This window comes from Pseudoalteromonas sp. Angola-7 (assembly GCF_028599255.1).
GTDB lineage: Bacteria > Pseudomonadota > Gammaproteobacteria > Enterobacterales > Alteromonadaceae > Pseudoalteromonas > Pseudoalteromonas atlantica.
Map to the genome: position 1 here is coordinate 173015 of NZ_JAQREL010000006.1, position 82468 is coordinate 255482.

The 82468-nt window shown below is 39.6% G+C and carries 66 protein-coding genes (1 of these 66 only partly in view); 45 read left to right on the forward strand and 21 right to left on the reverse strand.

Annotated features, from left to right (window positions below; all coding sequences use genetic code 11):
- The 8 genes from PSH50_RS10685 to asd all read left to right on the forward strand — a co-directional run.
- Window positions 1-580, forward strand: partial view of a MotA/TolQ/ExbB proton channel family protein gene (locus tag PSH50_RS10685; RefSeq protein ID WP_273586372.1) — the 3' portion only. Its footprint begins 788 nt before the window's first position; 580 of the gene's 1368 nt are visible here — the last part of the coding sequence; its start codon lies off the left edge, out of view; it ends in the stop codon at window positions 578-580.
- Window positions 581-583: 3 nt separating this feature from the next.
- A complete protein-coding gene (locus PSH50_RS10690) occupies window positions 584-1111 on the forward strand; it encodes a MotA/TolQ/ExbB proton channel family protein (RefSeq protein ID WP_029772985.1) in 528 nt (175 codons plus the stop codon).
- A gap of 51 nt (window positions 1112-1162) precedes the next feature.
- Entirely contained in the window at window positions 1163-1576 is a 414-nt protein-coding gene (locus PSH50_RS10695) for a biopolymer transporter ExbD (RefSeq protein WP_004586342.1), read from the forward strand.
- Window positions 1577-1588: 12 nt separating this feature from the next.
- Window positions 1589-2194 carry an energy transducer TonB gene (locus tag PSH50_RS10700; RefSeq protein ID WP_029772986.1) on the forward strand — a complete coding sequence of 202 codons (606 nt, stop codon included), beginning with the start codon at window positions 1589-1591 and terminating at the stop codon, window positions 2192-2194.
- A gap of 33 nt (window positions 2195-2227) precedes the next feature.
- The gene (locus PSH50_RS10705; RefSeq protein ID WP_029772987.1) at window positions 2228-3556 is read left to right on the forward strand and encodes a CDC27 family protein; all 1329 of its coding nucleotides are present in this window, start codon (window positions 2228-2230) and stop codon (window positions 3554-3556) included.
- Between the two features lie 300 nt (window positions 3557-3856).
- On the forward strand, window positions 3857-5458 hold the full coding sequence (locus tag PSH50_RS10710) for a hypothetical protein (RefSeq protein WP_004586339.1): 1602 nt from the start codon (window positions 3857-3859) through the stop codon (window positions 5456-5458).
- A gap of 95 nt (window positions 5459-5553) precedes the next feature.
- The gene (locus PSH50_RS10715; RefSeq protein WP_273586373.1) at window positions 5554-8271 is read left to right on the forward strand and encodes a TonB-dependent receptor plug domain-containing protein; all 2718 of its coding nucleotides are present in this window, start codon (window positions 5554-5556) and stop codon (window positions 8269-8271) included.
- Window positions 8272-8638: 367 nt separating this feature from the next.
- The gene (asd, locus tag PSH50_RS10720) at window positions 8639-9778 is read left to right on the forward strand and encodes an aspartate-semialdehyde dehydrogenase (protein WP_039972138.1); all 1140 of its coding nucleotides are present in this window, start codon (window positions 8639-8641) and stop codon (window positions 9776-9778) included.
- Window positions 9779-10204: 426 nt separating this feature from the next.
- Here the strand turns inward: asd and PSH50_RS10725 are convergent, their stop codons facing one another.
- A complete protein-coding gene (locus tag PSH50_RS10725) occupies window positions 10205-11005 on the reverse strand; it encodes a GGDEF domain-containing protein (RefSeq protein WP_273606977.1) in 801 nt (266 codons plus the stop codon).
- A 635-nt stretch (window positions 11006-11640) separates the two neighbouring features.
- On the opposite strand from PSH50_RS10725, the gene PSH50_RS10730 reads away from it, so the two are divergent.
- Window positions 11641-12756: a DUF748 domain-containing protein gene (locus PSH50_RS10730; protein ID WP_121638539.1), complete on the forward strand. Its 1116-nt coding sequence runs from the start codon at window positions 11641-11643 to the stop codon at window positions 12754-12756.
- A 66-nt stretch (window positions 12757-12822) separates the two neighbouring features.
- Here the strand turns inward: PSH50_RS10730 and PSH50_RS10735 are convergent, their stop codons facing one another.
- Window positions 12823-13650, reverse strand: a complete 828-nt coding sequence (locus PSH50_RS10735; protein ID WP_004586335.1) for an ion transporter — start codon at window positions 13648-13650, stop codon at window positions 12823-12825.
- Window positions 13651-13739: 89 nt separating this feature from the next.
- Here PSH50_RS10735 and PSH50_RS10740 point away from each other — a divergent pair, with 89 nt between their 5' ends.
- From PSH50_RS10740 to PSH50_RS10765, 6 genes are all read left to right on the forward strand, one after another.
- Window positions 13740-13952 carry a hypothetical protein gene (locus PSH50_RS10740; protein WP_055254185.1) on the forward strand — a complete coding sequence of 71 codons (213 nt, stop codon included), beginning with the start codon at window positions 13740-13742 and terminating at the stop codon, window positions 13950-13952.
- A gap of 3 nt (window positions 13953-13955) precedes the next feature.
- Complete coding sequence (locus tag PSH50_RS10745; protein ID WP_273586375.1) at window positions 13956-14237, forward strand: hypothetical protein; 282 nt, start codon at window positions 13956-13958, stop codon at window positions 14235-14237.
- 59 nt (window positions 14238-14296) lie between these two features.
- Window positions 14297-14488: a YwbE family protein gene (locus PSH50_RS10750; RefSeq protein WP_004586332.1), complete on the forward strand. Its 192-nt coding sequence runs from the start codon at window positions 14297-14299 to the stop codon at window positions 14486-14488.
- Window positions 14488-15003 (forward strand): DUF4240 domain-containing protein, encoded by a 516-nt coding sequence (locus tag PSH50_RS10755; RefSeq protein ID WP_096043004.1) that lies wholly within the window; start codon window positions 14488-14490, stop codon window positions 15001-15003. The genes PSH50_RS10750 and PSH50_RS10755 overlap by 1 nt, the downstream gene beginning before the upstream one ends.
- A gap of 190 nt (window positions 15004-15193) precedes the next feature.
- The gene (locus PSH50_RS10760; protein WP_273586376.1) at window positions 15194-21493 is read left to right on the forward strand and encodes a M4 family metallopeptidase; all 6300 of its coding nucleotides are present in this window, start codon (window positions 15194-15196) and stop codon (window positions 21491-21493) included.
- A 145-nt stretch (window positions 21494-21638) separates the two neighbouring features.
- Complete coding sequence (locus PSH50_RS10765; RefSeq protein ID WP_273586377.1) at window positions 21639-22106, forward strand: hypothetical protein; 468 nt, start codon at window positions 21639-21641, stop codon at window positions 22104-22106.
- A 1-nt stretch (window position 22107) separates the two neighbouring features.
- On the opposite strand, the gene PSH50_RS10770 is transcribed toward PSH50_RS10765, so the two are convergent.
- The 3 genes from PSH50_RS10770 to PSH50_RS10780 all read right to left on the reverse strand — a co-directional run bounded on the left by PSH50_RS10770 (window position 22108) and on the right by PSH50_RS10780 (window position 24269).
- Window positions 22108-23367 carry a Y-family DNA polymerase gene (locus tag PSH50_RS10770; RefSeq protein WP_248462053.1) on the reverse strand — a complete coding sequence of 420 codons (1260 nt, stop codon included), beginning with the start codon at window positions 23365-23367 and terminating at the stop codon, window positions 22108-22110.
- The gene (locus tag PSH50_RS10775) at window positions 23355-23768 is read right to left on the reverse strand and encodes a S24 family peptidase (RefSeq protein ID WP_004586327.1); all 414 of its coding nucleotides are present in this window, start codon (window positions 23766-23768) and stop codon (window positions 23355-23357) included. Before PSH50_RS10775 ends, PSH50_RS10770 begins: the two co-directional genes overlap by 13 nt.
- An 81-nt stretch (window positions 23769-23849) precedes the next feature.
- Window positions 23850-24269, reverse strand: a complete 420-nt coding sequence (locus PSH50_RS10780) for a MarR family winged helix-turn-helix transcriptional regulator (protein ID WP_004586326.1) — start codon at window positions 24267-24269, stop codon at window positions 23850-23852.
- Between the two features lie 123 nt (window positions 24270-24392).
- Here PSH50_RS10780 and PSH50_RS10785 point away from each other — a divergent pair, with 123 nt between their 5' ends.
- The 3 genes from PSH50_RS10785 (at window position 24393) to PSH50_RS10795 (ending at window position 27544) form a co-directional block, all read left to right on the forward strand.
- A complete protein-coding gene (locus PSH50_RS10785) occupies window positions 24393-25136 on the forward strand; it encodes a siderophore-interacting protein (protein ID WP_273586378.1) in 744 nt (247 codons plus the stop codon).
- A 140-nt stretch (window positions 25137-25276) separates the two neighbouring features.
- Window positions 25277-26266 carry an LLM class flavin-dependent oxidoreductase gene (locus tag PSH50_RS10790; protein WP_004586324.1) on the forward strand — a complete coding sequence of 330 codons (990 nt, stop codon included), beginning with the start codon at window positions 25277-25279 and terminating at the stop codon, window positions 26264-26266.
- Between the two features lie 282 nt (window positions 26267-26548).
- Complete coding sequence (locus PSH50_RS10795) at window positions 26549-27544, forward strand: patatin family protein (protein WP_273609619.1); 996 nt, start codon at window positions 26549-26551, stop codon at window positions 27542-27544.
- Between the two features lie 66 nt (window positions 27545-27610).
- On the opposite strand, the gene PSH50_RS10800 is transcribed toward PSH50_RS10795, so the two are convergent.
- The 3 genes from PSH50_RS10800 to PSH50_RS10810 all read right to left on the reverse strand — a co-directional run bounded on the left by PSH50_RS10800 (window position 27611) and on the right by PSH50_RS10810 (window position 29842).
- Window positions 27611-28474, reverse strand: a complete 864-nt coding sequence (locus PSH50_RS10800; RefSeq protein ID WP_273586379.1) for a DMT family transporter — start codon at window positions 28472-28474, stop codon at window positions 27611-27613.
- A 150-nt stretch (window positions 28475-28624) separates the two neighbouring features.
- Window positions 28625-29335 (reverse strand): AraC family transcriptional regulator, encoded by a 711-nt coding sequence (locus tag PSH50_RS10805; RefSeq protein WP_273609620.1) that lies wholly within the window; start codon window positions 29333-29335, stop codon window positions 28625-28627.
- A gap of 75 nt (window positions 29336-29410) precedes the next feature.
- Window positions 29411-29842, reverse strand: a complete 432-nt coding sequence (locus tag PSH50_RS10810) for an Lrp/AsnC family transcriptional regulator (RefSeq protein WP_004586320.1) — start codon at window positions 29840-29842, stop codon at window positions 29411-29413.
- A gap of 167 nt (window positions 29843-30009) precedes the next feature.
- Here PSH50_RS10810 and PSH50_RS10815 point away from each other — a divergent pair, with 167 nt between their 5' ends.
- The 4 genes from PSH50_RS10815 to PSH50_RS10830 all read left to right on the forward strand — a co-directional run bounded on the left by PSH50_RS10815 (window position 30010) and on the right by PSH50_RS10830 (window position 34695).
- Window positions 30010-31092, forward strand: coding sequence for an ornithine cyclodeaminase (locus PSH50_RS10815; RefSeq protein ID WP_273609621.1), 1083 nt, complete (start codon window positions 30010-30012; stop codon window positions 31090-31092).
- Window positions 31089-32000 carry a citrulline utilization hydrolase CtlX gene (gene ctlX, locus PSH50_RS10820; RefSeq protein WP_248443598.1) on the forward strand — a complete coding sequence of 304 codons (912 nt, stop codon included), beginning with the start codon at window positions 31089-31091 and terminating at the stop codon, window positions 31998-32000. The genes PSH50_RS10815 and ctlX overlap by 4 nt, the downstream gene beginning before the upstream one ends.
- A 126-nt stretch (window positions 32001-32126) precedes the next feature.
- Window positions 32127-33533, forward strand: coding sequence for a sodium:alanine symporter family protein (locus tag PSH50_RS10825; protein WP_004586317.1), 1407 nt, complete (start codon window positions 32127-32129; stop codon window positions 33531-33533).
- Between the two features lie 139 nt (window positions 33534-33672).
- The gene (locus tag PSH50_RS10830; protein ID WP_273586384.1) at window positions 33673-34695 is read left to right on the forward strand and encodes a patatin-like phospholipase family protein; all 1023 of its coding nucleotides are present in this window, start codon (window positions 33673-33675) and stop codon (window positions 34693-34695) included.
- 293 nt (window positions 34696-34988) lie between these two features.
- Here the strand turns inward: PSH50_RS10830 and PSH50_RS10835 are convergent, their stop codons facing one another.
- Both PSH50_RS10835 and PSH50_RS10840 read right to left on the reverse strand, forming a co-directional pair.
- Window positions 34989-35387, reverse strand: a complete 399-nt coding sequence (locus PSH50_RS10835; RefSeq protein WP_273586385.1) for a hypothetical protein — start codon at window positions 35385-35387, stop codon at window positions 34989-34991.
- 167 nt (window positions 35388-35554) lie between these two features.
- A complete protein-coding gene (locus tag PSH50_RS10840; RefSeq protein WP_055019010.1) occupies window positions 35555-36118 on the reverse strand; it encodes a YSC84-related protein in 564 nt (187 codons plus the stop codon).
- 137 nt (window positions 36119-36255) lie between these two features.
- Here PSH50_RS10840 and PSH50_RS10845 point away from each other — a divergent pair, with 137 nt between their 5' ends.
- Window positions 36256-37467 (forward strand): tyrosine-type recombinase/integrase, encoded by a 1212-nt coding sequence (locus tag PSH50_RS10845; protein ID WP_273586386.1) that lies wholly within the window; start codon window positions 36256-36258, stop codon window positions 37465-37467.
- Entirely contained in the window at window positions 37467-38666 is a 1200-nt protein-coding gene (locus PSH50_RS10850; protein ID WP_121638567.1) for a sodium:proton antiporter, read from the forward strand. Before PSH50_RS10845 ends, PSH50_RS10850 begins: the two co-directional genes overlap by 1 nt.
- A gap of 143 nt (window positions 38667-38809) precedes the next feature.
- Here PSH50_RS10850 and PSH50_RS10855 read toward each other — a convergent pair whose 3' ends face one another.
- Window positions 38810-41857, reverse strand: coding sequence for an FAD-binding and (Fe-S)-binding domain-containing protein (locus tag PSH50_RS10855; RefSeq protein ID WP_273586387.1), 3048 nt, complete (start codon window positions 41855-41857; stop codon window positions 38810-38812).
- Window positions 41858-42544: 687 nt separating this feature from the next.
- Window positions 42545-44920: a phosphoenolpyruvate synthase gene (ppsA, locus tag PSH50_RS10860; RefSeq protein ID WP_054981983.1), complete on the reverse strand. Its 2376-nt coding sequence runs from the start codon at window positions 44918-44920 to the stop codon at window positions 42545-42547.
- Window positions 44921-45074: 154 nt separating this feature from the next.
- Here ppsA and PSH50_RS10865 point away from each other — a divergent pair, with 154 nt between their 5' ends.
- The gene (locus PSH50_RS10865) at window positions 45075-45884 is read left to right on the forward strand and encodes a pyruvate, water dikinase regulatory protein (RefSeq protein ID WP_004586305.1); all 810 of its coding nucleotides are present in this window, start codon (window positions 45075-45077) and stop codon (window positions 45882-45884) included.
- Window positions 45885-45943: 59 nt separating this feature from the next.
- On the opposite strand, the gene PSH50_RS10870 is transcribed toward PSH50_RS10865, so the two are convergent.
- Window positions 45944-47293 carry a class II 3-deoxy-7-phosphoheptulonate synthase gene (locus tag PSH50_RS10870; RefSeq protein ID WP_024032363.1) on the reverse strand — a complete coding sequence of 450 codons (1350 nt, stop codon included), beginning with the start codon at window positions 47291-47293 and terminating at the stop codon, window positions 45944-45946.
- A 983-nt stretch (window positions 47294-48276) separates the two neighbouring features.
- Here PSH50_RS10870 and PSH50_RS10875 point away from each other — a divergent pair.
- Entirely contained in the window at window positions 48277-49152 is an 876-nt protein-coding gene (locus tag PSH50_RS10875; RefSeq protein ID WP_273586388.1) for a DNA replication terminus site-binding protein, read from the forward strand.
- A 64-nt stretch (window positions 49153-49216) separates the two neighbouring features.
- Here PSH50_RS10875 and PSH50_RS10880 read toward each other — a convergent pair whose 3' ends face one another.
- Complete coding sequence (locus PSH50_RS10880) at window positions 49217-50431, reverse strand: hypothetical protein (protein WP_004586302.1); 1215 nt, start codon at window positions 50429-50431, stop codon at window positions 49217-49219.
- A 774-nt stretch (window positions 50432-51205) separates the two neighbouring features.
- Between PSH50_RS10880 and PSH50_RS10885 the strand changes: the two genes are divergently transcribed.
- From PSH50_RS10885 to PSH50_RS10910, 6 genes are all read left to right on the forward strand, one after another.
- Window positions 51206-52444 carry an AAA family ATPase gene (locus tag PSH50_RS10885; protein ID WP_004586301.1) on the forward strand — a complete coding sequence of 413 codons (1239 nt, stop codon included), beginning with the start codon at window positions 51206-51208 and terminating at the stop codon, window positions 52442-52444.
- Window positions 52445-52459: 15 nt separating this feature from the next.
- On the forward strand, window positions 52460-53422 hold the full coding sequence (locus PSH50_RS10890; RefSeq protein ID WP_029771890.1) for a hypothetical protein: 963 nt from the start codon (window positions 52460-52462) through the stop codon (window positions 53420-53422).
- Between the two features lie 436 nt (window positions 53423-53858).
- A complete protein-coding gene (locus tag PSH50_RS10895) occupies window positions 53859-57002 on the forward strand; it encodes a DEAD/DEAH box helicase (protein ID WP_273586389.1) in 3144 nt (1047 codons plus the stop codon).
- 953 nt (window positions 57003-57955) lie between these two features.
- Window positions 57956-59422 carry a DNA recombination protein RmuC gene (gene rmuC, locus PSH50_RS10900; RefSeq protein WP_004586298.1) on the forward strand — a complete coding sequence of 489 codons (1467 nt, stop codon included), beginning with the start codon at window positions 57956-57958 and terminating at the stop codon, window positions 59420-59422.
- 43 nt (window positions 59423-59465) lie between these two features.
- Window positions 59466-60017: a GNAT family N-acetyltransferase gene (locus PSH50_RS10905; protein WP_273586390.1), complete on the forward strand. Its 552-nt coding sequence runs from the start codon at window positions 59466-59468 to the stop codon at window positions 60015-60017.
- Window positions 60017-60379 carry a hypothetical protein gene (locus tag PSH50_RS10910; protein ID WP_273586391.1) on the forward strand — a complete coding sequence of 121 codons (363 nt, stop codon included), beginning with the start codon at window positions 60017-60019 and terminating at the stop codon, window positions 60377-60379. The genes PSH50_RS10905 and PSH50_RS10910 overlap by 1 nt, the downstream gene beginning before the upstream one ends.
- A gap of 34 nt (window positions 60380-60413) precedes the next feature.
- On the opposite strand, the gene PSH50_RS10915 is transcribed toward PSH50_RS10910, so the two are convergent.
- Window positions 60414-60818, reverse strand: coding sequence for a MerR family transcriptional regulator (locus tag PSH50_RS10915; protein WP_273586392.1), 405 nt, complete (start codon window positions 60816-60818; stop codon window positions 60414-60416).
- An 86-nt stretch (window positions 60819-60904) separates the two neighbouring features.
- On the opposite strand from PSH50_RS10915, the gene PSH50_RS10920 reads away from it, so the two are divergent.
- Window positions 60905-62155, forward strand: a complete 1251-nt coding sequence (locus PSH50_RS10920) for an NADH:flavin oxidoreductase/NADH oxidase family protein (protein ID WP_273586393.1) — start codon at window positions 60905-60907, stop codon at window positions 62153-62155.
- 26 nt (window positions 62156-62181) lie between these two features.
- On the opposite strand, the gene PSH50_RS10925 is transcribed toward PSH50_RS10920, so the two are convergent.
- Window positions 62182-62907, reverse strand: a complete 726-nt coding sequence (locus PSH50_RS10925) for an aspartate/glutamate racemase family protein (RefSeq protein WP_273586394.1) — start codon at window positions 62905-62907, stop codon at window positions 62182-62184.
- A gap of 111 nt (window positions 62908-63018) precedes the next feature.
- Between PSH50_RS10925 and PSH50_RS10930 the strand changes: the two genes are divergently transcribed.
- Together PSH50_RS10930 and PSH50_RS10935 are read left to right on the forward strand one after the other, a co-directional pair.
- Entirely contained in the window at window positions 63019-63903 is an 885-nt protein-coding gene (locus tag PSH50_RS10930; protein ID WP_024033046.1) for a LysR family transcriptional regulator, read from the forward strand.
- Window positions 63904-64108: 205 nt separating this feature from the next.
- Entirely contained in the window at window positions 64109-65116 is a 1008-nt protein-coding gene (locus PSH50_RS10935; protein ID WP_029771784.1) for a zinc-binding alcohol dehydrogenase family protein, read from the forward strand.
- 64 nt (window positions 65117-65180) lie between these two features.
- On the opposite strand, the gene PSH50_RS10940 is transcribed toward PSH50_RS10935, so the two are convergent.
- A complete protein-coding gene (locus PSH50_RS10940) occupies window positions 65181-66128 on the reverse strand; it encodes a LysR family transcriptional regulator (protein WP_273586395.1) in 948 nt (315 codons plus the stop codon).
- A 1-nt stretch (window position 66129) separates the two neighbouring features.
- Window positions 66130-67035 (reverse strand): LysR family transcriptional regulator, encoded by a 906-nt coding sequence (locus tag PSH50_RS10945; RefSeq protein ID WP_004586290.1) that lies wholly within the window; start codon window positions 67033-67035, stop codon window positions 66130-66132.
- A gap of 224 nt (window positions 67036-67259) precedes the next feature.
- On the opposite strand from PSH50_RS10945, the gene PSH50_RS10950 reads away from it, so the two are divergent.
- Together PSH50_RS10950 and PSH50_RS10955 are read left to right on the forward strand one after the other, a co-directional pair.
- Window positions 67260-68015 (forward strand): SDR family NAD(P)-dependent oxidoreductase, encoded by a 756-nt coding sequence (locus PSH50_RS10950; RefSeq protein ID WP_273586396.1) that lies wholly within the window; start codon window positions 67260-67262, stop codon window positions 68013-68015.
- Between the two features lie 187 nt (window positions 68016-68202).
- Entirely contained in the window at window positions 68203-68994 is a 792-nt protein-coding gene (locus PSH50_RS10955) for a class III extradiol ring-cleavage dioxygenase (RefSeq protein WP_273586397.1), read from the forward strand.
- 115 nt (window positions 68995-69109) lie between these two features.
- On the opposite strand, the gene PSH50_RS10960 is transcribed toward PSH50_RS10955, so the two are convergent.
- Window positions 69110-69736 carry a DJ-1/PfpI family protein gene (locus tag PSH50_RS10960; protein ID WP_273586398.1) on the reverse strand — a complete coding sequence of 209 codons (627 nt, stop codon included), beginning with the start codon at window positions 69734-69736 and terminating at the stop codon, window positions 69110-69112.
- 150 nt (window positions 69737-69886) lie between these two features.
- Here PSH50_RS10960 and PSH50_RS10965 point away from each other — a divergent pair, with 150 nt between their 5' ends.
- The 7 genes from PSH50_RS10965 (at window position 69887) to PSH50_RS10995 (ending at window position 79033) form a co-directional block, all read left to right on the forward strand.
- Window positions 69887-70564, forward strand: a complete 678-nt coding sequence (locus tag PSH50_RS10965) for a haloacid dehalogenase type II (protein WP_248443623.1) — start codon at window positions 69887-69889, stop codon at window positions 70562-70564.
- A 368-nt stretch (window positions 70565-70932) separates the two neighbouring features.
- Window positions 70933-72471 (forward strand): aspartate aminotransferase family protein, encoded by a 1539-nt coding sequence (locus PSH50_RS10970; RefSeq protein WP_273609622.1) that lies wholly within the window; start codon window positions 70933-70935, stop codon window positions 72469-72471.
- On the forward strand, window positions 72471-73790 hold the full coding sequence (locus tag PSH50_RS10975) for a lysine N(6)-hydroxylase/L-ornithine N(5)-oxygenase family protein (protein ID WP_273586400.1): 1320 nt from the start codon (window positions 72471-72473) through the stop codon (window positions 73788-73790). The genes PSH50_RS10970 and PSH50_RS10975 overlap by 1 nt, the downstream gene beginning before the upstream one ends.
- A complete protein-coding gene (locus tag PSH50_RS10980; RefSeq protein ID WP_273586401.1) occupies window positions 73787-74965 on the forward strand; it encodes an MFS transporter in 1179 nt (392 codons plus the stop codon). The genes PSH50_RS10975 and PSH50_RS10980 overlap by 4 nt, the downstream gene beginning before the upstream one ends.
- A 25-nt stretch (window positions 74966-74990) precedes the next feature.
- A complete protein-coding gene (locus PSH50_RS10985; RefSeq protein WP_273586402.1) occupies window positions 74991-77339 on the forward strand; it encodes a GNAT family N-acetyltransferase in 2349 nt (782 codons plus the stop codon).
- Window positions 77332-77970: a hypothetical protein gene (locus tag PSH50_RS10990; RefSeq protein WP_273586403.1), complete on the forward strand. Its 639-nt coding sequence runs from the start codon at window positions 77332-77334 to the stop codon at window positions 77968-77970. Before PSH50_RS10985 ends, PSH50_RS10990 begins: the two co-directional genes overlap by 8 nt.
- On the forward strand, window positions 77954-79033 hold the full coding sequence (locus tag PSH50_RS10995; RefSeq protein ID WP_273586404.1) for a heparan-alpha-glucosaminide N-acetyltransferase domain-containing protein: 1080 nt from the start codon (window positions 77954-77956) through the stop codon (window positions 79031-79033). The genes PSH50_RS10990 and PSH50_RS10995 overlap by 17 nt, the downstream gene beginning before the upstream one ends.
- 37 nt (window positions 79034-79070) lie before the next feature.
- Here the strand turns inward: PSH50_RS10995 and PSH50_RS11000 are convergent, their stop codons facing one another.
- Window positions 79071-79937: a LysR family transcriptional regulator gene (locus tag PSH50_RS11000; protein WP_273586405.1), complete on the reverse strand. Its 867-nt coding sequence runs from the start codon at window positions 79935-79937 to the stop codon at window positions 79071-79073.
- 101 nt (window positions 79938-80038) lie between these two features.
- On the opposite strand from PSH50_RS11000, the gene PSH50_RS11005 reads away from it, so the two are divergent.
- Window positions 80039-80539, forward strand: a complete 501-nt coding sequence (locus PSH50_RS11005) for a lactoylglutathione lyase family protein (protein ID WP_054982007.1) — start codon at window positions 80039-80041, stop codon at window positions 80537-80539.
- Between the two features lie 779 nt (window positions 80540-81318).
- Here PSH50_RS11005 and PSH50_RS11010 read toward each other — a convergent pair.
- Window positions 81319-82293, reverse strand: a complete 975-nt coding sequence (locus tag PSH50_RS11010; RefSeq protein WP_273609623.1) for a transposase — start codon at window positions 82291-82293, stop codon at window positions 81319-81321.
- Between the last annotated feature and the right edge of the window lie 175 nt (window positions 82294-82468).

An 82468-nucleotide genomic window follows, 5' to 3' on the forward strand; every position in this document is an offset into this window, starting at 1 on the left:
AGTGCAAGCACCAGATACCGAAGAGCGTGTACACCAAGGTGGTACAGTCGGTTACGTTATTTTAGGTGTAGGTGTTATTGCTTTACTTATCTCACTTGAACGTTTTTTCTCATTACTGATTATGGGCGGTAAAATTCGTCGTCAACTTAAAGATGATGTAGCACGCGATGACAACCCTCTTGGCCGCGTGATGAAAGTTAAAGATCAGTTCCCTGATGTTGCCCACGACACGTTAGAGCTTAAATTAAGCGAAGCTATCTTACGTGAAATGCCAAAAGTAACGCGTAATTTAACGCTTATTAAAATCATCTCGGTGGTGGCGCCGCTGCTAGGTTTACTAGGTACAGTAACCGGTATGATCAACACCTTCCAAGCAATCACATTATTTGGTACAGGTGACCCTAAACTAATGGCTGGTGGTATTTCGCAAGCATTGGTAACAACGGTGCTTGGCTTAGTTGTGGCAATTCCTACGGTATTTTTATACACCCTACTTAATACACGCGCTAAAAACATTCTGCTTACTATTCAAGAGCAAAGCGCAGGTATTATCGCACAGCGAAGCGAGAAGGGAGCATAAACCATGGTGCTATTGATTGACTCAATCAATGCTATCCGTGATTTTCTCGACACTGGTGGCCAAGTCCTCTTGGTCATCGGGGTGTTAATCTTCGCGATGTGGTTATTGATACTCGAGCGATTTATTTATTTTTTCAAAGGTTTTCGTAGTTACAAACAAAACGTAAAAGCGCAGTGGAAAAACCGTGCAGAGCGCAATAGCTGGAATGCTGAGCAAATACGCCAGGCGATGATTTCACGTGCTTCAATGCGTTTAGACACTAACTTAGCATTGATAAATGTAATGGTTGCATTGTGTCCGCTACTTGGCCTGTTAGGCACAGTAACGGGAATGATTGAAGTGTTTGATGTGATGGCAATTACCGGTACGGGTAGTGCGCGCTCTATGGCATCAGGTGTTTCTAAAGCAACTATTCCAACCATGGCAGGTATGGTTGGTGCACTTTCGGGTGTATTTGCCTCTACGTTTTTACAGCGCAGAGCCAAGCGCGAAGTTGAACTACTTGAAGACAGCATGGTTTTAGACCATTAAGTAACATTTTGATAAGCGGCTTAAAGAGTCGCTCATCCTAGGAGAATAAAAATGAGAGCCCCGTTAGGAAACCTATTACAAGAAGACGAAGCAGAAGAAATTAACATGACCCCAATGTTAGACGTTGTATTTATCATGCTTATTTTCTTCATCGTTACCGCCTCGTTTGTTAAAGAAGCCGGTATTGATGTAAACCGCCCAGAAGCCGCAACAGCGGTTAAAAAAGAACGCGCTAATATTTTAGTGGCTATTTCTGATACAGGCGAGATTTGGATTAATAAACGTCAAATCGATGTACGTGCAGTGCAAGCCAATATCGAACGCTTAAAAGCAGAAAACCCACAAGGGAGCGTGGTTATTCAAGCTGATAAAAAAGCCACCACTGATATGTTAATCAAAGTAATGGATGCGTCGCGTGCTGCAGGTGCGTTTGATGTTTCGATTGCTGCACAAGATGCGTCTTAAGGGTTAGCCATGTTGCGATATTTAGTAGCATTAATAGTAGCAGGTGTAGTGACCTTTATGCTGTTTTTAGGCATGCAGGCACTGATCACCGGTGGTGAAGGTGCCATGTCGGAGCCAGTAAAAGGAAACGTTTTAGACTTTGTACGTTTGAAAAAAGAAGAAACGGTACAAAAGAAAGAGCGTAAACCGCAAAAGCCACCTACACCAAAAGAGCCACCACCACCGATGGAGTCGCCGCAAATGCAAAATAATGATGCAAACGCGGCCAGCAATAATTTTGATTTTGGCGCGGATGTAGGCAGCGACGTTGACCTAGCGGGTGGCTTAGCGCTTGAAACAAGTGATGGTGAATACCTACCCATTGTAAAAGTAGCTCCAGTGTATCCGCGTCGTGCTTTGTCGCGTGGTATTGAAGGCTATGTAATTGTTGAATTTACAGTAACTAAGCAAGGTACTGTACGTGACCCGCAAGTAGTAAAAGCGGTCCCTGAGTCACTGTTTGATAGAGCAGCGATGGATGCCGCACTTAAATTTAAATATAAACCGCGCGTAGTAAATGGTGAAGCCGTTGAAGTGGCGGGTGTTCAAAACAAAATATCTTTCCAAATTAATGGTTAACTTATCTTAATTGGATGAAATAGCGAGGCGATTATGAAATTACTACCTACAGCTAAAAATTTAAAACTGGCATTATTTTGCACTGCCGCGATCAGTGCAAGTATTGTTGTGCCAAGTACACTAAGCCTTGTGCCGGGGCTAAACGTAGCAACTGCCCATGCAGAGCAAGAACAAAAAACAAAGCGTGTACCTGCACTGCGCGAAAAGGTTTATAGCCAGCTTGCTCGTGCGCAAAAGCTCGCTGACGATGGCGATGTAAAAGCCGGCCTTGAAGCACTTGATAGCATTCAAGAGCGAGCTTCAAGTATGAACTCGTACGAAATTGCGATGATGCATAACTTTTATGGCTTTATTTATTACAACGAAAATGATTTACCAAAAGCCATTGCCTCGTTTGAAAAAGTGGTAGCCGAAGAGGCTATTCCTGAATCATTACGTTTAAGTACCACGTTTAGCCTAGCGCAGCTTGCAATGGCCAACGGCGAGTATAAAAAAGTTATCGCGTTTTTAGATAAGTGGGATGAAATAAATACCAAACCTATTACAGAAGGGTATTACTTACTTAGAGCGCAAACTTATTACCAGTTAAAAGAATACCCAAAGGGGCTTGAGTACATTAATCAAGTTATTGCTCTTAGCGACAGCGAAGGTAAAACCCCTAAAGAAAACTGGCTGGTACTACAGCGCGCTATGTATTACTCACTTAATCAAACAGATAAAGTAGTGGCAGTGCTTGAGCGCATGGTTAAACTTTACAATAAACCAGAGTATTGGGTTCAGCTAGCTGGTATGTACGGAGAAACCGGCAAAGAAAAAGAGCAACTAGCAGTAATCGAAGCGGCGTATCAACAAGGCTTTTTAAAAACCAAGTCTGATTTACGACAGTTATCGCAAACTTACCTTTATAACGGCCTGGCATACAAAGCAGCTAAAACAATGAGTGATGCGATAGAAAAAGGCATTGTAGAAAAATCAGCGAAAAACTATGCCTTTATTGCAGAGGCCATGATTCAAGCTAAAGAAGATGAAAAATCGATTAGCTACTTTGCAAAAGCGGCTGACCTATCAGAGCATGGTAAGTACGATCAACGCCTAGCAGAAGTGTTTGTTAACACTGAGCAATACGAAGAAGCGGCTGATGCTGCGCGTAAGGCGCTTGATAAAGGCGGTCTTGATTTTGAATCAAACGCTTACGTTGCGCTAGGTATGGCACAGTACAATATGCAAAATTTTGATGCGTCTATTTTAGCGTTTGAACAAGCCCAAAAGCATGATAAATCACAACGTTTAGCAAAGCAGTGGATTAAATATGTTAAGCGTGAAAAAGTGCATGCGCAAACACTTAAAGCCGCGTTACTTTAACTTTATACCCTAACGCTATTTTACAAATAATAAAGCGTTTACCTATTTCATAATCGCAACACCAAAACCGCCTTAGGGCGGTTTTTTTCGTTGTTAAAACATTTAAGCTATTGAATTTTAATTAATTACTATTGTCATCTTATGGTTACTAAACTGTAACTGCTTTGTCATATCTCTACAGTATCTTATTTGCATCCGATAACTCAGGTCACCTTAATGCATGAGTATCGTGCCTTAAAGTGACTTAAGTTTTTACTTAATGCACTAACAAAATAATTAAATACTTTAACGGAGTGAACAATGAAATTATCTGATTTATTTAAGGTCAGCCTAGTAGCAACTGCAATGACACTAGCTGGCTGTGGCGGCGATATCGAAATTACACCAACTGTAAACGATAACAGCTCGTCAACAGATAACAGTGTTAATAATTCAAACAATACAACTGGTTCAACAACTGAAGAAGAAGCTGTTTGTGCAAGCTACGAATCAGATGCAGGTACGGTAACAGGCGTAGTAAGTGGCATTGATTGTTTATACAACGACTCGTTTGCAAGCAAAACAATTTCTATCACAAGTAACATTACTTTCGCTGAGCTACCTGATGGCGGTGTTCACGTTTTTGAAGATGCATTACAAATTGGCGAAGACGGCAGCACAGTAGATGGCTTTGAAGTACCAGCAAATGGTCCAACAATGACTGTTGAACCAGGTGCCGTTTTAGCATTTGGCTCAGGTGAAGCAATTGTACGCATTGCACGTGGTGCAAAAATTCAAGCGGTAGGTACTGAAGAAAAGCCGGTTGTATTTACTTCGGCAAACGCGTTTGACCGTTTTGATACAGCAGGCGAAGGCGCACGCTACGCAGATTGGGGCGGTATCATCATTAATGGTAACGGTATTACTGACCAATGTACTGATGCAGAGCGTGACGGTGGTACGTGTAACGTAGCCTCTGAAGGTATTACAAGCTACTTTGGTGGTAACGATAATGCAGACTCTAGCGGTAATATTAAATGGGCTAAAATTTGGTACGCAGGTTCAGGCCCTCGCGTTGGTGGTGAAGGCGATGATTTGAATTCACTAACACTAAATGCAGTTGGCTCTGGTTCTGAGTTTGATTACCTACACATTCACCAAGGTTTTGATGACGGTATTGAAATTTTTGGTGGTGCTACAACGCTTAAACACGTAGCGGTAACAGATACACAAGATGATTCGTTTGACTTTGACGCAGGTTGGCAAGGTAAAGCTCAGTACTTATTTATTCAACACGGTACTGTGACACTAAATGACGGCACTGTAGTTAACATGGGTAACAATGGCTTTGAGTCTGATGGTGTTAAAGGTTCTTCTACCGAGCAAGTGTCTCCATCTAACCCAACGGTTGCCAATGTAACGGTTGTAACTACCGATGGTAACTCGGTACGTGATGACGACCCTTCACAAGCTTACAAGTTTGATGACCAATTTAATTCAAGCATTTACAACACTGTTATCGTTAAGCAAAACGCAACTAACACGCAATGTATTGAGTTCTCAGGCGACGGTGAAGCACAAGCAGATAAAATCTCATTCACAAGCTCTGTAATGGCGTGTTCTGCAAACTTTACAGATACAGATACATTTGCAAGCGGCCCATTAGAAGGTCAAACAAAAACAGCGTGGTTTGAAAATGACGGTGCTAACCAAATCTTAACTGATGATGTTGCAGTACTTGCAGATAACGGTTTTGCAACGAACACAGCAGCTGCAGAAGTAACGGTTACTGCAACAGACTTAAGCACAAGCGATTCATTTTTTGAAAGCGTAAACTACATTGGTGCGGTATCGGATCAGGATACAGACTCTAGCTGGTATAAATGGGTTGAAGCGGCTGTTACAGCAGCAAATGCTGACTAAATAGCACACCATTATAACCTCTGATTAAAGGCGCCTTGTGGCTTGTTATTTAAGCGTCAGGCGCCTCTTTTGTATAACCTGATTAGGATTATCTCATGTCTAAAAAGCATAGACTCAATCAAATTACCTGGGCAATTGGTTTAGGTTTAGTCGCTCATTCGACTAGCTTAATTGCTGCACAAGCCGATGAACAGTTAACAAACGAACAAGAAATAGAAGAAGTTGTTGCTGTAGGTACGCGTTTACAAGGGAGCGCTGCGGCAGTTGTAGAAGAACGTAAAAACCAAGCCTTTGTTGCCGATATTTTAGGCTCTGAACAATTATCACGCACGGGCGACAGCGACGCAGCATCTGCGCTTCGTCGAGTAACAGGCTTAACGCTTGTTGATGGTAAGTTTATTTACGTTAGGGGCCTTGGTGAGCGTTACTCTAGTGCGCGTTTAAATGGCGCTTACATCCCAAGCCCAGATTTAACCCGTAACGTTATTCCGCTGGATATTTTCCCTGCAAGTATAATTGAAAGTATGGCCGTTCAAAAAGCTTACTCTCCAGACATGCCAGCAGCGTTTGGTGGCGGTAATATAGATATTAGAACTAAATCCGCACCGAGTGAATTTACAGCAGGCATTGAAGTGGGTGCAGGTTACGATACGGCATCAAGTGATGGCTTTACCTACAATCGTAACGAAAATGGCATTCCAAGTGAGTTATCACAGGCTATTTCAACATACCGTGGTGATTTTAGTATTGGCAATATTGTTAGTAGTGAAGGCTTTGAAGATGGCGATTTAACGCGTGCAGAACAAGCAACCGCTGTTAATAACGCACTTTTAAAGTCGCTTCCTCGCGATTATGAGTTAAAAGAAGAGTCGTTAGACCCGCGTTATAATATTAAAGCCCATTATGGTGATAGTTTTGAAGAGAGCTATTTTGGCGGCAAGGTTGGGTTTTTACTGGCAGGTGCTTACAAAAACGAATGGGATTTTGAAGAACGTTTTAGCTCAGTTATCACCCAAGATTTAGAAAACGAAGAAGGCAATGTTGATTGTACAACGTCGTTAGCGACCAGTGAAGATGTGAGTAACTCGTGTTACAACACAGTCAAAAATTCGCAAGTGACAACTGAAACCGAAAGTTATAACGGTTCATTGAGCTTGTCATACCGTTTAGGTACGCACAGTATTTCTGCTCAACAGCTTTACATTATTGATAATGAAGATGAGTCTGAAATTGCTATTTCGCAAAGCCCTGCGGGGAGTTCTACGTTTAGTATTGCGGGTGATGGGATTGCAAACCGTAATCATGAGTTTAATTACGAAGAACGCCAATTAAACATTACTCAAGTTATGGGCCAACATACCTTTTTAGATTATTTTGGTATTGGTGCCGATTGGCAGTACACCGAAGCTAAAGCAACGACTGATATACCTACCAGTGCCGACTTTGAGTTTCGTGACACCTATAATAGTGATGGCAGCTATGCCGGCTCAACTATTACAGGGGATGATAACCGTGTAATTATGTCATACACCAATATGGAAGAGCGTGTTAAATCGTACGGTGGTAACTTAACGCTGCCGCTTAGCTTTGAGTCTATGGAAGTTGAGTTTAAAGTTGGTTACGATTTTTCTGACAGAGCTCGAATATTTAATACCTCAAGCTTTGCTATAAACAACAGTGGCGGCTCAGGTATTTCAATAAACGACGGTAGCACTGTTGCGCTTAATAATAGTGGTTTTTTAACTGACGACTTTATTGATAATAACGCTGTGTTAGTTGACTTTAATGAGCCAACAGCCCCTGATGCCGATGATTACATAGCTGCGCAAAAGGTGGATGCAGGTTATGCGTCTTTCGATGTGTTTTATGATCAATGGATAAGAATAAGCGGTGGTATTCGTTATGAGGAATTTAAACAATCTTCTATCGGTACATCGAGCCTTATTTTTGATGAAGACGATTTAAATACCTTTTACGATCCAGATAAAATTCAAGCAGGCTCTGTTATTACCGATGATTGGTACCCGGCACTGTCTATTACCTATGTAGGTGGCGATGATTACCAGGTGCGCTTAGGTTATGGTGAAACAGTGGTACGCCCTGACTTTCGTGAAGTAGTGCCTGTTACGTATTACGACCCTTTGACCGACATTAGAACGTTTGGTCGTACAGGTATAAAAAGTAGCCCAATTAAAAACTACGACTTACGTTATGAATATTACGGACAAGCCGGTAATTCATTTAGCGTAGCGGCGTTTTATAAAGATATTACTGCGCCAATTGAAACGGTTTTAAACATTGGTGATGAAGATTACTCAGCATCGTTTATAAATGGTGAAACAGCAGAAGTTTATGGTATTGAAGCTGAATGGCTACAAGACTTAACATTTGTAAGTGAAGGCCTATTTACTAGCGGTAATATCACATTAAGTGATTCTGAAGCGTCTATTGACCCAGCACTGGCGGGTACATTAACTAATCCTAAAAAACGTATGACTGGCCACTCTGAATATGTAGTTAATTTACAATTAAACTACGATTCGTTAGATGGCATGCACAGCAGTTCATTAGTTTATAACGTATTTGGTGAGCGAATTTTAGCAGCGGGTGTTGCTAATAGAGATGACGCGTATGAGCAGCCATTTCACTCACTTGATTTAGTTTATACTTATTACCCTGATTTTAATTCTAAGATTAAGTTTAAAGTTAAAAACTTACTCGATGAAGATCAAGAGGTAACACAATCAGACATTATAGTGCGCTCAAAAGAGCAAGGTGTAACGTTTGATTTAAGTTACAGCTACGAGTTTTAATTTTCTTCCCAAGGAAGGGGGATATAATAAAACCTAACTACCGATTAGCCCTGTATTTAATACAGGGCTTTTTTATGACTATGAAAAATATTTAAGTTTCGCTTTATTCACTAGTTTTAGGGCGCTTGGGGTGTTAGGTTAGCTTTATACTAATCGACTTAAATATCTAGTCATTCTAGTGTGCTAAATAAAGCGCTAAAGGCGTTATAAATTTTTGATGCAGAACAGCTACATATAAAAATTTATGGCTTGTTATCTCGCTATTAATTTGCCGCTATAAATGATTAATAACTTAATATGATTGGTTTTAATAAAAATTAATTCTCACGCAATGAATTTTAATTTTTAATGTATTAAGGCATCTTTTATGAATCAAACAGTGGAAAAAACAATGAAAAAAGTAGGATTAGTCGGTTGGCGTGGCATGGTTGGCTCTGTGTTATTAGAACGTATGCAACAGCAAAGTGATTTTGCACATATCGACACCACCTTTTTCACCACCTCACAAGCTGGGCAACTCGGCCCTGATATTGCTGGCGACGCAAAACCGTTATTAGATGCAAGTGATGTAAATGAACTTGCTAAAATGGATATTATTGTTACCTGCCAAGGTGGTGATTATACCAAAGCGGTTTACCCTAAATTACGCGAATCGGGTTGGGATGGTTACTGGATTGATGCAGCTTCTGCACTTCGTATGGTTGATGACAGCATTATTGTACTTGACCCTGTAAATAAAGATGTCATTGAACAAGGTTTAGAGCAAGGCGTAAAAACTTTTGTAGGCGGTAACTGTACCGTATCGTTAATGCTACTTGCTTTAGGTGGTTTGTTTGAGCAAGACTTAATAGAGTGGGTAAGCCCAATGACTTACCAAGCGGCCTCTGGTGCCGGCGCTCGTAATATGAAAGAGCTTATTGCACAAATGGGCGCTATTCATTCAAGTGTTGCCGAGCAACTAGATAATCCAAGTTCAGCTATTTTAGAAATTGATAAAATAGTGAGCGAAAAAATGGCTTCAAGCGATTTACCACAAGACCAATTTGGTGTGCCGCTAGCCGGTAGCTTAATTCCTTGGATTGACGTACCAATGCCAAGTGGCCAATCTAAAGAAGAGTGGAAAGCTCAGGTTGAAGCGAACAAAATTTTAGGCTCTTCTAAACAGCCTGTGCCAATTGATGGTTTATGTGTACGTATTGGTGCAATGCGTTGTCATAGCCAAGCAATGACCATTAAATTACGTGAAGACATTAGCGTAGAAAAAATTGAAGAAATTTTAGCTTCGCATAACGAGTGGGTTAAAGTTATCCCTAATGAGCGCGAAATTAGTGCAACTGACTTAACCCCAGTTAAAGTAACAGGTACTTTAAGTATTCCTGTTGGTCGTATTCGTAAATTAGCTATGGGTCCTAAATACATTAGCGCATTTACCGTGGGCGATCAGCTGTTATGGGGCGCTGCAGAGCCACTTCGTCGTATGCTTCGCATCATTGTAGACGGTGAATAATTTCTGCATTTAAAAGTATGTATTTAAAAGGGTTAGCATATTGCTAACCCCTTTTTTAGTTAGGGCGTGTTGACCTTAGCGGATTGAAATTTGTTCAATCTAGGGGCGATTAAATTGCGGCGCGAGGTTTGTAACCTAGTGGGCTCGATAACTGCTCCTGCGTTATTCTAATGACTTACATCCATGTAAGAATAAGTAAAAACCGAGCAAAGCTTCCGCGTCCTGCTCACGCCCCTTACCTACATCCATGTAGGCAACAAAGAGTTTATCGCCCCTAGGCAGAACCCGAAGGGCAGCGCATGTTTGGCATTTATGCTGCGTTATCGCCTATTTATGTGGAATAACCACACTTCATAGGCTCTGCCTTGCCTAAAAAACAAACACACTGCTGCAAATTCAAGCATCAAAGATCAACACGCCCTAGTGTTAGTTAAGCGGCATTGCATACGCTACTTTATTTTTTCCTTCGTGTTTTGCTATGTATAACGCTTTATCTGCTAAATCTATCGCTTTGTCTATTTGAATAGTTGCACATTTAATGCCTATAACGCCAAAGCTTGCTGTAACATTTATAAATTGTTGTTTGTATTCAATGGGCTTACTTGCAAGAGTAGTACGTAGAGTATCGGCAAATTGCTTTGCTTTTAGCTCTGAATCTCTGGCTATCAGTATTACAAATTCTTCTCCGCCTATACGGGCAAATATATCTTCTTTATTTAAACACGCTCTTACCCGTTTTGTTGCTTGGATTAGTACTTCATCTCCACCTGCATGGCCGTATTCATCATTTATATTTTTAAACGAGTCTATATCCCAATATATAAGCGATACGTGTTGTTCGCAGCTTAATTTATTTTCAAGCTTTTTTTGGCCAACGTCGTAAAAACCACGTCTGTTTATACATTGTGTGAGTACGTCGGTCATGGCGAGTTTTTGCATTTCTTGCGCTAAATCTGAGGCCATTATAAAAATAATAAATACAGCCATACCAACATGTGCAGTTGGGACTGTTATAAAATTAATGAGTGTATATAAATCTAAGTAAGCTTGGTTAACCTGGCTGCCTTGCATTAGTGCGATAGTGGCCGCAATAAATAAACATACGCCGCACAAAGTGTAAGTAATGGCAGCCCCAATTTCAGCGGGTAGCGACTTAGGTTTATGTTTTATTATAATGACGGCGTTTATTAGCAGCAGTAAAATATCGTAATAAATATATAAAGACATAAACAAACCAACATGAACGTTCACGGCTTTATAATAATAAACTGCAGCTAACGTAATCACGGCTAAAGCCAACAAATAATCGATTTTGATAGGGCTTCGGGCACGTATACTGTGTCCCCATGTTCCCAAAATAACAGACCCCATAGAAAAGCTAACAGCCAGTAGCCAATATAAGGTTTCTGATTCGAAGTAGGGCCGCAATAATATTGTACCCCATTGACACGCAGAGCACATAAATGCGCAGGCCCAAAATAACGAATATGATTTTTTCCCTAACGTATACCACGCCATTAAAAATATAACTGACCAAACAATACTGGTTAGTAAAAGAGTAATTAAAATAAAAAAGACTGGGCTCATAGGTTATATGTTCTTGTGTTAGTTACTTTTTACTGTAGTTGAGGTTGCTTGGGAATTCGAGTAAAGCTATGTATTTAAAAATTCTATTTGTAAATATTTATGTATTGTGTGTACCCACAACTCCTATGAATTGCATTTTTTGGTATAGCTTTTGCTCGTACTAATCTATTACACCTTTATTCGCTCGGTTTTCGCTGCTTTGTGGGTACTTAATTCACTTATGCAGGTATTTTTTACTCATGCCGAGATGCTAAGCCTTCACATAAGGATAGATAATGGCTTCTACTTTTAAAAATACACGCAAAAAATGGTTTTATGCTTTAGTGGTTACAGCCTTGGGGTTAATTTTACTCAGAGCTTTAGCCCCTTATGCGGTTCAATATTATGTAAATCAGCAGCTTGAACAAACCCAAGGCATAACAGGGCATGTGGGTGATGTTGATTTGTACTTATACCGAGGCGCTTACGCTGTTGATGAGGTAGAAATTTACGCGGTAGATGCCACGCAGGTGCCTAAGCCGTTACTGTCTATTGATACACTTGATTTTTCGCTTGCGTGGTCTGCTTTATTAAACGGTAATTTTGTCACCAACATGGCTTTTACCCGCCCAGAAATTGTTATTTACGATAAAGACCCAACTACCGCTGAACAAAACCAACAGGTGAAAGATGAAACCACGTGGGTAGGCCTTGCTAATGATCTCGTGCCTTTTTCAATTGATACGCTACGTATAGATAATGGTAAAGTAACCTTAGTTAACGCCACCAGCGAAGGAGAACAGCCTACTTACGTATCAAATATAAACGCTAACATTAACAATATTACCAATGCACAAAACCTCTCTAAAACCTTAGTTACGAGTTTAAAAGTAGAAGGGCAGCTTATGGGCGAAGCTAAGCTGTCTTTAAATGGTAAATTAGACCCCTTTAGTGATGAAGCTAATTTTGATTTTAATGTTGAAGTGCAGCGTTTTTCGGTTAAAAATCTCGAAACTGTTTTTAAAGTGTATACCCCATTTGACATTGAAGCCGGCGGAATAGATGGCGCAATGGAATTGGCCGCTAACAATAATAACTTAAATGGATATGTAAAAGCGGGTGTGCACGATTTAAGTGTTTTTTCGTGGCGCGAAGATATTGAAAAAGATGATGACGGCCTATTTACCGCTATTTTTGAAGGCAGTATTGATTTACTCAGCTCGCTATTAGAAAACGATGAGTCAAAGCTGGTGGCTGCTCGGGTGCCCATAGATGGGCAATTAGATAACGCTGATGTATCTACTTTTGAAGCCGTGGTTTCGGTATTAAAAAATGCGTTTTTTGAAGCATTTAAAATGAAGGTTGATAATGTTATTTCGTTTGAAAGCACGCAAGAACAACAAGGTGAGTAACTAAAAGCCCTTTGTATTAACTCAATACAAAGGGCTTTTTAAGTTTTAGCAAGTAAAATAGATCAGCTATTTATTGGAGTTGGTAATATCTGAGGTTTTACTTAATAACGTTTTTAGCTCAGCTATTTGCGCTTGTAGTTCAACCACTTGTCCTTGCGTTGCAGGAAGTGAGTTATTATCCGCTTTTAGCTCACGGGCATTTCGGTGCTCCTCGCTCATTACTTCTAAAATGGCACCTACCATCATGTTTAAAAACACAAACGCGGTTAAAAAGATAAACGTGAGGTAGTAAATCCAGCTCAGCTCGTACACCGCCATGGTTTCGTACATAATGTCGGTCCAATCTTCAAAGGTGGCTATCCTAAATAGCGTTAACATTGAAATGGATACATCTTGCCAAAGCACCGGATTAATATCGGCAAACATCATACTGCCCATGGCTGCGTAAATATAAAAAATAACAAACATAAGCAGTGCTATATAGCCCATTTGCGGAATGGCTTTAAGTAACGAATTTACAAGCAAACGCAGCTCAGGGATCATAGATACTAAACGCAGTACCCTAAATATACGCAGCAATCGGGCAAGTAACATGGTTGAGCCTGCAGCTGGGTATAAGCTGCCAAGTACAATAATGGTATCGAATATATTCCAGCCCTTTGAAAAGAAGTCTTTTATTCCTTTACTTGCAATAAAGCGAATAATGAGCTCGATTAAAAAGAAAGCTGTGATCCCTACATCCATCCAATTTAGAATAAATTCTACAGTGGGGTGAAGAGAATATGTATGAGCACCTACGGTGAGGGCAGAAACAACAATGACAGCTATAACAAATGATTGAAATATCTTGCTTTTGTCTATACGCTGAAACAGCTTTTGTAACTGCGACATCATAATTATGGGTCCTATGCAAAGTCAGGTTTTTATGACGCTAATATACAATAATATTGTTGCTTTCGATAACGAAAGTGTAAGGAATTCTAATGTTAATCAGTCAAATAACTAAAAGCGCATTGCTGTTTGTGGGATTTTCGGTACTTGCGGGGTGTAGCTCCGACGCTCGCTTTCACGAAATTCAATCAGCACGTTTAGATGAATGTAATTATAAAGCCGATAAAGAGTATTACGAGTGCCTTGAAAATCAAGATAAAAATTTTGAAGAGTATCAAAAACAGCAAAGTGAACAAACACAATAATTTATGACTAAAACACAAAAATTGCGTGATAAACAAATACGCCAAGCCCTCACCAACGCCTGTGAACAAATAAAAGCGACTCATTATGGTTTTGCTTATTTAACTCACACCATTGATTTAAAAAATGAAGCAAAGTCACTAAAAATAAGCTGCTATTTTGAAGATGATATAGCCTATAACGACACCGAAGCGCATTTTTCTCAGCTAGTCGATATTATTAACGCTGAGCTTAGCAAAATAAGCTTACCGGTAGCGGCTAAGCAAATAGCGTTTTTAGTTGATTAACATTGGTTTGCCTAGCTATGGACGTTATAATTACCAAAATTATTTTTAGGATGTAAAGCATGGCTGTTCCATCGCGCTCGCAAATCACACCAGGTACAACCGTAAATATTGTATTAAAAGAAGATCAACGCAGCGGCACATTAACTCAAGGTGTAGTTGAGCGTTTATTAACTAAATCACCTAATCACCCGCATGGTATTAAAGTACGCCTAGAAGATGGTCAAGTCGGCCGAGTAAAAGAGATTTTATAATGACAGCGTTAACAGAGCAGGAATTTTGGGATTTAGTGACCACGCCTGAGTTAGGGCTCGACCCACAAAGCGTAAGCGACAACTTAAAAGCTAAATTGAGCGATTTAACCGACGAGCAGCTCATTGCTTTTGATAAATTTTTTGGTATTCACATGCGCAAATGTTTTACCTGGGATTTATTTGGTGCCGCATTTGTTATGGCTGGCTGTAACGACGAATACGGTTTTAGCGAATTTAGGTGCTGGCTCATCTCCCGCGGGGAGACGGTATTTAATAACGCATTAAGCAATGCCGACTCACTTGCACAGTGCTCCCCTGTGTATTATTTAAATGAGCAACCTTACCCTTATATTGATGAATACGACTTAATAGCCGGTTTATTATTTGAAGAGCGTAATGACGACGAATTACCTTTTGTACCCTCAGGCGAGCAACCGGCAGGTAAACGCTTTAAAGATAAACCCAAGTTTTTAAAACAAAGCTATCCGCAATTATTTGCAAAATACTGGCAGTAATACTCAACGTTATTTACATTCAAGATGGTTGCATTTAACGCCACCATCTTGAATTTTCCTTTCACAGTTGTTCACAATCGTACCCATTTATTCACTTTTTTTAAATGACTCTATGTTAATAGTTATGTTACATTAATGTGTTTTTAACTGAACAAACACTGAATATAACAATATACGACATAGGAATGTTATGTATAAAACACTCTCATCAGGATTGATAGCGTTTTGCTTTTTAAATTCGCTAAGTGCACACGCGGCGGTTTCGCAACGAGTAAACAAATCATCTTTATCAGAAGTTAACTTACTTTTAAATCAAAGCGTAGGTTTAACTAATCAGGCATCCACCCATTCTTACTTTATTGAGTTAGATACGCCTCAAGCCTTAAATGCAAAACAAACTCGGTCATCAGCTAAAAAGATGCAGCAGTTTTTCGCAGGCGTGCCTATTTGGGGGCAGCAAATACGAGTGCAATCTAGCAATCAACACATAAGTGGTTTTTTTGCGAAAAATATCGATGCTATATCTTTAAATAAAACGGCTAATAATCAGTTTGACGAATTTTCTGCGGTTAAATCTATTTTAGTAAACGCTAAACTTGATGAATCTACCGCTTATCAAGTATTAAACAACAAACGTTATGTTTATATTGATAACGGAGTCGCACATTTTGCTCGCTTAATTGAATTAAATGTATTTGAAAATGGCGTTGAAAAAAAGCCAATAGGTTTAGTAAGTGAATCTGATTACAGTGTATTTAAACAGTGGAATAATATTAAAAGTGCCCAAGGTACAGGCCCTGGCGGTAATACAAAAATAGGGCAGTATGAATACGGCACTGACGTTGAAGCACTGGATGTGACGCAGCGTGGTGAAATGTGTTTTTTAGAAAACGAGAAAGTTAAAACTGTCACCATGGAGTCGGGTTTTGAGCCAAGTGAAGCTTACTCTTTTGCCTGTGATAGGAATACTTACAAAGAAGTAAATGGAGCTTACTCTCCACTAAATGATGCCCATGCATTTGGTACTGCGGTATTTGATATGTATCAACAGTGGTACAACACGGCTCCGCTTACTTTTCAACTGTTGATGCGTGTTCACAGTGGTGATAACTGGGAAAATGCAACGTGGAATGGTCAGGCCATGACCTTTGGCGATGGCGCTGATAGGTTTTACCCGTTGGTTTCACTTGATATTGTATCTCATGAGGTAAGTCATGGTTTTACTAGTCAAAACTCTAATTTAATTTATGCAGAACAATCTGGTGGAATAAACGAATCTTTTTCTGATATGGCGGGTGAAACAGCCGAGTACTTTTTACGCGCAGAGACTGATTGGTTATCTGGCGCTGATATTTCAAAAACTAGCCCCGCACTTCGTTATTTTGAAACGCCATCACTAGATGGGCTTTCGATTGACCACGCAAGTGAATATTACTCAGGTATGGATGTTCACTTTAGTAGTGGTGTTTTTAATCGTGCTTTCTTCCTACTTTCGAACACTGATGGTTGGGACCCTAAAAAAGCGTTCGAGATAATGCTTTTTGCAAATCAAAACTATTGGGTTAACTCTAGTGATTTTATTGATGGAGCCTGTGGTGCTATAAATTCTGCTATTGATTTAAGGTATGAAGCTAACGATGTCATTGTAGCATTTAATGAAGTAGGCGTTACTTGCGATAACATTCAGTTTATAGATGCCGATGGCGACTTAATGGATGATAACTGGGAGCTGTTTTACGGATTAGATCCTAGTAATGCTGATGACGCTGGACTTGATTTAGACCAAGATGGTTTAACAAACCTTGAAGAATACTTAGCGAATACTTTCCCTAATGTAACGGATACCGACTCAGATGATCTATCAGATTATGATGAAGTTAATGTATACCTTACTGAACCTAACAATGCAGACTCTGACTTTGACCGCATGTCTGATGGCTGGGAAGTTTCGTTTTCATTAAACCCATTAAATGCAGATGATGCTCAACTTGATTTAGACTCAGACACATGGAGTAATGTCATCGAGTTCTTTGGTAACAGTGACCCTTCAGACGCAAGCTCTGAGCCGGTCGTTTTTCCTGAAACAACCTTTGACTTCGATGATGCAGCTGTTCCAGATTTGCTTATTTCGTCAAATTTACAAACGCCTTGGGTAACAACTCAAATTAATGAAAATTCTGGCTTTGTGTTGACTAATAACGACATTACAGACAACCAATCAACCAGTGTTGAGTTTAGCTTTTTAAATAGCGAGCAAGGCTATGTAAACTTTAACTACGCATTAGACACAGAAGTTGGTTATGACTATTTTACTGTTTATATTAATGGTTCAATTGTTTTAGATGAGTCAGGAATAAGCCAGTGGAAAGAGGCGTCTTTCCAAGTTCCTGCTGGGCTAAATACTGTTAAGTTTACTTATTCTAAAGATATGTCCGTTTCTACTCCTGCAGATGCTGTATATATAGATAATTTATATATAGGGCCTAATTTTCCTGATGCTGATAATGACGGTATGTCTGATTCTTGGGAATTACAGCATGGTCTTGATATAAATAATAGTGAAGATGCATCACTTGATGCTGACGCGGATGGCTTATCTAACCTTTTAGAGTTTTTAAACGCGGGTTTACCAAATAACCCTGATACAGATGGCGATACTATCCCTGATGGCTGGGAGTACAATAATAGTTTAGATTTAACCAGCTCGTCTGATGCAGCAGAAGATGCAGATAATGATGGATTTTCAAATCTAACCGAGTATTTAGCAAACACTGATCCGCAGTCAGATACTTCTTTCCCTGTTGCTTTAAACCTCACTACCTCCTTTGAAGGCTCTGCACTACCTAGTTGGATGGTTGAAGCCGAAGGTTCTAGTGCTCCTTGGTTTATTACGAATGATTTTGCGACCGACGGTATACAAAGTATTCGCTCAGGCGTTATTAGTCACTCACAGTTTAGTAGCTTCACCGTAACAGGTTTATTTGAAGAGAGTGTATTAGCATTCGATTATAAAATTGAATCAGAGTCTTGCTGCGATTTTTTAAGTATTACTATTGATGGACAACCCGTTTTTGAGCGTAATGACCGAGGTAATTCAAATACCACAGAAGCAACGTCTATTGTGCTTAACCTAAGCGAAGGGCTTCATAAAATTGAATTTAAATATTATAAAGACGGTTCTGTCTCATTCGGTGCCGATACTGTATGGCTTGATAACTTTGCTTTATTTTCTCCAACTGATTTAACAGATACTGATAACGATCAACTGCCAGATTACTGGGAATTAGTTAATGGATTAAATCGCCTTGATGCAAGTGATGCTGCATCTGATGCTGATACTGACGGTCTTTCAGCCCTAGAAGAATTTAACCTAGGAACAAATCCAACCTCAGCAGATACAGATGGTGATGAACTAAGTGATGGCTATGAGGTAAGTAATGACCTTTTACCTTTAGATGCTGCAGATGCTAATTTAGATTACGATGCGGATGGTTATACAAATATTCAGGAGTTTTACTCTCAGAGTCTAGCTAACGATGCTTCATCATTAGTGCAATCTTTTACGCAATTAAATGAAAGCTTTGAAGATGGCCTTCTTCCGACTAAGTTTACCGAACTTGCCGTTAACTCTTGGGGTTGGCAAGCTAATACAAGTTGGTCAACTTTGGGCGATGCAAGCCTTAGCTTAGCATTAACGCCTACTAGCAAGGTTGGGGGGTTTGCCATTGCGGGGTTATTTGAAGCCGGTTTTATTAATTTAGACTATTTGGTTTATGACTCTCCAGCGCTGCAAATAAGCTTAAATGGTAGCCCTATAGATGTAAATCGTGGTAGCCAGTCTCGTTTATTGTTACCGGTAGATGATGGTTTTAACATTATTAAAGTTAAATATGAGGACTTATACCTTCAGCAGCAACCGTTATCAGTTGATAACATTACCTGGTCTGCAGATATAGACCTCACCAGCGACTATGATTCGGACGGTATTCCTGATTTTTGGGAAGTTGAATATGGGCTAAATGCTTTAGAACCCTACGACGCTAATTATGACGCCGACTATGATGGTTTGACTAATTTACAAGAGTATCAACTTTCGGGTAATCCGCTTAGCTCAGATTCAGATGGTGATGGTGTTCAAGACAGTGAAGATAGCCACCCAGATGATGCAAGCCGCGGTGAAAATAGTCCGCCTGAGTTTATATCGAGTCTTGAGCCGATTACGCTTGAAGCGACTTCACAAAATACTAATTTCACCCGCCTATATACTCCAGAGGCAAGGGATAACGGCCATTTAGAGCCTCAAGTATACACAAGCTCAGGGTCTTACTTGCCCCTTGGCGAGCACCAGATTACATGGATTGCACGAGATAATGTTGGTAACGAAACATCGGCTATACAAACAGTCACACTTGTTGATACAACTGCCCCGATTATCCAACCGTATACTTTTAGTGTTTATGGCAGCACGATTACGGCTATAAAAAATGCACTTTTAGATAGTCGTGTTATTTACGATAGTGTTTCAGCTATAACGCTTCTGGAAATTGATGATAGCTTTGTATTTAGAACGGGTGATGTATCTATTCCTGTATCTGCTGTTGATGAAGCTGGAAATCATGTATCAGGCGACGTAAGGGCTATGATTTTCCCTGAAATCAGTATTCAGCCTACTACGTATGTGTATCAAAATGGTAATGTGCTTGTAGATGTTTTTATTAGCGGCGCTAACCCATACGGTTACTCTAGCTTTCATTTACAAGCTAATAATAGTAGCCAGTATTTTACTACTAATCAGTATGGACCTATTAAGCTTGAGTTAGCGCGAGAATTTGTAGGCAGCGTAGCAAGTATTAGTGTCCTATCTAATGGTAATGCGTTTATAGACAAAAATGATAACAGCCAGCTAGTGTACTTAAGTGAAGAGGCACAGGCGCAGTTTATTACTGATTTTTATCAAAATGGTAAAGCAGTTAATAAAACTATTCAGCGTTCTTTACCTGACTTTAATGCCACCATTAAGTTAGTAAATTTACCTAGTACAGGTAGTGATGTATCCCTTGAGCTTATTGGCCCCACAGGTGTTGATTTTTACATTTATAAAACAGCTGATTCACAGTGGGATGTTTCATTTAGCGCAAATCTTTCTGAGCAAACCAATAATATAGATTTAACTTTACGTGTAAAACAAGGTGATGAACTACTAGCAACTAAGCAAACTAGTTTACGTATTGTTGATAGCGTTATATTTGATGACCCTGAGCTAGATACTGATGGCGACGGTATACCTGATATTGAAGAGGGAGTAGGTGATAGTGATAAAGATGGTATTGCTGATTACCTAGATAGCACTTCTACTACTAATACAGCTATCTTAGCTTCAGGTGATAGTGCTCACAGTATTGATGAGTTTAATCACTTAGCTGTAGGTAGCATTAAAGAGGCTCTAGCAGCGGGTTATATTGCTGATATGTCTATTTCTGAACAAGCGCTTAGCACTTATTTCTCAGATTTAGATATAATAGAACCTCACTTCCAAGCTAAAAGTGATGTAATTAACCTTCGTGTTACGTTATCTAATTCATCAAGCACCGCAGAAATTGCACTACCTGAGTATGTAAATGCAATTTTAAGCTCAGATATGCAAGTAAGAGTACTAACCGCTGCAGGTTGGCAGTCGGCCACTGTATTATCAGGTAATGTATATGAGCAAGTGTGTTCACGCTGCTTTAGCTTTGCAATCGCAGATGGTAGCGCATTCGACCTTGATGGAGAGGTTAATGGGGTTATTGAAGTTGTGGCAAAACTAGCGCAGGAGAGTCTAAATCAGGCGCCAGTATTAGATGTAGATATGCCGGCCACAATAGAAGAGCTTGCTACTATTGAGCTTGATGCTTCTGGCTCTACTGACCCTGATGGAGATACGTTATCTTACGAATGGCGTGTTGAACACCCTCAGTTATCCATTACAGCTGAGGATAGTCAAGGTAAAGCGGTACTTACCGTGGGTGAGCTTGAGCAAACGGTTGATGCGGATATTACGTTAGTGGTATCAGATGGCTATGAGCAATTTACGCAAGTATACACCGTTAGCTTTTTACATGTAAATCAGCTTCCAAGTGTAGAATTAAGTACATCTGCGGTTTCGGTTAAAGAAGGTCAGGAAGTTTCAGTGACAGCGTCTGCAAGCGATAAAGAATCCTCAGAGCTTTCTTTTAAGTGGGTTCAAACAATGGGTGTAGAAGTGGCGCTAAGCGATGTTGACTCCAGCACACTTAAGTTTACAGCGCCGAGTGTGTCGCAAACTACAGAGCTGGGCTTCAAGCTTATTGTATCTGATGGTGAAGGTGAGACTGAGCAAAGTTTAGCTGTGACTGTCACTAATGCATCTGGCACAAGTAGTGAAAAGGGCAGTGGCGGTGGTTCATTAGCCTTCATGTTACTGTTTTTAGCATTTTCTGTTGTGTACACAAGAGCGCAGTGCTTTAAGTAACACTTACTAATAAATATATTCTTATATTGATAAAAGCCCCTTGATGTATTCAAGGGGCTTTTTCTTTTATGAACCAAATGTATTTTAAGTAAGTATAGAGTTGAGTGTGTTATGCTATTTTTATTAGTAATGAGTTGGAATTTTAATGAGTTATCGTAAAATTTTATTATGTATGAGCTGTTTATTTCTAAGTAATGTACTTTTTGCTAAAACTGTTACGCCGAGTAATAAAAGCCGTTTTATACCGTTATTAAAAACAATGCTTGGCGATTACCAGGTGGTAACTGCTAACTCCCCACTGTGTGTGGATAGTCAGTTGAGTTTAATTAACCCAGTTTACCCAGACGCGGGTTTTAAATTAGGCGAGCATATTGCGTTTGAAAGTTTACACAACGGCACCCGTACAACTAAAAAGCCAAATTTTTGTTTTGTAACTAGCTCGTATAAATACAAAAGTGATGGTGTTGATAACAGCTTAAAAATGAGCCGCTGTATTGACCCCAATAACGAAGAAACTATCAGACAAAGCATTAAGTTTACCAGTGTTACAACGCTCAAATATACGCAGAATACCCCCGCAGTAGAGTGCACATTTACAAGGCAGGTTGATTAACTTACTTACAATGAATTTGCGGTATATCGTGCCAGCGCGTTGTGTATTGGGGCGATAAGTAATCTCTGTTCATATGCCAGCCTTGGTTTAGTTTGCTGCTGGCTAGGGTGAGTATACCTTTTCCGTAGCGGTTGTTTATTGTATCAAGACACTGCATTAATTTAGGGTTATCAGCACTTTGGCTAAATAAATCAGTTTGCTGATACTGCACCGAGGTAAGCTCTAAAGCGCCTACACCACATTTATAAAACCGTACACCTGGTTGGTAAATATGAGTAAATACTTCTGAGACTGCATTTGCCATTACGCAGGTATCGTTAGTGGGGGTGGCAAATTTATATATAAACGACTTTTTACAATAGCGGTCTTCGTGTTTGCCAGTGGCGGCAAATATATAAAGCTGTTTTGCTAATGAGCGCTGCCCTCGTAGTTTACTGGCAACCGTGGTTACGTGGTTAATAAGGGCGGTTTTAAGTGCAGTTGGCTCACTGATCCGCTCACCAAAGCTGCGAGTAGAATATATTTCTCGCTTATCTTGGCGTACATCGTCCCATGTTAAGCACGCAATACCATTTAGCTCACTTACGGTACGCTCTACCACCACACTAAACGCGCGGCGCATGGTTTTAGGGTTTTGCTGTGCCAGATCCCACGCGGTATGTATGTTCATTATATTAAGCTTTTTAGCTAGGCGCTTACCTATGCCCCATACATCGGCGCAGCTCATTCTTTGTAAAATTGCTTGGCGGCTTTGCTCGTTATTTATAACGGCCACCCCATCAAACCCGCTTAGCTTTTTAGCTGCATGGTTAGCGGCTTTTGCCAAAGTAGGGGTTGGGCCAAAACCAACACCCACAGGGAGTTTAGTTTCGCGCCAAACGGTGCGCCTTATTGTATGCCCGTACTCGTGCCAGTTTTGTATAAGGGGGGTGTAGCCATTAAAATGCAAAAACGACTCATCAATACTGTATATGTATTGTGTGTCGCAAAAGCGGCCAATTACGTTCATCATTTTGGCGCTTAAATCGGCGTACAACTCATAGTTACTCGAACGTACAACCACCTTGTGTTGCTCAAGCAGGTGCTTAACTTTAAAATAAGGGCCAAATTTAGGAATGTTTAAGCGCCGAGCAATCGGGCATACCGCACATACGCAGCCATCGTTATTAGTTAAAACCACCACAGGTTTAGAGCGAATAGCGGGGTCGAACACTTTTTCGGCACTGGCATAAAATGCAACGGCATCGACTAAGGCGTACATTTTAATAGCTCAGGGCTTGGGCGGTGCATTCTAATTGATAGTGTAACCACTCCCTCTAACTGAAACTCATCAGCTGAGGTTAGTTGTACCGGCTTATGTAAAGGCGATGCAGAGAGTAACCGCGCATTGGTTTTATCTAATAGCTTACACACAAATAAGCCATTTAAGTTGGCAACAATAACATCGCCGTTATCGGCTTGCTCAGCACGGTCTACAAGCAGTAAGTCGCCTTCAAAAATCCCCACCTCTTGCATGGAATTACCCGAGGCAATACCAATAAAGGTGGCGTCGGGGTGCTTTATTAATAGCTCATCAAGAGAAACACCGAGCTCAGCGTATTGCGCCGCGGGCGATTCAAACCCACACACACCAGCTTCTATATAAACGGGAATAACAAACATAACACAACCTAAAACGCATATACTGTATAAGTGTACAGTATATGCGTTTTGTGTAAGTTATGCCAAGAAATGAAAGACAGATCACGCCATGTTTTTGATCATTTGTTGCGCGGTATCTAAAAAGTCTTTGATTTGCTGCGGGTTTAAGTTTTTACACATTTGATCATTTATTTGCTGCTCAGAGGCTAATAACTTATCAAATAATGTATTGCCTTGTTCGGTGAGCGACAAAATAAAGCAGCGTTTGTCGTGCTCACTTGCTTGCTTATTAATAAGGTTTAAGGCAATAAGATCTTTAATTAAGCGGGCAATTTGGGCTTTGTCGCGCTGTGTTTTAGTCACAATGTCGTTAGCGGTACAGTTAGATGTACTGGCAATAATGTGTATACAACGCACGTGCATAGCATTAATACCCAGGTCGCCTGCGTTAATAGCCTCACGTATTGTTACGCGGTAATTTTGCATCAGCTCAAATAGGGTATTTGATAAAAGCGTGTTCATAAGCTCTCTAATGGTTGACAATATCAATTAGTTTGTTATAGTTGATTTTATCAACCAATGGGGCGTTGTGCAATGCTTGCTTTAAAAAGCAGTTAACTATTTTGTTAAACGAGGTGATTTTAAATGGGTAAACAAGTTCGCAAAGCTACGGTACTAAGTACTGAACAAATAACACCGCATTTACAGCGCATTGTTGTAGGCTCAAGTGAGTTTTCGGATTTAACGCAAGCGCATATTGGCAGCTATGTAAAAGTGCTTATTCCCCAAAATGGCAAAGTTGATTTTAATTTAAAAACCGCGTGCATGCGCTCTTACACAATAAGAGACGTTGATGATGCAACGGGCGCGTTAACGCTCGACTTTGTAATAAACATGCACCAAGGTCCGGCTACGCAATGGGCTATAACTGCAAAAGTAGGTGACGAGGTTGGCATAGCAGGCCCTGGCCCTAAAAAGCTTGATAATTACCAGCATCCGCATTATGTATTGCTAGGCGATTTAACCTCAGTTAATGCAATAAAAGGGTACATGCAGCAGTTACCCGCCAGCGCAAAAATTGACGCGTTTGTGCATGCCCCTACAGAGCAAGACATTATTGATTTACAAACGCAGCGCGATGTTAATTGGTTAATTACAGATACCCCAGATACCGATATGTTCAGCGCGCTTAACAATTTGCCACACACAAACGAGCCACCTATTGTATTTATGGCATTAGAGGCAGGGTTAGTACGCAAAGCAAAAACCTTACTTACCCAGGATTGTAATATACCGCGTAGTAATATAGTTTCCTCTGGTTATTGGAAAAAAGGCGTAGACTCAGAGGGTTATAAAAAAGAGCGTCAGCAAAGCCCTGAGCTTGCATAAATACCTTAGAGCAAAACAGCCTAACGCTATTTTGCTTTTATCCGTTACCTAACTTGAATTGAATAAATAGCAGACCCATTTAAGTGTTTTATGCTGATGATGAAGCCAATTGTTAGCATGCATTTTAAGGAGCTGCTATTTTGTTATCTTCCATTCCCTTTTCGTTATTAGAGCTTGCCCCCATGATCAAAGGGGACAGCGTTTCTCATACGCTCAATAAAACCACTAAATACGCCCAGCGTGCCGACCAATTAGGGTTTAATCGCTTTTGGCTGGCCGAGCATCACAATATGCCCGGTATAATTTGTGCTGCTACTTCAATATTAGTAGGTCACATTGCAGGTAAAACTCAGCGTATACGGGTTGGCTCTGGCGGAATAATGCTGCCGAATCATTCTCCCTTAGTTGTGGCTGAGCAATTTGGTACGTTAGAGAGTTTATACCCTGGACGAATAGATTTAGGCCTTGGCCGCGCCCCTGGTAGTGATCCAGTAACTAGCCGTGCACTAAATAATGATATGAGCCGCGCAGAAAACTTCCCGGGGGAGGTAACAGAGCTACAAACATTATTAGGCCCATACAATGGCACACACCCTATACGTGCTATTCCGGGGGAGGACACAAACGTACCGCTTTGGTTATTAGGCTCAAGTTTGTTTAGCGCCCAATTGGCCGCGCAAAAAGGGTTGCCTTATGTATTTGCAGGGCACTTTGCACCACGTTTTGTACACGATGCCATCGCACTATATAAGCGAGAATTTAAAGCCTCAAATGTACTCGATAAACCCTATGTAATGCTTGCCTTACCGCTGGTGGCAGCAGAAACCGATGAAGAAGCGCAATACCTTTCTACCACCTCAAAGCAACGCGTGCTTGAATTAATACGCGGCAAAGAGCTGTGGCTAAAGCCACCGGTAGAGAGTATGGAAGGTTTATGGAGTGAGCAAGAGCGCGCCCACGTAGAAAACTTTTTAAGCTTAAGCGTTGTTGGCGGGCATGTGAGTATAAAACATAAATTACAAATGATAGCGAAAGAGCTAGAAGTGGATGAGTTTATATTTACCAACGATGTTTACGACAGCGAAAAACGCCACCGAGCTCTAGAAATTTTAATGGAAATAAAGCATTAATTAAAAAAGGAAGTGTTTAGTTAAGCAAGCGTACACACAAGCCTTGCTACTATGTAGACATCATTAAAAGTGAATACAAACTTATTAACTTTAAGTGATGTCTGAACAAACACTTTCGATAATTAAACATACTTAGGTTGCCAAGGATAAGGCCCATTTTGCATTATTTATCGTTCTGTTTTTTCAATCAAACTGATTTAAACAATCAATTTTAAGGCATCACTTTTATTTTTTATAATGTAGTTATTAACCAAACATCATTAAATTAAAGGAAGGTACACCGTGAACGCTCTAACAACCGCATCGGCTAATTCAGTTACTCATACAGCGCAGCCAAAAGTTGCTCTGATAGCTGAAGGTGGCGGACAACGAGGGATATTCACAGCCGGTGTATTAGATGCATGGTTAGAGCAAAACTATGACCCATTTGATTTATTTATTGGCACCTCTGCCGGATCGCAAAATTTAACAAGCTATTTAGCGCGCCAAAAAGGTTACGCTAAACGCTTAATTAGAGGGCTTTCGCGTAACAAACGTTTTTTTCAATTAGGGCGTGGTTTAATGGGCAAGCACATTGTTGATTTAGACTGGTACTTTGAAAAAACCACCGAAGTAAACAGAGCCCTTGATTTTAAAACAGCAAAAACCAGCTTAGGCGAGCGAGAGCTGCTTATAACGGCAACCAATGCACGCGACAGAAAAGCCTATTACCTTTCACCTACAGGCGAGGGTAAACAATGGCGAGATTTGTTAAAAGCATCGAGCGCGTTACCTTTTTTGTATAAACAAGGCGTTAAACTTACTCCTTGGTTAGGTACAAAAGCGGCAAACGAAGCGCATTTAGCTGCAGAGCAATCAAGTGAAGATTTTTATTTAGATGGCGGCTTAGCTGCGCCCTTGCCTGTACGCGAAGCTTATAACCGTGGCGCACGAAAAATCGTGGTAATAAGAACCGTTGATGAGCATTTTCAGGCGCAAACTGCATGGGTTCAAAAGCTTAGAACATTTGCATGTGCATCAGGCTACTGCCCAAAAACACTTGATTACTTGATTCAACACGAGCAAGCATACCTAGACGAGCTAACGTTTATTGCCAATCCGCCTAGTGATGTAGAAATTATACAAATTTTTGCAGACGAAAAGCTACACAGTAAATTATTAGGTAGCTCAAACGACGATTTACGCTTTGATCATAAGCTAGGTGTAAAAGCAGGCCGCGCTTATTTAAAAAGCCAAAACGCACGTATAGTAGATTACGCACAAAGCTACGCCATGTAGCTGTGATTAACGCTTAAACTTAAATTACTACTTAAGTTTAAGCGTTGGTAAAGTGCCGTGGCAAAATTAAAGCTCTGCTTTTTTTAAACTTATCGATGGCTTTTTATTGCTAATTACCGCGCCTAATAAAATAAGCGCTAAAGCAATAAATACTGACCAACTAAAAGGAGCCTGCGAGGCGAGTATTAAAATAAAAGTAGAAAGCACCGGCGTTAAAAAACTTAACGAGGCTAATAGCGATCGGTTACCAAATTTTAAACCATGATCCCATAAATAAAATGCACCTCCCACTGGGCCTAATCCTAATAAAATAGCGCCTAGCCATTGTGAAACAGACAAACTAGTAACGGTTGTTTCAAAATAAAAATGTGCACAAAGGGCAAGCACAGCCACAATAAGCGAAAGCCAGCCTATGTCATCTACTTGGCTATTAAATTGCGACATTAAATAAGAATAACTAGACCACAGTACTGCGCAGCATCCTGCAAAAAAATACCCTAAGTAATACTCACTATTGATAGATAGCCCACTGCCATCGGTAATTAAACTAAGCGTGCCTAAAAACCCCAATAATCCGCCCAATATTGCTTTAAATTTAGACCCAGAAGTAGCCACAAATACACCCAGTAATAATGGCCAAAGGTACACAATTAAGCTTACCTCTATTAAAGGGCCGTATTTTAAAGCCATAAAATAACAAAAGTGAAAACCAAATAAGCCGGTAACACCTATTATCATTTGTTTTTTAGAAAGCTTTGGAGGGGTTAATAATGGCTGTTTTGTAGCAAAACGTTTTACTAATAAAATAATAAAAGAAAGTGCAAAGCACATAAAAAGTAACTGAAAAGCCGGGATCGCTTTGGTTAAATTACCCAGTAATGCTAAAAGCCCCCACGAAAATATTGCTAAAAACCCTATGTGTGTTGCCATTAATTACCCTCCGTAAATACTATGTACTGAGTGTATCAATATAGGTTTTTAAAAATGTGCTAAAAAGACGGTGTTATTGTTTGCTCTGACGCTATTTAACCTACGCTCTGCTTGAGCTTGCTTTATTATTTCGTGTTTAGGTTATCTATATTACTGCTTTGCAAACGCTTTAGGTGGCTGTCCAAAATATACATTAAACCGGCGGCTAAACGCAGAGGCATCGTTATAACCAATGCGTTCGCCTACTAAAGCAATCGGTAAGTCTGAATGGGTTAAAAGGGCGCGCGCGTGCTGCATTCGCAACATAGTTAAATATTGCAGCGCACTCATAGTGGTACTTTTTTTAAACACAGTTTTAAATTGTGTAACACTTAAACAGGCTATATCGGCCAGCTCTTTTAACGTGTAGGGGTAGGCTAAATTTTGCTTAACAGTGGTTATTACATTATCTATTCGCTTATCAATATTACTGTGGCTGCTTTGCTCACAAAGTAATAAGTAAAATAAATCAAAAGTTGAATTAGTAAGCTTTTCATCGCTAACAACGAGCAGTTGCTGCTCTATAAACTGTAAGTAACTTAATAAACGGCTATCTATTGAAATTTTAGGGCATAAAAGGTTAATAAGGTTTTCAGGGAGTACGTCTAAATCTGCCACAATAAAACGCGCGGCTTCATCGGCCGTAAAGGCATGCACTACGTTTTTCTCTATAACGATACAACTGCCCGTACTCACCGTTGTTTTAAAGTCATTATTTAACGTTATAAAAATTTCCCCGTGTAGGGGTAAAACGAGTTGATGGTAATTGTGCTGGTGGCGATTTATATCTTGCGAATAATACCGAATAGAAAGCTTATTCATTACCTACTCCAATACCTAATACACAAACCGAGTATTGCCTAACATACTTTAAGTAAAACATGGCGTTGATTAAACCTAAGTAGATGACAATAATATACTGGTTTCGCTATTTAAAATGCCTTCTATTTCGCGTACTTGCCTGAGTACGCCATCAAACTCACCTAAATTTGCCGCCTGTATTTCAGCCACTAAATCCCAAGCGCCATTGGTTGTATGTAGCTTTGTTAGCTCTGGTATGCCGCGCATGGTTTTAATTACCTGCGATGTAGATTTACCCACCACTTCCACCATCATTATTGCTCTTACAGCTTCGGTTTCTATGTGTTCGTGTACACGCACCGTAAAGCCTAATATAGCGCCCGATGAGACTAAACGGTCTAAGCGATTTTGCACTGTCCCGCGCGACACCTTTAAAACATCGGCTAGGGCTGAAATAGAAGCGCGGCCATCTTTTCGTAATTCGGCTATTAATGCGTTATCTAATGAGTCGTAAATGTAAGGGGTCATAAAACGCCTTGGGTTATGTGTTTATTACAAATTACTAAATTTGTACTTTATTGCATAGCAATTTGCTAAAAAATACTATTATTTGTATAAACTTTTGACATTTTAAGTAACACCTCTGGCCTATAAACTTATTTCAATTAATTTATTTAGTCATTAAAGAGGTATTTATGAGTCATTTTATCGCACAACCTAAACAAGGTGTTGCATTCGTTAGCGTACAGGCAATGGCCAAACTTATAAATAAAGTCGGAATAGAAAACGTATTGCTTGAGCTTACTCAAAGATTAGAACACGACTTTGCTCGCTGGGAAGAATTTGATAAATCGCCACGTTATGCGGCGCACTCTCCTGATGGCGTAATAGAGCTTATGCCCGTAAGCGACGGTAAAATGTTTAGCTGTAAATATGTAAATGGTCATCCAAAAAACACCTTTAAGGAACTTCAAACCGTGGCCGCATTTGGTATTTTGTCGGATGTTGATAGCGGCTATCCGGTCATGATCAGCGAAATGTGCTTACTAACAGCCTTACGTACAGCGGCTACATCGGCGCTTGTGGCAAAGTATTTAGCGCCTAAGCACTCAACAACGCTTACATTAATTGGTAATGGTGCACAGTCTGAGTTTCAGGCATTAGCTTTTAAAGCCGTATTAGGCATTACTCACATTCGTTTATACGATATTGATAAAAACGCCTCACAAAAAGCCTACAACAACTTAAGTGGTTACGGTTTAAATGTAACTCTATGCAATAGCGCAGAAGAGGCCGTACAAGGCGCGAACATTATTACCACCTGCACAGCCGATAAAAAAAATGCCACTATTTTAACCAGCGATATGATCCCCCAGGGCGTGCATTTAAATGCCATTGGTGGCGATTGCCCTGGTAAAACAGAGCTTGATTCACAATTATTAACGCGCGCAAATGTGTTTGTAGAGTACGAACCGCAAACCAGAATAGAGGGCGAAATACAGCAAATGAGCAAAACCTTTGCCGTAACAGAGTTTCATAAAGTAATTAATAAACAAACACCTGGGCGTACAAGTAACAACGAGCTTACTATTTTTGATGGGGTAGGCTTTGCAAGCGAAGACTTTACCGCGCTGGTGTATATTAAAGACGCGCTGGTGGCTGCGGGTGAGTTTGAACTACTTGATTTAATTACACAACAAGCTGATCCGCGTAATTTATTTTCGATACTTAATAGTACACAAACATCAAAAACACCTAAGCAAGAGCAAGTCGCATGAGCCACATAAAGCAAGCCCCAACAGCGGTGGTGATGGTGCGCCCGCATCACTTTACATCTAACCCACAAACCATGTTAGACAACACGTTTCAAAGTACCTGTAACTCACAAAACCAGAGCCAGCTTGCCTTTGACGAAGTCACTAATGCGGTTAAATTATTACAAAACGAGGGCGTAACGGTTCATCTTTTTGAAGACGAACATACACACACGCCCGATTCTGTGTTTCCAAATAATTGGTTTTCTACCCATCAAAGTGGCGAGCTAGTTATGTACCCAATGTACGCAGAAAACAGAAGGTTAGAATATCGAAAAGATATTATTGATTTTTTGACTAATCACTATAAAGTGTTGTCTGTGACTGATTATTCATTTTTAGCGAAAGAAAATGCATTTTTAGAAGGCACAGGATCGCTTGTTATTGACCACCCCCATAAGCTTGCTTATGCAGTAGAATCTAAGCGCACTACTAAAACCGTGGTTAATACAGTATGCGAGCAATTAAAGCTAAAACCTGTTGTATTTAACGCCTACGATGAGCAAGGTACTGCGGTTTATCATACTAATGTATTAATGTGTGTAGCCACAGAGTTTGCCATGATCAGCTTAAATATGGTGCCAAATAGTCAGCACAAACAATTAACTAGCCATTTTATACAAAGCCATTTAGAAGTAATAAACTTATCTAATGCGCAAATAAGTAGCTTTTGCGGCAACGCAATAGAGCTACAAGGTACAAATGGTCGTATTTTAGCACTCTCACAAACGGCGTTTAATGCACTTACAACCGAGCAAAAAGCAGCAATACAAAAAACAGCTAAACTTGTTCCGTTACCTATACCAACCATAGAGTCGGCGGGAGGTTCGGTTAGATGCATGATTGCTGGCATACACCTGCAAAGTAAATAACCTACCACTAAGTCAACATACTAAGGCAGCTTAGCTGCCTTAATCTATGGCTAACATGCATTATTAAATGCCAATTACTCAACTACGCGCTGAGTAAAAACATAATAAATACAAAAGGATTAGCCCATGTTCGATACCGTAGTAAAAAGTGTAAATGGCCTATTATGGGGAGAAGGCCAAATACTAATCTACATACTACTGTTTGCAGGTATTTGGTTTTCGGTACGTTTAAAAGCAATTCAAATAGTAAAATTTAAACACATGTTTAGCCTGTTAAAAGGCAGTAGCAAGTGTAAAAAAGACGACATTTCATCATTTCAAGCATTGTGTACTGGCCTGTGTGCACGTGTAGGTACAGGTAATTTAGCCGGGGTCGCTGTTGCAATTTCGCTAGGCGGAAGCGGCGCCATATTTTGGATGTGGGTTATAGCCATACTAGGCATGGCAACCGGCTTTGCCGAAAGTGTATTAGGGCAAGTGTATAAAGTACGCGATAGTAGTGGCGAATTTAGAGGCGGCCCCGCCTATTATATTCAACAAGGTTTGGGCAGCCGTGCCTTTGCTATTGTGTTTGCCGCGTGTTTATTTTTAGGTTATGGCTTTACTTTTAGTGCCATGCAAACCAATACCATAACCGACGCCCTTAACTATGCTTTTCAAGTACCTACCTTTTATTCTGGATTAGTTATTACCGTATTAGCAGGCTCAATTATATTAGGTGGATTTAAAGCTATTGCCCGCTTTGCTGAGCGAGTAGTGCCACTAATGGGCATATTATTTGTAGCCGCGGCGGTTATTATTACGATTATGAATTTACCGCAAGTGCCTGCCATGCTTAAAGATGTGTTTTTATCAGCGTTTGGTTTACAAGAAGCCGGCGCAGGAGCAATGGGCGCTGCCATTAAAAACGGTATACAACGCGGATTATATTCTAACGAAGCCGGCGCAGGTAGTGTGCCGCATGCTGCAGCAAGCGCTAGCCCAATGCCTAATCACCCAGTTACACAAGGGTATATACAAATGCTTGGCGTGTTTTTCGATACAATTGTACTTTGTAGCTGTACCGCGGTAGTTATTTTATTGGCCGATGTAGATATAAGCGGCGAAATGGAAGGCATACGTTTAACCCAAAGCGCCATGACCGCACATTTAGCACAAGGCGGTGTGTATTTTGTTGCAGCAGCCATAACCTTATTTGCTTTTACCTCGGTAGTGGCCAACTATGCTTATGCCGAAAGTAACCTGCATTTATTTAAGCTCGATAACAAAGTAGGGCGCACAATTTATACATTACTTTATTTATCAATGATGCTGTGGGGCGCATCGGCATCTCTAAAAGAAGTCTGGGATTTAGCCGATATAGCATTAGGGTTAATGACAGTGGTTAACGTAATCGCTATTATATTGCTCACGCCGACTATTTTGTCTGTTAATCGCGACTACAACACACAAAGAGAAAAAGGCATAGAGCCCGAATTTAAAGTAAAAGACGTAAAAGTACAGGGTAAATGCGAAAGCGGCATTTGGGATTGATTCCCGTATTTTAAGCAATTTTAACGATAAAAAGCGGTTTTATGGCAACATAAAACCGCTTTTTGATTTTGCATAATTATTCAATTTTGGTTTGTGTGAACAGCACTAAAATATAAGAATAACAAGGTAAACTGATTTAATGATCGACATTCACGCAGGTAAAACAGCAGCAAAAATTATTAACGAGCAGGGCTTTAAACCCGAGTTATTTACCTCTTTTTTAGGGGCAAGTGGCGGGCCTAAATGGTTTGCATTATTTGGCTTAGACAAATATATTTTTGGTGAATTTTTTAAAAACCGAACCCAACCACTTAACTTAATTGGTTCTTCTGCTGGTGCATTTCGATCAGCCTGTTTTGCACAAAACGACCCCGTTGCTGCCATTGAGCGTTTAGCAAAATCGTATTCTCAAACGCGCTATTCTAGTAATAAACCAACACCTGCTGAAATTACACTAAAAGCCCGCGCATTATTAGATGATGTATTTGGGGAGCAGGGCGTAAGCGAAATTTTAGATAACCCTATTTTTAAAGCGCATTTTATAGTGGCTAAATCGAATGGCTTTATTGCCAGTGAAAATAAATTAATACAGCTTTTAGGTTTATCAAAAAGCTATATGCTTAATCGGGTTAACCGAAAATTATTAGGTTCGCAGTACGAGCGATTTATTTTTGGCGCTCCAAACAGCAATTTATCAATAACCGACAGCTATAATTTTAAAACCCAAAACATACCACTTAGCCAAACAAATTTAAAAGATGCCTTACTCGCATCGGGCTCTATACCCCTTGTTATGCAAGGCATAAAAAATATTGCCGGCTCGCCACCCGGTATTTATCGCGATGGCGGTATAATTGACTATCACTTTGATTTAAAAATTAATAACCCAGGCTTAATTTTATATCCCCATTTTAATAGCGAGCCAAAAGCAGGGTGGTTTGATAAAAATTTAAAACGTAAAGTAGCACCACAAAATTACGATAACGTGGTGATGATCTCCCCATCAAAAGAATTTATAGCCGGCTTACCTTACGGAAAAATTCCAGACAGAAATGACTTTACCGATCTCGATGCAGACACACGCATTAAATATTGGAATACCGTTTTTAGTGAAACTGAAAAGTTGGCTGAGGAATTTGATAAGAGATTAATGATTAAATAAATGTATTCCTTAGAAATAACAATAAGTTAGGAGTGTTTATAAGTAAAGGAAGATTCGATAAGGGAATATATCCAATCTCATAAATAAAAAATTATAAAATAATCTTTGTCAAAAAGTAGTTTGAGCTTAATTTGATTGCTGATGTATTGCTCTACTAATATAGATTAGCGTCATAAGATATGGTGTAATTTTTAATTAAAAAAGCTAATTATTAATACCTAAATAACTAGCTTTATTATTTATATAACGTTTTGGTGAAATAAAATTTCACGGTTTCATTTCTATAAAAAATTTTATTCACTAAAATTTTTATCAAGTTTATTAACTAGGGAGCGAAAGTCATTAGTTAGAATTTCATCTGAATTTGGAGCTAAAACTATTGCTTGTGAAAAGTATTTATCTTTAAGTAGTTCATCACCATTTTTTTCATGTAATAGTCCAATTCGGAAGTAAGTTAAAGCAAGGTTTAAGTTTGTTCCTTCAATTGAAAGTTCATCTGGGCCAATATACTTTAATAAACGAGCTAGTGAGTTTAATGCATATAAACCAGTGGCAGTATCATTAAACAAATAAGCTTTATGGGCTTCATTGATTTCATTTTTTAAATATGAAGATGTTGAGCTATTTGCAAACGCATTACTTATGGATAGGGTGAAAAATATGAAAAACATCAATATTTTGAAAGTAGTCACTTTTTATTCCTTTAAATAATTAACAGTATTAAAAATATACAAGGTTGTAAAAGAATTTACAACTTATCAAATATAGCTCATAAATTACGTTATGTTAAATTAACTAGTTTATAAGAAAGCGAGCGTGATTATACAAACCAGCCCGCTTTTAGGAGAGTAATTAGGTGTTAATTTAGCTCAGAATCTACCCAAAATTTAGTCCCTTTTAGTACTGCTTGAAGTGCAAGGCCATTTTCGGTTAAAGAATATACGGTAACTTGGTCGGCAATGGCTTCTGCAACCAGTGCTCCACCTTTATCTTCGTATTTTGCTGCTGCATCTGCGTTTCCGCCAAAGGCCCAACCGTGTTCAATAAATCTATTTACTGCCGCTTGGTTGTGAAAAACCATAACAACGTTAAAATCTTTAACGCCTAAACCAAGCCCTAAACCGGCTTCACCCATATTCATGTAGGTTGATTTACCCGTTAAGTTATTTTTTACTACACCGTACCCGCCACCAAAACTAGCTAAAACGACATTTACGTTTGCGTTATCAAATACGGCGTAACCGGCAGAATTAGCAATTTGTTTTTTAACATCGGGTTTTTGTGCGTATAATTTGTCGAGGGTATTGTTTTTCATGCTTTGCACTAAAGCGCGTTTTTCACTAGGTGAAGCACTGCCTGTAGTAGCACAACCTGTTAGTAATACACTTATTGTAAGTAGGCCTAACACTATAAATTTTTTCATAAAACTTTCCTTAATAAGATTCATACCAATCCACAACAATGTATAAATAAATACACTTTCACTATGTCCAATACTAGACAGTATCGGACTTTAACGTTAACCTGTAAGTCTATTATTTTATTGAATATTTATACATTATGCTTGTTGCTTTAGTTGATACGTTAAAAAAATTAAGATACCAAATTGCTCATCTTGACGACGGTACTCTAAACTCAGAATACCCAGAACTTGCATCCTTTATACAGCAAGTTGGCTTGACTGTAACTGAATCAAAGGACGATCTTAAATTTTTATACCAATTTTTATATGTGTACGGCCGAAAATCTGAGGCAACATTTAATCGTTTTCGTAATGAGCTTGAACGATTTTATTTGTGGTCTTGGCTAATTGCCGAAAAATCTGTATTTAGTTTAAAGCGCGAAGACATTGAAGCGTATGTTGATTTTATGGCTGAGCCAGATAAAAAATGGGCATCAACTTCGGTGCAATGGCGTTACAAAGATGAACAAGGCATTCGTCGATTAAATCAAAATTGGCGCCCTTTTATATTAAAAGAGTCAATTGCGAGCCAGCAAACATTAGCGGCTATGTTTACTGCGCTAAATGTATTTTATAAGTTTTCTATTTTAGAAGAAAAAACGTTTGCTAACTTTGTGCCTGTAGTGAAAAAAAATAGCCCCTATTTGGTAGTTCAATCTCAAATTCAGATCCCAGACACTTTAAGTGACATACAATGGGAATATGTATTTGGCGTAACACGCGATTTATGTGAAAAAAAACCAGAGCTTGAACGTAACCTATTTACGCTCGCGTGTTTAAAAGGGCTATATTTACGTATATCAGAATTATCAGAGCGCCCGCAGTGGTCGCCAGTTATGTCACACTTTTGGCAAGATAATGACGGATTTTGGTTTTTACGAATTATGGGTAAAGGTAATAAGCTACGAGATGTTACGTTAAGTGATGATTTTGTTGAGTATTTAAAACGTTACCGATTATACAGAGGGTTACCCGCCCTACCTCGCGTTGATGAATCTGAGCCATTGGTGCATAAAATTCGTGGCCAAGGTGGGATGACCGTTAGGCAAATTAGGCGTTTAGTGCAGCAAAGTTTTGATTTAGCTCAGCAATCGTTACTTGATGACGGGTTTAAAGATGATGCAGAACAACTTGAAGCGGCCACTGCCCATTGGCTTCGTCACACGGGTGCAACACATGATGCGCAAACTCGACCGCTAAAACATTTATCGGAAGATTTAGGCCATTCTAAAATTGCGACAACCGATCAAATTTACATTCAAACAAATATTAAAGAGCGAGCAAAATCAGGCGTTAAAAGGAAAATTTAATGGAATACTTAGTAATAGCATTTATTGGTTTTTTATTTTTAGTTTATTCAATTTCAATAAGGCAGTTAGAGCGCACAGAAATAACAGGCCCTATGTTTTTTGTTATTGGCGGCATGTTTTTGGCGTTTTTACTTCCTAATGAAGGCGAAAAACTAAAAACAGGAATAGATTATTTATTACCACTGATAGAGCTAACACTAAGTATATTTTTATTTTCTGATGCGGCTAAATCTAAGTTAGGTGTATTGAGGCATAGTTTTCAATACCCTAGCCTATTACTATTCGTTGCCCTACCCTTAACTTTATTGTGCGGTATTGGTGTTAGCTTATTTTTATTTGCAGAGTTGTCGCTAATTCAATCGGCACTGCTGGCAATTATACTTACACCAACCGATGCAGCTTTGAGTAAAGGGTTATTGCAAAGTACACAAGTGCCCGAAAAAATCAGGGAAGGTATAAATACCGAAAGCGGATTAAACGATGGCTTATGTGTACCAGTATTTTTAATTTTTATTTTATTAGCTAAAAACCCTGACTCTGCTATTACTGCTTCACATACATTAGGTGTGTTTTCAAGAGAGCTTGGCTTAGCATTATTGATTGCTGGTTTTTCTATAGCGATATTTATTCCGGCATTAAATTTTGCAATGCAGCGCCATTACTTTGCAAAAAGCACCAGCCCATTTTTACTTTTAGGTTTTGCAATGGCGGTGTTTTCTATCACACAATATTTACATGGCAGCGGGTTTATAGCGGTGTTTATAGCAGGTTTGTTATTTGATAAATTTTCTAAAACTGACATTCGCGCTGAGCTAATAGAAGATTCAGAGCACATTGCTGATTTTACTTCGTTAATGATTTGGTGTTTATTTGGATTTGTTTGTGCGTATTTAGTAATACCCAAATTAAATACAAATATAATTGTGTACGCCTTACTAAGCACTACATTAATTAGAATAATTCCGGTTATGTTATCGTTACAATTTACAGCACTTAATTGGAAGGAACGTTTTACTTTTGCATGGTTTGGGCCACGCGGTTTGGCATCTATTGTTTTTACTTTAATGGTAATAGACACGCAAATAGAAAATAAATACGATATTGCCACTATTGCAATGACCACTATTTTATTTAGCGTGTTTATACATGGTATAAGTACAAAGCCTATTGCAGATAGCTTCGTTAAAAAATCTAAATAGCGTTTAGAAAAATTAACGAATATATTGTTTTGCTATAAACACGTTTTTTAGCTTTAAAATAAATCACTTAACTAAGCGAATTGGTATTAATAAAAAAGGCGTAACTTATTTTTAAGTTACGCCTTTTTTATTTTTAACTTTTACTAGCTAAGTACCTGAGCGAGCAACTCAATTGGGTGCTTTGGTTTAAATTGCTCAAAACGTTTTACTTGGCTGCGACACGAAAAACCGGTAGATAAAAGTTGCTCTGGTTTATTTTTATCTACTATTGGTTTCCAACTCATTTCGTACAGTGCACGGGAATTTTCTTGGTTTTGTGCTTCATGGCCATAAGTACCGGCCATGCCACAACACCCGGTATTGGTTGTGTTTAGGGTTAAACCAATATCAGTAAAAATTGTTTTCCATACACTTGCCGCTTTTGGTAAAGCGGTTGTTTCTGTACAGTGGCTCAGTAATGTAAATTCAGTATCAGTTTTTTGTTTAGCCGATAGAGATTTAAACGATTGAGTTTGTAACCATTCATGGGCAAGTTGAACATGAAACTCGCCGCGATTATTTTCTAAAATGGTTTTGTATTCATCGCGATAACACATAACTAACGATGCATCTAAACCAACCAAAGGCGAATTAATATCAGCGAGTTTATTTAAAAACTCTGCGCCATTTTTTGCGGTTACTTTAAACTTATGCAAAAACCCTTTTACGTGTTGGGCTTTACCATTAGGTTTAAACGGTAATAGCATCGGCTTTTTACCCAGCGCGGTGATAAGTGTTATAAAACTTTGCACTAACTCGGCTTCGTAAAAGCTGGTAAACGGGTCTTGCACTATTAGCACATAGTCATTTTGTTCATCGCTTGAAAGTGAATTTAATAATTCAAAATCAAATTTATGTGCTTTTGCTACGCGCTTTTCAAGTGAAGGCACACTTAATTGGGGTGTATCTATATACCCTACTGTTTTTTTAATTAAACTACTTACTAAGTTTGTTTTAACAATTGGGTTTATCACGCGTGCAAATTTAGACATTACAGGCGCCGAACTTTCAATGTTAGCGACTAAATAATCTTTAAGTGGGCGCGCGTAATAACTGTGATAATAATTTAAAAAGCGTGCTCTAAAAGTAGGTACATCCACTTTTATAGGGCAAGATGTTGTACACGCTTTACACGCTAAACATTCATCCATTGACTCTTTTACTTCGTGAGAAAAATCGTAAATACCTTTGTTTTTTTCACGGCTATGAACAAAACGCTCCCACCAGGTAATAACTTCGCCTTTGTTAAGCTCTTTTTCTACTTCGAGCAAATCTACATTTTTAGACTCTTGAAGTCGTAACCATTCTCGCATTAATGTTGCGCGGCCTTTTGGCGAATGCCTGCGATCGCCGGTTACTTTATATGAAGGACACATGGGAGAATTTTCGTCGTAGTTAAAACAAATGCCGTTACCATTACAGGTCATTGCATTGTTAAAACTTGTTTTTACATTGATAGAAATTTGCTTATCGAAGTACGAACGTTTTTGCCCATCTACACTAACTAGTGAGTCCTCACTTTCTATGGGAGTACATATTTTCCCAGGGTTTATTCTGTTATTAGGGTCGAACGCTGTTTTTATTTTACGTAGTTGTTTAAATAAATGCTCGCCAAAAAACTCAGGGCCGTATTCACTTCGGTAACCTTTACCATGTTCGCCCCACATTAAGCCGCCGTATTTAGCGGTGAGTTTTACAACTTCGTCTGAAATTTTTCGAAGCAGTTTTTCTTGTTCTGGGTCGCACATATCTAGCGCCGGGCGTACATGTAAAACACCCGCATCAACATGGCCGAACATACCGTATTGTAAATTATGGCTATCGAGTAATGCTCTAAATTCTACAATGTAGTCGGCTAAGTTTTCTGGAGGTACGGCGGTATCTTCAGCAAAGGCCAATGGCTTTTGGCTGCCTTTAACATTACCGAGTAATCCGACAGATTTTTTACGCATTGCATAAATTTTTAAAATGTCACTTTTACTGCTGGTTAATTGATAGCCAATAACACCATTGGTTTGATTTGCTACGCACTCATCTAATAATGTGCAAAGTGTGTTTACTTTGTCTTTTATATCTTCAGGTGATACTGCATTAAACTCAACCATGTTGAGTCCTTGCATATCTTTATTTGGTACATCGGTTATTAAGTCCGATACTGAATGCCAAATAATATCTTCGCGAGCCAGGTTTAATACTTTGCTATCGACTGTTTCTACCGATGTTGCACGCGCATCAACTAAAAAGGGAGAGTGGCGAAGTGCCGAATCAAAACTGTCGTATTTAATATTTATCAGTGTTTTAAATTCGGCTATGGGAGTTAAGTTTAATTTAGCTTCAGTAACTATACCAAGCGAGCCTTCTGATCCGGTAATTAGCCTACTCATATCAAAAGTTTGTAAGTCATCACTTAGCACATGCTCTAGGTCGTAGCCTGTTAAAAAGCGATTTAAGCGTGGAAATTTTTCTAAAATAGCTTGGCGCTCATTTAAAGAAATTTCCAATACTGTTTTGTAAAGGCTACCGATTAATGATTCTTGCTCGGCTATTACTTTGGCTTTTTCTATGTCTATTGGTGATGTCACCATTGGGCTGCCATCGACTAAATAGGTAGTAAGTCCTAAAACATGGTCGCTGGTTTTACCGTACACTAATGAACCTTGACCTGATGCATCTGTACTGATCATTCCGCCAATAGTTGCTCGGTTACTGGTTGATAAGTCGGGTGAGAAGAAAAAGCCGTACGGTTTTAAAAAGTCGTTTAATTGATCTTTAATTACACCTGTTTGTACTCTAACCCAACCTTCTTCAACGTTAATTTCGAGTATTTCGCGCATGTAGCGAGACAAATCAACCACTATTCCTGGTATGAGTGATTGCCCATTAGTACCTGTACCACCACCACGAGGGCCAAAAGTAAGCGACAAAAATGGGTCGCGAGATGCTGTTTGCAATGCCAGTTGAATGTCTTTTTCGGTTTTAGGAAAAATAACACCTTGCGGGATTTGCTGATAAATACTGTTATCGGTAGATGCGGTTAAACGCGTTGCATAGCTTGCATCGGTGTCTCCACTAAACCCCTGATTTTTAAGTGTACTTAAGTAGTTTGCGACAAGCTCGGTCGCTGCATCTTGCTGTGTAATTGTTGCTATCATGACGGCGATAATTTAAGGCATTTGTGTAATTATATCATGGTGATGGCTAATAGAAATTGAAGATTTTACAGTTTGTAACACTCTTTTTATCGTAATTTGAGGTTCTGTATTTATAATCAAGTTAAACCAATGTTCAGAGGTTTATATGAAAAAATTACTATTACAGATCATAGGTGTGTTGTTTATTTTGCTGGGGCTATTTTTTGCTGTAGTAGCTAGGGCGTGTTGACCTTTGGTTGTTGAATTTGCAGCAGTATGTTTGGTTTTTAGGCAAGGCAGAGCCTATGTAGTGTGGTTACTCCCCATAAATAGGCGATAACGCAGCATAAATACCAAACATGCGCTGCCCAATGGGTTCTTTCTAGGGACTATTAACTCTTTGTTACTCGATTTTTACTTAGCCCACTAGGTTACAAACCTCGCGCCGCGATTTAATCGCCCCTAGATTGAACAAATTTCAATCCACAAAGATAAACACGCCCTTAGCCCGTCACTAATATTTTTTATGGCGGGGTTACTGTGCTTTTCGTTTTATTACCCAAAAGCCAAGCATTATTTAAAGCTTTGCCAAAAAGCCTTAACTAAATCGTGTAATTATTTAGATAAAAAATTAGCACGCTAAATTATACCACATACAAAAATGCCAGCTTAATAACTGGCATTTTTATCAGTTACTAATAAACGCGATTATTTAGCAAGTTTGTCTGCTAGGTATAACCAAGTTTCTAGTACTGTATCTGGGTTTAGTGAAACAGAATCAATGCCCTGCTCTACTAACCATGCTGCAAAGTCTTCATGATCTGAAGGACCTTGACCACAAATACCTACATACTTGCCCTTTTCTTTAGCGGTTTTAATTGCCATAGAAAGTAGCTTTTTAATCGCAGGATTACGCTCATCAAATAAATGTGCGATTAGGCCTGAGTCACGGTCAAGGCCAAGTGTTAGCTGAGTTAAATCGTTAGAGCCGATAGAAAAACCATCGAACATCTCTAAAAATTCATCGGCAAGTAATGCATTTGAAGGAAGCTCGCACATCATGATTACTTTTAGACCATTTTCACCACGTTTAAGGCCATGCTCTTCTAGTAATTCGATAACACGTTTACCCTCTTCAAGGGTACGTACGAATGGGATCATGATTTCGATGTTGGTCATACCCATGGTGTTTCTTACGCGTTTAATTGCTTCACACTCAAGGGCAAAACAATCACGGAAGTCTTCAGAGATATAACGTGCAGCACCACGAAAACCAATCATTGGGTTTTCTTCTTCAGGTTCGTACTGCTCACCACCTACTAAGTTTGCATATTCGTTTGATTTAAAATCAGACATACGCACAATTACACGCTCTGGTGCAAAGGCACAGCCTAGCGTTGAAATACCTTCTACTAATTTAGAGATATAAAACTCTACCGGTGATTCGTATCCGGCAATAATGTCGGTAATTTCAGCTTGTAACGCAGGAGATTGTGCATCAAAATTTAATAGCGCTTTAGGGTGAACACCAATCATGCGGTTTATTACAAATTCAACACGGGCAAGGCCAACACCTGCATGTGGTAAACGTGCAAAGTCAAACGCGCGGTCTGGATTACCTACGTTCATCATCACTTTCATTGGCAGTTCTGGCATTTTATCAACGCGCGACGTTAGTATTTCAAAATCTAAAATACCTTCGTAGATGTAACCTGTATCGCCTTCAGCACATGATACCGTTACTTCTTGGCCTGCTTTAATTAAATCGGTTGCGTTACCACAGCCAACTACCGCAGGAATACCAAGTTCACGGGCAATAATTGCTGCGTGACACGTACGCCCACCACGGTTTGTAACAATAGCCGCGGCGCGCTTCATGATAGGTTCCCAATCTGGGTCGGTCATGTCGGTAACTAAAATGTCGCCTTCTTGTACTTGGTCCATTTCTTTAATTGAATCAAGTACACGAACAACACCACTACCAATTTTATGACCAATTGCGCGGCCTTCAGCAATGACATTGCTTGTGCCATTTAATTGAAAACGCTCCATAATATTGGCATCTTCGTTTGAGCGAACGGTTTCTGGGCGCGCTTGTACTATGTACAATTTGCCATCGTTTCCGTCTTTTGCCCATTCAATGTCCATAGGACGACCGTAGTGCTTTTCGATTATTACAGCTTGTTTTGCAAGTTCTTGCACTTCTTCATCTGTAATTGAAAATTTGTTTGAAAGGCTTGGCTCTACGTCAACAATTTCTACTTGTTTGCCGTGTGCCTCATCTGTTGAGTAAATCATTTGAATGGCTTTTGAGCCAATATTACGACGTACTACTGATGGCAACCCTTTTTGTAATGTTGGTTTATGAACATAAAATTCATCAGGGTTTACTGCGCCCTGTACAACCATTTCACCTAAACCGTAGCTTGAAGTAACAAATACAACGTCTTCAAAACCAGACTCTGTATCAATACTAAACATAACGCCTGATGCTGATTTATCTGAACGTACCATACGCTGAATACCAGCAGATAGTGCAACACCACGGTGATCGTAACCTTGGTGAACACGGTACGATATGGCGCGGTCGTTAAATAAAGAAGCAAATACGTGTTTAATAGCGACCATTACTGAGTCGATACCACGTACATTTAGGAAGGTTTCTTGTTGGCCTGCGAATGATGCATCTGGCATATCTTCAGCGGTGGCTGATGAGCGTACTGCAAATGATACATCGGCTGATGTATCGCCATGAAGTTGGCTGTATGCGTCGCGAATGGCTTGGTCTAGGTTAGGTTGGAATGGGGTATCGATAATCCATTGGCGGATATCGGCACCGACTTTAGCGAGTGTATTTACATCATCAACATCAAGTGTATCTAAAATGTCGTGAATTTTTGCATTGAGTCCAGATTGCTCTAAAAACTCATTGAAAGCGTCGGCTGTAGTGGCAAAACCACCCGGAACCTGTACACCTGCGTTAGCGAGGTTTGAAATCATTTCACCCAGTGAGGCATTTTTGCCGCCAACACGAGGAACATCTTGCATACCAAGCTCTTGATACCAGAGAACGTATTCTTGCACGGGTCTTTCTCCAAAAAACAAATTGTAGTTGTAACTGTGAGAGTTAAGAAAGAAAACCTTTTATAAAGGTCACCTTCATTCTACACTGGCATTAGACCTCACGTAAACCGTGAGTAAGCCATTTTAGGTATTAAACGTAATAAAAAGGTTAACTATGAGAACTGCTTTTTATATATCAGACGGCACTGCTATTACCTCCGAAGTGTTTGGTCACGCGACTTTGTCGTTGTTTCCGGTTGAATTTAATCATAAAACTATTCCTTTTGTAGAAACAGAAGAAAAAGCAAATGAAATTAAAGCGTTAATAAACGCAACTGCTGCAAAAGAAGGTGAGAAGCCATTTGTATTCTTTACCTTCGTAAATCACAACTTAAGTGAAATTATTAAATCGGCCGATGCAATCGCGTATGATTTTTTGTCTACTTACAGTGAAAAAATAGAAAAAGAGCTTAATGTTGCGCCAGTGCCAAAAATGCATCGTACCCACTCTATTCATGAAAAAAGTTATGACTTTAGAATAGATGCGGTTAACTATGCCCTTATGAATGATGATGGCGGAAATATTAAAAACTTTTCTGAAGCCGATATTATTTTAGTAGGTGTTAGCAGAAGCGGTAAAACACCAACAAGCTTGTACTTAGCCTTACAGTACGGCATTAAGGCTGCAAATTACCCGATAACTGAAGACGACTTAGAGAGTGAGGGACTACCTAAATGTTTACTCCCTTACAAACATAAGTTATTTGGGTTAACTATTGACCCTGAGCGTTTGGCTGCAATTAGGCATCGCCGTATGGCAAATTCTAAATACGCATCAATAAGACAATGCCGAATTGAAGTACGTGAAGTTGAAATGCTTTATAAGCGACATAAAATTGCATACTTTAATTCTACCCATCATTCTGTAGAAGAAATATCTGCAAAAATCTTAATTGACAGTAACCTTGAGCGACGTAAGTACTAACCAACTAATTTACTGTTTTGCTAAAAAAAGCCGCTATATGCGGCTTTAGTTTATATTTATTACTTACGAGCGTCTTTTAATAAATCAGCTACTAAAAAGCCTACTTCTAATACTTGGTCTGCATTTAGACGCGGGTCACATTGTGTTTTGTAACGTTGCGCTAGGTCATCATCAGATAAACCGTATGCACCACCGGTACACTCTGTAACGTGCTGGCCAGTCATTTCTAAGTGGATACCACCTGCGTATGAACCTTCAGCTTTGTGTACAGCAAAAAACTGGCTAATTTCGCGCATGATATTATCGAAGCTACGCGTTTTATAGCCTGATGTCGCTTTTTCAGTGTTACCGTGCATTGGATCCGAGCTCCAAATAACTTTACGGCCTTCTTGCTGAACACGTCTTACAAGTGCTGGAAGTTTTTCCGGCAGTACGTCGGCACCCATACGTGTAATTAGCGTTAAACGACCCGGAATGTTATCTGGGTTTACTGCATCAATTAAACGAATTAGGTCATCTGGGTCCATTCCTGGGCCAACTTTAACACCAATAGGGTTTTTAATACCTTTGAAAAACTCAATATGTGCATGGTCTAATTGACGAGTACGCTCACCAATCCACACAAAGTGCGCAGAACAGTCGTACCAGTCACCTGAAAGGTGATCGCGACGAGTTAGTGCTTCTTCATAGCCTAGCAATAACGCTTCGTGAGACGTGTATAAGTCGGTTTCTTTAAGGCTTGGCGCAATAGTAGAATTAATGCCACATACTTCCATAAATTCAAGTGCGTCTTGAATTTTGTCAGCAAGCTGTTGGAATCGCTCTTTTTGCGGATTAGCGGCTACAAAGCCCATGTTCCAGCGATTCACTTGGTGTAAATCTGCTAAGCCACCTTGTGCAAATGCACGAAGTAAGTTTAATGTAGCAGCACTGTTGTGGTATGCCTTCATTAAACGTTGTGGATCGGGAATACGTGCTTCTTCTGTAAACTCAAAGCTATTTACAATATCACCACGGTAAGATGGTAAAGATACACCGTCAATAGTTTCTAAATCTGCAGAGCGTGGTTTAGCGTATTGACCTGCCATACGTGCAATTTTAACAACTGGGCATTTACCGCCGTATGTTAAAACTACAGCCATTTGTAAAATGGTTTTAAATGTATCGCGAATATTAGCGGCATTAAAGTCGCTAAATGATTCGGCACAGTCGCCACCTTGAAGTAAAAATGCACGACCTTCACATACATCTTCTAATTGCTTAAAGAGGCTTCTTGTTTCTTCTGCAAAAACAAGTGGCGGAGCACTCTTTAACTGGCTTTCTACTGTTTTCAGTTCTTCTTGATCTGGGTACTGTGGCTGCTGCAGTATTGGCAGTTCTCTCCAGCTATTTGGGTTCCACGATTGCATGTTCTTTCCTCATTCCTACTTTACCTGATATAAAGAAATTAACGTATGCATGGCCCTAAGTTCAAGGACTATATTCACTATTTACCAACTAATTTGTTATGAGTTAAATATATATAAGGTTATTTGTGATTTTAAGGCTGTTCATGCTTAGTTTTAAGCGCGTTTTAACTTTACTATTTTTATTTAAATACAATAAGTTAAATATATGAAGGCGTTTTTTTAACCATCCCAAACCAAATTGAATTCAAAGCCTTAAAGTTAACAGTTTCAATAGGAACACATCATACTTAAAGAGGGTTAAATGTAATCTTAGCTTTACAGTGATGATTTAATTAAATTAACTAGACAGCTAGCAATTGGCTCGAGTGTGTGATATCTAGCTCGGGGTTGTGCAAGGCTATAGCAATTAGACCACGTTATTCTGTACAGCTGTGTTCAGGTTGTTAGACAATGCCAGTACTCTAATTAGGGCTACTAAAAACAGTCAGTATGAACGACTACTTTAAATATTAAGTTGTAGTAGAGTTCATCCTCACAGAGGAGCCTTCCCCGTTACAGGAGCCTTGCGCTGCATTACAAGTATCACTTATAAGCAATTATACAATGAGTGACCAACACTATCTAAAGTGTCGAACCAAAAAATTGATTGCTGGCCTGAAACTAAAGGCTCAATAGCTATTTTACACAGAGCGATAATATATAAAAGTATACATCGCCCTAGCATTTACCTGCGTTACAACAAATTTCCCCATATAGCTTATACACATAAGTGTATTGATTACGCCTGGTTTAACTAATTCTTTATGTTACATGCAAATATTCAAGCACCGACTCTCAAACATAAACAAACAACCTTAAAGAACACATCATACTTATTTGATTTAATAGTAATCTTAGCTTTTGTAAATGAATTAACTTTAAAAGACCAAAGCAAAAGGCTAAACTTAATAATTAGATAAGTAAGATGTGTTCTTAGGGTGGTTATGGTTTCTAAAGTACAAATAAGAAGTCAGTTTGATTTAATGAATGAATTAACGTCGTTGTTGATTGATGAATTACGTGTCTGTGAATATTCAAAAGCTGAGTATTATCAGCTACCAGATATAAATAGTGTTGATGAAAATATTATTCCCGAGTCAATTCCTGTAAAAAAATTAACCGACGAAATTGGTCATAGGGCAATTTTAAACTCATTTACTGATATTTATAAAAAAGAAAGTTTAAGTAGTAGAGTACTAAAGCGTCATCCTGGGCTTTTGGTTTTAAAAAATGCAGATGTCGCAGCATTAACTAGCCGAATACAACAAGTTAATAAAGCTAAGGCTGCTTTTAAGGAGTGTGTTTTGGCTATCGATAATAACGATGCTCGATTTGAAGCTGTTCATAACGCGGTTCCAAATTTAATCACTCTTGCAGCTTATCGAAAAATTCACTTTCAAAGTGAGTCCCCTTTTTCAGTGCGATTTACTTGGATGCATAAGCATGCGACTAAAACTCTAACTAAAAAAATGGCGCTTGAAATGCTCGATAAATCCGCAGGTTATAGAAATCCAAGAATGATAGACCAACAAAAATGGCAGTCCCTCGTTGCACAAGAGCAAATGCGAGTAGCTAGTTTAGGTGAAAAAGAAAAGTTAAGAATTCGCCGCCCTACCCGAGTAAGTCCCCAAGTTAATGTTAGGTATACCGCAGAAAATAGGTATCACGTAAGTGCAGCATTGCCGTTTATTTTAATTAACCCACAGCCCGATGTTAAGTTAGGTACTTTGCCAGATTATCAAAAACCAGAGTCTCACCCGAGAAAAAAAGAGTATGACTTTTTAGTGGATAGACTTTATTTAGAACAAGTAGATAAATAATTATGTTAAAAAGGCCACATAGTGTGGCCTTTTTGGTAAGTATAGTCTATTATTTTAACCGTTGTTATTTTTCGACTATTTCTTCTATTTTATCTTCATCAATTAAAACTGCGTTTTCGACAATTCGTTTACCACCTTGGATCTCAATGCGCTTATTGTGCTTGTTGAGCGTGAGTATCTCATCACAAAACTGATCAGAAGGATGCATTTCATAGGTGTAATCAATAATATTACCGGTTTTATCATCTTTTACATTAGTAATGCTGTATTCTGAAATAGCCCCTTTTTCAATCAAGTCTTTCATTGTTGTGGTCATATCACGGCGTAATGCTTTTAGTTTGTTTTCTGTGATATCGTCGGTTGAATAAATAGAGCCGTATTTTTCCATAATAGATAGCAATCTAAAATGATACGTTTTACCAGGCGCGGCATAACGCCAAAGGTGGTATAAACGCAGCATCATCCAACGCGATAAACCACGTTTTAGCTCTTGCGCACTGTTAAAGTAATACCCTTTGTATTCAAGGTTATCAATCATGTTATGAACAAATGCATTTAAACATGCAACACATTTAACGTTGCCGCCTTGGCCTTTTTTACCACTAAAATGAAGAGATGATAAAAAGTTCATATTTGACTCATAAAAAGAGTCATCAATATCTGTATTTTTAGTATCAGTAGCCGAGTATTTAAATGAAAGTTTAGAACCTTGAAGTGCTTCTAATGATTCTTTAATTTGTGGGTATGGCATTGATTGGCCAACCGCTTTAAGTTCTTGGGCTAATTCGTTCATCGAAAAAACCACGGCATATTGAATACCGGACTTAAAATTGATTTTTACGATTTTACCTTTCGATGCAAGTCGAATTAACGCGCGCTCAACTTTTTCTTCTCTATCCGATGGCCACACTAAATATTCTACGTCTTCGCCATCTTTACGCGTGCTTACAACGGCCGGTGTAATTTTTATTTCGCCGTCATATAAAATACCATCTACTTTTTCGGATATTTTACGCGTAATAATTGTTTTTTTAGGTGCTTCTTCCAATGGCAATTTTTTATGCCCAGAACGTACAAAACGCCCCCATAAATCATAGTGGTTAAACGTGTTTGAATAAGCACGTAACCCATGAGCGGCATTTTCGATAGAAATTCGCACATCTTTGTTATCTGTAAATAGTGCTAAACTTTCGTTATCTATTGCACTTTCCACCCCGTGTATTTGGCCCCTAAGTGTATCGGGCAAGTTATCTACCGAGATGTTGACCTTTCGGCTCATTGTTCTGATTTCCATTTTTTATTGCGACAGCTAATAACAACACATTAAGCAACAAAAGTTAAATGTTTAAGTTAGTATAAAACTGATCCGAGTATAAATAAACATAACGGATCATTATTATACTAAGTAGGGAGTTATAAGCTTAATTTCAGATCACTATTTTACTAAGATAAGCTTCTCAAGCTAAATTTTTACTAACTCAATTTATTTTTTGTCCATTAAAAGCGCTATTTTTAAACTTTTTACACGACAAACGTTAGTAAAATAAATACCTGCTGTGGATAACAGCACTTCGAGTTAGCATAGATCTGATCTGTACTTACTACAGATCAGATCTATACCAATTAAACGCCCTGTTCTTCGTAAGCTTAAGTGTATAACTTTATAATTTACTTAGTAAAAAACTGATCTCACACAGTCATTTTGTACATAACTTATTGAGTAAGTTGTGCATAACTCTAATATTTAAATAAGGCTTAGTAAAAAGCTGATCTGCATGTAGATAAAGATCTGATCTTAACCAAGTATAAAGGTGATCTGCATTTTTTAACATTATTTATAAATATCATATAGTTATATAGCCATTATACACCCTTAACCTTTATTACCTTATATATTTAACCACCTTTAAACTTCTTTATTTATACTAAGCAATCTTAAAGGTGTAAAAATATTTTTAAATGTCTTGTTATTAAAATGCATGTCGCCTTAAATAGTTGTTTACAGCTATTTGAATGGACATTATACTAACTGCCTAACTTTGAGGAAGAAAGTATGTCTATCAATAATAACGCGCTAAGTACTTACCGGCTTTTAAAAGCAACAGCCGAAGTTGCTGAAAAATCTTTAAAAGGACGCATACAACACTATCGCGCTCATCTTAAATCAGAAGAAAAAGAATTAAGAACTTACACCCAAAAAGCGGCAGCAGATTTATTAGGGTGTAATAATCGTACCTTAAAACGTCGTCATGACAATGGTGACTTTGATGATTTAAATATTAAGCGTGGTGCAAATGGGCACTATGCGTACACGTTAGTTAATATTTTTGCGATGGCCGATATCATGGATATTCAGCCAGATCACCGTACTGCTAACGATAAACTCCAAGTTATTGTTATTAATTCACTTAAAGGTGGCTGTGGTAAAACAACCAGTATGGTTAATATTGCTGCTGCATTGGCGACGACTAATATCAAACGTTATCGTATTGGTATTATTGATTTAGATCCTCAAGGTTCGTCTTCTAGTTTTTTCCCTTCTAACGATCACGACCCTGTTACGGTAGGCGACTTAATGCGTGATTGTATTGATTTAGACGAAGGCGAAACCTGGCCAGAGTTTGTTTCTAGTGCTTTTGTGACTACGCATATTCCAAATATTCGTGTTTTACCCTCAGGTATGGATGACTTTTACTTTGAACACGAGACAGCAACACTTTTAAAAGACACCTCTAATTACGAACAAACACGTCATTATCATAAGCTTTTAGAAAAGGTTATTGAGCCGGTTAAAGATGAATTCGATATTATTTTAATCGACACAGCTCCTACTCTTAACTTTATGTTTTATAATGCTTTAATGGCCTCTACGGCGATGCTTATTCCGGTTCATCCAGAAGCTGTAGATTTTGATGCTAACAATAAATATTTAAAGCGTTTAGGTGAGATTTACCACACAGTAGCGGCACTTGGTCATGAAGGTTGGGACTTTATGCAGTTTTTAGTGACCAATTACGTTAAGGGTAATCATTCACAGCGCGATATTGTTAAAGATGTACGTAGTGCGTTTGGCCGCCAAGTAATGAGCTACCCAATTAATCACAGCTCGGCAATTACGGCTAGTTCATCGTCTTTTAATACCATATTTGATCAAAAAGCATCGGATAGTTTAGCTAGTCGCGAGTCTTTATTACGCGCGCAAGAAAATATTAAAGATGTTGTGGACGAATTAGAAATGCTTATTCGTTCTAATTGGGAGTCAACCCAATCATCACTTAACAACACTAAGTAAGGATGTTACATAAAAATGGCTACAAAACGTAAAAACGACACCCGCTTAGATCCATTTGCAACTGCCGTAGGCAATAGCAGCCTCGATGCATTACTTGAGCAAGCAAGCGCTGGTGATGTAATAAGAATGCCAGCGCCAAGCGACCCTACACGCGAAATAACCTTAGTGTGTAAAGTTATTGCTCATGCAGATATTGAATCTAGCACCACGGTTTACGGTAAAAACCGCCGTGTACAAGCGCTATTAAACGAAAAGTCGGTTTCTGATATTTTACCTGCAATCAGTGAAGATGGACGTAATCAACACCCTGCTTTACTTTGGGATCAGGGAAATACTAACTTAGTACTTGCCGGTTCACGTCGTCGAAAGGCATGTATTTTAGGTAATGCCGATTATTTAGTTTTAAGCTCTCCTGATTTTACCGATCAAGACGCTAAAATTTTAGCTGTATCTTCAGATCAGTACATAGCCCCAAGCCTTTGGGAACTAGGGCAAGCTTATCAACAAACTAAAAACGATCTTATTGAGCAAGGTAAAAAAGGCTCTTATCGCGAAATTGCCGCTATTGAAGGTGTATCGCACACCGCAATTGCAGATGCCATTAAAGCGTACGAGCAAATCCCCGCTGATGTAATTTCACTTTACCCAACGGCTAATCACGTAGGCAGAGAAGTCGCTAAAAAGCTTGTTAGTGCAAAGGAGCGCGACGAGCAGGCGTTTAACGCCCTAGTTAGCGAATTACATACAGACGATGAGATTAACGCCATTACAAGCGACGACAAGCGCGCTATGGCAATTACTAAACGTTTAACTACCGAGCCTAGCGCGGTTGCTAAACGTGAAGCTGTATTTGAAAACAACTTTATAAACGTACAACGTAATTTAAAAAGTGGTGACGTATCTATTAAAATAGATAATAAAGTGTTGACTGACAAACGCTTAGAACAACTTACTAAGCTGTTAAGCGCGTTTAATTAGCCCAGTATTACTTAGTAAAATAGTGATCTTAAAAGCCTGTTAGGTTAGTTAAATTCTGATCTAATGGGCTTTTTACTTAGTAAGATCCTGATCTTTTTTGCTATTTATAACCTACAAATCCCTCATTTTTGCTCTAAAGATCACATTTTTACCAACTGAATTTAGTTTTTACGACTATTTGATGCTGGATCTTAATTTGTTAGTAAAAAACTGATCTGTAAAGCCCCTGCATTGTTAATAAATTGTTTGTAACATGTGTGTTTTCTGTTTATCTATTCTCATTTTGGCAGATAAAGTGCCATAAAGTACGTATAAACCGATTTTTTACTAACCTAGCAGCTCCAACCAGTTTATATAACGTTAATATTACTTTTGCTGTGCGCAGTTAAAGAATATACTGGCAGAATTATTTTAAAAATTTAATACTTAGAGTGACATGTCTGCTAACTTATCAAAAAATGATTTACTGGCTATTTTTGAAGAAATAAAAAATGAGCAGGCAACCTTGTTCCCTCTTTCTGAGCGCTTTATAAAAAAGCTGTTTAGGCCCAACGTGCTCGATAAAGGCAAAGAGTATTATAAAAACGGCCAAATTAGTTGGTTAGAGCACAGCAGTGATTTTGCTGTTATTGATTCAACGGTACAAGGCGACACAGGATCAGCATTTAACCAACGCATTGAGATCAGTAAAGTACCTACTGGTTACTCTGTTGATACGCATTGTACCTGTAATGCTAAAACCAAATGTAGGCACTTAGCCGCTGTATTATTTAAACTTAAAATAGAGCACTCAGGTGAATACGGAGAAGACTACTTTATTAACGATTGGTTTAGTGAACTGACAGCACTTAAAAGTGTTGATGCTAAAGCTCCTTCGCAAGTTCTTTTATTTGTATTAGACATTGAAAACAATAAAGTATTTTTAACGCCAAAAATTGCCAATTACGACAAAAATAATAATTACACGCTAGGGCGCAATTTAACTGAGCAACAATTAAATAGCTTTGTAACGCCAAACGATTTGCTCGAAAGTGACTTTAGACTCTTTAGTTGGATTCGCTCGCAAAATGCAGTGGGTAATTTAGAGCTAAAAGGTCAATGGGGCTTTAGCGCTTTACAACAATTAATTGCCACCGACCGTTTATTTTTACAACGCTCTCGTGTTGCTATTAAAGCGCAAACTGGGCAATCGCTTAACTTTAATTGGCAGCAACAAAACGAGTTATCGCAGTTAATTATTGAGCTTGAACACAGTAAAAATTGGGCATTGATAAAAACCACGCCGCCCGCTTATTTAGACCTCGATCACTTTAAAGTCGGCCGGATCAGAACACAGCTTAGCGCCGACGAAATAGCACATTTACAATCAATTCCCGCACTTCACGATGCTAATTTTGATCGCATTTATAAACAACTTGCCGACAATTTTGGCGCCGGTGTTATTCCGCATCCGAATAACGAACAAGTCAATGTTAAGCAACTTGGTAATGCTGTTTTAAAAGCCACTATGGATGAGCAAGGGCTTAAAGTTTCGCTATTATTTAAATATAAAAATAAAAATTATTTAGCGGGAACAGCACCCGCGAGTTTAATAAATAGTGCATTTGAAAACACAGTAACAAATGAGTTAGTAAATTTAGGTTTTGAGTTTTGTAAAGGGGGTTTACAAAGTGAGTTTATATTTAATAAACAATCACCTATACATTTACATTGGCTTGTTTACGAAGTGTTTCCTGGCTTTAAAAAGCGTGGCTGGCAGGTAACTCAAACTAAAGTAAATGTAGCCGACCCCCAAGGGCACGTTACACTCGATGTAAACCGTGCTGCAGGTCACCAAATGCATTGTAAAGTACAATTAAGTGATGCCAAAGCCGCTGTACTTTTTAATACCGATGATGCCACGTATCAATCGTTAAATCGTCAAAGTGAGCTGTTTTATTACTATCCTGTTGGGCGTCAATTTGGTGTTATTAGTAAAGCCGCCATTAATTTACTGACCGAATTTAAACAACGCTTTGAATTTGTAAAAACACGCGATGAATTTAATATCCCGCTTTCTTATTTACCTGAGCTGGTAAAGCATACCGCAGTTACTATAGACCTTCATGATGACTCATTGGAGCGTTATCTTGATGAGTTAAACAACACCGAGCAGGCAATGCCAGTGGTGCCCTTACACGGTTTAAATGAGTCGGTAACACTACGTGAATACCAGCAACAAGGCGTTGATTGGCTTAGCTTTTTAAAGCGCCACCAATTAGGTGGCATACTTGCTGATGACATGGGGCTTGGCAAAACGCTACAAGTTATTGCCTTTTTAGCCAGCAGTTTTAATCGCCCGCAAGCGGGGCCTACTCTTATAGTGTGCCCTACAAGTTTGGTAAGTAATTGGCAAAACGAAATAACCAAATTTGCTAAAAGTCTTAAAGTAACCACTATTTTTGGCTCGCAACGTAATGAGCCTTTACAACATTTAGCGCAAGCGCAGTGTATTTTAACTACTTACCCATTATTAAAGCGTGATATTGCTTACTACTCGCCACTTTATTTTGAAAATATTATTTTAGACGAAGCGCAATATATTAAAAACGATACTGCACAAGTCTCGCGCTTAGTTAAGCGTTTAAATGCCGACTTTAAGTTATGTTTAAGCGGCACGCCAATCGAAAATAATTTGTTTGAGCTTAAATCGTTACTCGACTTTGCAATGCCTTCATTACTTGGCTCGCAAGCGCACTTTAAACAGCACTTTCAAACACCTATTGAGCGCGAAGCCGATTCAGAGCGAGCTGAGCAACTAAAAGCGCTTATTATGCCGTTTATATTACGCCGCACAAAAGCGCAGGTAGCTCAAGAGCTGCCACAAAAAACAGAGCTGTTAAAAGAGTTTGAGTTTGAACCTAAGCAAAAAGATATGTACCAAGGTATTACGCACGCCCTAGAAGAAAAGCTCATCGACTTATTTGCTGAGCAAGGCGCACAAAAAAGTAAGCTCGCATTTTTAGAAGCGCTACTAAAGCTAAGGCAAATTTGTTGTCATCCAAAATTAATTGAGCCAGAAACACAAGCAGGTTCAGCAAAATTAGAATGGCTAACTACGCATTTGCCGTTAATGCTAAGCCTTGGTCGTAAAGTGATTATTTTTAGTCAATTTACCTCTGCGCTCGATTTAATTGCAGAGCGTTTAAACGACATAAATATCAAATTTAGTATCCTAACTGGGCAAACGCGCCATCGCGACAAAGTTATTGACGAATTTACCAGTGGCAAAACCTCGGTGTTTTTAATCAGTTTAAAAGCAGGCGGTACTGGGCTTAACTTAACTCAAGCCGATACCGTTATTCACTTTGACCCATGGTGGAACCCGGCTGTTGAAAAACAAGCCACCGATCGTGCTTATCGTATTGGCCAAACAAATCCAGTGTTTGTTTATAAATTAATTATGAGCAATTCAATAGAGCAAAAGGTATTTAAAATGCAGCAAGATAAACAAGCGCTTGTTGATGCATTATTTACCGATAAATCAATGAGCTTTACTTCGTTTGATGAGCAGCAAATGTTATCACTTATAAAAAGCTAATTTTTTTACTTAGCATGTGAACTAATTTAACCAAACGGCGTCTATTATATTGCTTGCTGAATAATTGCAGTTATCACAAGCTTCATGTTGATTTCCCTGTTTGGTTACTAAATTTAGTAATGATTGAGCCAGCCCTTTTAGCTGGCTTTTTTATGCCTGTAATTAACACCTTAAATTGCATTTTTTATAAATAGTTTGAACTAAATTTAAAAACACGCGTCTACTATTATGCTTGTTGAATAATTGCAGTTATCACAAGCTTCATGTTGATTTCCCTGATTGGTTACTAAATTTAGTAATGATTGAGCCAGCCCTTTTAGCTGGCTTTTTTTATGCCTATATTTAACACCTTAAAATACATTTTTATAAATTGTTTGAACTAAATTTAAAAGGACGCGTCTACTATTATGCTTGTTGAATAATTGCAGTTATCACAAGCTTCATGTTGATTTCCCTGATTGGTTACTAAATTTAGTAATGATTGAGCCAGCTCCTTTTAAGCTGGCTTTTTTTATGCCCACATTTTAATTTTTAAATTATTTATATTTTTATGTGAACTTAATTTTGTGTGCGGCGTCTACTATTATGCTTGTTGATTAATTGCAGTTAACACAAGCTTCATGTTGATTTACCCCGTTTAATTACTAATTTTAGTAATGATTGAGCCAGCTCCTTTTAAGCTGGCTTTTTTTATGCCCACATTTTAGTTTTTATAATTATTTATATTTTTATGTGAACTTAATTTAATGAGTGGCGTCTACTATTACGCTTGTTGATTAATTGCAGTTATCACAAGCTTCATGTTGATTTCCCTGATTGGTTACTAAATTTAGTAATGATTGAGCCAGCCCTTTTAGCTGGCTTTTTTTATGCCTTTAGTAAATGTTACGCCCTACCCCCCACTACCTTTATTCGTTATGATGGCATGTCTCTAAATTTTATAAGTTTATTTTATGTTTACTCAGCTATTAACGCATATAGATTGGTTAAGTGCCAGCGCAGGGCTTGCAACAGGGCTCGTACTATATGGCCTAGTGTCGCTCCCTTCTCGTAATAAATTAAAACAACACATTAGCGAGCAACAGCAACAGTTATCTTTATTACAAAACCAGTACGACAATAAACAGCTGCAATACACGGCCTTATTTGATGAGCACGAGCTGCTCGAGCAATCACATCAAGAGCAACGCGATGAAGCGCAGCATTTTAAAACTCGCTTTAGCGAGCAAGAAAAACAAAGTGTTCAATACAACCATTTTTGGCGTAAAGCCGAAGGCGAACTTAGTGCCTTGCGAGAGCAATATAACCAGCGCGATATTGAGCTTAATAATATGCGAACTACGCTTGAGCAAAAGCAGCAAAACTTTACCGAACAGCTTGCACAAATCGAGCAAAGCAAAAATGTGCTTAAAAAAGAGTTTGAAAACCTAGCTAATAAAATTTTAGAAGAAAAATCGCAAAGCTTTAAAACGTTAAACCAAGAAAGCATTGAGCAACTATTAAAGCCAGTTCAAGGCGAGCTAAAAGGCTTTAGAGATAAAATGGAATCGATTCACGTTGAAGACTTAAAACAACGTGCTGCCCTTAAAACTGAGCTATTGCACTTGCAAGCTAAAAGCCAAGCTATTACCGAGCAAGCCGATAAACTTAGTAATGCCTTACAAGGGCAAAAAAAGACCCAAGGTAATTGGGGCGAACTAATGCTCGAAAACGTACTCGACAGCGCAGGCCTGCGCGCGGGTACCGACTACAAACGCGAAGTATCGTTTAATACCGAAGACGGTCGACTGCGCCCCGACGTAGTGGTGTATTTACCTCAGGGCCGCCACTTAGTGATTGACGCTAAAACATCGCTAAATGCTTATACCCGCTACGTTAATGCCGAAAATGAGCTAGAGGCTAGCCAAGCAATTAAAGAGCATGTAAATGCTGTTACCGCGCGTATTAACGAGCTTGCCAGTAAATCGTACGATCGTCTCCCTGGTATAAATTCGCCTGAAGTAGTTATTATGTTTGTGCCTATAGAATCTGCATTTGTAGAGGCGCTTAAATATCAAAGCGATATTTACCAACAAGCTATCGAAAAAAACATTTTAGTTGCTACACCAACGACTCTGCTTACAAGCCTTAATATTGTTAAACAGCTGTGGCGCTTTGAAGAGCAAACTAAATACTCTAAAGAGCTGGCGAATCGTGCAGAGCGCTTTTATAACAAGCTCAATGGCTTTTTAACGAGTATGGAAGGTGTTGGCAAACAACTAGACCGCGCAAAAGAAAGCTACGATAAAGCCTTTTCACAGCTTTACCGTGGTAAAGGTAACTTAATTAAACAAGCTTCAGAATTTAAAGAGCTAGGTGTATCGGTTCAAAAAGAGCTACCAAACGAAAGCGTAGAAAAAGCCCAATTAGAGCTGGATTAAGTTCGATTTATCTCTACTGTTTTATACATCAAAAGGAAGGTTAATGGTTTTTCCCTTACTCAATTCGCAAAGGTTAGCGTTAACCCCTATAAATTATGAGGATAGAGACGCTATTTTTGCTCTTTTTTCAGACCAAGGTGTTACTAAATACTATGATCTGGCGCCCTTTACTCAAGTTTCTCAGGCCTATAAGTTAATCAAATTTTTCAATATTCGGTATAAAAATGGAGAAGGGATCCGCTGGGCTATCCGTTTAAAAAATACTGATGAGTTAATAGGTACTTGTGGTTTTAATAGTTGGTCAGTACCAATGAAGCACGCATTTATTGGTTACGACCTTAGTAGCCAGTATTGGGGTAAAGGCTATGCTTTTGAGGCTATTCATATGATTATAAAAGCTGCCTTTGATGGGTTGCTAAGTTGCGGTGCTATAAATCGAATACAAGCCGACACAGTACCAGGAAATAACGCATCAGAGGCGCTTTTAATAAAGCTTGGCTTTTGTGAAGAAGGCACAAGGCGACAAAGTGGTTTTTGGAAAGGGCAGTTTCACGACCTAAAATGCTTTGGACTTTTAAGCGCGGAGTTCAAGTGATGAAAACGGATGTTGTAATTTATAAGTTATTGCACGAAATTACTGCTCAATTCCCTGAAGTCAAAGCGTTGCTGCACATATATGATGAAGATGAAACCACGTTTAAAATGGAGGCATTTTCTAAAGCCACAACACACGCTTTTGCTCTTGGCTACGTGGAGCAATCCCAGCGTTATTTAAGTTTTATGGCTGAAAAGCTAGTAAACGCTGAGGCAAAAGTAATTGAATACATAGACGTATATTACGTAGAAACATTATTTTGGGGCGCAAGTTCTCATACTATTGCGGTTGGTTGGCCTCTAGTGCCTGCCAAATTACAAAAGCTTTATATCAATTTTCATGGTAAAGCGCCGCAAAACTAATACAACTAAAGCTCACATGTACTCGCTTACGCCTTTAATACTCCACCTCATTCAATAACTCATTTATTTTTTCATCGCCTATACACTCTCCATTAGACCAACTTGCATTAAGCAGTGTAATTAAATTACCAATACGCTCTGACTTACGCTGTAGCTGCTCTATTAGTGCATTAGCTTCATGTTGTTTTTGAGTGAGGCGCTCAATAATGGCGTTGTGATCTAGCTCCTCATTAGGTTTACGCAGGGAGGGGATTTCTTCAAGCGAAAACCCTAAACTTTGTGCAAACTTAATCATTTTAAGCTGCTCTACACTGGCCTTATCGTATTGCCTATACCCGTTGTTATTTCGCGTGCTGTGTGGCAGCAGCCCTATACTTTCGTAATACCGTATGGTGCTTGCTGCAATACCCGAGTGCTTAGATAGTTCACCTATTTTCATTATTACCTCTACTATAAAAAGCGGGTTGACCTTAAAGCTGACTTTAAGGTTATAGTGCCTGTAATGTCAATTTATGGTTTATATTTATGTCTGAGTTTGAACAATCTGCTGTATTTACGCCCTTTACCCTACCAAGCGGTTTAACGCTTAAAAACCGAGTAGTAAAAGCCGCTATGGAAGAGAACCTCGCAGAGGCCGATCTAACGCCATCGCAAGTGCTTAAAAATGTATACAACGAATGGGCAAAAGGCGGTTGCGGGTTAATTATTACCGGCAATGTTATGGTTGACCACCTTGCAATGACAGGGCCAGGCGGCCTTGCCCTTGAGCAGCAAACCGATATAGCGCCTTTTGCAGAGCTTGCTCGTTTAGGGCAGCAAAACGACTGTAAAATTGTGATGCAAATAAATCATCCTGGCCGCCAAGTATTTAAAAAAATGGGCGGTAAAGCGCTAAGTGCCTCTGATATTGCGCTTAATATGGGTAAGCACTCTCACTTATTTGCCCAGTCAACAGCTATGGATAAAAGAGAGATTAGTGATGTTATCGCTCGTTTTACCCATACAGCGCAACAGGCCGAAAAAGCAGGTTTTAATGGCGTGCAAATACACGCTGCACATGGCTATTTATTAGCGCAGTTTTTATCTCCACTAACTAATAAGCGTGATGACGAATGGGGTGGTAGCCTTGAGAATCGCGCGCGATTATTACTTGAAATAACACGTAGTATTAAAGCGCAATGCAGCGCCGGTTTTTTGGTATCGGTTAAGTTAAACTCAGCCGATTTTCAGCGCGGCGGCTTTGAACCGCATGATGCGCAAGCAGTTGTTAATATGCTTAGTGCATTAAAGCTTGATTTTGTAGAGCTTTCGGGCGGAAGTTACGAAGCACCGGCTATGCAAGGTCAAACAGGCGATGAGCGTACACTTGCACGTGAGGCGTACTTTTTAGAGTTTGCCAAAGCAATTAGCGAGCAATCAACCATACCCATTATGACCACCGGTGGCATTAGCCGATTAGATGTGGCAAATAAAGTAATTAGCTCAGGCGTAGCGCTCGTTGGTATGGCCACGGCACTGGCTTATCAGCCTAATTTAGTTAATGCGTGGCAAAGTAATTCAGTGCAGCCGCTGTTAATGCCGCGTGTTACCTTTAAAGACAAAACCCTTGCAGGGCTTGCCACTATGGCGCTGGTAAAAAGGCAAATTCGCCGAGTGGGCCAAGGCAAACGCGTTAAAGCAAATGCCTCGGCTATTTTTACTTTAATAAGTGACCAAATACGCGCTGCAAAGCTTACAAAGCGCTATCGAAAACGCTTTGCAAAAGAGCTAAATTAATTAGCTCTAGTTTAAACTGATATTTTCTATGCCACACTTGAAAGCGTTGATTGATGGGCGTTTGCATATGCCCAATTAACGCACTCTTGCGCTAAAATAGCGATGGTATCTAGGCAGGTGTCTGACGAGTGTTTGGCTTGTTCATTTAACACAAGCGGTATTTCTGTACAGCCAAACAACACGCAGTCAGCACCTTGAGCAAGCATTAAGTCGTATGCCTTGCTTAACAAGTGGCGACCTTTATTTAAATCGCCCGCTTTTACGGCGGTTATGCCATCCATTATGGCTGCTTGTTGTTGAGTGTTTGGTTCAACAAAATCAATATTGTGCTGCTTAAACGCATTTTGGTAAATGCCCATATTAAGCGTAGCGGTAGTGGCTAAAATACCAACCTTTTGTTTGCCCGTGGCTTTTACTTGTTTTATAACGCTTTTTACAATGCTAATGGTGTGTACATCGGCATTTTTAGTGAGCGCGTCGTACCAGTAATGCGCGGTATTACACGGAATAACAATACAACTTACACCTACACTTGTTAGCTCTTTAAAGCCCTTTTTAAGCTCAAAAAATGGGTTTTCGTCTTCAAGACCCATTAAAAATTTTGTTCGGTCAGGAATTTGCGGGATATTCCTTATAAACATAGGTATATGCTCTTGATCATTTTTAGCGGGCGATAGCGCAATTACCTGATTCATAAATGAGGCGGTAGCCAAAGGCCCCATTCCGCCTAATACGCCAAGAGTTCTAAGCATGATTGCATTCCGGTTATTGAGTTTATAGGCTTAATTTATAGTGTTTTATTTAGTTTGAATAATGCTATTATTTTACCACCCATGCACAAATTGCATAACTAAGTGGTCGCTATGAATATTGAAAGTAAATGGTTAGAAGATTTTTTAACGCTCTCGCACACAAAAAGCTTTTCGCAAGCGGCAAAGCTTAGGCATATTACGCAACCTGCATTTAGTCGGCGTATAAAAGCCCTTGAAGATGCCCTTGGCGCAGCCCTAATCGACCGAGAAAACTTGCCTATTACCCTTACCCCAAGCGGTAAAATATTTCATATAACGGCGCGTAATTTAGTTAACCAAATGAATACCTCGGTTAGCATGCTTGAGGAGTTGTCGGTGCAGCAAAATTATTCTGTAAAGGTTGCGGCCGCACATTCTTTAGCGAGTTTTTTAACCTTACAACTCGCTAACTTTCAAACGCAAGATGAGCGCGACATTGTACTTAATTTAGAGGCTATAGACGTAGATAAAGCCACCGAAGCGCTAGAGCAAGGTGAATGCGACTTACTTATTGCCTTTGATAACGAACGCCTTAAACTGCCGCCGTTTAGTCATCAAAAAATAGGTAATGCTAAGTTGTTACCTGTTAGCGCCTGTGACGAGCAAGGCAAAGCCTTATATAACCTAGAAAGCGCAGCGCCTATACCGCATTTAGCCTACAGCCTCGACTCCTACATGGGGCGGCAGTTAGAGCCTATTATATCGGGCGCTAAGCTTAAAAAGGTGTTTGTTTCATCCATGACTGAGCTTTTAAAAGTGCACGCTGTAGCGGGCAATGGTATTGCCTGGCTGCCCGACTACGTTATATCAAACGAGCTTAAAAATAATACCTTGGTAGTTGTAGGGAGTGAGCACCACTGCGTGCCAATAACTTACTATGCGTATAGATATCATGCGGCTTTGCACCCCGGTGGCGAAAGTGTATGGAATAAATTAACTGAGCTAAATATAACCTAACTGTAAACCCCCGTTACAGTTAATAAGGTATTATTAATTTAAAAGGATAACAGCTATGTGCAATGGAATTTTATTTATTTACCTATTTTATTATGGAGTTCTATTTCCATAATAATTGGGTATTTTGTCTCTTTTTTAATGCTCTTGATAAAGCCAAAATAGCATCATCAACACAGAGTATTAACTAGCTAACGAGGCAACTCCCATGAAAGCAATTGGATATCAAAAAAGTTTACCTATCGAAAACGAATTATCATTACAAGACATTGAACTTGAAACGCCAACAGCACACGGCCACGATATTTTAGTAGAAGTTAAAGCGGTATCGGTTAATCCGGTTGATTTTAAAATTCGCCAAGCAATGCCAGCAGCTGAGGGCGAGTATAAAGTAATTGGTTGGGATGCAACTGGGGTTGTTAAATCGGTTGGCGAAAACGTATCGTTATTTAAGCCTGGCGACAAAGTATGGTACGCAGGCGACATTACGCGCTCAGGCAGTAACGCGCAGTTTCAGTTAGTTGACGAGCGTATTGTTGGCCATATGCCAAGTTCGCTTTCGTATGGCGAAGCCGCAGCATTGCCGCTTACCAGCATTACTGCGTGGGAATTATTGTTTGACCGTTTAAACGTAGCTAAAAACGATGATTCTAAAAGCATTTTAGTTATTGGTGCCGCCGGTGGTGTGGGCTCAATAATGGTGCAGCTATTAAAGCAGCGCACTAAATTAAATATTATTGCCAGTGCTTCTCGTGCTGAAACAATATCGTGGTTAGAAGATTTAGGTGCCGACACTATTGTTAATCACCGCAACCCGTTAAGTGAAGAATTTGCAGCTAAAAACTTAAGCGAAGTGGATTACGTTGTTAGCTTAAACAATACAGAGCAGCACTTACCTGAAATTGAAAAAGTAGTGAAGCCACAAGGTCAATTTGCCCTTATTGATGACCCTGAAACACTTAATATTGTGCCATTTAAAAACAAAAGCGTGTCGGTACATTGGGAGCTTATGTTTACTCGCTCGTTATTTAAAACCGACGACATGCAAGAGCAACACGTTATTTTAAATAACGTAGCCACTATGATTGACCAAGGGCAAATTAAAACTACGGTAGGTGAGCACTTAGGTAAAATTAATGCAGCCAATTTACGCAAAGCGCATCAGCACCTTGAATCGCAAACCGCTAAAGGTAAAGTGGTGTTAGAAGGCTTTTAAGGCCTTTAGCTAATATAGTTTTTTTGAGTATACCCAAGCCCCTAACAGGGCTTTTTTGTGGCTATTATTTATATAACTGGTTGTAATTAGGAATATGTTTTACCCAAAATGCAGGGCTGCCAATATACTCTTGTACAGTTTTTATAAATTCGCTCACCAGTGGTGTTTGTTTACGGTGAGGATACAGCGCGTAAATACCGGCGCCCGATGCGCTAAGCTTATAATTAGTTAATAGCGGCACTAGCCCCATTTCGTCTATGGGTTTTTCTAGGTTAAATAAATCTAGCATCACATACCCTAAACCCGCTTTTGTGGCATCAAGCATGGCGCGTACATCGCTTACCTTATAGTTGCCTTTCATTTTATGAGTTTTGTATTCATCACCATGAGGTTGGGTGCTTAATTTTATTTGATCTAGGCTTACATCGCCATTGCCATAAACCACCGCAGGTAAGGCGATAAGTTCTTCAGGTGTGCTTGGCATACCATGGCGTGCAATAAAGTCATTAGAGGCAACCAAAGCAAAGTGCATATCAGATATTTTTTTTGCCATTAGATTGGAGTCATTCAATTTGCCAATTCTAAATGCTAAATCGTAATGGTCGGCAATAATATCGTTGCGCTTATCATCAAGCATGAGGGTTATTTTTACCTCAGGGTACTTTTGCATAAATAAATTAATGGCCGGCTGCACATACTGCTGCCCAAAAAACATGCCCGAGGTAATACGCAAAATACCTTTAGGTTTTGCTTGGTAGGAGTCGGCAATGCTATGAATATCACTGAGCGTATCAATTAAAATATGCGCTTGCTGGAGTATTTCCTCTCCTGCGGAGGTAAGCGAAAACGAGCGCGTAGAGCGATTAAGTAACTGTATACCTAAACTGCTTTCTAGCTTTTTAATTTGCTTTGAAAGCGATGAGTTGTCCATATCGTGCAGGGCCGCGGCTTTTGCAAATGAGCCTTGCTGTACTACATCAACAAATAGCGCTAATTGGTTGGTGATTGACATCTCACTCTCCTAAATCCCAATAAGGTGTATCGGTGTAATAATTGCTCGCAAAATCAACAAACGCGCGCACTTTACTGGGTAAAAACTGCCTGTTTGCGTACACCATATAAAGCCCTATTGGCTCAGGCTCGTAGTCTTTTAATATACGTACTACTTTACCCTGTGCCAGCGCCTCTCCGGCTATAAATGTTGGCTGCATGGCAATACCGCCACCTGCTATAGCGGCATTGAGTAGTAGGTCGCCATTGTTAGCAACTAGGTTACTTTCAAGCTTTAACTCGTTTTTAAGCTCGTTCGCTCCACGTAGCTTTTTGGTAGGCTCGGTGTGTGCGTAGCGTAAATAGTTATGCGATTGCAGCTCTTCTAAGCTAGTAGGCGTGCCGTGCTGCGCTAAATAAGAAGGAGAGGCAAACACCGCTAATCTAATAGGCGCTATTTTTTTAGCAATAAGTGATGAGCTTTTTAAAACCCCAATGCGCAGCGCTATATCAATACCTTGCTCAACAATATCAACAAACTGGTCGGTAAGGTTTAGATCTAATTTTAAATTTGGATAACGCTTTTGAAACTCAACCAATAGCGGTGCTAAGTGCTTTACCCCAAACGACATAGGGGCACTAATACTGAGCACACCAGAGACATTTTCGTTTAGGTTATCGAGCGAATTTTCCATGTCGTCTATATCGTCTAGCACCTGTAAGCAGCGGGTAAAATAGTGATCTCCCGCCTCGGTAGTGCTTACTTTGCGCGTGGTGCGGTGCAGTAATCGGGTAGCAAGCCCCTCTTCCAGCGCAGACACATACTTGCTCACAAGTTGCGGCGATATATCGAGCTTATCGGCAGCTTTAGAAAAAGACCCCTCTTGTACAACACTTACAAAAGTCTTCATGGTGGTTAGCTTATCCATTATTAGCAATGCCTTGTTTATAATTTTTAAATAAAGATCGTATTAATTATGTTTATAAAAACAGTTAAAGTCCACACATCGCATTTTTGCACAGATAGTGAGTTTTTATAGCGTTATAAACACATTTTTTTGCGTAAATAACTATTTATTTACAACAAAATGGAGTTAATACGTGCTACTGCAGCAATCACGCTTCTTTTTATTAATGACTAAGAGATAAAGCCATGAAAAGATTAAACAACAAAGTAGCCATCGTTACTGGTGCAGCACAAGGTATTGGCGCTGCTTATGCAAAAGGTTTAGCTCAACAAGGCGCTAAAGTTGTGCTTGCTGATTTAGCCGACCCAAGCGCAGCTGTAGCTGAAATTATTGCCGCTGGCGGCCAAGCAATAGGCTGCAAAGTAGATGTAACGAATAGTGAATCGTTAGATGCCATGGTAAAACAAACCGAAGCTGAATTTGGCCCGGTTGAAATATTAGTTAACAATGCTGCTATATTTGCTGCGCTTGAGCTTAAACCATTTTGGGAAATATCTGAAGACGAATGGGATTTAGTTATGCGCGTAAATGCACGCGGGCCTTTTCAGTGTACCAAAGCAGTGTTGCCTAGCATGCGTAAATTAGGCCGCGGTAAAATCATTAACATTGCATCGGGTACATTTTTACGTGGTGCGCCTATGTTTTGCCATTATGTGGCATCTAAAGGCGCGGTTGTTGGGCAAACACGTGCGTTGGCCACTGAGCTTGCTAACGATAATATTTTAGTTAACTGCCTATTAGTTGGCTTAACCGAAAGCGAAGGCGTTAAAAATAACGCAAAGTTTGATAAAGCTAAAAATAGCACACTAGGCTCACGAGTAATTAAACGTGCAATGGAGCCTGAAGACTTACTTGGCCCTATTTACTTTTTAGCCAGCGAAGACAGCGACTTTATGACCGGACAATGTATTAACGTTGATGGTGGCGCAATTAACTACTAACACGCCTTTATTGCTTATTTAGTGTTAATTTAAAAGCCGATGTTTACGCATCGGCTTTTTAACGTGGGGGCAAATAAAAATCAGTTTAACAATACTGTATTTATAATATCTCAATGCGCGCTTTATTTATTAACAAAATAAAAGCCAATAAAATAAGGATATATTAATAAAATCCTTAGGTATTACCATGGCTCAACCTGCACTATTTATCTCTCACGGTTCACCTATTATGGCCGTACAGCAATCGCCAACGTCTGACTTTTTAAAAGCGCTTGGCAAGTCACTCAACACGCCACGCGCTATTGTTATTTTTTCGGCGCACTTTGATATGGCCCACGATGAAGCGGCTCATAATATTGTAATAACCGCAGGGCAAGCGCCTGAAACCATTCACGACTTTTATAATTTTCCTGCGCATATGTATAACATTAAATACCCAGCTCCAGGTCATCCTGAGCTTGCGGGTAATATTGCAACGCTATTTAAAAATAAAGGCATTACAGCAATACTTGATGAACGCCAAGGCTGGGATCATGGAGTATGGATACCACTGCGCTTAATGTACCCGCAGGCAAATATTCCTATTGTACAAGTATCTATAAATACTCAATTAGGCGCAAAAGCCATGTATGAATATGGGCAGTTACTTGCCCCACTTCGTGACGATAATATATTAATTATTGGCTCTGGCGGCATTAGCCACAACCTACGAGAAGTGTTTAAAACCCCTGCTACACCTAACCGTGTACAAAGGGTAAAAGCGTTTACCCAATGGGTTGAACACACGCTTTTAGCGCAAGACACGCCCGCACTTTTAAATTACTTAGCCGATGCACCCCATGTGTTATTTAACCACCCTACCCAAGAGCATTTTTTACCACTCTTTGCTGCTATGGGCGCAGGCGGCAAGCAAGTTGAAAAACTCTTTAGTGATATTGAAATGGATATTTTAGCGCTTGATACCTATAAGTTTTATTAATTTTAATCAGCACAGTGCAAGCGCCTTTGGTTTTTAATCAAAGTGTAATGGGGGTTTACAAAGCGTATGTTGGGTTAAGAGCAGCAAAGCCCAACATAAAGTTATAAAGTGGGCTTTAACGCAGCTTTTTAATGTAATTAGATGTGGCGCTATTTTTATGCGCGTCACCATAAATAATTGGTGACGGATAGTATTCTGCGTCTAACTGTATGGTGGAGGCAACATCTTCACTAAAATAATCGGCAATAAAAGCAAGGCACATATCCATACCTGCTGAAACACCCGCACAAGACCAAATATTGCCATCTTTTACAAAGCGTTCTTCAACTACGGTTACAGTGTTATCTTTTTTAAGGTGCTCTAAAAAAGCCCAGTGGGTGGTTACTTTTTTATGCTTAAATAGCGCCGCTTTTTGCATTAAATACATACCAGTGCAAATAGATAAAACACTGTGGCAGTTTTCAGCTGTTTTTTTAAGATAATTAATAACGTCAAGGTCTTCCATTGCTATACGTGCACCACTACCGCCAGGTACAAATAATACATCGGGCTGCACTGGGTCAGTAAAATGATAATCGGCACTAAAACGCATGCCGTGCTCACCTGAGGGAGTCATAGAATTTAGCGATATTAATTTGGGTTTTTCACATAACCCCTTTTCTGACAGCAGACCTATTAGTTCCCATGAACCAACTAAATCCAGCTCTTCAACTTTGTCATAAATTAAAAAATATATTTTCATACTATGTTATTTAGTCCTTTAATTTGTATCGTTTTGAAATAATAGGCGCTGCAATCGTGTTGTAAACTTTATTAATTTGAGCAATCGTTCAAAGTAAGTTAAGCTCAAAACGATTAACTTACAAGTATCTTAAAATTATTGGGAGCAAACATGGCAACCACACTCGCATTTGACGTATACGGTACGCTTATAAACACTCACGGCGTGCTGTCTTTACTTGAAGATATGATAGGCGATAACGCGCAAAACTTTTCAAATACATGGCGCGAAAAACAATTAGAGTATTCGTTTAGGCGTGGGTTAATGCAAAACTATATACCGTTTTCGTTATGTACCAAACATGCCCTCGATTACGCGTGTTTAGCGCACAAAACGCAGCTTAGTGATGATCAAAAGCAGCAATTGCTTGAGCAGTATAAAATTTTACCGGCCTTTGACGATGTTAAAAAAGGCCTTGAGCAACTTAAAGCGCAAAATTACCGATTGTTTGCATTTTCTAATGGCGCTGCGGACGCGGTTAATAAATTGCTCGAAACTGCAGGTATTAGTGAGCTTTTTGAAGGTGTAGTAAGTGCCGACGATATGAAAACATTTAAGCCAAACCCAGGTGTTTACAGCCATTTCTTACGCGAAACCAATTCAACGGGCGCAAACACGTGGCTTATTTCGAGTAACCCGTTTGATATTACCGGCGCTATTTCACATGGTATGCGCGGAGCATGGATAAAACGCTCTGAGGATTCTATTTTTGATCCGTGGGAAATTCAGCCAACCACCGTAGCCACCGATCTAGTGGATTTAAAAAATAAGCTTGAAGATATCAATTAAGCTGCATTTTTACTTTTATATCCCTCTTTAGCACTTAAGGTTTAGCCGAGTTGTAAAGGGGGTTTACTTCTTATAGTGGTACTGCACACTTATAATACGTTAGCTTTTTGCTACCTCCTCCCATTTCTCAACTCTTATATTTTAACTATCGCACTATTTTACAAACTGTCATTATTTAGCACGCATTTTGGCACCTTCTCATAGCTCATTTTATACACTTTGTTAGTTTTAAAAGTAATTCCTTATAACTAATCAGTCACTCCTAATTGTGAAAATAAACCTATATCTAACCCTTAATCATTATTGTAAATGCAAATTGTTACTATTAAGATCCTCAACCCCAATACAAGTACAACCAAGGAGCGAATATGTCACAATTACAATCGGCGCAGCTCAGCCCTGTCGAAAATAAAGCAATATTTGAGCAAAACGGGTTACCTCCTCAATTTAATCTCGATCAGTTTATTAACTACCAAATAGCGTCGTTGCAGGGGCTTTCGGCTGTACAACAAGCTATGGCTAAAGCGCAAAAGCCGTTTTCTGGCGTGGCAGTTAATACGCTTGCCGCTACTGTAAATGATGTAGATTTAGCCAAACCTCTTGCTGATTTCCCGGCGGTATTAAACGAGCTTAAAAGTGTGTATTTAGATCACGCTGTTTATTTTCATCATCCGCGTTATATGGCGCATTTAAATTGCCCCGTTACGTACCCTGCAGTTGTAGCAGAGCACATCATTGGCGCAATCAATACCTCGGTAGACACCTGGGATCAAAGCGCTGGCGCGACCCTTATTGAACAAAAATTAATAGATTGGAGCTGTGAAAAAGCAAAATTACCTAGCACTGCTGATGGTGTTTTTACCAGTGGTGGTACGCAATCGAACTTAATGGCCATGCTTGTTGCTCGCGAAGTCGCAGTGAGCCGCTATGCACCTAATCATGAAGTAAAACTGCAAGGCTTGCCTGAAGTAGCCTCACGTTTTCGTATCTATTGCTCTGAGGTTGCGCATTTTAGTATTCAAAAGGCAGCGGCATTACTGGGCCTTGGCTATAACGCGGTAGTGCCCGTGGCTACAAACAATAAAATGCAAATGGATATGGACGCACTTAACCACGCAATTGCGGATTCTAAAGCCAAGGGCGATTTACCTATCGCTGTGGTAATTACCGCAGGTACAACCGATTTTGGCTCAATTGACCCTGTTGAAGACATAGCAACACTTGCTAAAAAAGAGCAGCTTTGGTGCCATGTTGACGGCGCATACGGCGGTGGTTTATTGGTAAGCGAGCATCACCGAAGTGCCCTAAACGGCATAGAACAAGTAGATTCAATTACCATTGATTACCATAAATCGTTTATGCAACCGGTTAGCTGCAGTGCTTTTTTATTAAGTGACAAACGCCACTTTAGCCATATTACCCTTTACGCCGACTATCTAAACCCGCTTGCTGAGGCCGGCAATGGCACGCCAAATTTAGTTGATAAAAGCTTACAAACCACACGCCGTTTTGATGCCTTAAAACTGTGGTTAACACTGCGCACCATGGGCGAAGCGCCACTTGGGCGAGCGTTCGATAAAGTAATTGGCCTTGCTCGTCAAACCCATATTGTGCTTAACGACCACCCAGATTTTGAAGTTATAAATTACCCAGAGCTTAGCGCGCTGGTATTTCGCTTTGCGCCAGAGGAGCTAAAACATAACCCCGATTTACTCGACACCCTAAACCTACATGTTCGCCAAACATTTTTAAATACTGGTGAAGCCATGATTGCGCGCACCAAAATTAACGGCCGTCATTACCTTAAATTTACGTTACTTAATGCCCAGTGCCAATTGAGCGATGTGCGCGCCGTGCTTGAACAAATTAGCACTATTGCGTGGCAAACGTATAAGGAGCAAAAATAATGAGTAACCAACCTTATGATTTTATAGCCATTGGCCTTGGCCCGTTTAATTTATCGTTAGCGTGTTTAAGTGAGCCGCTAGAGGACGTGAAAAGCTTATTTTTAGAGCAGCGTAGTCAATTTGATTGGCACCCCGGCATGATGCTAGAAGGTGTTACTTTACAAACGCCGTTTATGTCTGACTTGGTGACTCTTGCAGATCCTACCAGCAAGTACAGTTTTTTAAATTATGCCAAGCTTAATAATCGCTTATACCCATTTTATATTCGCGAGAGCTTTTTTTTACTGCGTAAAGAATACAATCTCTATTGCCAGTGGGTGTGCTCGCAACTTAGTAACGTAAGCTTTGAGCAAAGTGTAACTAAGGTTGAGTTTTGCCAGCAAAGTGAGTGCTATACCGTTACCTGTAAAACCCCTAATGGGGAGCAACACTATGTTACACGCCACATAGTGCTTGGCACCGGCCCTGCCCCATATATTCCTGATTGCGCAGTGCAAAGTAATTCTAATAACGTAATGCACAGTAGCGATTTTTGCCACCGCCTTGATGAGCTAAAAGCAGCTAAACGCGTTACGGTTGTAGGAGCTGGGCAAAGTGCGGCTGAAATTTATCACACCTTATTACAACAAGCCGTGCCACAAGGTTTGCAACTAGATTGGATTGCGCGATCGCCGCGTTATTTTCCGCTGGAATACACTAAACTCACCCTTGAGATGACCTCTCCTGAGTATGTTGATTACTTTTATAATTTAAAAACCGAGCAACGAGATTGGCTTAATCAAAATCAAAAAAACTTATTTAAAGGCATTAATGGCGATTTAATTAATGACATTTTTGACACCCTTTACGCGCAAAGCCTAGATGGGCCCATTTCTACCACATTTAAAACTAACAGCAAGCTTACCAATACACGTAAAAGTGCTGGTCGCTTAGTCACTGAGTTTTATCATCAAGAGCTAAATGAAGCCTTTGAAATAAAAACCGATTACTTAATTTGTGCCACGGGCTTTAAATACAAGCGCCCTGCTTTTTTAAACCCCATTGCACAGCAACTCCCAGAAGATGAGCAAGGCCGCTACTTAGTTAGCCGCGAGTATGCAATAGATAGCGAACAAAAACGTATATTTGTACAAAATGCAGAGCAGCACACCCATGGCTTTGTAACCCCCGATTTAGGCATGGCGTGTTATCGCAACAGTATAATTTTGCGCGAAATACTCGGTTATGCGCCGTATCAGGTTGAGCAAAAAATTGCTTTTCAGTGTTTTGATTTAAGCGATGTAGAAACCCATTCACAGCAAAAGAGTAACGCCGCATGAGTTTACGTTTAGCGCTTATTTTGCTTACGGTTATTTCGGTAGTGTGCGACACCTTATTACTGCCGTTTTATCCGCAATTTTTTGCCAGCGAATTTTCTGTAAGTAACCCCACACTTATTGGCGTGTTTGTAGCTAACTGTTGTATTACCGTTATGCTCGCGTTGCCCCTGTGGGCAAAGGTTGCCAAAAAATACCACGAGCTGGCTCTTTGGCTTGTAACGCAAGTGATTGCCGCCTGCTTTGGTTTGCTTTGTTATTTTGCAACTAACGTGTGGGAATTTTGGTTTTATTATCAGCTTATGTTGGTGCTTAAAGCCAGTTACCTGCTTATTTACCCGTTTGCACTGCGTTTAGAGCAGCAAAGTAAGCATCTTTCTATTATTGGCTTGTTTTCGGTACTTATGCACTTTGGTGCTATTGGCGGCGCGTTAGTGGGCGGGTACTTTTTTAGTATAAATGCACCGCGTTATGCATTGTTATTAAGTGCTGCGGGCGATGTAATACAAGTGCTGCTATGTGCCTATTTAATGGTGAGCTTAAAGCTAGGTATTTATCAGCACGCGATTGAAAGCGAAAAACCGCGCACTCGTACACCGTATTTTATTTGGCAATTTTGCTTTATAAGCGTGGTGGTTTACTTTAGCGCGTTTTTAATTAGGCCGTTTTTTACGACCCATTGGCAAGGTATGAGCGCTCAAAGCAGTGCATTTGTAAGTGCGCTTGTGTACGCCATTCCTGCTTTTGCAGCCCTACTTATGCTGTTGTTTAACTACTTTCGGCAGCGCTTACCTTTTCCTACGCTTAGCCGCACTAGCACGCTATTGTGTGCACTTTTTTTTGGCGCTATTGGGCTTTATTTACAGGCGCAAGAGTCGGTGTGGTTAGTGGTCTGCTCTCGCGTTTTATACGGTATAGCGCTATTTCAGGTCATGGTTTTATTAGAAGTGATGTTATTTGCTAAAAGCGAGCCTGCTCATTACGGCAGTGATTTTGCCAAAGTGCATGTTGCGCAAAATATTGGCGTTATTTTAGCGTCGTTATTAGTGGGTATGAGTGTGGAATATTTTAATACCACCGTGCCTTTTTACTTTGCTGCCATTGGCTTTGCAAGCCTTGGCGCTATTTTGCTATGGCGCGTTAAATTTGTTAGCCAAGCTGCACACACAGCCACTTAATAATTAAAAAGATTTAGGAGTTTTTATGTATTTTTCATCTTTTGTAACCACGTTACAACACACAGGTAATGTGACTATGCGGTTACTACAGCAAAGCGATATGCCCATAATTTGCCAGTGGCTTACACTACCTTACGCCCATTTTTGGGGTATGAGTAAACACACCCCCGAGCAAATGTGCAGCGCCTACCAAGATATAATTAACAACCCGCACCATCATGCCTATGTTATTGAGCAAAATAATGAGCTGCTTGCCTTAGCTGAGCTTTACAGCCCAAAGCACGACAAACTACTCGCAGCTGCCTATGAGGTACTGCCAAACGATACCGGCATGCATATTTTACTTGCCCCAAATACACAGCCTAAACGCCATTTTAGTTTTGAAATAATGCAGTGCGTATTGCACAGTATTTTTACTCATAATGCCGATGCACGCGTAGTAGTAGAGCCCGATATTGCCAATAGTAAAATTCATACCTTAAATAAGCGTTTAGGTTTTGTGCATACTAAGCAAATAAACCTTGGTGATAAAAACGCCTACCTTGGGTTTTGTAATAAAGCTGCGTTTGAAACGCACGTTAATTTACATCACAAAGCGCAAACGCCAATAAACACCGACTATATAAAGTTTGACCACTGGCAATGGGCAAACAGGCACTTACAAAGTAAAGCCATTAGCGAGCTGGTACACGAGCGCTTATTGGTTGCAGAGCAAACCCCACAAGGTTTTAAAGTAAATATTGAAGGGGGTTATTTTATATTTAATGGCCGTGCTATGGCGCTTAACCACATAGATATAGACGAGCCAAGCTTATGCTTTTATAACCTTAACAACGAGCAAGTAGAGCTTGATGTACTGCACTTTTTTAGTGTGCAAGGCCCTGCGCTGGGTTTAACTGGCGAGCGTTTAGCCACCTACCTTGAAGAGCTTAACGCCACTCTTGCGAGTGCCTGTTATAAACGCGAAAACAACACCCTTAGCGCAGCCGAACTAGCGCAATTAGGGCTACAACAAATAGAGGCCGCAATGAGCGAAGGCCACCCTGCGTTTGTGGCTAATAATGGCCGTATTGGTTTTAGCAAAACCGACTTTTTACGCTATGCGCCAGAGGTGGGTAAACCGTTTAAAGTGCTGTGGTTAGCGGCGCACAAAACAGTATGTGATTTTGCTTATAGTGAATACTTTAGTGATTACCCAAGCCATATCAGTGGTGAGCTTGATTTAACCACCCGTGATGCGTTTACCAAAGCGCTAAAAGCGCAAAACCTAAACCCCGACGACTACCTATTAATACCAGCGCACCCGTGGCAATACCAACATAAATTAAGTGTGGTGTTTGCCAACGAGTTTGCCAATAACCGCTTAGTGTATTTAGGTGAAGGCGACGATTTATATCAAGCGCAACAATCTATTCGCACGTTATATAACTGCTCACACCCGCATAAGCCGTATTTAAAAGTGGCGCTGTCTATTTTAAATATGGGTTTTATGCGCGGGCTTTCGCGCGCTTATATGGCGGTAACCCCGGCTATAAATGATTGGGTATTTAATAAAGTAAACTACGACCCCACGCTTAGCGCGTGCAATTTTACTGCACTAAGAGAGTACGCCACCTTAGGGTATGCGCATCATACCTTTGAGCAAAGCGCGTTGGGCGATACACCGTACCGTAAAATGTTTGCCTGTTTATGGCGCGAGAACCCAAACCATAACTTACAAAATAATGAGCAGCTCACCACCATGGCCGCACTACTGCACCTAGATAACAACGGTAAAAGTATGGCAGGTGCATTAGTAGATCAAAGTGGTTTAAGCACACATGCTTGGCTGCAACACTATTTTAACGCCTATCTTATTCCGTTAGTGCATTGTTTTTATGCCCATAAATTAGTGTTTATGCCGCACGGCGAAAATCTCATTTTAAAGCTTAAAAACTCAGTGCCTGTTGGCGCTTACATGAAAGACATAGGCGAAGAAGTCGCGCTGCTTAATAGCACTGAACCTTTACCTGATGAGGTTTCGCGCATTCATATTACTATGCCAAAAGAGCTTGAATTACTGAGCATATTTACCGATGTATTTGACTGCTTTTTTAGATACCTAGTGGCTATTTTAGTAAGAGAAGAGCGCATTACCGAGCACGACTTTTGGCACGGCGTTGCGCAAAGTGTTAAAGCGTATCAACAGGCTAACCCTGCCTTAAATGCGCGTTTTAAAGAGTATGACTTTTTTAGTGATGAATTTGCACACTCTTGCTTAAACCGCTTGCAGCTTGGCAATAATAAACAAATGGTTGATTTAACCGACCCAGCAGGCAGTTTACAGTTTGCCGGAAGTTTAAATAACCCAGTATCGGCAAAGCTGTATGGCTAAGCCTGTAACCCTTGCGCACTTTTTATTTTGCCCAAGTGAGCCAGCTACTGCGGCTCAACCAAGCTTAGATTTAGTGCGCAAATTAGCGATTCATTGCAAGGCGCACTACCCACATGCGCCTGGGCAATTTATTAGCCGGCATTTATATTTGCAGCTTTGTTGGCAAACTATTTATGCCTATTGTTATTGGCGTACTTCTAAACAAAATGCACATAATCCCATGCAATTACAGTTAACAATTAGCGGCGCTTATAGCCGAGGGTTTAACCTCAGCGGTGCGCCTATATTAAGTAAAGCCGAACAAAACACTGCACTTATTGAGTTTATTAGCTGTGTAGGAAAGTGGATAAATACCGATTATGCGCTGGGAAAAAAAGAGCAAGGGCGCTTATTAATCGACACCCTTAACAGCGCATTTGAGCGCGCCCATAGCTTAAATTTAGCAAGCGCTGATCACACTACACATTGCCATCAGCAGCTACACAATTTAATCAGCAATCACTTTAATTTAAACACCCCATTTAAATTAACGGCCGATCGCTTAACGTGCTGTCGTTATTATTTAGCAGGTTATAAAAAATGCCAAACCTGCCCTAAAAAGGATATTAAAACCAATGAACACACGTCTTAAAACGATAGACCTTGCCCGAGGTGCGAGCGTTTTTATTATGATTTTGGTACACACTTTATGGATGTACTCGAACACCACGCTTCAAAGTGAAAGCCTATTTGGTGCTGCTATTCATATACTTGGCAAAGGCACTGCCTCGTTTTTGGTGGCAATGGGGCTGTCTATGGCGCTTTCGCGCAGGCAAACTCCCATGTTATTAATTAAGCGTGGTATACAGCTTTTACTCCTTGCTTATTTAATGAATGCGGCAAAATTTTGGCTACCCATTGAGGTATTTAATACCATGCCCGAGGCATTTATAAATGCCTATGGCTGGCAAAGCCCGATCAGTGCTGGGCAATTACAATTTATGATGTTAACCGGTGATATTTTACAACTTGCAGGGGTGAGTTTAGTGCTGTTTGGCGCGCTTAATATTGCCCGCTGGAAAACCACATGGATTGCATGTTTAGCCGTGGCTATTGCACTTGTAAGCCAGTTTGTTAGGGGGCAGCAGTTTGCGCTTTCGCCTTACATTAGCGATTTGTTTTTTGCTAATAACTACCAAGTTTATTTTCCGGTGTTTCCGTGGATAAGCGCTATATTAACCGGCTACGTGCTTGGGCGTGTATATATAAATAGCCAACATAATGCAGCGTACTTATTTAGCGTATGCGCAAAGTTAGGGGGCGTATTATTAGTGATTGGTTCCGTGTGGTTATTTATTGATTTTAAAGGCCAGTTTGGCAACTTTTTTCACTTAAATGGCGGCGGTATTATTTATTTAATTGGCTTAAATTTATGTGCATTAGCCTTAATAGAATATGCCATTGCCAATAAATTTAATGGCCCTATTACCCGCGCTCTTTTATATGCGAGCAAACATGTAACGGCCCTTTACATTATTCAATGGGTGCTAATTTGCTGGCTTATGGGCGTATTTGGTTATCATACTCAGTCGCTTTGGCCAACGTTGTGCTTAATGGTACTTATGAGTTTATTAACTTTTGCAGTGCACAAAGTGTATTTGCAAGCTAAGCAAACCATACTCGCTATTAAGCAAAAGCCTAAGCGCACAGCATAAATTGTAAAGGGGCTTTACGGGCGCAGTTACACGCGCCCTAGCCTGCTTTTATTGCTTCAATTACTGTATTCATGCGCTTTGCCATTGGCCTGTTACGATGATGACACACATAAATATTTTCGCTGATTGGATTAGCTAAATGGTGCGTTTTTATAAGCGCTGGTTTATTAAATGCGCCCACCGCATAGGCAGGTAAAACAGTAAAACCTAGCCCTAAACTTACCGGCTCGAGTATTAAACTTATTTGGTTAGAAAACCCCGTACGCTTAATTTGATCAACATGCTCAAACTCGCTGTAGTTTTCGCTAAGTAATAGCTGCGCGTGGTGTTTTGCATCGGGGTGGCCAATAAAGCCAAGCTCACATAAAACCTCCCATGTTGGGTTTTTAATATGTGCGGGGGTTACTAATAATAAAGCTTCTTGGCCAATTTTGTGGCTGGTAACTTCGCTAAGCGTGGGGGCTTGGGTTAAAAAGCCTATGTCGGCACTGTGGTTTGCCACCGCTTGCTCTACACTGGTATTAGGTGCAAAGCGATAATCAATATTAAGCTCGGTATGCTCAGCCTGTAATGCTAATAATTGGCTATAAAATTGTAGCCCACAACTGCCTGGCGATTGTATTTTTACTAGGCCGCTGTAAGGCGAGTCATCTTTTAATTGTTGTTCTAAAAATTGCCATTCTTTTAATAACAAACTGCCTTGCTGATACAAGTTTTGCCCATGCACGGTAAGGGTAAATTGTTTGCCGTGGCGCTCTAATAGCGCGCAGTTTACTTGCTGCTCTAGCTTTTTAATATGCTGACTTACGCCTGATTGGGTCATAAATAAGCGCTCGGCTGTTTGGGTAAAATGATTTACCTCAACCAACGTACAAAACGTGTTTAACCATGTCGGGTTTATCATTACAAAACGTACTCAAAATGATGATTAATGATAATTTTACTTAATAAGCACGGGTTCGTAAACTAACTCCATCAACTAATCACAGTTAAAGAGGAAGCATTATGAGTCATACATATCCACGTAGTTTTTCGCACATTGGTATTTCAGTACCTGATGTTGAAAAAGCCGTAGAGTTTTACACTAAGGTGATGGGCTGGTACACCATAATGGAGCCTACCGTGATCACTGAAGATAACAGCCCCATTGGCGAAATGTGTACCGATGTATTTGGTCCAAATTGGGAAAAATTTAAAATAGCGCACCTTTCAACAGGCGACCGTATTGGTGTAGAAATTTTTGAATTTAAAGACCAAGAAAACCCTAAAGACAACTTTGAATACTGGAAAACCGGTATCTTCCATTTTTGTGTACAAGACCCAGATGTTGAAGGCTTAGCGGAGCGTATTGTTGCTGCAGGTGGTAAAAAACGTATGCCAGAGCCACGTTACTACTACCCTGGCGAAAAGCCGTACCGCATGATCTACATGGAAGACCCGTTTGGTAACATCCTTGAGATTTACAGCCACAGCTACGAGCTTATTTACAGCGCAGGCGCTTACTAAACGTAGCGAATTTAAAAAAGTTTAGCTAAAAACAAAGGCCGCAGTATTTATTTACTGCGGCCTTTTTGTTTTAAATAGACTTGTAGATTATTAATTTGGCTAATTTAGGGATTGTTACTGCTAAATAAGAAAACAATTAAAATTAAAATGACACCCATTTCAAATGCTTTTAATTAAGATATACATAAGCACGAAAATAGCAGTGACATTAAAAACGACACCAGTTAAAAAACCAGACTCCCCTTCCTTACACCACGTACCAAGTGAAAACTGTTTATTACATTCTTGCTTTAATTAAAAAACACTCATGTTCTTATTTGTTTTCAAACGATAGCCAGGAAGAAAAATCTCACCAACTCTAAGTGCACTAAAGAGATTAAGGCAAAACAAAATGACCAATAGAACCGATATTAAGCTAACCATTTTAGGTCCTTATAATCCAATAAAAATTTCAATAAATTTATCTACCTATTATTACAGTAATAAAATTTAATATAGTAGCCTTCATTGCATGTATCAGAAAGGTGGCTGTGACTATAAACTCAAAATTAAAATGACACCCATCTTAAATTCTTCGCAAGAATATAATTTATTTAAGATGACACCCACTTTAATTATTTCAAAAAATCGACTTAATTAAATGGCTAATTTAAAAATATGTAAGCTCAAGGCATATACTGCGGTTATTTTAAAAATGTGCTGCTATTTATGTAGTTAACTAAATTTAGGGCACGCTGAAACCAGCATTTAGGCTGTTTTTTAAATCAAAGAAGGGTTTTTTAGGCTAGTAGCTTTTCGCAATTACTAAAATTAACTCGTCGCTTTTTATTTAAATGCTCGCAGTAACCTACATGTGATTGCGGCTTACCTACAGCGCCATGAAATACGCGTGTAAAGTCTTTAGTGAGTTTTAACCAGTTCTCTGGTGCTATGTTTATTCTTTCTAATAAAGGGAGCTGTGTGTTTTCAATAAAACCTGGTTTGTCATCGCGAATAATACGCCCCGTCAGCTCAACTAATTCGAGGTAATATTTAAGCTCGAACGGTAAACCTTTTGGCATAAATTTACGGGGCTTACCTGCAAATTTTAAAAGTTGTTTGGGTTGCTTTGCATTTTTAGCGCCCTGAATACGCTTTTGCACGCTGGTGAAGTTTGAGCACTCGGGGGTTTTAGCTACTTTTGCTCTTATTGGGTTTAAATCAACGTAAGCCATGCAAGCTGCAAGGGCTGCTTCATCGAGAAGAGCTTGTGATTTAAATCGCCCTTCCCAAAATCGGCCTGTGCATTTGTCTTCTTTATTTGCTTTACGAGCAATGTTTTCGTTTAAAACGCGCATAAACCAGCTAATACTAGATAACCTTTCTCTGTATTGAATAATAGTTTGCCTTAAAAAGTATCGCTCTGTACTGCTAAGCTTCTCACCTTGTAAAAATTTTTGTGTAAGTGGTGTGCCTTTACATAGCTTATGCCAGCGTAGCAATATAGCTTTGTCATTTAACCTATTTGCTTTTTTATCATCAACATAAAGCACAATATGCGTGTGATTACTCATAACTGCATAAGCACATATATCAATACAAAATATTTTAGCGAGGCTAAATAGCTTTTGTTCTACCCAGCCCCTTCGATGTTCATAAGATTTACCCGTTAATGAATCCTCACCGCATAAATAAGCATGACGTACACAGCGCGAAATACAGTGATAATATTTTGTATCTGCCAAACTTATTTGGCGCTTTCTTGCAATAGCCATGTAGCACCTAGCTTTTGATGAACCAATTAAAAAAGTAGATGCTTATTGGCCAGATTCAAGGTCGAAGTGCACCACCTTTACTAAACTATAAGTTCAGGAGGTGTGCCATGGGTACCCAATATTCACATTTATCTAACTTTGAACGTTGTCGTTTATTTGAGTGGTATCATTACCA

Excerpts from the sequence above, each read along its gene's own strand:
- PSH50_RS10690 (WP_029772985.1), top strand. The coding sequence starts at position 584 with ATGGTGCTATTGATTGACTCAATCAATGCTATCCGTGATTTTCTCGAC.
- PSH50_RS10960 (WP_273586398.1), bottom strand. The coding sequence starts at position 69,736 with ATGAAAATATATTTTTTAATTTATGACAAAGTTGAAGAGCTGGATTTA.
- PSH50_RS10935 (WP_029771784.1), top strand. The coding sequence starts at position 64,109 with ATGAAAGCAATTGGATATCAAAAAAGTTTACCTATCGAAAACGAATTA.
- PSH50_RS10785 (WP_273586378.1), top strand. The coding sequence starts at position 24,393 with ATGGGTAAACAAGTTCGCAAAGCTACGGTACTAAGTACTGAACAAATA.
- PSH50_RS10770 (WP_248462053.1), bottom strand. The coding sequence starts at position 23,367 with ATGTACGCCTTAGTCGATGCCGTTGCATTTTATGCCAGTGCCGAAAAA.
- PSH50_RS10980 (WP_273586401.1), top strand. The coding sequence starts at position 73,787 with ATGAGTTTACGTTTAGCGCTTATTTTGCTTACGGTTATTTCGGTAGTG.
- PSH50_RS10855 (WP_273586387.1), bottom strand. The coding sequence starts at position 41,857 with ATGATAGCAACAATTACACAGCAAGATGCAGCGACCGAGCTTGTCGCA.
- PSH50_RS10750 (WP_004586332.1), top strand. The coding sequence starts at position 14,297 with ATGGCTGTTCCATCGCGCTCGCAAATCACACCAGGTACAACCGTAAAT.
- PSH50_RS10760 (WP_273586376.1), top strand. The coding sequence starts at position 15,194 with ATGTATAAAACACTCTCATCAGGATTGATAGCGTTTTGCTTTTTAAAT.
- PSH50_RS10910 (WP_273586391.1), top strand. The coding sequence starts at position 60,017 with ATGAAAACGGATGTTGTAATTTATAAGTTATTGCACGAAATTACTGCT.
- PSH50_RS10925 (WP_273586394.1), bottom strand. The coding sequence starts at position 62,907 with ATGCTTAGAACTCTTGGCGTATTAGGCGGAATGGGGCCTTTGGCTACC.
- rmuC (WP_004586298.1), top strand. The coding sequence starts at position 57,956 with ATGTTTACTCAGCTATTAACGCATATAGATTGGTTAAGTGCCAGCGCA.
- PSH50_RS10810 (WP_004586320.1), bottom strand. The coding sequence starts at position 29,842 with ATGACCCCTTACATTTACGACTCATTAGATAACGCATTAATAGCCGAA.
- PSH50_RS10825 (WP_004586317.1), top strand. The coding sequence starts at position 32,127 with ATGTTCGATACCGTAGTAAAAAGTGTAAATGGCCTATTATGGGGAGAA.
- PSH50_RS10745 (WP_273586375.1), top strand. The coding sequence starts at position 13,956 with ATGACTAAAACACAAAAATTGCGTGATAAACAAATACGCCAAGCCCTC.
- PSH50_RS10870 (WP_024032363.1), bottom strand. The coding sequence starts at position 47,293 with ATGCAATCGTGGAACCCAAATAGCTGGAGAGAACTGCCAATACTGCAG.
- PSH50_RS10830 (WP_273586384.1), top strand. The coding sequence starts at position 33,673 with ATGATCGACATTCACGCAGGTAAAACAGCAGCAAAAATTATTAACGAG.
- PSH50_RS10730 (WP_121638539.1), top strand. The coding sequence starts at position 11,641 with ATGGCTTCTACTTTTAAAAATACACGCAAAAAATGGTTTTATGCTTTA.
- PSH50_RS10930 (WP_024033046.1), top strand. The coding sequence starts at position 63,019 with ATGAATATTGAAAGTAAATGGTTAGAAGATTTTTTAACGCTCTCGCAC.
- PSH50_RS10735 (WP_004586335.1), bottom strand. The coding sequence starts at position 13,650 with ATGATGTCGCAGTTACAAAAGCTGTTTCAGCGTATAGACAAAAGCAAG.
- PSH50_RS11000 (WP_273586405.1), bottom strand. The coding sequence starts at position 79,937 with ATGATAAACCCGACATGGTTAAACACGTTTTGTACGTTGGTTGAGGTA.
- PSH50_RS10780 (WP_004586326.1), bottom strand. The coding sequence starts at position 24,269 with ATGAACACGCTTTTATCAAATACCCTATTTGAGCTGATGCAAAATTAC.
- PSH50_RS10775 (WP_004586327.1), bottom strand. The coding sequence starts at position 23,768 with ATGTTTGTTATTCCCGTTTATATAGAAGCTGGTGTGTGTGGGTTTGAA.
- PSH50_RS10865 (WP_004586305.1), top strand. The coding sequence starts at position 45,075 with ATGAGAACTGCTTTTTATATATCAGACGGCACTGCTATTACCTCCGAA.
- PSH50_RS10995 (WP_273586404.1), top strand. The coding sequence starts at position 77,954 with ATGAACACACGTCTTAAAACGATAGACCTTGCCCGAGGTGCGAGCGTT.
- PSH50_RS10940 (WP_273586395.1), bottom strand. The coding sequence starts at position 66,128 with ATGTCAATCACCAACCAATTAGCGCTATTTGTTGATGTAGTACAGCAA.
- PSH50_RS10875 (WP_273586388.1), top strand. The coding sequence starts at position 48,277 with ATGGTTTCTAAAGTACAAATAAGAAGTCAGTTTGATTTAATGAATGAA.
- PSH50_RS10740 (WP_055254185.1), top strand. The coding sequence starts at position 13,740 with ATGTTAATCAGTCAAATAACTAAAAGCGCATTGCTGTTTGTGGGATTT.
- PSH50_RS10755 (WP_096043004.1), top strand. The coding sequence starts at position 14,488 with ATGACAGCGTTAACAGAGCAGGAATTTTGGGATTTAGTGACCACGCCT.
- PSH50_RS10695 (WP_004586342.1), top strand. The coding sequence starts at position 1,163 with ATGAGAGCCCCGTTAGGAAACCTATTACAAGAAGACGAAGCAGAAGAA.
- PSH50_RS10895 (WP_273586389.1), top strand. The coding sequence starts at position 53,859 with ATGTCTGCTAACTTATCAAAAAATGATTTACTGGCTATTTTTGAAGAA.
- PSH50_RS10970 (WP_273609622.1), top strand. The coding sequence starts at position 70,933 with ATGTCACAATTACAATCGGCGCAGCTCAGCCCTGTCGAAAATAAAGCA.
- PSH50_RS10705 (WP_029772987.1), top strand. The coding sequence starts at position 2,228 with ATGAAATTACTACCTACAGCTAAAAATTTAAAACTGGCATTATTTTGC.
- PSH50_RS10850 (WP_121638567.1), top strand. The coding sequence starts at position 37,467 with ATGGAATACTTAGTAATAGCATTTATTGGTTTTTTATTTTTAGTTTAT.
- PSH50_RS10880 (WP_004586302.1), bottom strand. The coding sequence starts at position 50,431 with ATGAGCCGAAAGGTCAACATCTCGGTAGATAACTTGCCCGATACACTT.
- PSH50_RS10965 (WP_248443623.1), top strand. The coding sequence starts at position 69,887 with ATGGCAACCACACTCGCATTTGACGTATACGGTACGCTTATAAACACT.
- PSH50_RS10990 (WP_273586403.1), top strand. The coding sequence starts at position 77,332 with ATGGCTAAGCCTGTAACCCTTGCGCACTTTTTATTTTGCCCAAGTGAG.
- PSH50_RS11005 (WP_054982007.1), top strand. The coding sequence starts at position 80,039 with ATGAGTCATACATATCCACGTAGTTTTTCGCACATTGGTATTTCAGTA.
- PSH50_RS10710 (WP_004586339.1), top strand. The coding sequence starts at position 3,857 with ATGAAATTATCTGATTTATTTAAGGTCAGCCTAGTAGCAACTGCAATG.
- PSH50_RS10715 (WP_273586373.1), top strand. The coding sequence starts at position 5,554 with ATGTCTAAAAAGCATAGACTCAATCAAATTACCTGGGCAATTGGTTTA.
- PSH50_RS10945 (WP_004586290.1), bottom strand. The coding sequence starts at position 67,035 with ATGGATAAGCTAACCACCATGAAGACTTTTGTAAGTGTTGTACAAGAG.
- PSH50_RS10885 (WP_004586301.1), top strand. The coding sequence starts at position 51,206 with ATGTCTATCAATAATAACGCGCTAAGTACTTACCGGCTTTTAAAAGCA.
- PSH50_RS10920 (WP_273586393.1), top strand. The coding sequence starts at position 60,905 with ATGTCTGAGTTTGAACAATCTGCTGTATTTACGCCCTTTACCCTACCA.
- PSH50_RS10805 (WP_273609620.1), bottom strand. The coding sequence starts at position 29,335 with ATGAATAAGCTTTCTATTCGGTATTATTCGCAAGATATAAATCGCCAC.
- PSH50_RS10840 (WP_055019010.1), bottom strand. The coding sequence starts at position 36,118 with ATGAAAAAATTTATAGTGTTAGGCCTACTTACAATAAGTGTATTACTA.
- PSH50_RS10845 (WP_273586386.1), top strand. The coding sequence starts at position 36,256 with ATGCTTGTTGCTTTAGTTGATACGTTAAAAAAATTAAGATACCAAATT.
- PSH50_RS10985 (WP_273586402.1), top strand. The coding sequence starts at position 74,991 with ATGTATTTTTCATCTTTTGTAACCACGTTACAACACACAGGTAATGTG.
- ctlX (WP_248443598.1), top strand. The coding sequence starts at position 31,089 with ATGAGCCACATAAAGCAAGCCCCAACAGCGGTGGTGATGGTGCGCCCG.
- PSH50_RS10950 (WP_273586396.1), top strand. The coding sequence starts at position 67,260 with ATGAAAAGATTAAACAACAAAGTAGCCATCGTTACTGGTGCAGCACAA.
- PSH50_RS11010 (WP_273609623.1), bottom strand. The coding sequence starts at position 82,293 with ATGGCTATTGCAAGAAAGCGCCAAATAAGTTTGGCAGATACAAAATAT.
- PSH50_RS10890 (WP_029771890.1), top strand. The coding sequence starts at position 52,460 with ATGGCTACAAAACGTAAAAACGACACCCGCTTAGATCCATTTGCAACT.
- asd (WP_039972138.1), top strand. The coding sequence starts at position 8,639 with ATGAATCAAACAGTGGAAAAAACAATGAAAAAAGTAGGATTAGTCGGT.
- PSH50_RS10915 (WP_273586392.1), bottom strand. The coding sequence starts at position 60,818 with ATGAAAATAGGTGAACTATCTAAGCACTCGGGTATTGCAGCAAGCACC.
- PSH50_RS10765 (WP_273586377.1), top strand. The coding sequence starts at position 21,639 with ATGAGTTATCGTAAAATTTTATTATGTATGAGCTGTTTATTTCTAAGT.
- PSH50_RS10905 (WP_273586390.1), top strand. The coding sequence starts at position 59,466 with ATGGTTTTTCCCTTACTCAATTCGCAAAGGTTAGCGTTAACCCCTATA.
- PSH50_RS10955 (WP_273586397.1), top strand. The coding sequence starts at position 68,203 with ATGGCTCAACCTGCACTATTTATCTCTCACGGTTCACCTATTATGGCC.
- PSH50_RS10725 (WP_273606977.1), bottom strand. The coding sequence starts at position 11,005 with ATGTCTTTATATATTTATTACGATATTTTACTGCTGCTAATAAACGCC.
- PSH50_RS10800 (WP_273586379.1), bottom strand. The coding sequence starts at position 28,474 with ATGGCAACACACATAGGGTTTTTAGCAATATTTTCGTGGGGGCTTTTA.
- PSH50_RS10815 (WP_273609621.1), top strand. The coding sequence starts at position 30,010 with ATGAGTCATTTTATCGCACAACCTAAACAAGGTGTTGCATTCGTTAGC.
- PSH50_RS10975 (WP_273586400.1), top strand. The coding sequence starts at position 72,471 with ATGAGTAACCAACCTTATGATTTTATAGCCATTGGCCTTGGCCCGTTT.